Raw genomic sequence first — 115,343 nt, 5'->3', positions numbered from 1 at the left:
TAAATATTTGGAAGGATGTGATTTGGCAGGTTACAATTCGAATCGTTTCGACTTTCCGTTGTTAGCAGAGGAATTTTTGCGTGCTGATATCGATTTTGATATGCGTAAAAGAAAGTTTGTTGATGTTCAAACCATATTCCACAAAATGGAACAAAGAACTTTAAGTGCAGCTTATCGTTTTTATTGTAATAAAGAGTTGGAAGGAGCTCATGGAGCCGAGGCAGATACCAAAGCAACATATGAAGTGCTTAAATCACAGTTGGACAAGTACGATTCATTGGAGAATGATATTGAGTTTTTGTCAAAATTCTCAACTCAGAACAAAAATGCTGATTTTGCCGGTTTTATTATCATTGATGAGAAAGGTGTTGAAAGATTCAACTTTGGTAAGAACAAAGGAAAAACTGTTGAGGAAGTATTGGCACAACAACCAGGGTATTATGGTTGGGTTATGAATAGTGATTTCCCGTTGTACACTAAAAAAATCCTTACAGAAATTAAACTTCGCGGGTTTAATAAATAATCCATTGTTTAACAGATCATATTTATTGAAATGAAGATTTTAGCCATTGGAAGGAATTACGTAAATCATGCTAAAGAGCTAAACAATCCGGTGCCTAAGGAACCAGTTGTTTTCTCTATGCCTGATTCTGCTTTATTAAAGAATAACAATGATTTTTACTATCCTGATTTTTCAAAGGATATTCATCATGAATTGGAAGTGGTGGTGAAAATCAATAGAGTTGGTAAAAATATTCCGATTGAATTTGCGCATCGTTATTACGAGGAAATTGGTTTGGGAATTGATTTTACAGCTCGAGATATTCAAGCAGAATGCAAGAAAAAGGGACTACCTTGGGAAAAAGCAAAAGCTTTTGATGGAGCAGCTCCAATCAGTAAGTTTATTCCAAAAAACAAGTTTAAATCGGTTGATAATTTAAACTTTAACTTGGATATCAACGGAGACAGAGTTCAGGCAGGAAATACAGCAAATATGATTTTCTCAATTGATTACTTGATTTCATATTTGTCACAGTTTTTCACATTAAAAATTGGAGACATGATTTATACAGGAACACCAGAAGGAGTAGGTCCTGTAAAGATTGGGGATCATTTAGTTGCAGATTTGGAAGGTGAGAAATTATTGGATTTTCATGTAAAATAACGCGCAATACAGTATAATTTCTGTATTTAAGATACGACTAACGACCATTAGCTTATGTTGATGGTCGTTTTTTATTTAAACTACTGAAATGTAGTTTGTTTATAGATAATTGTGATTTGTATTATGATGTGAATTAATAATGTTGAACACATTATAACTCGTTACAATACAGCGAAAATATTTTAAATCGGTCAAACATGATTATATTTGTAGCGATTTACAACTAAAATACTTTTATGGAGTATCAACATTGGGGCAAGTTAATTCGTGACAGAATTGAAAAATTTGGCGATCGAATTGCAATGCGCTATAAAGATGAAGAGAGCAATAAGTGGATAGGTGTAAGCTGGAATGAATTTGGTTTACAAATTCGACAAGTATCAAAAGCTCTTATGAAATTGGGTGTTAAGGAGAAGCAATCTGTTGCAATTTTCTCTCAAAACATGCCTGAATGGATTACCGCAGACTTAGCTATTATGAGTGTTCGCGGCATTTCTGTTCCAATATATCCTACAAACTCTACAAGCGAAGCAAAATACATAGTTCAAGATTCTGAAGTTCAGGTTATTTTTGTTGGAGAGCAAGAACAGTACGATCGTACAATGGAATTGATAAAAGAGGTTCCTCACGTGAAGATGGTTGTTGTTTTCGATAAAAAAACAAAACTTACAGATCATGATAAATCCATGTATTGGGATGAGTTTATCATTATGGGTAAAAACTCTGGTCTCGGAAAGGCATTCGATGAACGCTTTTTTAGTGGACAGTTTGATGACCTGGCTACCTTGATTTATACATCAGGAACAACTGGTGAACCTAAGGGGGTAATGATAGACCACAAGAACATTTCGAGTGTATTGGTTTCTCATGATAAGGAGTTAAATGTATCTGAAAACGACATTTCTCTTAGTTTCTTACCTTTAAGTCATGTTTACGAACGAGGATGGTGTTTCTTCTGTTTCCACCGTGGAATTGAGGTATACTTCAATCGTGATCCAAAACAAATTGCCGAGGTAATGAAAGAGGTAAAACCAACTTTAATGTGTACGGTTCCTCGTTTGTATGAAAAGATTTACTCTGGCATAAAGGATAAGTCGCAAGAGGCTTCTGGAACCAAACGAGCTTTGTTAAACTGGTCGGTAAAAGTTGGTGAAAAATACTACAACCAATATCAGATGTTCGAGAAGAAAATTCCTTTGGGATTGAAACTTAAACATAGAATCGCCGATAAGCTTGTGCTAAGCAAACTTCGCGGGATTATGGGAGGTAGAATCAACTTCACACCATGTGGTGGAGCACCTGTTTCCAGAGAAATATTGGAATTTTTCCATTCTTTGGGGATTAATGTGAAAGTTGGTTATGGATTGACCGAAACCATGGCTACCGTTAGTTTATATGGCGATAAGAATATCGATTTTGGAACTGCTGGTAACACCATTATTGGAACTGAAATTAAAATCGGGGAAAATGATGAGATCATGGTGAAAGGCCCAGGTGTAATGCGTGGTTATTACAAAAAACCTAAAGCTACAGCTGAAGTGATGAAAGATGGCTGGTTTTGTACTGGCGATGCTGGTAGAATCGATGAAAATGGTCGCTTGGTTATTACTGATCGAATTAAAGATCTGATGAAAACTTCTGGTGGAAAATATGTTGCTCCACAGAAAATTGAAACAACATTGGTTAACGATCAGTTTATTGAGCAAATTGCAGTAATTGGAGATTGCAGAAATTATGTGACTGCATTGGCAGTTCCTGCTTTTGGCCCTTTACAGGCTTATGCAATCCAACACAATATTGTATTCAATTCAATTGAAGAGCTTTTGGCAAATTCACAAATTATCGAGTTTTTCGAGAAGAGATTTGAAGAGTTGCAGAAGGAACTTTCAAGATTTGAGCAGGTAAAGAAATTTACGCTTTTGCCTAAAGAATTTACCATTGAAGCGGGAGAGATTACTTCTACTCTTAAGTTGAAGAGAAAAGTAATTCAGGAAAAATACAAACATCTTATCGAAAAGATGTATAAAGAATAAGAAGATAACTATCTGTAAAAAAGCGCTATTGAGTATTTCTTAATGGCGCTTTTTTGTTGTGGGACAATATTTTTTAGAGGAGCTTCCTGAATGAATTTATTTATCATTCTTAATATCTGAAAACCCATTGATCTGCTTTCATTAAATGATAATTCATTGAAAAAGTTCTTTTTTGACTTTTTATCAAATGATAATTCATTGAAAAAGTTCTTTTTCGGCTTTTATCAAATGATAATTCGTTGAAAAATTAGTTTTTCATGCTTTTATCAAATGATAATTCACCTCAAGCGATTTTCTAAAAAAAATATCATTTCTGAACAATCATTCCAATCCAAGGACTGCCAACTTCATAAGGTTTTCCTCTTAAATTGGCCCAGTAATCCTTAACGGTAAATCCATGTTCCTCGGCCATTGCAATGGCTCGCTTTACCGAAAAGTAATGCTTCCAAATGTGATGAGTTCTCATTTCACCATCATTAAAAATTAAGGTGTATTTATCCAAACGAACTTTGTCTTTTTTGTATTTGTAATGCGATTGTAATAGTAAATGTTCTTTTTCGCTCCAAAATCCATCTTCTTCGCTAATGTACCACGATTGATCAGGTTCTCTTGTTTCAAAATAGTATTTGGTAAATACATCGAAAATTAAAAAACCACCTGGCTTAAGAGCTTTGTACACTTTTTTCAGAAGTTTGTCGCGATCCTGGTGAGATAACACGCACAAATCCCCGTAGATAAGGCTTACTACATCGAATTCATTCTCATAATCAATCTCAAGATAATCTTTACACAAGTATTGAATGGGGTAGCCAAATTCAGCGGCTTGTTCCTTTGCGTAATTGATCGAGTTTTCTGAAAAATCGATTCCTATTACATCGAATCCCTGGCCAAAGAAGTTTTCGCTATACAAACCTGGTCCACAACCAAGATCAAGATATTTGCTGTCCTCTGGTAATTTCATGTAAGCACAAAGCCAGTTAACTGCTTGTATAATATTGTCGTATTTTCTTGATCCTTGATCTGAATCATCATCAAGATGAGCATAAAGAAGATGTTCTGATATGTATGGGTCTTGCCAAAAGTTCCCATCATCTTTGGCAAATAGCTTAGGTTTCTTTGTAATCTTTTCCAGATCGTTAAAGTTAAGAAGACCTTTTGCACTTAATAGCTTCATAAAACAAATAGTTTGTAAAAGGAATCAGTCATGAAAACTGATGCTTATAGAATTTGTTGCAATTTTACTCTTTTTATTCCTGGAATACTACCCAATTCCGAGGTTAGTTCATTTAGTTTAACTCTTTCGGAAATTTGAACCGTTAGGTAGTAACTAATTTTATTTTCGTCGAAATGCTGCTCCACATCAATGGTTCGAATGGAAACCTTGTGATTTTTCAAAATACCTTTAAAATCATCAGGAGATACTTCTTTGTTTTTAACGTGGATGTGAAGACGTTTAATAAATTTTCCAGGGAATAATTTCTTTTCAATTACATCCATTGCAATTAATGAAATCAGCAAAATTGCAGTTCCAATAATTGCTCCCATATACATTCCGGCGCCAATTGCTAAACCTAGTGCTGCAATTACCCAAATTGAAGCAGCTGTAGTTAGTCCTTTTACATTTACACCAAACTTCATAATGGCACCTGCACCTAAAAAACCTATGCCCGATACTACCTGGGCGGCAATTCTGCCTGGATCACCATTTTGAAAATTCTGAAATGTTTGTGGAATGTAAATCGATAATAGCATGATTAAACTAGCTCCCATACATATTAATATGTGCGTTCGCAATCCTGCTGGTTGTCTGTGAGCTTCGCGTTCAAGTCCAATAATTACTCCAATAAAAAAGCTAAATAATAACCTCCAAAAAATGGTTTCTGTTGTTATTTCGGTAGTTGATATGAGTTGATTGATATAATCCATTTATTGATTTTAGTGTTTGCGCTTGATCATTACATCGTACTTATCCAAATATTGGAATCCTAGATTTTTGTACAGTTTAATGGCATGTTTATTTGTTTCGTGAACTTCAAGTTTGATTTGCATATTGGCTTTCTTTGCAAACAGAAGAGCCTTTTCACTCAATAACCTTCCATATCCTTTTTGCTGATAGTTTGGATGTACACCCAAGTGATGTAGGTACAACCTTCGTGAATCATTGGTAAGCCAAATGGTGCCGATACACTCGTCGCTAGTTAAATCTTCAAGAATCCAGAATTTACCTCCAAATTTTAGACTTTTTTCTATGGTAAGCGCTGAATCTGCTCGTTTTTTGTCAGCTAAACCAGTCAACTCCCATAAACCAAGTACAGCTGCAAAATCATGAGCTTCATATTCTCGAATCTTGATTTTACTCATCACTTTCTTTTTTTATCACATAAACCTGACCTGTTTCGAAACGAATTACTTCTACTTCGGTTTCTTTATCGATAAAACCATCTTCTGATTTGGCATCATATATCTGATTGTCAATAATTACTTTTCCAGATGGACGCAACACACTCATAGCTACACCAATTTTTCCAATCATGCTTTTTGCACTCATGTCAACGCCTACGTAACCTTCTTCGGCATTTTCAACAGTGCTTAGAGCCAAATGACCAAGGAATGAATTGGAGGAGAATAGTTTTTTACTCAGGTATATTGATCCTACAATGGCTACGAGCATTGAAAAAATTACCAAAAGTAAGGAAGCCACAATGGTTTTGATATGTCGTGGTTCAAAATCAAAAGCTACATTATCAACCAAACTTAAAGTTAAGCCTGTAATGATGAATATGATTCCAGAAACGCCTGCAACTCCAAAGCCAGGAATTACAAATATTTCCACGGCGAGCAGAACTACTCCGGCTCCGAAAAGAATAATCTCCCAGTTTTCAGCCATTCCTTCCAAATAGAGAGGAGAGAAGTACAATACTGCTGCAATTGCAGAAGCTAAAATCGGAAAACCAATGCCCGGAGTTTGCAATTCGAAATAAATTCCTCCAATGATGATCATGATTAGAATTCCTTGAAGTACCGGATTTATCATGAAATCAACTACTTTTTCGATTCCAGATGGTTCGTAGGATTTTATGGTATACTCTTTTACACCCGCTTTCTCTAATACTTCAGAAACACTGTTTGCAATACCTTCGCAATACCCATTTTTAATGGCTTCATCTGGGGTAAAGGTCAATACTTTCCCTGTATCAATTACATTTTCGATATAGGTTCTTGGATCAACCATAGCTTCAGCAATTAAAGGGTCACGCTTCCATCTGTAAATGGTATCACCAGCTTGAACAATGGTATCTTTTCCATGTGATTCTGCAGTAGCTCGCATGGTTGATCTCATGTACGACTGATATTTATCAGGCATTGCCTCTCCTGTTTGGTTTACAACCGTTGCAGCACCAATGTTGGCACCTGTTCTCATGTAAATGCTATCGCAAGCAATTGAAATTAATGCTCCCGCCGAAGCTGCATTATTGTCGATAAATACATAAACCGGTTTTTCGCTATTTAATATTGCAGTACGAATTGAATCTGCATGAATTACCATACCTCCGTATGTGTTCATGTGGATTAAAATCAAATCTGCATTTAATTCATCGGCTTCCTGAAAAGCATCTTTGGTTTGACGCCATGCAGCTGGACCAATTTCTCTTTTGATATCAAATTTGTAAACCAATTTATCCTTCGATTCAGCAATGGAATCAGAAGCATTTTTAGCCTGAGTGGATAGACCAATAAGCAATGCTAGCAGAGAGAGAATAATATTTCTGAAAAGATTCATATAAGTACTTTTAGTTGTTTATTGTATATAAGATAACAATTAACTCGCAAATATTCTTTTGCAAAGCGTAAGATTTAACGTTTCTCTTTTTCCCAAATCTCATTAACAGCCAAAGTTCCGGCTACAACTGAAATGATTGCTGCAAAGCTTGAGATGGAAACACCACAGAAAGGAACAATTAAGCATAGTGAAAATACAAAGCCATTGGCAATTACAATTCCTTTGTTTTCTCTCATAAATTGCACACTTTCCTTAATACTTAGTCTTTTTCTTTCAATGGCATAATCCAAAAAGGAAAAACCGTAAAAATAAGATGAGATGAAGAATAGCATTATGGCTGAAGCCCAACCAATGATTGGAATAAAGCTTAGGAAAAACATTAAAACAGTCAATAATAGCTCTATGCAAAGGTTTCTGACTGCAATAAAAACACCACGAATGATATCCTTAACCAATTGCCTGAATTCAAAAGGATAATCGTTACCAGTTTTAATTTTCTCGGTTCGTTCCGATAGATAAGAAAAAACTGGTGACATGATGATGATGATGATATACCCCCCGAAGTAGGCAAAAATTAGGAAAAAGAGAACCTTGAATACAATCCAGATAAACCCTCCGATTGTGGCCTTTAAAAATCCAGAACCCCAAAAATCAGCATTTTCAAGGTCTAACCAATTTTGTAAGTAGGTTTGAGTTTGGTCCGATAATGAACTGATATAATCCCATCCAACCCAGAATAGAAGAATGTTGAGTAATAATGGAAAAATAAAGAACCAAGCCAGTCTTTTTCTAAATATGTAGTTTAGGGCTTCCGAATAGGTGCGTAAGCCAAATCCAAAATCTTTAAGTAATTTCATGTTTTTATAGATGTGAGATAACAATTGTGTGCTTTAACAAAAATAAGATTAAATGCTTAATCCCAAAAGAACCTAAAACCAAAATCTTTGGTCTAATATATTGCATCAGGTTTCTCTCATTTCATAGCTTTTAATTACCTTTGTGACTCTAAATAACCATTATTGACATTTAATATTTTAGAAATGCAAAGTTTGACAGCAATTTCGCCGGTTGACGGGCGTTACCGTGACAAAGTAGACGTATTGGGTGAGTATTTTTCAGAGTACGCGTTGGTACGATACAGAGTATTGGTTGAAGTAGAATATTTTATTGCTCTTTGCGAGGTTCCTCTTCCACAATTGAAAGATTTTAACAAAGATTTATATACTGATTTGCGTAGCATTTACCTTGATTTTACTGTTGAGGATGCGCAAAAAGTAAAAGATATCGAGAGTGTAACCAACCACGATGTAAAGGCAGTTGAGTACTTCATTAAAGAAAAATTCGACGCTTTAAAATTGGAGCAATACAAGGAGTTCATCCACTTTGGACTAACATCTCAGGATATTAACAACACAGCAACGCCTTATTCTTTGAAAGATGCAGTGCACGATGTGTATTATCCTTTATTGGATCAGTTGATTGCAAAACTAGAAAGTCTTTCTGAAGATTGGAAAGAAATTGCAATGTTGGCTCGTACTCATGGTCAGCCAGCTTCTCCAACTCGTTTAGGAAAAGAGATTCAGGTTTACGTTTACCGATTGAAAAAGCAATTGGATTTATTAAAAAGCGTTCCTTGTTCAGCTAAATTTGGTGGTGCAACAGGTAACTTCAATGCACATCACGTTGCTTATCCAGAAGTTAATTGGGCAGAATTCGGTAATCACTTTGTGAATGATATTCTAAAATTAGAGAGAGAAGAGTTAACTACTCAGATTTCGAACTACGATAATATGGGTGCGATTTTCGATAACTTAAAGCGCATCAATACCATTTTGGTTGACTTGAACCGTGACTTCTGGACATATATTTCGATGAACTATTTCAAGCAGAAGATCAAGAAAGGTGAAGTTGGATCATCAGCAATGCCTCACAAAGTAAATCCTATCGATTTTGAAAACTCGGAAGGTAACTTAGGTTTGGCGAATGCTACATTCGAACACTTGGCAACAAAATTACCAGTTTCTCGTTTGCAGCGTGACCTAACGGATTCAACTGTATTGAGAAATATTGGAGTTCCATTTGCTCATACTATCATTGCATTTAAATCTTTATTGAAAGGTTTAGATAAGTTATTGATTTCAAAAGAAGCTTTTGAGGCTGACTTGGAAGCAAACTGGGCAGTAGTTGCTGAAGCGGTTCAAACCATTTTGCGTCGCGAAGGATATCCAAATCCTTACGAAGCATTAAAAGCTTTAACCAGAACAAATACTCACGTTACTCAGGAAAGTATTGCTGAATTTATCGATACGCTTGAGATTGGTGATGATTTGAAAGCTCAATTGAAGACAATTAGTCCTGATAATTATACAGGAATTTAGAAAACATTAATATTTGTTAATACTTTGTTTTTAGGCTGTAAGAGTGAGTTGTTTTCTAACTTGCTAATAGTTAGTGATTAGGAGTAATTGCTTAAAGTCAATGTTTAAAGTATAAGGGTCGATAAAAAAAAGTGAAAATTTTTTTTGACACTGTATAATTCAATAATATAAATCTGCTTCAAATGGAGCAGGTTTTTTTGTGCCTAATAGTCTATGTTGATTTATTCTAAATTAATGTATGCTTAGATTGAATTATGCTTATAATCTCTCTTTTTGATATATTTACAATAGCCTAAATATGATAATATATTTAGCTTTTGTATTACTTTCCTATTATTAAGCATGAATAGATTAATTATTATTGGAAATGGCTTTGATTTAGCTCATGGACTTAAGACAAGTTTTAAAGATTTTATTGCGGATTACTTATATAATGTAATTGTTGACTTTGAAGAGAATGATAAATACAATGACAAGTTAATCACTATTAATTATACAGGAAGAGGGACTATTGACCTTGGCTGTTATTCATTAGAGGAATCAATCGATTTATTTCTTAGGATAATGAAAACTGAGCAGGTACGCGTTACTTTTAAATCTGACTTTTTTCGACGGGTATTAGATAAGATTAATTCACTTAATTGGGTGGATATTGAAGTGGAATATTATGCTGTTATGGTTAAGAATAGAAAGATTCCGGAGCTTATTAAAAACTTGAATAGCGAATTCTCCTATATGAAGGATTTACTAATGGATTACCTGAAAGGACAGGAAGAGAGTTATGATGAGAATATATATTCGCATCAATTACAGGAATGCTTTGGGGAGGTTATTAATGTTGATGAAATTTTAATGAAAAATCGTATTCATAAAGATAGACCTTCAAAAATACTATTCTTGAATTTCAACTATACAAATATTCTAATGAAATATTTTAATAAGATAGGAGGAGATAAAGATGTTAATTATATCCATGGAAATCTTGAAGGGAATCAGGGTGAACCGATTTTTGGATTTGGAGATGAGTTTGATAAGCATTATGAAGAGATAGAGGGGTTTAATGATAATGAGTATTTCAGACACATAAAATCCTTTGAATACTCAAAAAACCAAAGCTATTTTTCATTGATGAGATTTATAAGTTCAGGAATGTATCAAGTACAAATTTATGGACATTCTTGTGGAATCTCAGATAGGACAATGTTGAATAAAATTTTTGAAAATGATTGGTGTAAATCAATAAAGATATTCTACTATGAGAATGAAAATGGTAACGATTTTATAGATAGGCTAAATAATATCTCCAGACATTTTAAAGATAAGACAATATTAAGGGAAAAGATAGTGCCTTTGGATATGTGTAAAGCTATGCCACAACCAAAGGAAGAGTTTGAAGCGAATCTAAATTAAGATAATAATATTTATTAATGAGTGAACGAAACCATAAATTTGATAAATTATACAAATTAATTACAAATGTGTATCCTAAAGTTATTGATCTAGATGAAGATAATGTCAAAAAGTTATCTAGGATAAGTATGTTGGATATAGAAAAATATAAAAGTAGAGATTATTTATTGTTATCAATTACTATTTCATTGATATTAGGAGCGATACCTTTTGTTTTGTATGAATCTTATGTGTTGTCATGTTTTTTAGAAGACTATTTTTTTAGCAATAGAATTTTTATAGATGAAACTCAAATAATTTTAATTTCATTGGGATTTGGAATTGCCTCTGTGTTTCTCATAAAAACAATTTTCGGAAAGAATGATTATGCTGATTATTATGATGGTACCCCGAAGTATTCTTCAGTTTATAAATATTCTAGAGGGGAGAAGAAATATAGATTGTTTATTTTTATTGTTTGTTACATCCTTTTGGGCATATTAGGAAATATAATTGGATTAAACCTTGAATTTATTAGGGAATTTATTGAAGGTTTCAGTGTTTTTTATCTCTTTCTTCCTATTGCTATACTATTAACATTTCTAACTGCTGCTGTTATAATATTTGTCGTTAATATTCCAATTGAAAAATTAGCACCAAGTAAATATAGTTATTCAAGCAACATACGAATTGAAATTATTTATCATTTATTGATCGTACTAGAAAATATTGAAAATATTAATAAAGATAGTTTTCTTGATCATGGAGATGTAATAAATCTCTCAGATAAATTGCTTATAATTTCTGGCCTGATAAGAGATTACCCTGAAAAATTAAATGAAAACATTATTGATAATAATTTGTCGCATGATTTTGATAAAACTGCTAATCATTTTTGGAGTATAACAGTTGATTTTATTAAGAATCAAGAGTCCAATATGGATTCTCTCATAAAACATTTAATCAATTACCTTAATGTTTTTTTAAAGGGAAATTTATCAGATCTACCTAAAAGTGAATCAGCACCTAATAAAATTGGTGTTAAGAGTGTGAAATATTACCATTACATTTTCCTTGCTCTATATTTAACTCTACCTATTCTGGTGGTTGTCTCTTTGAAGCTATACACCAATGTCAAGATAGATGATTACATCCAATCACTTTTAACAGTTTTATATGTTATTTGGGCTTTCGTTGGGATCTTTTCTAACCCTATAATATTTACAAGTGAAAATAAAGATTTAATGAAAGATGTAATTAAAACTCTAATTGGAAAAAGTTGACTCTATGAATTTTACTAAATATTTTAAAAAGAATGATGTTGTTGATTCAGTATTGGACAACTTCAAAACAAAAACTACCAATCCATTTTTCGGAACCCTTATCATTGTATGGCTATTTCATAATTGGAAGTTGGTCTATACGGTATTTAATTTCGATGAGAAAACAAAATTAGATAAAAAGGTAGAGTTTATTGCTAAATACCTAGATGGATGGGGCTTTGTATGGAATTTACTTTTATGTGTTTTGATAGCTTTTGGTGTTTTAGTACTTACGTATGTATTCCTTGGTTTTTCAAGGTTTATTAGCGAGCGATATGAAGAGAAGATATTGCCTTGGATTCATAGTTTAAATGGAGATTCTAAGATCGTAACAAAGAAGAAGTATCTTGATCTGGAAGATGATTGGAGAGGAATAAAAAAGAATTACCAAGCAGAAAAAGAATTAAGGTTAGAAGCTGAGGGAGAGGTTAATAAATTAAAACAAAGGATGGAGTCTTCTTTTAAGGAGATTGAAAAAACTTCATTAGAAAACTCTCTTGTTAGGGATGAAGCAAAAATCGAAGCTTTTATGTCAGGGATTGGCACAAATAAAGACTTGGAAAGTTATATTCGACATATGATTCTGATTAAGAAAGGAGAACCATTACCTCCTAGTCCTATACTTGTAACTTTATTAAAGTATGAACTAATTGATAGAAAAATGGAAAAAGGGAATGTCGTAATTCCAGATTTCTATATTCTTACGGATTTTGGAAAAAGATATTTAAGATACTACACAATTGTAAATTCAAAAAATTAGATGCTTTTGTATTGATCAGAGTTTTATGCTTAGATACTAATTACTTATGAGAAAATTCTTAACATCACTTTTTAAGGAAAATGAAGTAGTAAAATCATTTGCTTATAATCTTCAAACTAAATCAACCAATCCATTTTTCGGAACATTAATATTAGTTTGGTTGGTTCGTAATTGGGAGCTGGTTTATACCTTTTTCAATTTTGATTCAGATACAAAATTACCTGATAGGATTGCCGAATTGAAATTAGTTTCATTACAAGTATTTAAAGCTGAAATCTTCGGTTATGATTTTTCTGGTTATAAGTGGGATCTGATTTTTTGTGTTTTTATTACAATTTTCGTGATGTTAATAACATTCATCTTTATGGCTTTTACTAAATATATAAGTGGGATTTATCAGGATAGAGTGTTGCCTAATATTTATGAGCGTACTAGTACTTATAGGATTAAAAGGACTGAAGAGTTTGAAGGTTTAGATAAATCTTTATATCTAATAAGAGAAGAATTAAAAAAAGAAAAAGATGATAAATTAATTCTTGATAGGGAGAATGAAGAATTAACAAGTGAAAATGAAAAACTAAAAACCGAACTTAATCAAGAAAAACGAGAGCATGGTGAATGTAAAAAAGAACTATTTGATGAGAAATCGATTAAATCCAAAAAAGAAAACGAAGTTAAAGATTTATCGGAGAAGTTAAGAAAAGCGGAAAGTGAGGTAATAACGAGAGGAAGAGTAATTGAAGATTTAGCTAGTGATATTTCGTTTGAGAATACAGATTTACAATCTTATCTTGAAGAGAAAGGTATTAGTTTACTAAAAGGCGAACTGATTTACTTGGATAAAGTATCTAAAAATAAAGCTTTGGTAAATATGATGGAACTGATAGACTTGGATGATTATAGATATCATAAAGAATCTTCTGAAATGAGAAGTTTAATTCTTGATGGATTAGTTGAAAGTACTCGAACTAATAAGACTAATATTGGTTATGTCGATGATTTTTATTTGTCCGATTTAGGGAAGGTGTTTTTGGGGTATTTGGATTCTGTTGAAGAAAAATCGAGAAATTAAATATCCAATACTATTACATACTATTTGAAAAGGTGAATTAAAAGATTCACCTTTTTTATGCCCTAAAAAACGCACAAAAGAAACATAATAAATTATTAAAATTAAGATTTTGATCGGATTTTGAAATTTTACAAAAAAGTGCTGTTAAATAGAAAAGAATTTTTAAAAATTTTATTCTATTGAAATATGGTTTGTTACGAATGTGAAAGGTGTTTTTTGAGTTTTTATTCATTGGGAAATAAATTTTTTGTTCTTATGGTTGTTCAAGTTATTTACATGTTAAATTTTAAAATATAAAACTATGAACAAAGAATTAAAAACAGTAGCAGAATTAGTAGTAGCAAAAACAAAGAAATACACAGAGCGATTGGAGTATATAAAGAACTTAACTTCGAATGTATCTAACGATATAAAATATTCATTAGATACTTTAATTGAAAATTCAAAGAATACCCATAATACGATTTCATCAAATATTTTTTATGCTTTCAATAATTATTCCAGTTATAGTGATTTGAAAGAATTCATCAATTCAGATATAATTAAAAGGTTTGAATATGTTGGTATATCGAAAGAAACTAATATTGTGAGACGTACTTTAGAAGTTGTAAATGAAATTTTGTTAAATAATTATGAAATTATAGAAGATTCGTGCGTTAATGTTGACCCTAAAAGGATTAAAGAAATTGCTGAAAAATTTACTGCTCAATACAATAAAACAGTTCAACCAAATGTGAATTGGAGCCTTAACAGTTCTGAATTTGAAAAAATATTTAAAACAGCTGTGGAATACGATTCAGAATTGAAATCTAAGCTTAGATATTTAGATCGTATGGATTCAATGTTGCTTAAAGAATTAGAGTATAAATTAGTTAAAAAGTGTTCTTATTGTGAGGATCAAATGATACCTGTTATAAAAAGTTTTTTGGAAGAGTATGGTAATAGAATAATATCTCTATCTAATGAATATGATTTTATGTATGAGAAAGCAGAATCTTATAAAATAATTGCTTAAGGTAGTGTGTAAGTGGCTAAATGTTAAATATTAAGATAGAATAGTATGGAATTGAAATTAGAAATGAAAGAAGTAAGAACAGGTTATCAATATGTTTGTAGTGAGTTGGTTGAGGAAGTGTTAGAAGAAATTAACAGACAAAGAAAAGAACCTATTGTATTAGATGAATTACTAAATACGAAAGAAGGAAATGAACTGTTTTATGATACTATATTTAAAGTTGATAAGTACTTTTGTTGGGAATTTTTAGATGAACATGATAGTATGATTGTTGACAAGTATATATGTAAGAACAAAATACCTGATTATATAGATGAAAAAGCATTTAATAATTTAAGGTATGTAAATATAGTTTAAACTTTAAATATGATGGACTTTCTATATATGAGGATAGAAAATTAAAGCCTGTTAGGAATCTACTAACAGGCTTTTTATGTGCTTTTAAGTTCATAAAAATGTGCTTGGGTTTCTTTAGTTCGACCTTATCTTAATAAAAGCATCTTCGCCTTCAGAGATTAAATCACGAATCAATTCATTTAAATGATCCATTGCTTCACCGCTATCTGTAATATCTAATAATCCATCTTGATTTAGATCCTTTTTATCTAGTCCTAAAAGAACACATCCTAAAGTGTTTGTATTGAAATTTCCTTTATGAATAAGGATGTTAGTGCGGTTCGGAACATTTTTGATTTCAAATGTGTTTGGGAATTTTTGTGTGTTCCATAGACCTATTTTATATTCTCCTTCAGGGATACAGGAAACGCACTTTTTATTTTCTTTCCAAGGTAATTCTAAGGTGTGAAATCCTTGAATTAAATCATCATCCAAATAGACTAATAGTTGTCCTATTGTTTGTTCTTCATTGTAATCTGTTCGGGTTAGTAATAGTTTAAGCAATTTTTTACTTGTTGTTTTTTTATATGTCTTATCGATTCAATCATCAACATTTCTTTTGATTCCATCAATATCTGAATTGGAAGATTACAAGTCTGATTTTTGTCATGTTTTTTGTTGGTCAATAGTGCCAACTTAGATATATGCGTTGTAAAACTTGTGGTACATATTATTTGAATGTTCAGAATTCTGATAGCCAGAATGTTGAATTAGAAACTAATTTGTGTCCCAAATGTCAACCAACGCCACCACCAGAAGATAATTCAACGGTTCTTACCGATTATGTCTGGACTCAAGAAAACAAAAGCAGATTAGATCAAATGAAAGAAAGTCTTTCATATGAATTGAAATGTAGAATTGAGTTAGTTACTCTTAATATTAAACTTCGTTTATTTAATAAATTAAAATATAGTTCGGTTAATAAATTTGTTTTGTTTGATTTTAATTTTTTTGGAAGTGAATTCAAATTGTTTTTTGAAAAATTAAGATTAAGAAAAATCATTTTTGAAGACTTATTAAAGAAATATTTAGAAATTAATTTTAATGACATACTTCAGAAATACATTGATGTAATTCAATCATTTAGAAAAGAGTTATATGGTAATTCTGATAAAAAGAAATTAGTTAAAATATTATTACTTGATTTTCGAATTAAAAACTTATTAAGCTTAAATATAAAGTCAAATAAAACAGATAATTGGAAAGAATATTTTAAAGTGGAAAATGTATTTGCTGATAATAATAGATTTCTCTTTAGGTCGAGGCAATTCTTAAAAAGTAGATTGGAAAATACTTTTCTCACATTAAATAACATAGTCTTATATCCCAATTTTGTACTATTTTAATGGATACTCCACAAGAAATTTCTGAAGAAGAAAAAGCAGAAGCTGAGAAGATTATAAAAAGCAATGTAGATTTACTTAAAGATACATTTGAAAAAAAGATCGATAATGGAAATGATGTTGCTCGAAAATCTAATTATTACATTTTAGGTATTTTAGTTTTAATATTATTCAATAAAAAAGGAGAGATTAATAGTATTCCATTGTTAATCTCTTTTATCTCTTCTTTTATCGCTTTATTTATTGATATAGCTCATAATTTAGTTGCTTCAATTTGGGTGGATTCTGAATTAGAGACGTTTAAGGGGACAGAATTTGAAACGCCAATTGATAAAGCTGATTATATAACTAAAAAAAGAGAATACATTTATTCTCGTCAAAGGCAATGGATATATTTAAGGTTTTATATTACGTTTATATCTATTATAGCGTTATGTGTTTCGGCGGCACAAATATATGCTGCCAGTATTTAGTTCTTTCTAAGTAGATACATTGAAATCAAAATTCACGATTTCACAAGTTGGTTTAACACCTTTCCATTCATCTAGATAATAGGTTGTATCTACACCTACACCGAATTGATATTCTAATCCTGTTTCTTTAATAAACTTCTTAACCTTATTAGGTAGTCTAGAACCTTCATCTTCTCTTCTTAAATCTTCAAAGTATTGCCCACCTGAATATTTAAAAGGGGTAGATGTTTGAGGTATTAAAAAGGTTCCATAATCGGCAATTTTTGAGCCTACTTCCATTAATTTGAATTCGAATTCAGCTCCTTTGTATTTTAGTTCTTTGTTTGAATCAACAGTTTGAGCTGTTTTGATTTTACCAAATGGTGGATTACTAATAGCCTGGTCAAACTTTCCTAAAGTTTTAAGAAAGTCTAAATCTAATGCCGAGGCTTGAATCCATTTAGCATTAGGTAGTATTTTCTTTCCTACTTCAATATAATTTGGGTTTAATTCGATACAAGTAATATCGTGTTGGATCTCATAAAATTCACAAAAGGAATAATGGGGAAGACTTAAGGCTCCTATACCGGAACACAAATCTATTAACCTGTTGTTTTCTTCATAGATTTCGAGTTTGAAATCTCTTGCTAAGCCGTAAGGGGTGAAAAAAGCACCTGCTAAAGCATTATTGTTTTCTGCTCCTTCGTGCCAATTCTCAAGGACGAATAATTTATCATCAAATGTAAGTTTGTCTTTCTCTAATATCTTTAAAGCTTCTTCATGTTGCTTAATCTGTTTCTTAGTTAATTTCAATCATAGTGGGATTCTTTTTTATAGGTTGTCCGTTTGATTCGAACAGTAAATCAGCTATAATAGATCCATTTTCAGAGTAATCTATTACGTGTTTTAAATTGCCATTCTTATATAATTCAGCATATCTTTTTAATACTCCTGAAGGATAAAATTCATTTACAATTAAAGCTCCTAATAGATTCTTATTCGATAGACCATAATAAGATTCCATTTTGAGTTGATTAGTTCTCCTGTGGTAACTTCTTCTGACTTTATACTCTTTACCATTATAAGTTTCAATAGGTGTTTCGTTGTAAATATCTTGTCTTGTTTTCATTTTTTTTACGTGTTTAAATTATTAATCAGGATTTTATAAAAAAGGTGAATACAGCAGATACTATATTCACCTAAAACAAAAATTTTAAAAGTGTTATGTATTTTAAATTGTAGTTAAAAGTTCAAAGAAGGTTTATGAAAAAATTACTTTTTTTCTTCCATTATTTCTTCTAATACAATAGAAGCATTAAAACCTATCCCTTCCAAAACTACACTAGGTATATTCTCTTCTTTTATTTTGATGAATTCAATATCATCTGCTTCTTCAGATAGGAATTTTTCTACTTCTTTATTGTAAGCTTCGAATATTTCAATCTCTTTTTTATACTCGATTTTTAATGGTTCAATTTCCTTATTAGTTTCTTCATTGAGAGCTTTAAATCTATTTGAATAATCAGCTTCTAGAAGTGTTTTATCAGTGCCATTTTCCTTTAGTTTATTGAACTCTTCTTCTAGATCCTTAATAGGTTTAATGATCTTTTCAATCTTCTCATTATATTCCTTAATTTTTTCAGATATCTTATCATATCCTTCTGGTTGTAGTTTTTTAATATGGTCTTGAATTACTTCTACATATTCTTCGACTACTTTTAAGTTTCTTCTAATATTTCGGTTGAAATAGAAACCTTTATATTTCATCAAGTCATTAGTTATTATATCTTTTATTGCTGTGATTTCATTTTTAGTCATTTAGTTTGTGATTCTTTTTTAAGCTAAAAGTCTTTTACTTATATATTCAAAATTCAATCAGAAGTTTATCTATTTTGAATGTTTTTTGGATGATTAACGACTTATTTTTGCTGAAATCGACTGGAAAAAAATGAAAATAAAAAAGCCATCAGAAAATTAATTCTAATGGCTTTTATTAATGTTATGAGGTTTTAATTTTTAGTTTGTGTGGAATCTAATTGATTTAGCAATTCGTTAGGTTGATCAGATTTGGCAATAACTCCCTTACCTTCAAGATCTTCAATTATAGAGCTTTTAAATTCTAATTTGCTGATTAGATGTTTGTGTCTAATGTCAAATATTTTGAATAAATCATCCCATGTCATAGCAAAGATTTCATAATTCTTTACTGCTTCAATTAAAAATCGTTTCCCTTTATTCTTATTAGAATCGTATCTATCTTTAATCCAATCATCAACTTCTTTTCCAATAAGAATCAATTTCCATCTGCGAAGTTCACTATTAAATTTAGGCTCTTTTATTATGAATCTAATGTAATCTTCAATTTGGTCAAATTGTTTTTTGCCAATTACAACACTAGGTCTTTTTAATTCAACAATTATATTTTCTTCTATCGTAAGTTCATCACTAGAAGAATCTGGAACTTCGATTTGTCTTGCTATAAATATATCAGGTCGTTTTAACCTATTTTTTGATGTAAGCTTTTCTTTGTGTTTTTTATCGGTTTCAGTAAAATCCAAATAGTTATTTAAAGCCGTTTCGAAATTCTGGTCTGCTGAAACAATATGATATTGTTCGCCAAAAAGCCAATAGTTATTTTCTATGACCTTTTGGATATGGTCACGTTCATTAGTGAATTTTTCTAATTCAAAGACTAACTTTTTTAAAACATTAACTACCTCAAATCTATTTTGTAATAGCTGAACTAAAGCGGTGATACTTGTTAATTTTGTTTTCTTTAAAGCATTAGATAAATTAACTCTTTCTTCGTCGGATAATTCTATAATATTTTCCAATATGTCTAGTATATTTTCCCGTTGTTCAGTGTCAAGCAATAAATTCAAGAATCCGACTAAAGTTTTACTTTGAGGCTTCCTTAATTTTTGGAATATCACAGGGTGAGTACAATAAATTTCCTTAACTACATTTTCTAAATCTTTCTTCCTTATTTGCTCGTAGGTATTGTTCTTAAAAGGAGGAAATATATTTTTGGAGTTATAATCTTCAATTAATTTATCAGCTTGCTCTTCTCTTATGAATGATTTTTCTGCTTCGTTTATTAGTAACTTTAAGAAGATATTAAGTTGCTTAAACGTATCATCACTTTGATTCTTTTTTTCTAACCCTAGTGTAGGATTATCTGTTTGTGTAAATGCGAAATTTTCAAAATAATCTGAAACAATATATACCGAGTGGTGAAAGTCAATTGCTTTATTGTTGAATGAAGTGTGTTTTCTTTCAACCTCCTTTTTATCTTGATTTAAGAAGTAATTATAGTATTTATCTCCAATCTTTTTTTTCCATCTAATAAAGCTAATTCTGAAGCTGTGGTCATTAAATGTATTATCAAACTCCTTAAAATCTCCAATAATACTCCAATAATCGAGTTCTTTATTATTGATTTTTATTTTATAATTTGATTCTTTATTTAGAAATAAAAACCAACCAAATTCACTTGCTAGAAAATCTAAAAATATATCACTTTCTAATAGATCACTTGTTAAGGAATGAAATGACTTAAAACTAACTGTTGTACCTGTTTTTTTAACAGGGGCAATTCTAGATTGTGATGTATGAAAATCTTCAAGTGTTTCTTTTTTAATTATAATTTCATATTGAATGTACTCTGAATTATTTTCTTTGCTTGTAGTATGCCAAATAGCTTCATCACAAAAGTTAGCAAAAGAATATCTTCCTTTCCCTTTTTTTCCTTTTACAAATCCATCGTGTTCAAATGTGGTTGATTTTTTAGAATCCATGAAGTGACCAAATGTTTCGTCAATTGATTCCAAATTTATACCATTCCCATCATCAGTGATTGAAAATGAATTTAAATATCCTAATTCGTTTGCGTCATATTTTAACTCAATATTTGTTGCTTTAGCATCAAAACCATTCCAGATATACTCAGCAATAGCTTTTTTGAAATCAGAAGGTAAACCACTTTGTTCAATACTTTTAGTTGTGATTTGGGCGGTGTGTTTCTTCATCATAGATTTTTATATTAATTAGGCAATTGATATGGTTCTAAATTAAAATTAATATAAGTAATTCAGAATCTTTCAAACTTAATAAAAGTATTTGGTTATTTTATGATGTTATTTAACAAATAAATATATGCTTTTTTTTAGTCCGGTGATTGAGTTTTTATTTCTACAATTTGTAAATGAAATCTTGGATGTTTTCATTCCAGATTCTATATACCATCTCTTTGTCTTCATCTTTTAAGCCTGATTTCTTTCCTACATAAATAGCATCGTGTAGAGTGATGATTTTTATAGCTCTTATTCTCTTATATACTTTAGTCGTGATATTATTAATAATAAGGTCTGATTCATATTCAGTAAGGATATTGAATAGGATATCTTTCTTTACATTTCCTTCTGAATCTTTAAACTGTTGTTTCCATATTCTTATCCATTCAGCTATCAATGGAAACTTATCGAAAAATCGTTTGTTGGTTCCCTTGTTTTCTCCTTCAGAATTTAGGAACTGTAATGTTTTCTCTTTCCAATATGGTCTTTTTTCATAATCATTGTCTGAAATGTAATTGTAAATATCTTGTTCGGGAGATGTTATTACTTCTTTCATTAATGAATATTCTTGGTGATAAAGCTGATCAACTTTATAAACCTTTAAGAACTTTAATAGCATCAATAAGTGACACGATTTTACATCAAATTCAATTAGTGGTGTCTTACCATCAAATGACAATAGTTTTCTAGCTTCTTTGGATATATTAGAAACATTGGTATATAATCTGTGTCCAATAAATGAGAATCTAAAATCTTGATTTTGGATTTGTCCTAGGTTAATATTGTCATTCAGGAACTTCTTATATTGACATTTAATATCATTATTCATCGAGATAACTTTAAGGCTTTTTAAGTCTCTTTTAAGGTGTTTGATTAGTTCTTTATCCTTTACTATACAGTTCATGTTTTTTTTAATTGTGTTTTCTTCCTTGGTTTTATATTGTTTGCTTTTAATATCATTTCTACAATCTTTTAAAGAATCCAGGATAAGCATCTGTTTTGAAAATTCATTGCCTACATATTCACCATTAGAATATCCTGTGAAGTAGTGATGATTTCTTGATATGATTCTAAAGCTTTCTAAAAATTCAATGTATTTAGTGTAGTTTGTTCTATCGGTAATAGATTTTAGTTTTTCTGATCCTATTTCAATGTATTCTTTGTGTGTTTTGGTTTCATTGTTTAAATAGGTGTAAATAATAGAGTGGTTTAGCTTTATAAGCTTTTCTACTTTTAGATTAGTTTCCTTATAATTAAAGGATTTCTTATTGATATCTACCAATTCTTCTAACTCTGAGAAGTATAAATAATTCTTTTCCATCATATAGTGTTTTATTTTTATTGAGTTGATGTTTTAGGGTAATAGAAGCAGGGTTAATTACTCCCTGCTGAGATCTATTTTTAAAACATCTATATGTGAATATTCTACCTCTTAATTCTTTCTTGAAAATTGGTAGATCATTCTTAACTATATAGTAAAAATGAAAGGCATTGTTTTTTCTAAAAAGTCATTTTTCAGCAACTGAATTGAGTTGATATTGATGTGAATGGATGAAAAAAACTTAAAGAATTTTCCCCTAAAAATATAGATGTGAAAAAGCAGTGGAAGCAGTGGAAGCAGTGAACCAGTGGATGAAAAAAGGAAAAAATATATTTATTATAATATTAATGTGTAATTGTTTCTATATTGTTATATCATTATATGTGGTAAAAAAATGGACTTGAAATTAGGGTATTTATTGTTCCCTTGCTGAAATAAAAATTTCCCCCAAGATAAGGGTGGTTTTTGTTTGTTCACATCAATAAATACTGCTTGTTGTATACTTTCTTCCTGTTGTTATCGATTCAATGATATCTCATCTAAAATACTTTAAAAATACTTCCTAAAATCTTCCCCAAAATTGCTTTTTCACTCTTATATAAGTAGAGGGTCTTAACTCAGAAAAAGAAAAAAGAAGAGATGCGTTTAAGTGTGTGCCCATATCATAAAATGTGATTTCAAATTTCAGGTGATTGTAGAAAGTACACACTAATTTCTTCTATGATCAAAATGGTCTGAAAAAGTTGAAAAAGGACAGAAAATGATACTAAAAAGTGCTTTTATTCTGATTAAAAACCTCATAAAATTGAATAAAAATAGAAGATGAAAGAACTAAAAATAGCAGTAATATTTACTCTTAACTTATTACTACAATTATTCGAATTAGCGTTTAATGGTGTTGTTGTATTTGCCATTCCATTTATTCTGGTTTGTTTTGGAATAACAGCAACTACATTAACTATTTCGGCATTGTTAGCGGTTTTAATAGGAACAGGATTAGTGTATTCTTTAACTGGTTATTCTTCGGTTTTAGAATTACTGAAACAGCAAATTAAACACGCTAGAAAAGATGTTAAGAGCTAAAGAAGCTCATCAGAAAATTTATCAGGATAGAAGATGGAAAGATTTAAGAGCTTTAAAATATTCTGATAATCCTGTATGTGAATGTTGTAAAAGGAAATACACAGAACACATACACCATATTATACCCTTTGCTCAGTTTATTGATTTGGACTATGATAAAGCATTAGAATATGCTTTTGACTATGACAATTTAAGTAGTCTATGTGAAGCCTGCCATATTGAAGTACACAAATTTATGAATATGGAATTAGAAGATTTTGAACTCTTGCTTGAAGTTTTGGAAGAAGTTGATTCTAATTTCAATGAATATCTATTAGAGGTTTACCGAAAAAATTTAGAAATAAGTGTGTGCTGAAATTCTGAAAAAAATATTACGCATAAACAAGTGACTCCCTGCGGTGGTTTCCCTTGATAATCAGTATTTTAGAGAGGTGGGGAGACTTTTGTAATTCTTTGTAAATAAGTGAGTTATAAGGGTGAAAGAAAAAAGAATTATGAACTTAAATGATACAAACACATGATAAAAAGATATCAATTGCCTGTATCCAAAGATATTTATCATTCACCAATAAAAAGGAAACGTTTTTAGAGTTCTACAATGAAGATGATGAAGCAATAGAAGATATTGTAGAAGCATTTGAATATGTAGTAATTATTCAGGGTGAAGATAGAATAAAGATTCCCTATGTTGATTTGTTGGATGATGTTACTAATGGAGGTTTAATATCCAATATTAAATACGAATATGGACACGATCAAGCAATTCATAAATCACATATTAAGTTAGTGATGAGAGCTAATATGAAAGGGATTGGAGTAATTGATAAATCATATGTGATTAAGAAGAAGAGTATAAGAAAGCCGAATAAGAAGTATGAGGTGAACTTATATTATAAGGATAGACTATTGGATTATATTATAGCATCTATCAACCTACCAAAAAAATAATGTAGTAGATATGGCCAAAGAGCTAAAAGAATTATTACCTGAATCTCTTAAGGACTCAGATAATAAAACTGCTTTATCTCACTATAAAACTATTCGAAAGCTTATTAAATATGATAGAGAGTTTACCAATAATGATACTATCATATGTGAACAGATGGCTATAGTTTATCAATCCATAATGGATATGAGACAGACTATAAAAGATGAAGGAGCCACTTATTTAGATTCTAAAACAGCAGCTATTAGAAAGCATCCATTTGTAGTTGAAATTAAATCACTTCAATCTTTATATCTCACCTATGCTGTTCAATTGATGCTTACCCCAAAGAGTAAGAAGGAGCTTAAAACGAATTGTGATGTAGAAGAAAATAAGTTAGAATATTAATGAAGTATAAGCAAGTCGGAATTGAGAGAGTAGATAAATATATTCTCGGAATTCTCGATGGTTCTATTCTAGCTTCTTCATCCTTAAAGGATATGGTAGATAATTTCGTTGAGCTATCAAACGATGAAGATATCTATTTCGATACTAAATGGGTTCAGAGAATATTAAATGCTGTTGAAGACAATTATAGGACTGTAGATAATAAGAAGATTATACTTTATCCTTTCCAAGCTTTTATTGTAGCAGGTATTCACGGATGGTTCTATAAACTAGATAACTATAGAGTAGTCACAGAAGCATTTATACTAATGACAAGAGGTGGTGGTAAATCCTTTATTGCTGCTATTCTTGGAATCATTGCTATAATGTTTCCTGATCGAACCGATAAAGAAAAGGCTGTTGTGAATATAGCAGCCAATTCAAAGGAACAAGCAGGTGAAGTATTTAAGCAGGCTAAGGATATGTGTAAATATTCTGTAGCTAAATGTAGAAATGCCTGGAAGATTCCTGAATCAGAATACAACCATCAAGGAGTATTGAAGTTTAAAAATACAGATGGTCAAATGTTCTGTATTTCGGCTGATAAGAAAAGGAATGATGGTAAGAATCCATCTTGTTTTATCTATGATGAAGTATGGGCTGCTAAGGATTCTAAACTTAAAACAGCTTTGGAATTTACAGCAGGTAAGCGTGAAAATCCATTGGGTATCTATATTTCTACAGCAGGTGATATTATGGATGGTCTGTTAAAAGAAATGTATGATAGCTACAAAGAAGAATTAAGAAATAAAACACTACCCAAATCTAAATTCGCATTGATCTATGATTTAGATGATGAAGATAAAGAGAGTTGGGATAAGTGTATTGAGAATAGAGCAGTTGAGAAAGTACACCCTTTATATATACACGAAAGAAGGGTTAGGAATATGTATGAAAAACAGTTGGCTAACTGTCTAAAATTAGCTAGTGAACAACCTGAATTTAAAACCAAGTTATTAAACATCTTTGTGGAGAATAGTAATACTTGGATTCAAGCAAAGAAGGTAAAAGAAAGATCAAGTAAGGATTTTGATTTAGAAGATTATCGTGGTTGTCAATGTTGGATAGGATTAGATTTATCTAGTGTATCAGATTTAACAGCAGTAAGTTATTTATTTTATAAAGATGGTCAATATGCCTTTAAAACTGATGCTTATTTACCTAGAGTAGGTTTTGAGAATGTATATAACTATCAGATGTTTAAAACATTTGCTGATGCTGGATATCTCAAGTTAACTCCTAGTAGTACCGTTGATTATAACTATGTAGCTACTGATATTGAAAGGATGAAGAATAATTACAATTTAGAAGTAATGGCAGTTCTTTATGACTTTTCAAACTCTGGAGGTATTACTCCCAACCTAAATAATATGGGTTTCCATTGTGTGAAACACGGTCAAGGATTTGGTCATTTTTCCAAACCAACAAAGGAATTAGAAAGGATAATTATCGATCCTACTCACAATGTATTAATTGAGGATAATCCATTGACTCGATATTGTTTTAAGAATGTTGATTTAAGGTCAGATCACAATGGCAATGTAAAGCCAATGAGAAAGAACGATAAATATAAAATAGATATGGTAATCACTATGGTTCAAGCCTTAAGTGGTTATTTACACGATCTAGAAAATGGATATGTAGGAGATGTTAGTGATAACATTACAGTGTTTGCCTATTAAAATAAGAAGCACATAAAAAAGAACAGAATATGAATAATGAAATTTATAAATGTCAGTTATTCAAATGAACAAAGCTCTTACCAAGAAATAAGAAGTGAACCTACTTCACAAGGAACAAGTTTTTCAACTTTATCAGGTTTTGAATCTATTTTAGGGGGTGGTGATAACACTAATTTACCTGCTGCTTTTGCTTGTATTCAAGCTATAGCAAATGGAATTAGCACTTGTCCTATTAAGGTCTATAAGATTACTGAAAATGGTAAAGAATTGTGTCCTGAGCATAGGGTTCAAAAGGTGTTAGACAATCCAAATAATCTACATTCAAGAAATGAAATCTTTCGTCAATTGGTATGGAATTCATTAACAGGAAATGGTAATGGATATCTATTGTTGAAGAAAGATAATTATGGACAATTAGAAGAGATTGTGCCTGTAAGGAATCACTATGTTAGAGTAATTCCGAACAATCAATTTATACCATCAGATGTCGAATATGATGTATCAGGAATAGGAATTATTGAGAGTCCAGATATGATTCATATTTGGGAAAATACAACAAATGGGTATGAGGGTACACCTTTAAGTGGTTATGCTGCTGATACATTTGAAATAGCTAATCACAGTGAAAATACAGCTAAGAATTTTTTCAAAAACGGTGCTAATTTCTCAGCAGTTGTAAACATCAAAGGTAGATCTACTGAAAATCGAATAAATGATACTAAATCAAGTATTGCCAATGCTTTGTCAGGAGGTGGAGGTGGTTTAATATTTACTCAATCAGAAGCTATGGATGTTAAACCTATTTCAGTTGATCCAAAGAACAGTCAATTACTTGAAACAAGAGCCTATAATGATTTGAATGTAGCAAGGTATTATGGTGTTATTCCTCAGAAAATAAACGCAGGGAAAATATCATATAACACTTTAGAAGCAGCTCAATTAGCTTTTACTTCAGAAAGCTTAGAACCAAGATTTGATAAGATTGAACAAGAGTTAAACAGAAAACTATTCACTCAAAAAGACAAAGGTGTATATGTGGTGGAGTTTGATAGAACTGCTAATATTCTTGGTGATATGAAGTCTAGAATGGAATATTGGTATAAGGCTATAATGTGTGGGATTTCTACACCTGCTAATGCTGCTAAGAACTTAAATATTCCAACCTCAGAACAAGCTAATCAGCACTTAGTAGTAGGTGGTATGACTCCATTAAATCTACTAGATGATATTGCTAAGAATCAACTTGATAATAGAATATCAGAGGGAGTGAAAGAAGATAAGCCTAAAGAAGCTGAGATAGTTGAAGAAGATTAAAAAAGAACCTCACATATTAAATGAGTAATGAAAAGCAAGTTAGAAGCTTGGAAAGTGTGGTTTCTACTCCCAAAACAGAAAAGGATGAATGGATATTAGAAGGTAGAGCTATTACTTATGGTGTAAAATCAAAGTATTTAGGATTTTATGAAATCATCAATCAAGGGTCTGTAAACATTAATAGAGATATTACAATGACTTACAATCACAATGTTGATAAACTATTAGGTAGACAAAGTTCAGGAACACTTCAATTATTCGATAAAGAAGATGGACTTTACTATAGACTATTCCTTAATAAAGAAGATCCGGAACACCAATCAACCTACGCCAAAGCAAAAAGGGGTGATTTGTGTGCTAATTCCTTTGAATTTTTCGAAGATGAAAACCAAACTACAATAGGGTATGATGAAAGTGGGATTCAAGTAAGAACTATTAACTACTTGGAATTATTAGCTGTGAATATAGTTGTTAATCCTGCTTATGGAGAAAGTTTTGCTAAAGCACGTTCAGAAGAATCTGCTAAAGAAGAATTGGAGCAAAAAGAACCTACCAAAGAAGCTAAAAAAGAACAGAGAACATACATGAAAATTGATGAAATGAAACAAAAGAGAGCAGAGATTATAACTAAAATGGATGCTCTTAATGAATTAGCGGAAAAAGAAAACCGTGAACTAACAGAAGATGAAGTAAAAGAAAGAAATGAACTATTAACTGAATCAACAGATTTAGGAAATAAGATTGATAATCAAATTGCTGTCAATAAAGAAAAAGCAAGAAGTTTTGATGATACAAACATCGATGAACAACCAAAAAATAACAGAAATGAAAAAATGACTAATTGGACTCTTCCAAATTCAAAAGAAACTAATACTAGATCTATTCCAGTATCTATGTTTAAACAAGATAGAGCGCAATCTATCACAGCAAACCCAGAAGTAACACAGGGAAGTGTTTCTATGGCTAGTGCTTTGTACCCAGCACAATTACTAAATAAATTAGGTGTACAGATTTCATATGAACCAAGAGAGGTTAATAAAGTAGTGCCAAACAAAATCGCAGGTGTAGCAGGTTTTAAAGGGGAACTTGATGCTAGTACAGATAAATCAATAACATTCCGTAAGGTAACGTTAAGAGCTAAAAAGATATCATTTGATATTCCAATTAGTAAAAGATTTGTTAGAGAAGATATTATTGGAGCTACAGCACAAGTATTAACAGAGGCAAAGGTTTATTTAGAAAATTCAATTGAAACTGCTCTTTTCTCAGAAGACGCAAGAGTAGATGATAATCCAGGAGGGTTGTTTAAATTAGGTACTGCTGTAGATCACGCAGCAGCAGGTGTAGATTATTCTACTTTCTTAGGTTGGCGTGGTACATTGGCTTCTAAGAATGTTAATTTAGGTACCTCTAAGTTTGTTACTTCTTATTTGTTAGATAACACTATGAGGGGTGTAAAACTTGATAACGGAAGTGGTAGATTTTTGTTAGAAGGTGATACAGTAACAAATGTAGGAACTACTGTTTTAGCTTCACCATTTATCTCAGATGATAAGGCTTTGTATGGTGATTTTTCACACGTATTAGTAAACTTCTTTGAAGATACTACAGTGGAATACGATCCTTATACATTAATGAGCAATTCACAGGTTCGTTATCACTTCGAAGTAGAAATGGATTGGAATATTCTACACAAAGAAGCTGTTTTAGCTATTACTAACATCTTGCCTTAAGCAACTTAGATATTTTCCTATGAGGGTGTTTTGACACCCTCTTTTATAAAAAAACAAATTGGAAATATGGAACTAATAGATGTTAAGAATGAATTAAAGATATCAAACAGTAAGTTAGATAATAAGCTGAATAGGTTAATTCTACTATCTGAAAAAATGGTAGAAATGGAAACACAAAGAACTATTCAAGAAGTAAATGAGATGTTTCCTGAAGCAGAGGCTATTATTTATCAGGCAAGATTGATGTTTATTGAAGATTATATGAATTATACAGGAAATCTTAGTGATAAAAAGATTGAGGTGAATAGTAAGGGTAGTTACTATATGTTAGCACCATACAGAAAGGAGTTTGTCTAATGTTATCAACAGGTGAATTAGAAGATATTGTAATAGTAAAGAAGTATACTAAAACAATTTCCCCTACATCAGGAAGTGTGACTAAAGGTTATAATTCAATCGGGGAGATATGGTGTAAAATATTAATCTATTCTGGAACTGAAATGTTGGATAATATGAAGACTGTTCACACACAAAAGATTAAAATGTATTGTAGATATGATGATTCAGAAGATATAGATGATAAGGATAGGATAGAATTTAATGGTGAAGATTATAATATTCTATTCAAGAATCCAAACAAGTCAAAACAGGAGATTGTGTTTGATTTAGAAAAAATAACTTAGGTATGTTATGGGTGTTGTTTTATCGGGTGTAAAAATATTTGATGAAATATATGAAGAACTGACTATTGCCCAACAAAAGGGTATAGATATTAAGGTTTTTAAAAAGGTTGCTAAACCTTTGATTAAGCAGATAAGGAAGAATTTAAGACCTAATAAAAGAACAGGTAACCTTTCTAAATCTATTGGTGTTAAAAACCTAAAAAAGAAAGAGGGTATTAGGATTGGTGCTAGGGTTTTTGGACGGTGGAAAGGTTATCACGGTCATCTTCTGGAAAATGGATCTAAAAAGCGTGGTAAATATGGGAATATGAATGGAACATCTTTCTTTTCCAAAGCCATTGATACTACTGCTACTGAATCAGAAAAAATAATGACACAAGAATATGCTAATGTCATTACTGATATCATCCAAAAAGCAAAAAAGAACTAGAATATGAATGAATATTACATCATTTATCAATCAAAAGTTAAAAGCTAATCCTGAATTAGTTGAATTAACAAAAAATCAAATATATCCTATTTGTGCTGATGAAGATACAACAGGGAACTATATTGTATTTCAACAAGATGGTCAAAAACCCGTTTATTATCAAGATTATAGAAAACGAAATGAAACGTTGGTTACCGCACGTATCTATGTAGTTTCTCAAAGCTATGATGAAGCGGTTTCAATCCTGAGTAAAGTAACTGAAACATTAGAAACGAATGGTTGTGAATTTACATCATTGTATGGTGAGGATTACGATCAAGTATATGAATATTTTGTTATTGAAACTCAGATAGAAAAAAGAATGAATTAATAAATGTCTCAAACAATTGTAAATGGAAATGATGCTATTTTATATGTAAGTCAAGATGATGGTACTACATGGAAACCGATGATGTTAGCATCAGGATATTCTTTAAAATCTACTCTAGCTACTAGAACTGTAGCAAGTCAAGAAAGTGGAGATTGGGAAGAATTTGTAGGTGATATTTTATCGTGGTCTGTTTCATTATCTGGAACAGTAGGATATGGTACATCAACTACTACTATAGATAAGTTTGCTGTATTTAAGCAGTATATCAGCAAAGAGAATGTAATGCTAAAATTGGGATTACGTGGTACTGATTATTACACAGCAAATGATGATGAAGGTTATATGAAAGGTAATGCTTTGATAGTTAACTATGACGAAGATGGTCAAAGAGGGGATTCAAGAAGTTATTCTATAGAGTTTCAAGGAAACGGAAAATTAGAATTAGTAGATCCTAAAGCAGGTGCTTAAAATATAGGAAAGGGTGTAATACAATACACCCTTTTTTTGAAAAAATAAGATATTAAAATGATTTACAATAATATTGATATTAATGGTAAAATATATGACTTCAAATCTTCATTTCTTGCTTTGGCATACTATCAAGATGCTAAAGGTGAAGAGTTCGAAATGTTCAAAGAAAATCCACAATATGATGAGGAATTAGATTGTGAGAAGAAAGGTTTAGATTCTAATGGAAATACTCAGATGAAAATTAACTCATACATCAATTTGATGGATATGATGTATTGTAGTATTCAAGCTGCTTGTATTGAAAAGAGAGAAATGTTTGATTTAGAATTGATGGAATATTATAGAGAATGTTCTTTAGATATTGATTATGGAACCAAACTAATAAAAGCACTCTATAAGGAATTTTTGAATGAAGAACTTCCAGAACCATCAGATGAAGAAAATAATGGTGAAGAATTAAAAAAAAACACATAAGCATTTCTGAATGTATGTGTATAGCCGTTATTGATTTTGGTATGAATAAAGATGAATTCTATCATCTCAGACCAAAAGAATTTTACAAACTCCACCAACGATATTTTTATAAGGAAAGTAAGCAATGGGAAAAGTATAGATGGTTGGCTACAGCTATTATAAATTTTAATGGAATGGTAGGCCAACATATCAAAGAAACAGACCTTTTGAAACTGCCATTTGATAGTATCCAAGAACATCAAGATAAGGTGGATTTGTCAAATAATACAAGGGAGAGATTACTTGAACTTGATGAAAAATGGAACTAATAATTAAATGGCTAACAACAATGAATTTACAATATCTACAAAACTTACCGCCGATGCCAAGGATTTTAAGAATGGCTTAAAAGAAGGTAAGAAAGAGATTAAAATATATGAAGATAGTTTAGGTAGATTAAAATCAACTCAAAGCAAGTTGATATCTGAATTCTATAAAACTAAACAGGGAACCACCGAATATAAAACACTAGCTAATCAGATTTCCACCGTTAATTCCAGAATTAAGGAAATGACAAATGATTTCCGAAATGGAATGAATGAAGCTGATGATTCAGTTCAACTTGTAGAAGGTAGTATGAAAGCTTTAGAGTATAGACAAAAGCAACTACTAGAGGAATTTGAAAATACAGGAAAGGGTACAGAAGAATACAAAAGATTAGCAAGAGAATTAGCTTCTGTTAATGGACAGATTCGGGATATGGAACTCGATTTTGAAGGGTTAGACGCAGAACAAAAAGCTAGTGAATTAAAGAGTGTCACAGGTGGTATATCTGATATGACAGTTGGAATTGGAACTCTTGGTGCTGCTTTCGCAGGAACTAACCTGGAGGAATTTATTAAAACTGCTGAAACACTTGAAAAGGTTAGTGTTGGAGTAGCAGGTGGTATTGAAATGTGGCAATCTAATAAGAAGCTTTTAAATACTATCACAGGACAAGCTACAGCTATAACTGAAACTAGTACTACTGCTATAGAAGCTAGCAGTGTAGCTACTGAAACAAACACTACAGCAACAGAAGCTAATACTTCAGCTAAAGTATTAAATAAGGCTGCTATTCTTGGTGTGGTAGCTGTTGGTGCTGCTTTAGCTTATGGTATGTATAAATTATATCAGAATTATCAGAAGAATAATAAAGCAGCTAATGAATATACCAAAGCCTTAAAAGAGCAAAAGAAAAGCACTTTAGAAGAGATAGCTGAATTAAAACTATTACTGGGATTATATCAATCTACTACTATTCCTGATAAGAAAACTGAAGTTGCTAAGAAAGTAGCGGAATTGGCAGGTGAAGAGTATAAGCAAAATCAGAATACTTTAGAACTGATTGAGAAGCAAATAAAAGCTATTGAGAAGAAAGCAAAATATCAAGCTGCTACATCTGCTTTGTCAAAAGTATATGAAGATAATAGTGAAGGGATTGGAAAGAAAAAAGAGCATATAGAATATCTTCAAAATAAGTTAGCAGCAGAAAAGAAAGCTAAGCCTGAATTCTTCAATACTCAAACCGGAAAGAATTACGAAAAACTGTATTACACTGAACCGATTCAAAAGTTATCTGATGAATTAAGTGATTTAGTTACGGAACAGGATTATCAGGTAAAACAGGTTTTAAAAGTATATGGTATTGATTCAGGTACAGATGTATCAGCTAAAAATGGTGGATCGGGTAGTGGATCTTCAGCAAAATCATTAAGAGAGGAATTAGCGCAAAGTATAGGATATATTAACTACAGACAAGGATTAGGAAAGAATCATATTTCAGGTAATGGTTTGAACGATTTAGATGCTAATATTCTAAGAAAAGAGGCTTATCAGGAATTCTTTAACAATGCTAGTAAAGCTATAAATGATGGGAATTTAGATAAGAATCAAGAAACTGATATGAAATCATTTTTAGATGATTTGAAGCAAAATCTTATTTCCAATAACAACGAATTCAAAGAGGGTAATATAAAGGCTACCTTCTCTGTAATTGAGAATAAAGCAAAATCTATAGAATTCAAACCAATTGATTTAAATAATAAGGTTAAACTTAAAGGTGATTTATTATCTGTCATTAGGGGAAAAGGAAATGACTATGGTTCATATTCTCAATCAGATGAGGGGCAATTATACAATACGATGTTTAATAATGTTGGAACATTCAATAACAAGAGAGTATCGAATTATATTGAAAGCTTAAACAAAAGGCAAGCTAAGATTCTCAAAGAATATAATGATACCTTAAAAGGTTTATCTGGAAAGGATAAGGAAGAGTTTATTAACAACCAACAACCTTTCTATTATAAGCAATTGAACGGACTTGAACAGCAGAAGAAATACACTCAAAATTATCAGAGGGATATCAATGCTTATATGGATAGTGAAGATTTCAAATTTGATACCGCTAATAACATTGGTAATCTCACATCGAATATTCAAAATCTTAATTCAGTTTTAGCTGATAGTTCAGCTAGTTTTTATGATGTTGCTAGTGTAGCATCTGGTGCTTTCTCAAACTCATTATTAACTGTTAGAGATTCACTAGTAGATATGGGTAAAATGTCAGATGATACAGCAAATTTAGTAGGAGATATAGCAGGTTGGGGTGGAATTATATCATCAGGATTAGGTTTGTTTGGTTCTTTGTTTGGTGGTAAAAAAGAAGATAAGGAAAAGACAGATTATAAACCTACAGTGGTAGATACAGCTTATTACTTTAATAGGTCAGGTGCTATGACTTCTTCAAAAGGAGGTAATGGAAATGGTGAAATTAAATTTAAAGTAGAAGGAAGAGATTTGGCAGCAGTGCTGAAGAAAAACGACCTACTTAAAATGATATAAAAAATAATGATACTATGAATGGCTTTAATACATCATTCAGGAACATTTTATAATAGATTAAATCAAAGAATAAGAGTTGATATTAAAGAAATAGGGAAAACAGGTGATACTTATTCACCTGCTCAACCTTTAAAGTTTGGTAGTAATACAGTAAAGATATTTAAGAATGCTCAGGAAGAACTTTTTGGGGATATCATTCCAACTGTAGCAGAAATAGAATTACAATCATTTACAGCTTTTCAATACTTACACTTATTCGATACTGAAGTGTTGGATAAGTACAATAAAAGAAAAAGGTTTGTATGTGAAATTACTAATGAAACTAATGATGAAGTAGTGTTTTATGGTGTTATTACCAGTACACTATATGAAGAAGAGAAATCAGATAAATACCCTAAGATTATTAAGCTTACAGCAGGTTGTGGTTTATCGGAATTAAAGTATGTGAAACGTGGTAGCACAGGATTAACTGATGGAAGTAGTAGTGGAATATGGAAAGATTTTGAAAAGATTACATTATTCGAACTTATTACGGAAGTAATCAATGATATCAAAACACCTGAGAAGTTAGATATTCATATTCTATCCGAATTATATCCTTTACAAGAAGTGAATAATTCAGGTAAAAAGGGTTCATTCTATAATACTTATTTGGAACCACAAGTGTATCAAAGGCAAGATGGAATGGCTAGTAATCTTGACATCTTAAAAGATATTATTTCAGGATATGGTTGTAGGTTATTTCAAGATGGTAAAGTTTGGAAAATACAAAGGTATGCTGATATAAAAAGGTATCAGGAAGATTTTACCAATACCAATGTTAGATATTATGAATTTAAGTATAGTTCATTATCAAAGAAATACCTGCCTACAGGAGTATTGATATCTCAGGATTTGATTGAAATTGATATATCTAATTGTTATTACATCGATGGTTATGCGACCCACGAAACCGAAAGAGGAATAGAGAAACAAATGATTTCTCAAAAGTGGATTCCTAGACCTAATTGGACTACAAACGGAGATTTTGATCAGGGTACTGAAGGTTGGACTATTGCCCAACCAACATCAAGATATAATGATCAGCACGATATTAGATTAGTTAATAATCCTGATTTCTCATATTATCAAGATAAGTTTAAATATCAGGGTACAGAGCCAGGTGATTTGATATCTGATAATTGTATAAATATGTCAGGTACTAGAAACCTGTATAATGATCAAGGTGGAACCCTATCAACTACTTTCACTTCTCCTTTGAAAATGGAAAATGAATTTGTTTTCAAGTTTGGGTTCTCATATGCCTTAGAAGAGATAAATGAAGCTATAAAATATTACTATCAATATACAGGAACATTTATTGGTGTAGAAATTTTATTAAATGGTAAGGCTTTAGGGAAAATATTAGAGAATGCGAAATACTTCTATTATTCTTCCGTGGATCAGGTTGATAATGAAATTCAAACAGGAATAAGACTAAATTTTAAAGAAAGTCCTACAGGAAGTTCTAAACACGCCCCTTGTTATGGTACGGTTGAATTTGAATCAGCAGTGAAAGATTTAATTGATAATGGATATCCTGTAAATACACAACCTGATGGAGGGAATAAAGTTGAGATTAAATTTTACTCAATAGGTTCTAGTTTAAACTGCTCAGATGCTAAAGCAGAAATCCCTGTAAAAGGATACTATCTAGACAATGTATATGTGAATATTCAAGATGGAAGTGTAGATACAGTTCAAGATTATATAGGTGGTATCAATGATTATAATTCGAGTGTAGTTTATCCGGTAAGAAAAGAAGGAACTGCCAAGGAATTAAATATAGGAACACCGACCACTGTAAAAGATCTTTATTTGAGTGCTTTGTATTGGAAAAATGGTAGTGAATATCAACCAATCACTGATTTTAGAGTATATGGAGAGCTTGAAAATAGAGCCGATAAAAATAATGCTTTAGCTGCTAGATTATTACAATCTATCCTAACTATTCGACAAAGAACTATTCTGAGGATGGTCGCTAAAGTAAGAGTTAAGGACTTGAAATATGGTGCTTTGTTTAGAGATACCACGGTAGCACCAAATCACCTATACCACAATAAAGATTTTATAGCATTCAAATATGAATATGATTTGGGTGATTGTACAGCTAATTTACAGTTAGTTGAAATATTAACAGATGTAGTTACAGAATAACTATGTCATAAAAAAACAATGCTTATGAAACATGTCAAGTATAAAAACTTACAGCATAAAAACATTCTTTCGAGATGAGAAAACACAACCTAATGATACTTTTGTATCACCTTACACTTCTTCCTCTGGTTCTTCCAATACTTCCAATGATTACAAATACGCCAAACTAGAATTTGAAAATACTTTTAGGGAAAGAACCACTTTCAATAATGATGTAATTGTAAATGCTAATATTATTCAAAATGGCTCTATTTATGAAACCAATGTAGAGCAAATCAAGATTAAAAACAGTCTGAATATTATCAATGATGGTGAAGTAGGTTCGGGTGTTTCTAGTGGCTTCGCAGGTTGGAGAGTTGATCGTGGAACAGCTACAGATTTTGATTTTGGTTTTGATGAAGTTAGAAAAAGATTTGTAGTAGGTAAAACTGATGGTAATAGAGAAGTTGTAGCTACTATTCAAGATAATCCCACTGATGGTTCAGCCTTAGTTTATGATGGTTCTAATCACTACTTAAAATCAGTTTCAGCAGTTCCAAATAGTTTGAAATTGGGAGGTGTAATTGCTTCTAATTATGCTCGAACAGATATAGCTGAAACATTTGATAATTCTATCACGGTTAACGGACAAGTCAATTTACATAGTAAGATTCATTTAGGAGGTGATGAAAGCTCTAATTATGCTCAAATTCATAGAGGTTCTATTTCTCCTATTAAAGGAATTCAACCTTATACAACATCAGGAAGAAATTCAAATTACCTATGGTTTACTAATGGTTATTCAGCAGATGAAGGTGGTTTATATATCGGTGATGATGGTGTTGTAGTGTTTGGTGCTGCTGACTCTAATTTATTCAGTGTTTGGAATGAGGACGCAGGGCAATTAGAATTTAGAGTTAAAAATGATAAATCAGGAAACTATTTCCGTACAGGTTTAACCATTGCTTCAGGAGGTCTGAATGTTTCAGGGAAAAGTATTATTTCGACAAGTGGAGAGGCTTTGGTATTAAAGGGTACTGTTGATAAGTCAAGTAACTCTTTTTCGTCCTATTTACGTTGGGAAGATTCTAATAACAATGATTTAGGTTATGTTGGTTATGGTTCGTCAAGCGATAATAGCTTATCACTTTGTAATGATATAGGTGATATATATCTAAGAAGAAATACCACTAATGTAGTTAAAGTTTCTTTGGATGGTGTATCAATTACAGGTAATCACAATATTAGCGAGAGATTAACTACTAAGACTTCATATTTTACTCATAACCAAGCCCACTATTTCCGTGACCCAAACGCAGAATCTTGGCGTGGTGGTTTGTTTTGGGATACGTCTGGACACGAAACATTCGGATTTCTTGCTAGAAATTCTGGAACAAGAATAAGATTCTATAATGCTGACATTGCTAATGTAGCAAGTGGAAATTTAACTAATAACACTGTAGGTACACCATATTTTGATATTGGTTCAAGTAGTATTCTTGTAAAACCTTTTATTGGTTCAACCTCTTATGTTTCAGGCTTTCTTGGTACAGGTTGGCGGATAGAATCAAGTGGAGCTGCTACGATGGATTCTATAGAGCTTCGAAAATTCTTGCGCACACCTGAGTTGATTAAGAATCAAGTTCAAGTTGAAAAAAATGAATTTTGGTTTACTGATTCAGAAACTATTGAAAGTGTTACTCTTTCAGGTTCTGAATATGTTTTAACATTTAACATCAAAGAAGGTGATGGACTTAGTTTTAGAGTAAATGATATTGTAAGAGGTGTTTTTAATCATTCTACAGGATTTGAAAGTGGATTCTATCAAATTACTTACACAAATGAATCTGGAGATGCTAAGGTAAAAGTTCTAAATGGAACAACACCTAAGCCTTATATGAGGCTTGCTAGACAAGGGAATTTATCGAATACAGCTAGACAGGGTTCATTATATGCCGATGGTTTAAATGGCTATTTGCGTGTTTTAAACGGAGTTAATTCTGAGAATATTTCATTATCCAATATCAGAATTCAATTAGGTAATCTTTCAGGGATTACAGATAGTTCATTCAATAATATTACAGGTTATGGTCTATATGCTGATAACGCTTATTTAAAAGGTGGTATAGATGCGAAGTTTGGTAAAATCGCAGGTTGGTATATTAGTACCAATACACTATTTAGCCCTACTGTTAATAATGGTAGAATAGAGTTAGCCACAGATGGCAACGTTCCAAGAGTACAAGTATATAGAGATAACGACAACTTAGTAAGAATGTATCAATCCGCTAGTGGTTGGGGTTTAATCGGCAACAGTGGAGGCAGTACAGTATTTCAACTAGGTTCTTTAAATCAAATATCAGGTTGGACATTTACAAATACTACACTCTACAAAGGAGATTCAAGTGGATATCTGACATTGGATTCTAGTAGGTTGAATCTGAAATTTAGAAAAGGTACTCAATGGGGCTATGTTGGTCAAACTTGGGATGTGTCAACATCTAGTTATACAGGTGATTATGGTATCTCTTTTGGGGATGAAGGAAGTAATAAGAAAGAATATTTTAGAATTGACTCATCTGTAAAGCGTATAGCAGGTTGGACTTTTACCGAAAACCAATTTACAAAAAAAGGAGCTGGTGTTTGGAAAGATAACGGTTATGTAGGTCATATAACTATGAGCCTTGAAAACACAGGAAGCGGTTCATTCTATAATGGAAGTCAAAAGTTAAAAGGTTTTAGTGTTGCCACTAATCAAAGTGGATTAGCTCAAACTGTTGTAATGGGTCAAATGATGAATTCAGGTTCTAGTATTAGGGCGGGTTATTTTGGTCTACAAATGATGAGTTCATCTGGTCATGAATACTTTGCTTTAGGGGCGAATACAAATATTACTAGTGGTGTTTATTGTAGAATTGGTGGTTGGATATTTGATGATAGATATTTGAGAAAAGGTAATTTATATCTTGATAGCCAAAACAATAGTATCTATTGTCAATCGGGTGATTATTCAAATAGGGAATGGAGTTTAGAAAATAATGGTAGTGGAAGATTAGCAAAAGGTAATATTACTTGGGATGCTTCAGGAAATTTAATCATTAAAGGAAATATTACAGGTTCTACAGGAAATATAGGTGGTTTTAAAATACACAGTACTAAACTAACCAGTGTTACCCACAATCTTCACATTGATACACAATCTGGTGTTTATCTACTTTCAGGAATTGGTCAAGGAGGTAGTATTGGTTTTGGCCAAAAAACAGATGATTTAGGTAGTTTTTATTCGACAGGTTTTATTAGATCATACTATTCAGGAAGCACTAATAAAGGAATTGAAATTGAGGCTAATAACGGATATAATATTAAGGTAAGCGCAGGTAATGATTTTATAGTTGATTCTGACAATACACAAATCAATTCAGCTACTAAAGTTATTGGTAAGTTAACAGTTGATAATGATGTTGAAGTAATTGGAAATATAGATGTAAAAAAGAAACTTAGTTTGAATCATGGTCATTACTCAGGGAATACATCTTCAACAACAACAATCGATACTAATTTATATTCATTGTTTACGCTAGGTTCAAGTGGAGCAGGTAGAAGACATTACACCCTAAAAGATGGAACTAAAAATGGTCAAATATGTATTCTAGTGAATGTAAATGATAATGAGGAATATTTCATTAAAAATATCCTTGATGGTGGTGAATCTAATTGGTGGGGTCTTGGTGGAGGATGTACAGTTTCTTTAGTTTGGATTAATCGAAGCTTGTATAATGGCAGCCATTCTAATGGATGGATAGTTACATCATCTGCTAATAATAACTGGTAAAATCAACTTAATTGAATATCAAATAGAAACAGACAAGATAATAGAGCAATGAAGAAGATGATGATGGAAGATCCTATTATAATATCTTCTTTATTCTCTTCATTTAAATTCGGATGGAATAGTTTGATTAAGTCTATCCAATATTTAAAAATGATTTTCATATCCTTAAATTTACAATTCATTCTAAAACAAATGAAGATGGAATTGATTTTTATTCAAAAGGCTAAAACTCACGTTTATTATATGATTGGCAATGCTAAACTAGGTATAACCACAATTAAGAACCCTGCCTACAAAATTGGTTCTAGGCATGTGTATGATAAAACCACTACGGAAATAGAAGATAAGGAATATGAATTTGAGACTATCTCATTAAGAGGTAGGATAGAGTATATTAATCCCAAAAATACCTATAGAATTGCCTGGTTTGATTATGTGACAGATGAAGAGAAAATCAATAAGCTCACAGCTATATATAATGAAGCGAAGAGGTTGGAAAGTGAAAAGGCTAGTATAACAGCCTATCACAATATTACAATTGAGAAAGGCGATCATATAGGGGTAGTTAAATTGAAAGAAGGGATTTATGAAATATCAATGGTAGATATGAACAAACCAAAAATTACTAGAAAAAAATATGGTGATTAAAAATATTAGAGAGGATTTTCAAAAAGTCTTCTCTTCTTATAAAAAACAAAGAGATATGAATGAATTGGGCAATGATAGCAGCAATAGGTTCAATTATTGTAGGCGTAATAACCTTTTATAATTGGATTGTAATAAAACCTTTAAAGAGAGAGAAGGAACAAAACAAAGAAAAGTTTGAAGCTATGGACAAAAGGATAGAAAAGGTTGAAAGTGATACAGATAAATTAAGAGCTGAATTGCTTAAAAGAATCGATAAGATTGATGAAAAATCAGAGTCTAGACATAAAGAATTAACTACACTGATCTTTAGTCTAGCATCCAAAAAAGAATGATAAAATGAGTGAGTTGGTTAAATAAATTTACTAATCCAATTAAAGCTATTGGTGAAGTAATCAGTGATAATAATACAACAGTTGATGAAAAATTAGAAAGAGTAAAGCAGATACAAGAAGAAGCAAATGATGCTACTACCGAAAGAACTAAAATAGATATGAGTTCTGATAGTTGGTTATCAAAGAATATTAGACCATTGGTGTTTTTATATCTGCTTATTTCTTATACGGTGTTTTCAATATTGGACAGTTCGGGGGTGTTTCATATGAGACAGGAATTTATAACAATATTGGAAGAATTACTTAAGGGTGTATCATTATACTATTTTGTCGGTAGATCTGGTGAAAAGATTATGGATATCATTAAGAAGCGAAAGTAAAATTCAAAAGGAAGCTAAACATGCTTCCTTTTTTTGTTTAACTTTATTAGATCGTATTCTTATTGAGTCCTTTAAATAGGAGTGATTAAATTATTAAGATATAATGAAAGAAAAAGTCATAGAGATAATAAAATATTATCCTGAAAGTCACAATGTAGACTTTAAGAAGGAACAGTATCCTATTCAAAAGCATTATAAAAAGCATGAAATAATTAAGGATATTAGTGCTATGGCTAATCACCCTTCTAATGAAGACAAGTTTATTATTATTGGGGTAAAAGAAAAAAATGGAACTGCTGCTGAATTCTATAATATTGATGAATTAATTGATCAGGCAAACTATCAACAATATTTGGATAGCCATATTGAACCTAAAATCAATTTCGAATATAGAAGTATAGATTTTGAAGGATATACACTAGCTTATTTTAGAATATTTGATAATAAGGATAGACCTTATATTCTTAAAAAGAATGTTCAGAACTCTATGGAGCAAAATAAGACCGAATTTAAGGAAGGAGATGGTTTTATACGGGTTGGCACAAGTACTAAGAGGCTTATGAGGGCTGATTATGATAATATTTATAAAACAAAATTCGAGAATCCAGATCGTAAAGATGATATTGAAATAATACCTGTAGTTAGAAATTGTACAACTGATGATTTAAGCTTTTACGATTTGAGATATTTTGATATTGATTTAGTGAATCGTTCCAATAAATCAATAGATTTAGATATTGAGATGAAGATTTTTTTTAGCGGTGAACCTACAATAATTTCAGAAGAAAGACTTAAGAAAAAACTCCCTAAAAAGGAAAGTTTGAGTTCTTACACAAACTATTCTTTTTCTTCTGTTGCTGCCGATACGTTAGCATTTAAACTTCGTTTAAATGTTGTTGAGTATGATGAGTATATTTTTGTCGAAAGAACTAAAATGAGATTTGAAAAATGTGCTATTAGCATTCCTCAGGAGTCACTTGAGAGAAATGTATTCCTCAAAGAACTTGTGTTGGTTGAGAAACCATATAGCATAAAAGGGGAGGTGATTATTCGAAGTGATGAATTTACATCAGGTTTATTGAAAAAGGAATTTGAGTATAAAATTTAAATACGACCAAAGGAGCTTGTTTAAGCTCCTTTTTTATTGTAAGTCTATTAGTTCGTTTACTATTAAATGTTGCTTTATTTTACCGATAGTCAGGTTCATTCTTTTTCGAAAAGTCTTCCTGTCAATAGCTAGTTTTTTAGCAGCTTCACTTTTTTTGTATTTGTTAAAGTATGTAACATACATGAATTCTTCATCATTGAGAATATAAAGATTCTCTTCAAGTAAAACTCTTAAATCCTCTGTTTCTTCTTCTGAGATATTTTCAAGATCAACAGCGTATTTCATTTTTTTCTGTAGTTGTGTTAGCTTGTTATCATCTTGAAACTGTCTGGAAAGCTTATAAAGAACCTTAGAACAGAAAATATCTATGGTTTTCTTATCAGGTTCAGAGTTTGAATTTAATAATTGATCTATGCTTTTGTCAATTTTAATGTTTTCGTGATTTTCCAATAAAACCAGCATATAGTTGTGTAGTATATCTTCCTTTGTTTGTCCGTTTACAGTTGTTTTGTATTTACCTTTTTTACCTACGAACTGATTATATATCTTTTGATAGTTTTGAGTGAATAAGTCATCTAATATTTCTTTCTTCATATTAAACAATAAGTGCTTTTGCTTATATATTAAATGTGAAAAGAAAAGTTTTAGATTTTGGGGAAGAATTTGTGAATTATTTTGAAAAAAAAAAGAAGCTTTTAAAGCTTCTTATAAATCGTTGTAAAACTCCAATGCTTTATTTTCATTCAAATCAAAGACATTTAATTTCTTTAAATACTCTACAGTAATTTTGATGCTTGAGTGAAAAAGCATTGATGAAAGTGCGTATATATCAGAGGTTTTAGTGTAGAATATAATCGCGAATAACCTACGGAAATCATGACAGGTTAATTCTAATGTTTCAATGTTTTTACAGATTTTTCTTAACCATTCATTCCTTTTTTGTCTTTCGGCTGTTTGACAGGATTTGATTTTTTCTAAACTATAACCTGTTAAATCTTTATTGTGGAATGTGAACTCATTAGGAGTTTGTAATGATTGAATATCCAAAAAGTCTTTTAAAAATTCAAAGGCTTCTTCTGAATCAAATGTTAATACCCTTTTATTGGTTTTGTCTGCTTTGTGCTTTGCTATAATAGATAATTCTTCATCTTCAATTATAAAATCACCTTTGCCATTTAATAAACTAATTTGGTTTTCTTTTGAGAGAAAAAACCTTAGACACTTTAAAGCAGAATCACATAACACCATTTTATTAACCTGATCTACTTTGTCTGTTACAAAGGATAAAACATATTTGTATCCACCTGTGTATGCTTCACCACTCTCTAATGATTCTAGGAAAACTTCTTCTTCTATAGGGTATTTTTTAATGTTATTCCATTTTTGAAAGAAGTTATCTGAAAACCTTTGTCCTTGTGCGTAGAACATAAATAGAGAAGAATATTTTGTGAGTATTTCTTGCTTCTTCTTTTGTGGATTCCTGATAAATGAATCTAAAATATTCTTATTAAGATAAACTTCTTTTTGGGGTTCGTTTCCTTGTGGAATTTTAAATAAAGCAGCGTGATTTTTGATATCCAACTCATTATTTTCAATTATTCTATCGATACATTGTTTTAAGTAGGATATGTTAATTCTAATAGATGGTCTACGCATTGATTTTCTTAGGTATAGATAAAACTTATTCATAAAGTCTCTATCTATTTCATAAACACTTAATTCATTTTCTCTGGATAGGAATTTTTTTAAATGGTTTTTAAGAACGGAGTTGTTGTGTTTTACTGATATTTGACCATCTAATAAAAGTAGTTGATTGTATCTTGACAGTTCTTTAAAAACGTCTGTTTTTTCAGATACCTTAACATTTGTGTTCGGGTCAGACTCAATTAAATTAGTATATTTGTCGAGTTCTTTTTTTATGATTTTGTTGAATCTTTCATGATCTTCAAAGGATGATAAAACGGTATTGGTTTTTTTACTAAAATCACCTTTACGAGGAAGGAATAAACCAAGCGGATAATATTTGATTTCTCCCTTGCTGTAAGTCCTTATTCTAAGTTGATATCCTTTCTTTGATTTTCTTGTTTCAAGAACGCAAGTAACTTTTGCCATAATATTTAACAGATTCTCTTAGGTGTTAAGTGTAAATGTTTAAAGTTTGTTTAAAGTTATAGCGTAAAATTAGCAAAAACATAGATAAGAGCAAAATGTAAAGTGTTGAAAAAGAGCAATTCTGTATGGCGGTTTCTTTTAGGCTGTAAGAGTTGTACTTTTACAGCCTATTTTTATTGGGTAGACTCTTGATAGCCCAATGTACTTGTTTAACTATTTATACTTTTAATGAAAGATTTTTTTAGTATCCTCAAACGCTTTCTACCTCCTTACAAGGGAGATTTAATATTGAGTTTTATCTATAATTTACTTGGTGCTGTTTTTGGTGTGTTCTCATTTGTAATGATGAAACCAATTTTGGAAATTCTTTTCAATATTACGGAGCCAATTAATGAAATGGTAGAGTGGGAGTTTAGTACAAGTGCTTTAAATCACAATTTCTACTATTACACTACCCAAATGAAAAATGATTATGGAGCTGATTCAGCTTTAATTTTTGTTGGAATGGTACTTGTTATTGCAGTGGCGCTAAAAGTAGGCTTTACTTACTTTGGATCATATCATATCGTTAATATTCGAAATGCAGTTGTTCGAGACCTAAGAGTTAAACTATACCATAAGATTATAAGTCTTCCTATTCCTTTTTTTACAGATGAAAAAAAGGGTGATATTATTGCTAGATCAACTGGTGATGTTCAGGAAGTTGAGAATTCAATCATGAATTCATTGGATATGTTTATAAAGAATCCAATCATTATTCTTGTAGCTCTTATTGCTATGATCAAAATGAGTCCGGAATTGACTCTATTTGTATTTATACTTTTACCAATAGCAGGTGGAATAATTGGTAGAATTGGTAGAACTCTTAAAGGAAGGTCTAGAATAGGACAAAATTTGATGGCCGATTTGTTATCAACTATTGAGGAAACACTTTCGGGATTGAGGATTATCAAAGCATTTACAGCAGAGAAAAAAGTGGAATCAAAGTTTACTAAAGAGAATAATGATTATCGCAGAACAATGAATTCATTAATGAGGAGAAGAGTTTTAGCTCATCCGGTTAGTGAGTTTTTGGGAACAATGGTAATTGTAATTGTACTTTGGTATGGAGGTAGATTAATTATTGACGGCAAAGGAACAATGAACGGAGCTGACTTTATCACTTATTTGGTTATTTTCTATTCTGTGATTAATCCTGCGAAATCATTTTCGAAAGCATACTATAGTATTCAGAAAGGGTTGGCAGCAATGGATAGAATTGATCAAGTATTAGAGGCAAAATCGACCATTACAGATAAAGAAAATGCAGAATCAGTAGGTGAATTTTGCAATTCTATCCATTATAAGAATGTTACTTTCTCATATAATGGAGAAAGGAATGTATTGAAGAATGTTGATCTGGAAATTCCAAAAGGAAAAACAGTGGCATTGGTTGGTCAGTCGGGTTCTGGTAAAACTACTTTCGTGGATTTGTTACCACGATTTTACGATGTAAATGAGGGTAGCATTTTGGTTGATGGTATTGACATTCGTGATTATAAGATGAAAGATTTACGTAACCTGATGGGGAATGTGAATCAAGAATCGATTCTTTTTAATGATACCATATTTAATAACATTGCCTTTGGAGTTGAGAACGCAACAATGGATGATGTAATAGCTGCTGCTAAAATTGCCAATGCTCACGACTTTATCAGTGCTACAGAGAATGGTTACGATACCAATATTGGAGATAGAGGTAGTAAGCTTTCAGGTGGTCAACGTCAGCGATTGAGTATTGCACGTGCAGTGCTTAAAAATCCTCCAATTATGATTTTGGATGAGGCAACTTCAGCTTTGGATACAGAGTCGGAAAGATTGGTACAGGATGCTTTGGATAAATTAATGAAGAATAGGACTTCATTGGTGATTGCACACCGTTTGTCGACCGTTAAAAATGCCGATTTAATTTGTGTTTTCAACGAAGGAGAAATTGTAGAACGTGGTAAACACGATGAACTAATAGAGAAAGATGGAGCCTATAAGAAGCTATATGATATGCAGCTGTTGTAGGTTTGAATCCTCTGAATTAACAGGTCCTTCGACTCCGCTCAGGATCCTTTGGATCTGCAAAGTGGAGTAGGAGCTTAGGTCCCTGAGCGAAGTCGAAGAGCCGCAAATATATCAAGCGCATTACAAATTTTTGTAGTGCGTTTTGTTTTTACATGCTGAGAGTAATTTTAGTTCTTCCTTTTGATTATTAATCAATGCTTCTTTCTTTATTCTACTCCAACCCTTAATTTGTTTTTCTCTGTAGAACGCATCATCTATTCTATCAAATTCTTCGAAATAAACCAACTTTACTGGTAAGTGCTTTTTTGTGAAATGAGAACCTAAGCCAAGCATGTGTTCTTCTAATCGTTTATCTAAGTTCTAGGTACTGCCAGTATAGTAAGAACCATCATTGCATTGTAATATGTAGGTATAGCAGAACATATTATATGAGCTTGGTTTAAAGAAAATTCTTTTATTTTTTTTGGTCCTTAGACTACACTCAGGAACCTTTGGAAGTGTAAATTGAAGTAGGATGCTTGTAGGTCTATGGGCGAAATAGAAAGGTTATTGAATATCAAATACAATTTTTTGTAACGTCCTAGGCAAATATCCCGTACAAATATCTGATAATATGAATTTTTGAAGAACTAAAAATTTGATGTTATGTCTAAAACTTTTAGAGCTGAACAGACCAGAGAAAAGAGAAGACGACCTCAATCGAAGAAATCAAAAAGAGGATTTAAAAACAATTTAAACCGAGAAAGTTATCAGGAAATAGCAGACAATTATTTGATTAAAGAGCGTGTGTGAAATCACCGATAGGTGACTCTTCATACCAGAGTGAAATAGTATTAGTGTTAGAACAATTAAAAACAGAGAACCGCCTTCGGGCGGTTTTGTTTTTTATAGATACAAAAAAACCTTCCGAAAAATCGGAAGGTCTTGCACGGGAGGAGAGACTCGAACTCCCGACACCTGGTTTTGGAGACCAGTGCTCTGCCAACTGAGCTACACCCGTGTGTTTTGTAGACTTCAAGACTATCGTTTCTCAAAAGTCTGCGACAAAAGTAGAACATTTTTTTAGATCTGCAAGAGCTTTTTTATACTAAAATTAAGAATTTATTTCGCCTGCTTTTGCTTGTTTTTGCAGGTGGTTCAGGATGAGGAGATTGTTGAAAGAACTTTTTTTATGCTTTAAAATAAAAATCTGCAATTTTTTTAAAAATGTGGTAAATTAAGAGGTGACAATCTAACATCAAAACAAGAAATCATGAAGAATACAAAAAAAGAATATTCAAACGGAGAAGTAACTGTGGTTTATGATTCGGCGATTTGTATTCACGCCGGAACCTGTTTTAAAGGTTTGCCAACAGTTTTTCAGCCTGGAACTCGTCCTTGGATAAAAATGCAAGGAGCAGATACGGAATCAATCATCAAACAGGTACAAAAATGTCCATCGCGTGCTTTATCCTTTTACATGAATACTCCGGAAGAGGATGAGGCGGATAAGGGACCTATTAAAGCGTTAGAAACAGGAAAAAAAGTTGAGGTAATGACAAACGGACCATTAATGGTTGAGGGGCCAATTACGCTGGTTAGATCGGACGGAAAGCGCGAAGTTATGGAAGATGCGTGCTATTTTTGCAGATGTGGAGCATCGAAAAACAAGCCATTCTGTGATGGAACGCACAATGATATTGGTTTTAAAGAATAAAAAAAGAGCACTCAATTGGGTGCTCTTTTAGGTATTTAATCAGTTGTAAGTAAAGTTGATGTTCGAGTAATGGAGTAAACAGCAAAAAAGCCTATTGCTCCATTTGAAACATTTGATGCTATATTTCCTGGAGGGCCAGAAAACATGTCTTGTCCTTCATCTTGTTGTTTTAGTTGAGAAACGAAATCGTAATATTCTTCAGTTATGGCATAGGTTTCTAGAGTCACCTTGTCGTTTTCTTCCAGTATTTCATCTGGTTTTGCTTGACTTAACTCTCCAACATCTGCTCCTTTTGTTAATTCGCCATTAAAATAAGTATCTTCTTGGACGATGATTTCAGTTATGGTGTCATGAACCAGAACATCATTTATACTACAAGCATAAGCGTAGAAATCCTTTGTTTTAATATCATCCTGCATATATAATGAAACCAACCAAAATGCACCTTCGTCTTCATCATCACCTTCTGGTTCATAATCAGGATCGAAATGCAATTCTATCTTTTCTACAGTATATGGATATTTCATGGTAGAACTGGCCGAATATTCCTCCATGTTTCCATCATCATTGACATCTACATTTGTAATGGATAGAGAATAGGTTTTGCCAGGTTCTCCCGCAAATTTATTCTCACTCTCATAATGTCCAGCTGAAGTTTCAATATAATTATAGGTATTACTGCCATCTGTTACAGTAACAATTGCATTTTGAACTAGTACTGCCTTTTGATTAAAAAATACATCACTAGATTCCTTTAGAATTACAGTATGGTTTTTAAAATCAGATGTTACGCTAGCTTCCACAGATAAACGTGTATCTCCTTTGTCAACTTTTACATTAATATCTTCTGTACATGAACAAATTGTAATAACAAAAATTAACAGGCAAATGGGTATGATTTGCTTGTTGGTGAATGAAGGAAGAGAGAGGTGTTTTAATATATTCATTTTCATCATTCTAAAATTTAAAGTTATAAGTAATTGAAGGAACAAAGGTAAATAGGTATGTTTTTTCAGCTTTCATTACGTTAGGGTTGTTGTCATCCTGCTTGAAACTGATGTACCATGGATTTTTTCTACCATATGCATTGTATAAAGAGAAATTCCATTCACCTTCCCATTTACGTCCAGGTTTCTTTTTCCCTTTTAATGTAAGAGCTAAATCCAAACGATGATTGTCTGGCATTCTATATGAGTTTCTTCCTGAATAAATTTTTACCAATGCTCCTTGGTATTCAGCTCTACCAACCGGATAGGTAACAGGAGATCCTGTTGAGTAGGTAAAGTTTGCAGAAACTGTAGTTCTTTTTGTTAGTTTATAACTTAAAGCTGCTTTTATATTGTGCGGTACATCATATGGAGAACGGTAAGATTTCCCATTATTGATCCCATCTATTGTACGTCTTGTTCTCGACCATGTATATCCAACCCAACCTTGCAAGCGATTAAATTTAAGGTTTGTAGTAAATTCAAAACCATAGGCTTTGGCCGATCCAGTTCTTAATTCACCTTCCAGGTGTTTATTTAGAAGTAATTCAGCAAAATCCTTAAAATCTATAGAGTTGTGTAATTTCTTATAATATCCTTCTAATGACATTTCGATGGTATTGTCTCTAAAGTTTCTGAAATACCCTAATGCAAACTGATCGGAAGTTTGTGGTTTTACATTTGGCGAAGCTGGGAACCAAACATCCAGTGGCAATCCTCCCGTAGAATTTTGAGTTAGCTGCATGTATTGAGTGGTTCTGGAATAACTAGCCTTTACAGATGAAGTTGGACCAACACTATATTTAATACCTAAGCGAGGTTCCCAATTGGTGTAGGTATTAAAAATTTTGCCATTCTTATATTTGGTGGAATCTGTAACATTATAGTTTTCATCAAACTTATAAACGGTTCCTTTTCCAATATTGTTGAACATGCTAAAACGTAAACCGTATTTCAAAGTCAAGCGATCACCAATTTTTTGCTCATTGGAAATGTATAGCGCCTCTTCCAATGCATTTGATTCGTTCACTTTATAATCCGAGAATATTGACTGTTCACCCAGGCCATAAGCATGTCCGGGTTCAAATTTGTGATAGATAATAGCACCTCCAAATTTGATATTGTTATTGGCATTAAGAAAGTAGTTGAAATCAAGTTTTGCCGAATAATCTTCCATATTTGATTTCCACATGAATGCATCAACACCTAATCTATTTGAAATTTCATAATCATACTTGCTATACAGGAAGGTGGCATTTGAAAATAGTTTGTTAGAAAAAAGGTGATTCCAACGTAGACTTATGGTTTTGTTACCAAAGTTTAATTCATTCTCATTACTTTTAAATTTATCTTTTCCCAGATAAGTTGAAATAAACAAACGATTTTTATCATTAAAGCGATGGTTGATTTTTGCATTTACATCGTAAAAGTAAACGATATTATTTTTGACGTCTTCGTCGGAAGATAATCTAAGAAATAAATCTGCATAACTTCTTCTTCCTGATAGCATAAAAGAAGTCTTTTCATTTTTACCAATAGGCCCCTCAAGAGTTAACCTTGATGAAACCGTACCAATACCACCATTACCACTAAATTTTTTGCTGTTTCCATTTTTCATTCTGATATCCAGAAATGATGAAAGACGACCACCTACTGCGGCAGGAATATCACCTTTGTAAAGTTTCATATCACTTAAAGCATCATTATTAAATACCGAAAAGAATCCTAAAAGGTGAGAGGCATTGTAAACCGGAGCTTCATCCAAAAGCAAAAGGTTTTGGTCAGGATTACCTCCACGAACACTAAAACCACTCGACCCTTCGGCAGCAGGTTTTACGCCGGGAAGCATTTGAACAGCCTTAATTAGGTCGACCTCACCCATTAAGGCAGGTAACTTTTTTATGGTAGTGGCTGGCATTTTTACTACACTCATTTCAGCTCGCTCAACATTACTGGCTGCAGCTTCACCTCTTACAACTACTTCTTTTATTTGAAGATTATCAGAAGATAAATCGATATTCAAACTCAAGTTATCGGTAACTTCCACAACTTTAGTTTGAGTTTTTGTTCCCAAAAAAGAATAGCTAAACGTATAATAACCAGCAGGAACACTTAAAGAGTAAAAGCCATATGGGTTGGTGATTGTACCTTTTTTCAGTTCTTTGATATAGAAGGCAGCTCCAATTAAGTCTTCACCATTGTTAGCATCTTTTATATAGCCGCTAATGGTTACTGTCTTGTTTGGGTACTTTTTAAAAGCAATCTGATTTCCAATGATTTTATGTTTTAACTGAAGCTGCAAACATACCTTATCCAGTAATATACTTAGTTGGTAAGATTTTTTACCCAAGTAAATTTTCTTTTTCCCAAGTTCTGTGCTTGGGTAGGTACAGTTCAGTTTGGTTTGATTTTTAATCAAATCCATTAGCTCCACAAAGGAATAAGACTCTTTGTTGGTTTTAATGATTTGGTTGTCTTTTGGTTGAGACATTGCCGTATTCATCCCCAACAGCATAAAAATGGCTGCTAGAAAAAGAAATATATTTCTCATGTACGAATTATTTTAGTAGGATGTACGAATTGTTTTTTTCGATATCAAGATCTAAGGTGAAAGAAATGGTTTCCAGGATATTTTCCAGTTTTTGATTTTCAAATACTGTTGTCAACCTGAGTTGTGGGATCATTTCTCCTTCCAGTCTGATATCTACATTAAATAGTTCATTTAAATCGCTACATATCGATTTTAAACTTTCGTTCTGATATGCTAAATACTGAATTTTTAATTCTGAATTTTGAGATTTATTGGAGCCTTTTAGAATTACATGTTGCTTGGTCATAAACTTCGCTTTATCACCTTTCACCAGTCGTACCTTATTTGTTGGTTCATTTTTTCCCCTAAACTCAACAATTCCCGATTCTACCTTAATAAAGGTATTGCCATTAGCTTCCGAAATTCGAAATGATGTTCCGATAACTTGTGTTTGGGTTTGACTGGTGGAGATGATAAATGGTCTGTTCTTGTCTTTTGCTACATTAAAAAAAGCTTCCCCTGTAAGCTCAATAGATCTCACCTTTTCTGAAAAGTGTTTCGAATGCCTAATACTACTTCCCTGGGCCAACAGAATTGTACTTCCATCAGGCAGGTTCAACAGCTTTTCACTTGCAATATTATTTACAACCAATATTTGATCCGAATCGGTATTCATAAATAAATACGATGTAATTCCACTTACAATTAGAATTGTCATTGCAGCCGCGTACTGCAGGTAACGGCGAATTTTAAGTCGTTTTTGTAAGTTTTTCTTTTGTAATATTTTGCTGTAAGCTTTTTTCGAATCAAATTCAATTTTCTTTGTGGATGAAGATTTGCATTCCCAATAAAACTTTAACTCTTCAAAGTATTTTTGGTTCGCAGCATCTTCCTTTATCCAATTTTCCACTGCCTGTTTTGTTTTGTTGTCACATAGCTCGTTTAAATAATCTGTTAATATTTCTGTGTTAATTTTCATGGCCCTGAAATCTTAATACATGTATAAATAAATTGCAATTCTATAGGTAAGACATCTAAATTTAATTTACCCCTATAGAATTTTCATTTTTTTTGAAAAAATGTTTTTGCACTCTTATCTACTTCGTGAATTACTCTTTAATTACATTTCATTTTAAACTGAAAAGAAATGTAAAAGGAGGGTGGAATAGTTAAATTTAGGTGTTGTCTCTTTTCAGGGGAGATCCTGATAGGGAGAGGGGTGTTTGGGGGAAATTTAAAAAAATTACCCTTTCACCATCATCAAGAAATAAATAAGCAAGTCATTCTTATCCAATTGAGATCTTAATTTTTTAATTGCCGTATTCATCTGGTTTTCGATGGTTTTTTTAGAAATGTTGAGGTGTTCAGAGATTTCATGATAGGACATTTGCATATTACGGCGCATGATAAATACCTCTTTACATTTTGGCGGTAAATTTTCAACGGCGCGTTCCACTTTCGTTCTAATTCTGGCAAGGTTCTCTTCTCGATTTATCTCAAAAGGAGTCTCCATTGGATCTTCAACTTCCTCGATAGGCAGAATGCTTTGCTGTACATTTTTTTTCATTTGGCTAATGCAGGCATTCTTAACCGCTCTGTACAAATAAGAAGAAATAGATGTGCTTATTTTGGGAGGAGAATCCCAAATTTTAAGAAATATGTCCTGCACCAAATCTTCGCACTGATCTTGATCAGTTAGGAATGAATAGGCATAATTGCACAAAGGGGAGTAATACTCTTTGAAGCAAGTATTAAAATCAATTTTGTGGGTGGAGTGGGACAATTGTATTTTTATTTTCGTTCGCTGCGTTCAAAAATAGAAATATAATCCAATTTATCTGAGAAATAAATGTGAAGAAAAGTTAAAGGCAATTTTGGTGAGGATTTAAAGCAAAAAAAAAACGGAGCCGATTGGCTCCGTTTCTGTTCGAGGGTTATCTCTTTTCTTTATATCGTAGAATTTGGCTTCGAAGTGCATCTGCTACCAAATCTGTTGCTTCTTCAAATGTTTTGCTTTGTTTTTTTGCAAATAGTTCCGATCCTGGGACCTGCATTTTCACCTCAACAACCTTATTTTCTCTATTACTAGCTTTGTCTACGTTTAGTATTACATCGTAAGTGGTAATACTGTTTTCCAACTTCTCAAGCTTTTTAAGTTTTTGGTTAATGAAAGCTTCTAATTTGCTATCTGCTTTAAAACCTACGGATTGCATTTTCATGTTCATCACAATTCCTCCTATATTTAATATCCACAAGTGGATAAGTTAATATTCTGATAAGTGTAAACCGGTTTTATTCTGCGCGTATGTTCGGCTTCGTTAAGCCTTTTTGATTAATCTTTCTACCCTGAAATTAAGCAAAAAAAATAAGCTTACGAAACGAAACCTGCGATTTTATTGAAGTTTAACAAATATTAATTTTCAAAGTGTTCAAAATAAGCAAACTAAAAAAATAAATTTTTTAATTGTTAAAATTGATAAGGAATTTTAACACTAGAATATACTGTTTAGCGCCTATTTTCATTGGTAAAACGCTTGGTTTGGCACTGTATTATTTTACAAAATCATGATTAATATCTCAAGTTGATGATACATTCATAATTTAGGTCCAATTCCAAGTAATTGAAGATCTAATGGGTTGAAGCTACTATTAGATTCCATTTTTCTTTGGAGAACGTGCAATATTGATATTTGGTAAAAATCAATTAGATTGCATTTCCTTTCTTAATACAAAAGAGTTGATGAAGATACAGGAGTTACAAAATGAGAATCACGACCATTTGTCTTTTCAAATGATAGAAATCGATCACAAACCCGTGTACGATTTTACCAGCATTCACAGGCATGATTATTTCGAGATCATTTTGTTCGAGAATGGTGGGATAGGATCACAATTGATCGATTTTAAAGAATATCCAATTCGAGAGAAATCATTGTATGTGGTCATGCCCAACCAAGTGCATTTGATGAAGCGCAAGAGGGAAGAGAATGGGATCATCATTCAGTTTACCAAAGAATTCTTGCAAGCCAGTTTATTGCCTGTTCAGAGCGATTTTGTGAAAATGCTCCGAAAGAACCCTTGTACTCAGCTCGATTCGGAGAACTTCGATTTGCTTTACAATGGCTTTACCCAATTAAAGGAACTATACTTTTCCGAAGGGGAATACAAAATGCATCAAATCAGGCATCTGTTTGCCTATGTGTTTTTTCAAATTTTGGGCACCCTTCCTAATAAGGCTGAAAGTTCGAAACTTGATGCTTTGGTAGATCGCTTTATAGACTTGGCAGAGAGCAATTTTAAACAAACCCGCCTGGTTGCCGATTATGCAAAAATGCTAAATGTATCTCTGAGTAAACTGAATGGTGAGTTAAAGGAGAAAATGGGCAAAACACCTTTGCAGATTATCCATGAGTTGCTGGTATTGGAAATCAAAAGTATGCTCTTGGCCGAAGATCTGACGCATAAGGAGATCAGTTACCAATTGAATTTCGACAGCCAGAGTTCTTACAGTCGATTTGTGCAGAAACATTTGGGATGTAAACCTTCCGATTTAAAAGAGCAATTGCTAAACATTCATCCATAGGTGTTGAGTCAAAATGCAAATGGCACAATTTGATGTGAGAATTGCTAAAGCGCATTTGCCCCATTTCTACTTAATTTGTTTCTAAGTACTAACGAAAGAATTGTGTAGAATGGAATTAGAGATGATACTTTCTTTTTTAACGGCTTCAGTGGTATTGTCAATCATGCCAGGACCCGATAATATATTTGTATTGACCGAAAGTGTAAGTAGTGGACAGAGAACTGGCCTGGCCATTTCATTGGGATTATCGCTTGGTGTTTTGGTACACACCTCGGCAGCTGCTTTGGGTTTGTCCATTATAATACAGCAATCGGCCCTGGTTTTTACTGTAATTAAATACTTGGGTGCTGCATATCTGTTCTATTTGGCCATTTCTGCTTTAAGAAGTAAAGACGATGGAAACCAGAATGAATCGATGAAGCAAGAAGTGCCAAGGGGGGCATTCAAGCTGGTTCGAAAGGGTTTCTTAATGAATGTGCTAAACCCTAAGGTATCCTTGTTTTTTATTGCATTCCTACCACAGTTTATAAGCAAATCAGATATTCATGTGAGTATGCAGATGATTGTTTTGGGAATTGTATTCATGCTACAGGCTTTGCTTGTATTTAGCCTGATTGCCATTCTTTCAGGGCGATTGAATCGTTACCTGAACAGTCAGAAATTTTGGAAAATTACTCAATGGAGCAAGTTTGGTGTTTTGTCTGTTTTAGCCAGCTTGCTTTTAATATCTGAGAAATAATTGTATCGAGAATTTACCTACTAACATACAATTTCAAGATCCTGATGGATCAATTGAGAAAGTCGCCAATGGCGGCTTTTTCTTTTTTAGGATAACCAAAAATGATCGTATGGCACATTTTTGTGTTGAAATTGCTAAGTGTTAAACCTTACATTATTTATTAATTAGTAGAACCAAATAAAAAAATGATTTGGTAAGTATAGGGGAAAGATGCATTGTGGTTAGTGGAATTTTTCCCCTTTCTAATTGTATGCTTATTGATATTATCTTTTACGATTAAGTTGGATTCTAACTCCCAGCTGATGACCATTTATTTTCTGATCGGATGGCTTGAATAGGTAATTGTAATAGATGCCTGTATTGTATTTTCTTAAAACAGGGATTCGAAGTTCAAGTCCGGTTGAAATCATCAATGGATTGTAATAATTCGCATCACCATTCAGTGATATGGTTTTGGATATTACTCCAGCTTTTGCAGAAAGACGATTGTTTCTGGTTTTTATCACATGATAACTAAGTCCGGAGAAGAAGTTGATTCGATGTTGTATACCATCGGCAGTTAAAACCTTCACCGTTGAACTTTCAGCACCCTCGCCCGATGTAAATTCTCTAAGTTGATTCGGACTGTAATGCAAACCTCCATATACTCCCAATCGATTCCAGTTGTATTTAGCTTGAATACCTGCTATAAAACTGGCAGATTTCATGTATTGCATACCAGCATCAATGGCCATGTTGAAGTCTTTTTCTATTCTCTTCTTCTTTTTGTTCTGAATTTTAATTCGCTTGTGAAAGCTTTCATGCAACACCAAAGGTTCTTCGGCTTTGATTATGCCAGCATATAAATATTGTTGATCTGCAATGGCTGCATGTTTCCTTTCTTCATTTGATGGTTTTTCCTTAAAAGCAGGAGCACCTGATTCACCCAAATCGTTTAGTAGCTCTATACTTGTAGATATTTCTCTCGTAGATTTCTGTGCCTCTGTATCTGTATCTGTATCTGTATCTGTATCGGTGATGTGAAGATTATAATTGTTGTTTGCCGAATGCAAGTCAACTGTTTTATTGATTTCTATTTTGTTATTGTTGTTAAGCTGTTCACTCAACTCACGGTTCTCCAATTGGTTCTTATTCGAAAATAGAAAATAAGCTCCTACAATCATTCCAATGGAAAGAATGGCACCCGCAAAGAATTTACCTGTCAAAAACACAGATGGATTTGAGACAGGAATTTTACCTTCCAGATTATTCCAAAGTTGATCTGGAACCGGTGGATTGTATTCATCCAGCGTTGATTTGATATAGTCGGACCAGTTGTTATCCCAATTGTCTTTCATGGAACTTTAGAATTTGTTGTAAACTATTTTTAGCTCTTCTCAAGTGACTTCGACAAGTACTTACGTTTATTCCTAATTTCTCGGATATCTCATCGTGATTATATCCTTCGATTTCGTGAAGTGTGAAAACAAATCGTTGTACTTGCGACAATTGATGTAAGGCCTTTAATATTTCCTCTGCCGATAGCTTTTGCTCAACATCCGATGTCCATCCATCCTGTATGTTTTCATCCAGATCAAGATGATCGGGTCTTCTGTTGGACTTTCGATAATAGTCGATTGCCGTATTGATTACAATACGTCGCAAGAATGCTTTAATTTGTTGTTTCTCCATATCTTCTTCCATTGAAGAAAATAGTTTTAGGAAACTGTCGTTTAAAACTTCCCAAGCGTCCTCCTTACAGCCTACAAATCTAAGAGCAATGGATAATCCATAAGCGCTAAATTCGTCAAACAACTGTTTGTATAACTTATTTTTATTGGTTTTTCTAATTCTCAAAGCTCTTCTCTTTTCTGTAGTTCGCAGAAAAACGCTGTTTTAACCCATGACGAAATATTTGGGTGCAGCGTTGCAAGGGGGGGCGCAAAAATAAAAAAAATATCATGTAAATGATAGATTATCTGAATTGTGAGAAAAAATATTTTTTTTTCTGCAACGCTAGTTGCTTTCTGTTCGATTAGGATAAATGAAGCGCAGAAACTTTAGGTTCTGTTATCAAAAACGATCAAATCATATAAAAGAATTAGAATGAAAGCTTTCTCCTTAATCCGTACAATGTTTATTGCCTTGGTAAATCCAGTAATAAGATTACTCGAATTGCTTCGATAAATAAAAATCAAAAAAAATTAAACCCAGTGCAACGCTGGAATCAAAACCTACGTCTTGGGTTAATAACAGAACAGAATTATAATCAAATCACAGAATAATAAAATGAAACATTTTTCTTTAATCAGTGCAATGCTAATTGCATTCTTATTTGTGTCTTGTAGCAAAGACGACGTGGTTATGCCAACCGAGTATGGCAAGTTGGCTTTTAATATTAAACCAACAGCAAGTGGAGTAAAAAGTTCAGGTGGCTTAGGTGAGCTTACTCATGCTATTGTTAGTATTGAAAAAGGGGGCGTTATTTTTCAGGATTATGAGCTGAAAAAAATTAAAGTTTCGGATTGGGGTTCGGGAACTTTGGTAAGCGATGAAATTAAGCTGTGGGTAGGCTCAGACTATAAATTGGTTCGTTTTGAATTGCAAAACAAAGACAACAAGACACTTTTTGCTGCACCAGTAGCAGGTTCTACTTTGGCTTCAAAAGTTAGCAATCCTCTCGACATTGCATTTAGCATCGAAAAAGACAAATCAACTCCTTTAGAAGTTGAGGTGCTGATTACAGCTGGAGCTGATCCATCAGATTTTGGATTCGTGCAGTTTAATGTAAAAGTAGTGACAGATACCGATAAGGAAATGGTTTTGGTTGAAGGTGGCACTTACGATTTGGCAGTAGGATTCAAGAAGGAAGGTGATAATGTTGTGGACAAACACTATAATGTTACTCTTGATGATTTCTACATTGGCAAACATGAAGTAACACAAGCACAATGGCTGGATATCATGGGAACCAAACCTAAGGGCTTCGTGGGAGGTAATATGCCTGCAAACAATGTAAGCAAAGCTGAAGTACTGGAGTTTATTAAAAAACTAAATGCTAAAACAGGTGAAAACTATCGATTGCCAACTGAAGCTGAATGGATTTATGCAGCACGTGGAGGAAATCAAACCAAAGGATTTACTTACTCGGGAAGTAATGATTTGGATGAGGTTGCCTGGCACAAAAATAACTCGGGAATGAAGGCGCATCCTGTAGGAGAGAAGCTAGCCAATGAATTGGGCTTATATGATATGACCGGAAATGTGTGGGAATGGTGCAGCGATACTTACGAAGACACAGGAAGGTTGGCCTATGATAATACTACGGTAACAAATCCTAAAAATGAGAAAGGTGTTTTTATTGTATCAAGAGGAGGAGCATTCAACTTAGAGTGGGAAGGTTTCTTTTCAATCAATCCTTTAAATCATCCATTTTGGAGAGGTACCAATCGAAATGTAAACCATCCGGAGTCTAATTTTGAAAGCATTGGGTTCCGATTGGCAAAAAGTAAATAATTATTCTAATTGTCGGATTTAAATTTAGAATAATACAATAAGGGATAACTGGTAGCCTGGTTATCCTTTTTGTACCTCTTATCAGCAATGAAATAAAAAGAAGTTTGGCAGATCAGAGTATTTATTGATTATCCGGTACGTGTATCATCATTTTCGCTTGTCTATAGATTATAGATAAAACAAATTACAGATGTAAGATTGCAGTGAACTTGAATGTAGAATCTGTAATCTATAAACAATTAGCACATGAAGGAATTAATTACAAAATCGATTTTACTGTTTTTTTTAGGCTTAAGTATTGTATCCTGTAGCGATGATGATGTAGATTACTCGCTACAATCGAAGTTTGATATTTTCGAGGTGCAAGCTGATAATAAAACGGTTCACATGAATGGTGAAATATACACGAGAACTTTGAAAGACTTTAAGCATATGCTAGAAGGGCATCCAAACATCAATTTGATTAAAATGATTGAGGTGCCAGGTTCTAACGATGATGAGACAAATTTCAAGATTGGTAAACTTTTGAGAGAGAAAGGAATCAATACCCATATTGTAGACAATGGAATGATAGCATCGGGAGGAGTTGATTTCTTTTTAGCGGGAGTAAAACGTACAAAAGAGGGTACTGTAAAATTAGGAGTACATTCCTGGTCTGATGGTGATGGAAAGCAAGCCATCGATTTTCCTGAAAACAGTTCAGAACATAGACCAAATATTCAATACTACGAAGATTTGGGGTATTCTAAAGAGTGGTCAAAAGATTTTTATTTCTTCACAATTAAAGCTGCGAAAGCTGAAGATGTACACTGGATGACAAAAGAAGAAATCGAAAAATATAAAATGTTTACAGAATAAGAGTTTAGCAATATCAATGGATCAATTCGTTACTGCTTTAGGGTGGTAACGAATTTTCTTGTATGTGATGATTTACCTTTATTCTGTAGGATTATAATCAAAATAGCATATGAATAAATTAGGAATGAAATTGATTTTGTTGGCACTATCGTTTATGGTGTTAACGGCCTGTGATGAGGATGATGGCTATGATACCAGTTTAAAAAAGGATCCTCCTTTGTTTGAAATGGGAACCATGTATTTGGAGCCAACAATGGTAACCGATAAAGATCCATCGACATTTAAGACGATAATCTATAAGGGGCAATTCGATCGTCGCATGTTTGATAGAAGGGTAGACCGTGATGTAAAGGTACATGCCTACGTGTTCGATATTACTTTTGATGATGGATTAACATGTGAGGCACAGGTGAACCTGGAGTTCGAATCGAGAGAGAATGCTTTGGTAGAGGCAGAAAAATATTCTACGGCAATCGGACGAATTCCTCACTGTTTGAGAGAGAAGATTAGAACCATTAGCATCCACAAAGGAAACAATTACTTTGGCGGTGGCGATGGCGATATATTGGTTCATACCGGAATGGGAGAAGAGTACATTAAAGAAGGAGTTTTGGAAGAAGCCATGATTCATGAGGCTGGTCACGTAAGTTTAGATCCATATCACTACAACAAAGCATACCGAAAAGCACAAGCTGATGATGTGGCCTTTGTTTCGAAATATGCCGAAGATTATCCGGATCGTGAAGATATCGCAGAAAGCTTTGTTACCTTTTTAATGGTAGAATGCAAAGCCGATCGTATTGATGACGACATGCTGGAAAAAATTAAGACCGGGAACAAACACAGACTTGCATATTTCAGAGCTCAGAATTTTAACGTGTATCCGTTTAAACGTTAATTTTCCACTTAAAACTGATTGAAAGAGGCTGTCTAAAAAGTACAAAATTATTGTCATTCTGAGTAAAACGAAGAATCTCCAGAATTGAGAATCAGATGTTTCACTTTGTTCAACATGACACTACATGAATTAAACTTACTTTTTGGACAGCCTCTTTTAATGCAAGCTCGAGGCCAAGTTTAAAAAAAGTTTATGCTGGCAAAAACAGAATCTTAATTCCGCAAACGATATAAGTGCTATCCCTTTAAAAATGGGGCTTCTAAGGGAAGATGTATTGGTGAGAATTCAGTACCTTTAAGCATTGAATACACACCGAATCATAAATTACAAGAAGTCTGGCGAATGATAAATGAAGTTGTAAAAGTACACGATAAGTTTTCTGTAGAGATAAAAATGGGTTATGAACCCAGCAAGGAAAGGAAGGTAAATGAGTTTTCGATTAAAACCTGGCTGTTCGTTCCAAGCAGTTTGGATATCAATCCATCCACCTATAAGAAGGAAGACTTTTACAACGATTTTAATTCCAATATCCGTTTGATTACCCCGCCTTACCTGCTAAGGGAAATTGCCTTGGGCGATCAATCTGTATTCAAGTATTTGGAGGACTCTTTCCAGAAGGTAGCCAATTATCCCACCCCAAAGAATGAGGCAAACTACGAGTATCACATTCGTATGTTTCATACCATTCTTCGTGCTGCGCTTCGCCGCGAAATTCAGCACATCCTGAGAAATGAACAGGCCGATGACCGTCAATATCTCGTTAAGGATTACCTGGCTAATGTTCGAAAAATTGGGGAGCGATACCGTGAGCTAAGAAGAATAGTAAATGTTCCCACGGTTCGCAAGGAGATGTTTGATTACTTCTTGTTTGGAGATGAGTTTATGAGCAATCAGTTCGATGAGCACTCCTACTATTTGCATCGTGGATTGCGCAAAGTGAACGATCCGGAGATTGAGAAACGCAAGCAAGAAATTTTAAACCTGGTGCGCGATGAAGTAGCCTACAAAAAAAGCAAAAACTACCTGGTGGTAGAGGACAAGCCTACCGATAAAAACCGATGGTTTGTGCACCGCAGGGGAGCGTTTAAGAAATATTTCGAGGGGCAGCTATTGCTATCGGTCCGCAAGAAAAAGGAAGGGGTACTCATGATTCAGTTTCTGTACAGCATTGCCGCAGGATTGGCCATGATTATTGGTGCAGCTCTTACCTTCGTGTTTCAGCAAAGTCTGGGAAGCTTTACCATTCCTTTGTTTGTTGCCTTGGTAATTATCTACATGCTCAAGGATAGAATCAAAGACCTTAGCCGCCATTATTTGGTGGGGAAGATCAACAAACGATTTTTCGACCACAAGAGTGTTATCCGCGTAAAGGGTGATGAGAAAATTGGTTGGTGTAAGGAAAGTTTCGACTTTGTTCGCGAGGATACGGTTCCACTTCGTGTAATGAAACATCGAAACCGATCCCGAATTGTGGATGTGGAAAGCCGTGGCGTGGGCGAGAAAATCATCTTTTACCGAAAGCTGGTTCGTTTGGATCAAAAAGCTTTGGACAACTCCTATGGCAACTACAACATTACAGGAGTTGTGGATATCATTCGTTTCAATGTATCCCGATTTATCCAGAAAATGGACAATCCCGAAATTCCACTTTATTACCTAAAGGACGATCAGTTTGAAAAAACAGCAGGCGAAAAGGTTTATTTCATGAACATGGTAATTCGCTTCAAAATGGACGATCAGACTAGCTATCGTCGCTATCGAATCATTTTTAACCGAAGAGGTATCAAGAAGGTAGAGAAGGTGTAGGTTTAACTCCACTTTACAAAATGATAGTTAATGGTTCAAATTTATGACAAATGTCAGTTTTTGTGCATTTAAGTTTTATTAAATTGATACTGATATTTTTAGTATTAACCAAAAACTAAATTTCATGCAAAAAAATTTGTTTGATTTGGTTTTAACAGCTGAGGAGCAAACTCAGGTCGATACTGCTCTACAAACCTTAAATGATGTTTTGTTGGCTAAATTGAAAGTTCTTCCGAAAGAAGAGAAGAAGGACATTTTAATTATGGGCGATAAATCAGTGGCTTTTGTAGACAAGTCGCACGAAGTAGCTCGACAGGAAACTGCGATGCTAGGCGGATTTATCGATTTTGATGCATTCGATCACGATGTGGAGGCGATAGGCACTTTGCGTTCTATCGACTACAAATTGTCGGAGATTCTTTCAGCTGTTAAGGATTCTTACGCATTGGCAGGTAGCGAAGCTTATCGAACTTCACTTATTGTGTATAGTTTGATGAAGAATGCTGCTAAAATGGGACATCCGGGAGCTCAGGATAAATTGGATGAGCTGTCGAAACGTTTTCCAGGCCGAGGTGTGAAGAAAACCGAAGTACAAACAGACGAGTAAGACTCGCCTGTTTGATGGATTCAAAAGGAAAGGGTACCAGGCACGGTATCCTTTCTCAGTTTACAAGATCTTTATATAAACCAATATATGCAATAGTAGGTGTAAACTTCTCCTTCACATTTTGATGAAAGGGAAAAATTGCTTGATCTTTCTCTTGCCAGGCTCGCAATTGTCCGCTTGCAGCTCCACCTTGCTTAAAATTTGTTCGAGATTAAGCGAAATATCCTCCGCGTTTCTATCCAGAGGCTCATCATTGCTCTCTGCAACATCCACTTTCCCAACCGAAAGCTCGACATTGAGGTTTAGAAGCACAAAATTGAGGTATGAGAGGGCAATTTGCCATCATTTTTTAGACGAGCGCTTTTTTTTGGAAAGCAATGCTGAGCCTTCCAATGAAAATGTCGAGCTAAAATAGGGCAATGCCGACCAAATTTTGGGTAAACTCGGGCCTCAGAGGTGATTGGTTGATGTATGACTACACCTCTGTCGAAGGATTTTTGCCCTTGGCCGAGCCTTTCGAAGGAAAGTTGGAGGGCGTCGAGACCAAGATTGTTTGAATCGAGAGCAACTTGCAGCTCTTATACCCCAAAATTGTGGTCGCCGATAGCAATTTTGAACTGTACCTGCTTTTTTTTCTATGCTGATTGCCCTTGCTAGTCTACACTGAGAGCATCACTTGGAGTGATACCCTCAGCCATATGGATTTGATGCTCTCACTGGAGTGAGGGGTTCAATAAGAATAAGGCATTGGGTAGATCTGTTTGCCATAGGGCTTGCACACTATAGAAATTTGTGACGCTGTCAGCAGCTCCGCAGTCTGACAGGTCGTGAAAACCTGACAGCATCCGGAGGATCTGTCAGCCTTGACAATATTTTAGGATTTTTAAATGTAAGCAATCCATCTCATAATCTGCTGTAAAAAAGTATTTAATATTTAACAATTCACAGAATTAATTATTAAATTGGAGGGGAACTTATGAAAAAGAAGACTTTTTGTTATGGCTAAAAAGAGAAAATCGCAACATCATAAACAAGTTAGAAAGCTATTAAAACCAAAAGAAGGAATTAAGATTATTGAGAAAGAGTTGCAGGACTTCTTGATGGAGATTACACAGAACAAGCAACCGATGGCATTTTCCAAGGTAGAGCTAAAGATGATTTATGCTCTGTACATTAGGCTGTCGGGTCCTTTTGCCGAACCCGGGCAACACATATCGGATAAGGAACTGAAGACAATGGGACGTTTGCTTCAGAAACGATTAAGTGAACCATTGGAGAAAATTGATGGAAGATGGTATTCTTTTCGGGAGTTAAACCTTTTATTCTGCTATTTGCAGGTAATGGATGTAAACAGAGAGTTGCCTGAGCGAAGATTTACATTGTGGAAATACTTGGGAGGTGCTGCCAATATTGAATTGTCTAAGGAAGACTTTATCGATTTGATATTTGTTCATTTGTATAAAACCATTACGGCTTGCAGCGATGTTCGTAACAAGGTTTATACCTTGGCTTTAACATCAGCCCATATTGCTAAAAAAAATCCGATTTTTCATTTTAATACGCGCATGGGGGTGTACCATGCGGTTAATAAAAAAATTAAGATTGATGGAAAATACCGTTTGGCATATCGGATGATTAAGCCCAGGTTGAATGGGCCTTTATTCCTTAATTATGATGTTGGGGAGTTTAAAGAGTTTCATGATACGGATAAAGATAAAATTCCTGTGTATATACAGGCACATGCTTTAAAAAGAATGAAGGAGCGTCTGGATTTATTGGATGATGAAGCATTGAATTACAACCTGTTTTATAATCTTTACCACTTTAAACATTTTTATGATGTTCGTTCCTATATTCTGATTCCATATCATTTGTTTGATGTAAAGGTGGGGTATTTCTTTTGCAGGATTGTTGACAATTGCTTTGTGATTCGCACTTTTCTTTTTATCACCCATTTCTCAACGCCCGAGGGTAGTGATCTGAAAGACATCTGTGGTTTGGGCAAAAACGATGTGCCTTACTGGAAGATCGATCGCCTGAGTACCTTTATGAATGTTGATGCAGAACAGTATCCCAAACTATCGGCCATGTTCGAAGAGGCAGGTTGTGGCGACTTGTTTAAACTGCACAACGAAGAGTTCTCGGTTGAAGCCATGCAAACTGCCAATTTGGATGGATTGCGCGAGTATGTACTAAAAGGGAAAATGGAAGTGGAGGAGCCAGTTGAGAATTAAAGTTTTCTGCTTGTAAATCACTGAGAGCATCACTTGGAGTGATACCATCAGAAATTTGGGGTAGATGCTCTAACTGGGATACGACTCGTTATAGCTAAATTATAAATAGTATAACTTCAACTATAAACTCAACTTGTTTCAATGAGTTTTTCCCTTTTAGGGAAAATCCCGACAGGGAAAAGGGTGAATTCGTAAAAAATTATAATCAAATGCACCCCTCTGGCTGTCGCCTCCACGAAAGCTTTCGGGATCCCCTTGAAATGGGAGAACTTAAAAATTAATCCATGCCATATTTAATTTTTGTCATTTTGTATTCAAGAAAATAAATGTGAAGAAAGAGTATCTAACTGGAGTGAGGGTATCAATTAAAAATACAAGTAATGAGGAACCCGTTGATTGAATTCAACGGGTTTTTTAATGTGTGGATTGCATCTTTCCAGAATCGCCGCCGTCTTATAAGCAAACAATATTGATGTCATTGATATTACAATTTCTAATTAGGCCTATAAATAAGGATTGTAAAATGAGAAGAAAACGAATGAGTGTAATTGCCACAATCTTGTTGGTGGTAATGTTTATTAACACAGCTTATACAGAGATGAAAACAGAAAGTGTGAAAGATAGAATCGTGAATGCACAAGCCGAAGGCAATAGTGTATTGGTCGTGGCATACGATTCGGAATCAGAGAAGAAAAAAGAAGTGATGAACATGGTACTTGCCGTTGCCAAGGAATCTAAAGGAGTAAGCGTTGTTGGCTTGGATGTAAGCAAGAACGAAAATGAAGATTTGGTGGGGGAGTATAGTTTAAAAAGGGTGCCAATGCCTGTTGTCTTGATTATCGATAAACATGGTTTATTGGTTGGGGGCTTAACTTCGGTACAGGTAAATGAAAAAAGATTAAAAACAAATCTTCCAACACCATGCTATTCTGACTTATTGAAAAATATTCATGATGATAAAGCTACGATTGTTGTGGCTTATACCAATGGTATGGAAGAGAAGGAAAAAGCCATTGCTTTATCAAAAGATGCTAATGAAAAATTAGGTCATAAATCAGGATTAATAGAACTTGATGTAAATGATGAGGATGAAAAGAACTTTGTGGATATTTTGAGAGTTAATGGAATAGCGAAATCAACAATTCTGGTGATTAATTCGCAAGGACAATTAACTGGGAGATTCATGTCTGATAGTTCGATTGATGAAATTCGTGAAGCTGCATTAAGAGTGGTAAGAAGCGGTTGTGGCTGTGGTTGATTTAAGTTTCGTTAATTCAATATAGGGTGGAAATCAGATTACTTTGGTTTGAATTAGTATAAGAAGTAAATAGTGATTTTTGAAAAGTGTTTTTTTGATAGATGATTTTCACTCCAATGCCCCAATAGCAATTTCATTAAGCTATTGGGCTTATTTTGTTTTAAGTAAAAATTATATGATAGTTTTGTAGCATGAAGAAAAAAGAAGCGTACAATGATGTGAGCCTTGATTTGGCACCATTGCTAAATGCATTGGCACATCCGGCAAGGTTGCAGATATTATTACACCTGGCAAAATTTGATGAGTGTCAGGCTGGGGGAATTGCAGATAATATTCCTTTGGCACGGTCCACCGTTTCGATGCACGTAAGCAAGTTAAAAGAGGTTGGTTTACTGAATGCCGAGGTTCGGGATAAGTTCATACTATACAGCTTAAATCAAGAGAAATTCCAAACTGTTGTTGATTTGTTTACTGATTTAAAGTTGATGGTTACAGGATCGCTGGCCAACCAACAGGAGTGTTGTACTAAGGAGCTTGATGAGGATTTAGTATCCCAATGAGCTTTGAAGGATTCCGTCGCATGAAAGGAGATCACTACCATTTAATTTTTCCAATGCGACGGATTTATATTTCCTACGAAATAACACAGGGCTTCACCCTGTGCTAATGCTTGCGCCCTTTCAGGGCTAATTTATTACAGTGTACATTGACACAGGTTTGATGATGTTTTGGGAGGTTCTTCGCTCGAACTGTACAATTGACCGATATAGGTGGTCTTGTTCAAATAGAATTCCTCAAACACTTCCATGAAATCTTCGGGTACCGATTTGTTTGGAATACCCGTTGCCATTAAATGTTTTTGCCACTGGCGAAGTTTAGGATACTCAGCCAAATAATCGTAGCCGGTTTTGTCTTTTACAATTTGAGCTCTTTGAAGAATTGGCATCCAGGCGATATCTACCTGCGACAATTTTTCTCCCTGAAAGAATCTGCTTTGTCCAATGCGTTTTTCCATGCGTTCAAGTCCGTCGAAAAATGGAATTCCTCGTTCCAGCATCGCTTCCAAATCGTTACTGCGTTGCGTGTTGCATTGGTTGATGTATTGTTCTATGGATAAATCCAGCCATCTTTCATTGTCTTCCTTGTACCTGGTATCCAAATCCCTGAAGAGGGGATAATATTTGTTTTCGATGTATTGCAATACATCATTCAGGCCTGCAATGTAATCGCCCATATCGGTTTGAATGGCTGGTTCAATTTCAGGCGAAATGTCGACAAACCATCGAGGAATGTTATTCAGATCAAGAAATTCTGATTCGTAAGGAAGATTCAATGCTTCCAGTAAGGCTGAAATCCTTTGATAGCAAGGACAAATTTTAAAACTTATAATTTTTAGCATGTGTATGATTGTTATTGATATTACGATGTGATAACTGTAAGAAAAGTAAGGACCAGAGAGGCTATACTTAAAAGTGTAAATATGATTTTGTTCCAAATTAAGCTGCTTTTGAAAAGCAAATGTTTACCTGCATAACTTCCCAAGAGTACCATAGCTATTAAGATTAGCATGTTCTCCAAGCTAGGATATTGAACGTATTCGGTTTTGAGCATGGTACTGAATAAGCCCAATGTTACCACAATCATATTCTGAAAGTGGAGGTAAGGAATGGCCTTTTTCATATCTACTTTTAGCTTATTGGCCAGGTAAGGAATTAGAAGAAGGGCCGGAGAAAGTCCTACGTAGGCACTAATTCCAGAGGCAAATAAGCTGTAATAGCCAATTGCTTTTCCTGTTGGATTGTTATTTTGATTGGTCAGTACAACAGGAAACCACAGGTATAATAAGGATGAAGCTCCAATGATGAAGATGAATACCAGGAATAAGATGCCATCAGGTTTTTGACTGAACATACCCATGAGCAGGTATGATGTTAGCGAAGGCAAGAGCATGTATCGTATTAACTTCTTGTCGAATTCCAGCACTGCCATTTTGTAGTAGGGAAGAGAGTTAGCTAAAATCAGAATAAAGGAAATGATTTTGCTTTCGGTTGATACTCCTATAAAGTGGATCAAAACGCTTAGGTAAAGAATTCCTCCGCCTCTTCCAGTAAAGGATGCCAGTAAGGAAATCACGAAAAATAGTATGCCAATTTCAATGTAATTCATCTGCTGTGTTGGATTTAATACAGAACGATCTGCTCAATTAATGGCTATATCGATGAAATATTTAAAAGTGCCATTAAGCTCGCAGATCGTATCTGACCAATTTGGTTTGAACATCCTATGTCAAACCTTTCCCACATATTTTGTGTATAGAATTCCTGACTTTTAGTTAGTGGTTTGATTAGACATTATCGGTGGAATCCTATACACTGATTTATAGATTTAGCCGCAACAGCCACCACCATTTGATTGATTAGATTTTTTATCGTCTTTTACTTCTTCAATCTGAAAATCGCAACAGCTTGATGCTGGCTTTTTCTTTTTATTGTCTTTTACCTCTTCTATTTCAAATGAACAACAGCTTGTGTTCTTTTTCTTTTTTCCAAATAATCCCATTTTCTTAAATTTTAAAAGTTATATGGCAATCAGCTTTCAGCGTTCAGCTCTCAGCCAATGCCAATTGCTAATTTTGTTTACATGATAATATTGAATGCATAACCAGTAATAACTGCTACCAGGAAGATTACTCCAATGAATGAGAACAATAACTTTTTCTTGAAGATCTTCGCTAGCATTGTCATTTCAGGAATGGCCATACCTGCTCCACCAATGATTAGAGCAATTGCAGTTCCCATACCTACACCTTTCGAGATCAATGACATGGCAATTGGAATGGCAGTTTCAGCACGGATGTACAATGGAATACCCACTACAGAGGCAATCGGTACAGCAAAGATGTTACCATCACCTGCATATTGTGCTATGGTTTCTCCTTTAGGAAGATATCCGTAAATGGCTGCTCCAATGGCTACACCAATAAACAGGTAAGGAAGAATTGGCACCAATGAATCCCAACCAGCTTTAAGCGATAAACCTGCTTTTTTACCTATGGATAAAGATCTTCTGGTATCGATTCCATCGTTCACAGAGTGACCACCACCTGATACTTTCACGGCTTTTACATGCTTGGCAAAATTGAACTTTTGAAGCAGGTAGCCAAAAAGAACTGACAAGGTAAAGGACAGGGCAAAATAGATTGCCGCGTTCTGAACTCCCACTGTTGCTGCCAACATGGCTACAATAATAGGATTCAACAATGGTGATGATATCAGGAAGGACATAACCGAACCGAAAGGAACTTTGGCATTTAAAAATCCTACTGTCATAGGAATGGTTGAACAGGCACAAAATGGTGTTACGGCTCCAAATACTGCAGCGGCAATATTTCCAATGATTCCTTTTCCTTCGAATAGTTTTTGTAGTTTATTCTGATTCACATGCATCATGATGTACTCAATGATGGCTGTAATAGCGATGAACAGAATAAACAATTCGGCTGTAATGAAAACAAAGTTTCCCAGTGTTTTCGTTAGGTTGTCGTAGAATGGGGTTGGTACAACTCCCATTGTATGATAAAATAAATTTCGGAATGCTAATATTAAACTCTCTTGCATAATTTCTTACTTGTTGTTTTGTTACTTGAATAATTGTCTCTCACGTTTGATCAACGATTATCCTGGGCAACAAGTGGTCTTTCCACTTTTCCCATAAACCTGGTTGAAACAGATAATGGTCTTGTTCTTTGTCATTACTAATTCATTTAAATTCTAAACTCATAGTAAAGGCGTAGATGGAAAGTAAAAGATGCAAGAAGGGGTGACTTTTTTTGAAAAATCACTTTTTAGTATTATAAGTGTTTATTGATATGGATTTTAAATAGAAATAAAAAGTAAGTAAAAATAAGAATCAAGAGTAAATATCATTAATCCTTAAGCCGGAAGGCTCCTACTTTTTCCATTGATGAAAAAGTAGGCAAAAAATCTAGGGCGTGTAAACCCAAACTACTGATACTTGAAAACTTTAAGTGCGGCGGGGTGATTTTCGAACAAAGTTCTCAACTTCCCCTTCTTTCTAAAAGTTTTCTGCGTATAAGCAGCTTGACCTTCCAATGCCCACTGAGGTAAATTGTTGGTCACTAGAGTTTAAATTTGTCGATACAGGAGATTGTTAATTAGTTTTTTCTGTTTGCTCTTTTTTCCAGTAGTGGAGTACAATGACTCTTGATTTCGCAGGAAACAATATTGCCTTGAGCATCGAATTCCATATCGCAACATTCAAAAAACAGATCTTTTAGTTTTTTGCGAGCACGTTGTACCCTCGATTTTGCACCTGGTAAACTGATCTCTAACTTCTCTGCAATCTCTTTCTGAGGAATTCCATCAATATCACTTAATTTTAATGGAGTGCCATACTCTTCTGGTAAAAGATCTATCATATCAGCAATATCCTCTGACAGAATTTGTTGAAAAGCAGGAGAGTTTAAATGGTTTTGATTGATGTAATCCTCTTCTTGAATGGCTTTGTTTTGTCTTCTGAAGTAGTCAACAATGGTATTTCGTGCCACATAGAATAACCAGCTTTTCAAGTTTCGAATCTCTTTATCACGAAGGCAGGATTCCATGGCTTTTAAGAAAACTTCCTGCAATACATCATCAGCTGTTGATTCATCTTTAATTTGCTGACGAATGAATGCCAAAAGGTGTGTGCTGTATTGTTGGTATATGCTATGAATATCGCACTGCATGGTATTTTGCTTTTTGTTAGTACTGCAAATTAGAAAATTATTTTTCGGAATTCAAAAAACATGCTTTTGTGCGAGCTCGCTTTTCTTGACTTTAGAACTGCATCTTTTATAGTTGAGACTCGACCTATTACAAAAGAATTAATTGTAAAGAATGAAATTATGAGTTGTAGGTTAAATGCAGAAGAATTAGAGCCTTTCTATTGCGATGTTAATTGTGATAAGGCACGAGAATTAATAAATGATTACCGGGAATTGAAGGAGTTTCATGTGATTGATACTCGGAGTATTGAAATGTATAAAATGGGTCATTTGAATAAGGCTGTGCTCTTGGATGCTTTTAAGAGTAATTTTTCCGAGCTTTTGGGATACTTGCCAAAAGATCATGTTTATCTGGTTTATTGTACTGCGGGAATTCGAAGTTTAAAGGCCATTAAACTGATGAAGCAAATGGGATTCAAATACGTTTATCATTTGTATGAAGGCATTGAAGGATGTGATATTAAATTGGGAGACTTGTCAATAAGTTAAAATCAAAAACCTCCACATTTAAATAAGTGTGGAGGTTTGATAAAACTAAGTTTTAAAATGTATTGAGTGTTAAAAATTGAAACCTACGATTAAGTTGGAAGTTTCCGCTTCCGGGTTGATTGCCAGCTTGGCCCAAATGGGTATTTCCAATTCGCTGTTAATTTTCAAAACTCTACTTGCGCTAAGTCCAATATCTACAAGGTTAGTGTTTTTTCCGTAGATACTGTTTTCGAATACATTCAGTCCAAGATTAAAATCGACTTTTGCATCCTTAATCTTTACTGGATAGGCAAGGCCCAGGTATGATGAATAGTTTTGATTCTTGTGTTGATCCAGATCTCTTCCCCAAATCAAAGTACTCCAACTAATGCTTAAAGGAAATTGATTGCCACATTTAAAATGCAGGCTCGCATCCAATAAGTGGTTTGTTGATTCCCCTTTTAAATCAAAGTAATCATACTCATCAATTGAGGCTCTGTCTCTGGAAGCATACAAATCCCACAATTCAACAGATAGATTTTCAGATAACCTGTACCCTATATGGAAATCGAATTCCGAATATTCATTGTTAAAAGCATATCCACCCCAGGCTCCAAACTTGAAACTGCCTGATGTGAAAAGCAAATCTCCTTCATAATTCGCAGAATTACTCACCATGATTCCTCTCCAATAATGACGGGAAGTAATGCTGGAATTTAGTGTCAGTTTGCTTTGAGATTTTACTACTCCACAATTTAAAAGTAGCAAGAGGATACTAATGCTTGTAAATAGTTTCTTCATACTTTATTTAAGCTGCTTTACTTCAAACCCAGCACTGGCAAGTAAGGTTTGTATTTCTTTTATGCTGATAATGTTTTTGTCGTATTTGATTGCAATCATGTCTTTCTCCTTACGAATTGCAAAATTGTTGATTCTCGATTCATCTTGAAGTTTTTTAACCAGAGGTTTGATACAGCATGATTTGCTCAATCCCTTTAGTTTGAAACTTGCAATAACATGATTGTTTGCTGTACAACAACTTGATTGAATTTCTTTTGTAGCAATTTGAACAGGTACTTGTGCTCCACAACTGCTTCCGCATGATGCTTGGGAATTCAAACTGCTAGAGCTTGTACAACAAGAGGTTTCTTCAACAGGTTGAGGGCAGCAATCACTTTCGGTAGCTTGGCTTGATTTGTTTGTGTAAATCAGCATTCCAATTGTGAATATGCTTACGATCCAAAGGAATATTTTCGATTTTTTATTGCTTGGCGGTGTTTCACCAGGATTTGATCCACAGCAACTGGTATTCTTTTTAAAATACAATCGATAGAACCCAATTGCCAGTGAAAATAAAGCTACTGCAATAAGGTATGGTTGTATTGAATTTAAAAATTGCAATTGACTCGCTCCAATTCCTACCGATGCCAATATTCCTGCTGCAATTGGAGCTCCACAACAAGTAATGCTTCCCAATACAGCTAATAATGCAGCGCCAAAGCCTGCAAAAGTTGATTTTTCTTTCTTCATTTTAATATTCTTTTAAATGTGAAAACACATATTTAAGTCGAAGAAAGACTTGAAAAGATGCAGGTTCTTTATTGAAAAAAGATGTAGACGAATTAATATGAAGTTGCGTCTTTTTGCAATTAAGATCGTCAAATAGGCAGAAGAATTTAAATTTTAAGACAAGCTTAATATGAGATTAGATAGTAAATTAAGTTCCCTGCCAACTATAAAATCCAAACCTGAACTTTTGGATACTTTGTTTGGTAACCGGGATGTTCATCCAATGTGGGTTGCAGACATGGATTTTGAGGTTGCTCCTCCTATACAAGAAGCATTGATCAATAGAGTTTCTGGATCGGGCTTTGCCTATGAATATACGCCTGAATCTTTTTATGTTGCAAGGGAGAAATGGTACCAAAAAATGTATGGAATTAAACTACTTCGGGAGCATGTTTTGCAGAGTCCAAGTATTTTAACTTCTATCTCCATTATTATAGAGAATCATACAGAGCAGGGAGACGGGGTGATTATTCAGCCTCCTGTATTTATGGAGTTTAAAAGTACAATTCTAAAAAGCAATCGAAAGGTTGTGAAAAACCCTCTAAAATTTACAGAAGGAAGATATGAAATGGATTTTGATAACTTGGAGAAACTGGCCCAAAAGGAAGAAAATAAGGTTCTGATATTGTGTAATCCTCACAATCCGGTAGGTAAAGTTTGGACTCAAAAGGAACTCAAGCGTATTATTGAGATTGCTAAAACGCACAATTTAATCTTGATCTCCGATGAAATTCATAAGGATATTGTTTTGTTTGATAATAAGTTTCACTCGATCCTTAATTATCAAGATGAATACGATAAATTGTTTGTGTTGACATCTGAGGCTAAAACATTTAATTTATGTAGCCTGGTAGATACCATTGCAGTTATTCCCAATGATAACTTGAGAGAAAAAATGAAACATACACTATCTGTCTTTCATTTGGAAAAAACCAATGCATTGGGAAGAGTAGCATTACAGGCTGCATATGAGAAAGGTGAAATTTGGTTGAAAGACATGAAAGCTTTAATAGAGCAGAATGTGAATAGTATTGAAAAAGAGCTTGAAAATTGTAAGGTTAATTTGATTAAGCCTGAAGGAACCTATCAGGTTTGGCTTGATTTTAGGGAGAGATTTAAGGATTCGAAGGACTTATTTAGGAAAATTACAAAAGTGGCCAATGTGGGTGTAAATGCAGGTCATTGGTTTGGAAAGGAAGGAGCTTTATTTATTCGTATGAACATTGCAACTTCAAACGAGCAGGTTGTATATGCTCTTAGGAAGCTAATATCAATTCTGAGATAGAAATCAGTAAAAACACAAAAGGGTAGCAAATTGCTACCCTTTCGTGATCCAGCCAGGATTCGAACCTGGGACCCACAGCTTAGAAGGCTGTTGCTCTAATCCAACTGAGCTACTGGACCGGCCTTATAGAAACATTAAAATTTTAACTTTTAGAAAGTTTTGTGATCCAGCCAGGATTCGAACCTGGGACCCACAGCTTAGAAGGCTGTTGCTCTAATCCAACTGAGCTACTGGACCGGCCTTATAGAAACATTAAAATTTTAACTTTCAAGAAAGTTTTGTGATCCAGCCAGGATTCGAACCTGGGACCCACAGCTTAGAAGGCTGTTGCTCTAATCCAACTGAGCTACTGGACCATCCTTAAAAGGCGATGCAAATATAGGTATTAATTGCGCGTTAAAGCAAATGTTTTTGTGACTTTTTTTTTGAAAAAAGAGTTGGATTGCACTAAATGATTAGGTCTCAGAATGAATAACTGTTAATGTTTCTATAAGACCGGACAAAGATTGTTTACTGGGATTGTGGAATTCTATTGTAAACTGTGGGCAGACTTGTTTTTTCTTTCGTAGCAATCTTCTTTTTTAAGGTGTTTTAAGATTTGAATAGAGAAATTATCTTTGCAATTCAATTTCAGAAAAATGTCGAGAACGTACGCGGGAAATATTCCCAAATTATATGCTATTAAAATAGCAAAGTGGTTCATGTTAACCATGCCTATCATTGTTCTGTTTTACCAGGAAAATGGTTTAAGCATGCAAGATGTACTTACCCTAAAGGGGATTTATTCTGTTGCCGTGGTAGTTCTTGAAATACCATCAGGATATTTGGCCGATGTATGGGGGCGTAAAAAATCATTGATTCTTGGTGCGATATTGGGCTGTTTGGGATTTGTTGTCTACTCATTCAGTTATGGATTTACAGGATTTCTTGCAGCTGAATTAATTCTTGGAATTGGGAGTAGTTTTATTTCAGGTTCCGATTCGGCAATGCTATACGATAGTCTTTTAAAAATGAAACGTGAAAAAGAATATCTAAAGCAGGAGAGTAGGGTAATGTCTGTCGGTAATTTTGCAGAAGCAATTGCTGGAATTGCAGGTGGAAGCTTGGCTCTAATTAGTTTGCGAACTCCTTTTGTATTGCAATCCTTTATTGCCTTTATAGCCATACCAGCAGCATTTTTACTTTTGGATCCAAATCAAGATTCCAAAAAATCGAAAGCAGGTTTCAAACATATCTTATCAATCGTTAAATTCTCACTCTGGGATAGCGCAAAACTGCGTTGGAATATTATGCTTTCATCGGTAATTGGTTGTGCTACCTTAACTTTGGCTTGGTTTATACAGCCGTATTTAAAAGATTTAGATATGGAAGTAAGCACCATTGGAGTAATATGGACCCTATTAAATTTAACGGTTGGTTTTGTTGCTTTGTTGGCTCATCGGGTTGAAGGATATCTCGGAAAAATAGGAACTTCAGTTTTTATTGTAATTGGTATTTCAAGTGGCTTTATTTTAACGGGTTGGTTTCACTCTTTAATTGGAGTTGGTGTTTTGTTCTTTTTCTATTTTGTACGAGGAATTGCTACGCCTGTTTTGAAGGATTATATCAATAGAATTACCGAATCGGATATGCGAGCTACAGTTTTATCGGTCCGCAATTTTATTATCAGGATTTGTTTTGCTGCCATTGGACCATTTTTGGGTTGGTACACCGACCATTATAGTATTTCATCGGCCCTAATGTTGGCAGGAAGTATTTTCTTTGTTCTTGGCGGTGTAAGTGTGATTTTTATGAGAAAAGTTGAGAGCTAAATGATTTCCTCCCAACTATTCTTCTTATAGTATTTTGACAATTCCACTTTTAGACTTCAATTGTAAGTTCATCGTAAGCCAAATAAACATTTTCAGGAAGTTCGGCCTGAACATCATCATAGAATCCCATTTGGTGACTGATATGAGTAAAGTAGGCCTTTTCTGGTTTCAGTTCGTTTACCAGATCAAGAGCTTCCGACAGGTTGTAATGGGAAATGTGCTTTTCTTTTCTAAGCGCATTAACCACCAATATTTTGATGCCTTTCAATTTCTCCATTTCTCCAGGAGAGATATAGTTTGCATCTGTAATGTATGCCAAATCTCCTATTCGGTATCCGTAAACAGGAAGTTTTAGATGCATGGCTCTTATGGGTTGAATCGTAGTTCCATTTATTCTGAATGCATGGTTGGTCACCTCAATTAAATTCATTTGGGGAATGCCGGGATACTTAAACTCTGCAAAAACGTAGGCAAATTCCTTTTTCAAAGAGTCTTGAACGCGTTTTTCTGCATAAATATTTACAGCAGTTTTGTTCACCCAGTTAAATGCTCTAATATCATCCAATCCTGCAGTATGATCCTTGTGCTCGTGGGTAAATAGTATGGCGGATATATTTTCTACTCCTGCGCGCAGCATTTGGTATCTGAAATCAGGACCACTATCGATTACTATGTTTTGATTGTCAACATGAATCAATACAGAAGTTCGTAATCGCTTGTCCTTTTTATTATCAGATAAGCAAACAGGGCATTTGCATGCAATAATTGGCACACCTTGAGAAGTTCCAGTTCCAAGAAAAGTTAGTTTTACCATACTTAGTTCTAATCAGAATTCAACTCTTGGCTAGTTCGCTTTTTTTGAATCTCTGAGTTCTTTTCGGATCGATAGAAATAGTAAATAAGCCAAAACAAACACTGCTAGTACAGCTGAAGGAATTGCTGCTTTTTCGCCAAACAAAGTTAATGCGGTAACCACAGCAAAGCCAGAGCTTTTTACTGTTACCAATAAGTTTTGAGTCATAGCAACAGGAGCAGCAACTCCCAGTTTCTTGCTTATTTTTTCAAAAGTCCATCCTAAACCGAAAATCCCCAGAAATAACACCAAAGAAACCAGTAAGAGTATTTCAAAATTAGAAAAAAATACCTGTCGGTTTAAACCTACAGCGGTAAAAATTATTAGTGCAAATCCCCAATCAACAATTCTACCTCTCACTTTTTCGACTGTTGGTTTTATAGGTTGCCATAGTAGAAGTCTGGAAATCAATAAAGGAATTATTACCAGCTGAACCATTGCAATGAATAAGTCTGCTGGATTTATCCCGCCATCAACATTAGAAAATAGTCCAACAATTAGCGGAGCAAAAAATAATGAAGATATAAAGGCACCCAATGTTCCTACAATGGCATATTTCAAATCACCATCAAGTATATGAGAAAATGGAATAACGGCAACGCCGGGAGGTGTAGAAGCGATCACTACAAATCCTAAAAACAATTCGGGGGTAGGCATTAGGAAATATGAAAGAGAAATAACTACTGCTCCAAAAACCACATAATTAAGAAGGGAGCCCATAATCATTGGTTTGATCATTTTCTTTAGTGGGAACATGGCTTTGGTTGAAATTCCAGTTGTGGAGAAAGTCATAACTACGGCCAACACGTAAAAAGTGTAATTTTTAAACAAGGATGCATACTGACCAATGACTAAGCCTAAAATGACTGCCAATACCAAGATGAAGTTTCTATTTAATATGATTTTCGTGGCAAATTCTTTCATTTTGTAATAATAAGTGGTGATTTAGATGTAAAGATGTAACTTTTTGAAATGGTTTCAAAATTATTTAGACCTATTCCAGATAGAAAACGAAAGAGAATAATCGATAGGCTGTAAAGTAAAAAGTGGAGGTGATTTACACTCATATTTGTCTTGTCGATTTATAAAAGGATAATTCCAACTTGATACAAAATCAATAATACAAGTAATTTCGTACATTTGCCGAAAATTAAATCATCATGAAAGGCAAGTTATACCTAATCCCAACAACTTTGGGAGATACATCCATAAATCAAGTAATTCCCCAGGATATTCAGGAGCTGATTCCGACAATTAAGCATTTTATTGTGGAAAATATTAGAACAGCACGTAGGTATCTTAAAAAGGTAAATTCTTCGATTAATATTGATGAACTTCGCTTTTATGAATTGAACAAACACAGTTCACCAAGCGAAATATCAGGGTATTTGAATGCGATAAAGGATTTTGATATTGGAATTATTTCGGAGGCGGGTTGTCCAGGTGTTGCCGATCCGGGAGCAGATGTTGTAAAATTGGCTCACGAAAAAAACATCCAGGTTGTGCCATTGGTTGGTCCATCTTCCATTTTAATGTCGCTTATGGCATCAGGTTTTAATGGACAAAACTTTGCCTTTAACGGATATTTGCCAATTAAAGCCAACGAACGAGCAAAGAAAATAAAGCAGTTGGATTCAAGGTCTTTAAGTGAAAATCAAACACAAATCTTTATTGAGGCACCCTATCGTAATAATAAATTGGTGGAAGATTTAATTGCAAATTGCAGTGGTGGCACAAAACTGTGTATTGCTGTTGATATTACCATGGAGAGTGAATTTATTAAAACACTTCCTGTAAAAGCATGGAAAGGAATGGATATTGATTTACACAAGAAACCGGCAATTTTCCTATTGCACAGAGAAAAATAATTCAAATAAAAACAGCGCAGATTGTAAAAACCTGCGCTGCGAACATCATAGTTAAAAATTTAGGCATAATCCCGACCGCCTAAAACCGGGATCATTTCTTGACTTAGTCTTAATATCCCCTAAAATTTACAAAACCACTATGTAAGACAAGACTATGGTCGCCTTAAATAATACAAATATCATACCATCAGGTCTTTTTTATTGTCTAAATTAGACGTCAAGACTTTTATAAAAGTCAGGTAATACTTTTTTAAACTTGGCAATTGCCTCGCTTAATTTGTCGGTAGTGCGACCACCCGCAGCATTCATATGGCCTCCACCATTAAAGTGTTCGGCAGCAACAGCGTTAATGGGTACGTTTCCTTTCGAGCGGAAAGAGATTTTTACCATATCCTCTTTTTCAATAAATATTACTGATGCCAACATTCCTTGTATAGAAAGAGGATAATTCACAAATCCTTCAGTATCGCCATCTTTGTAGTTGAATCGTAGTAAATCGTCTTTGGTTAAAGTGATAATTGCGGTTTGATATTCGCTTAAGACCTCAAGTCCTTGATCCAAACAGTGGCCTAATAGTTTCATTCTATCGGTGGAGAAATTATCGTATACATTCGAGTGAATTTTACTCTTGTCGATTCCTCTTGCCAATAAATCTCCTACTATTTGGTAGGTCCTTGGATTAGATGAATTATAACTTAACCCTCCTGTATCCGTAACGATTCCTGTGTATAGGCATTCTGCAATGTGAGTATCGATTAGGTTTTCATCGCCAAGTGCTTCGATAAATTCATACATTAACTCGCAAGTAGCACACATTGCTGTATCTGAAAACATCAAATCAACAATGTGTTCAGGTTCCGGATGGTGATCAATCATGATCTTCTTTGCAGGTAAATCCTGTAGAATTTTTTCCAAATCTCCTGATCTTTTAAATGAGTTGTGATCCACAATAAATACCAAATCGGATGATTTTAAATAATCCTTAGCTTTCTTCTTATTCGAAGGGAATATTAAAACCTCTGAGTTTTGAGGTAACCAGTTTAAGAATACTGGATAATCGCTGGGACTAATTATTTTAGGTTCTTTGCCTTTTTTCTTTAAGTACTGGTACAAGGCTAAGGATGAACCAATGGCATCACCATCAGGACCAGAATGTGGGATTATTGCAATTTGTTTTGATTCTTCCAGCAGAACTTCTGCCTTCTTAATCAAATCACTATCAATTCTATTCTTTATATTATTCATTCTCTTAAGAGTAAAGATGATTCAAAAATTAGTGGGTAAAGATAAAGATTGCGATGCAGATTTCATCATCAAAAAATAATTGTAGATGTAATTGAGGTTTATTGGATAAATTAACTAGAATTAATCCAAATAAATAGTTCGATTTTATTGCATGCCTAGACAGAAATATTATTTTTGTATACCTAGGTTAAACTTATACACACAAATTAATGAGAAGCGATAGAACTTTTACAATGATTAAGCCTGATGCTGTAGCAGCGGGTCATATTGGAGCAATTCTTGCAAAAATTAACGAAGCTGGTTTTAGAATTGCAGCCATGAAATACACTCAAATTACAAAGGAACAAGCTAAGAAATTTTACGAAGTTCATAAGGAACGTCCGTTTTACGATGAATTGACCGACTTTATGAGTTCAGGTCCTATTGTAGCTGCAATTTTGGAAAAGGAAGATGCTGTGGCTGCTTTCAGAAAGTTAATTGGTGCAACCAATCCTGCCGAAGCAGATGAGGGTACAATTCGTAAAGAGTTTGCTGAATCAATGTCGAAAAATGCTGTACATGGTTCGGATAGCGATGAGAATGCTTGTATCGAAGGAGCATTTTATTTCTCGGCAACTGAAGTGATTTAAATTATATCAAAATATTCGGGAAGCACATTAATAACTTATTGATGTGCTTTTTTTATCTCACTACAATTTCATCTATAATATTCGCCTGAACTTCTCGATTTAGTGCTTTTGCCAATCCATCTCGTATGATCATGAGTTCGTTTCGGATTACTGATGAGCGAACTGCAACAAACAATCGACGATTGCGAATGTAGATGTCGGTAGTTGCATTGGCTACAGTTTTACCAATTACTTTTTCCCACGAATTTACCAACTCATATTCCTTTAATTTCACATCAAGTTTAGATTCTTTCAGAACTTCCTTGATCAATTCATCTATTTTTTGAGTGTTGCTTCTTCTCATGATTCCGTATTTATGATAGCGCCATTATCGATTGCAAACAACTGATATTCCAAAGCTGATCCTGATAAAATTTCATCCAAATGATCGCGATTGGTATCAGAAATGAAAATTTGACCAAACCGTTCTTCTGAAACCAAACGGACAATTTGCTCAACACGATTTGAATCTAACTTATCGAAAATATCATCTAATAAAAGGATAGGGGTAAAGCCTGCAATTTGTTTTATGAACTCAAACTGAGCCAATTTTAGGGCAATTAAATAAGTCTTCTTTTGTCCCTGAGAGCCCATTTTCTTAATAGGAAACTTTCCTAGGTTTAGAATTAAATCATCCTTATGAATTCCCACCGTTGTATATTGCATTACCTGATCTTTCCAACGGGCGTTATCCAATAAATCACGCATCCCGTGTTCGTGCAATTGTGATTTATATTCCAAGCTCACAATTTCGTTTCCCTGGGAAATAACAGAATAGTATTCCTGGAAAACTGGCATTAATTTGTGCAGAAAATCTTTTCTCTTCTTATAGATTTCAGCACCCAAATGCACCAATTGCTCATCCCAAATACTTAAAGTGTCTTCATCGTATTTGGTTCCTGAACCAAAATCTTTCAATAATTTATTACGCTGTTGAATTACTCGATTGTAACGAATCAGATCATCCAGGTATTTTCTGTCGTACTGCGATATTACACTATCCATGTACTTTCTGCGTTCTTCGCTGCCATCAGTAATTAATCGACCATCGGCAGGAGAGACCATAACAATAGGAAGCAATCCAATATGCTCAGATAATTTTTTGTATTCCTTTTTGTTTCGTTTGAAATTCTTCTTTTGTCCACGCTTTACACCGCAATAAACTACTTCTTCCAAGTCTTTACGTTGATAATTTCCTTCTAAAACCATGAACTGAGCATCATGATTGATGTTGTGCTGATCAGTAGAAGAAAAGTAACTTTTACAGAAGCTTAAATAATAAACTGCATCGAGAAGGTTGGTTTTTCCCATTCCATTATTGCCGATAAAACAATTGATTTTTGGAGAAAAATTTAATTCCAGCTCAAGTATGTTTTTGTAGTTTATAAGAGATAGTTTTTCAAGATGCATGTGCAAAACTTTAAGGTAACGCTGCAAAATTACGAAATAAAATCAATTCAAATCAGCGAAAGCTAAGCAATAATTAAGTTCTAATTTATTCTCATTTTTTATATTAATCATGCTTAATATTTGGTAAAAAAAATTACATTTGCGTTAGAAAAAATAAACCTATTAATTATTTGAGTATGTCGAAGAACAAAAACAATCCGGAAACTGCGGATAATTTCGAGAATCTAGAAGAGGCGTTAAGTAAAACTGAACAATATATAGAGAAGAACCAAAAGAAATTGACTAGCATTGCTTTTGCTGTTATTTTGGTTGCTGTTGCAATTTTTGCTTATCAAAAGTATTACAAAACTCCTCTAGAAGAAAAAGCTCAGAATCAATTGTTCCAGGCTCAAAGATATTTCGAACAAGATTCATTTAAATTGGCTTTAAATGGTGACGAAAACTATCCTGGATTTTTGGAAATTGTTGACGAATTTGGTTCAACTGCAGCTGGTAATCTTTCTAAGTACTATGCTGGTATTTCATATTTAAGAATTGGTGAGTATCAAAATGCGATTGATAATCTTAAATCTTTTAGTTCAGATGATTTCCTTTTAAGTTCTTTAGCTAAAGCTGCAGCTGGTGATGCTTTTATGGAATTAGGCGAAAATGCTAAAGCTGCTTCGAACTATATGGATGCAAGCACAATCAATGCAAATGATTTTACAACTCCTATTTACTTGCAAAAAGCTGGTTTAGCTTACGAAATGATGGGAGAGTACAAAAAAGCATTGTCTGCTTACGAAAAAATTGAGAAAGATTTTGCTAAATCAGCAGAAGCTCGTGATATTGAAAAATACATTACAAGAGCGAAAGCAATGATGAAGTAATCATCTTTTATAAAATATTCGAAAACGGAAATCTTTATTGGTTTCCGTTTTTTTTGTTTTAACAAATTACTGGTAGTGCTTTTTCTTCAATAGCTACAGTAAACTTCGTCCCTACCTTTGTCGGTTCTCCATCTAAATGCGCAAAATCATTCTCTTGAGTGATTTCAAATTCACTTCCATTTATTCTATTATATAATGAGTGATTTTCTAGTGTTCCTGTAAAAGTCTTAAAGGCAAATAATGGAATTTGTAGGTAATATGGCTTTTTAACCAATACCAGATCTATGATTCCATCTGAAACATTTGCACCAGGGGCAATGTAGGCGTTATTTCCAAACTGATTTGCATTGGCAAAGCACATCATGAAACCATTTAAGTGATGTTCTTTCTGTTTGGTGCGTACAATGAAGTTTTGGTTTTTACTTTGATTAAAACAGCGTAAGCAGGCTATAATATATGAGAAAAGTCCTCTGGCTTTCATTTGCTGAAACATTCGGCTGACTTCAGCATCAAATCCTATTCCTGCTACACAAAATGAATACATGCCGTTTATTCTTATGGCATCCATCTGAAGGATATCCATCTTATTAATGAGTCTTACTGCACCTTTTACAGATAGGGGAACTCTAAGATGCCTGGCGAGTCCATTGCCCGATCCAATGGGAATTATTCCCATAGGGATATTGGAATGAATCAAAATCCTTCCCGTTTCATTTACCGTGCCATCTCCGCCAACTGCAATAATAGCCCTGTAGTTTTCTTTCAATCCATGTTCTGCTATTTCTGAAATGTGTCCTGAATATTCTGAATACTTAAAATGAGGTTTAAACTTATCGGTATCTAGATATCGAATAATATCCTGATGGATATTTTTACCTGCTTTTTTGCCTGCAATTGGATTTACAATGAATAGAATTTTCTGCATGCCTTACTAATATTTCGGAAATGAAATTAATAAATCAACTTCAAGATTATTTTTTAATCGATTCACAAGTATATCATCGAATATAATCATTAAAAGAACTCTAAATGCACCGATGCTTAGCATTCAATACTTTAGAATATTACTTATTGAAAGGTAAAGTTAAGAATGATGCTATAAAATGTTGATATTGTGACTTTAAGAAGTTGTTTAGGTAGTGTAATATTCCCATGAAAAAAGTATTAAAAAAAAATGACAAAAATATTCGCTAGGAAATCAAACACTTACATAAAAAACTGAATATTTTTTCAAAAAAAAGCTTGGAAGCCCTTGTATATTCTGCCAAAGCCCCTATATTTGCAACCGCAATCGAGAAACAAACAACAGTTCTTTTACATAGCGATTGCTTTTGGGGAGATACCAAAGTGGCCAACTGGGGCGGACTGTAACTCCGCTGACTTTCGTCTTCGTAGGTTCGAATCCTGCTCTCCCCACAAAATCGGATTGAAAACGTTCAATCTTTGAAAAAAAATTCTTGCGGGAATAGCTCAGTTGATAGAGCATCAGCCTTCCAAGCTGAGGGTCGCGGGTTTGAGTCCCGTTTCCCGCTCAACTTATTGAAAATTATTGGGGAGATACCAAAGTGGCCAACTGGGGCGGACTGTAACTCCGCTGACTTTCGTCTTCGTAGGTTCGAATCCTGCTCTCCCCACAAATCGGATTGAAAACGTTCAATCTTTGAAGATAATTCTTGCGGGAATAGCTCAGTTGATAGAGCATCAGCCTTCCAAGCTGAGGGTCGCGGGTTTGAGTCCCGTTTCCCGCTCAAAATTTTGGAGAGATGGCAGAGTGGTCGAATGCGGTGGTCTTGAAAACCATTGTACGGCAACGTACCGGGGGTTCGAATCCCTCTCTCTCCGCAGAATACAAGCACTAAGGTTGAAAAACCTTGGTGCTTTTTTTATGCAATAAAGTGAATGTGAATATGTCATCAATTAATCTAATCTACTTTTCTCCAACCCACACCAGTAAAAAAATAGCCCAGTCTATTGGAAACGAATTAGGTGTTCAAGTCATCAATGAATTTGATATTACAAAAGCGGATTTTACAAGTTTAGAAAGTAAGAGATTCGACAATGAATTGACGCTTATAGCACTTCCTGTATATAAAGGACGTTTGCCGAAAGAGGCAATTGCCCGATTAAGAATGTGTGAAGCGAATAAAGCACCAGTGATTTTGGTAGTTGTTTATGGGAATAGGGATTTTGATGATGCACTACTTGAACTAAAGGACTTGAGTATTGAATTAGGCTTTGTGCCAATTGCTGCTGCTGCATTCATAGGTGAGCATTCATACTCGAGCGAAGATAAACCAATTGCTCACAATCGTCCGGATGGTAAAGACATGATGAAAGCAAAAGAGTTTGCCAATAGAATTGTTGAGAAAATTAAGAGTGCTGATGAAAAACTGGTTGAGGTTCCTGGTAATTATCCTTATAAGGAAGTGCCTAATGCTGCAGTAATGGCACCTAGAACCATATCAGAGAATTGTTCTTTATGCGGAATTTGCGCAGATGTTTGTCCAGTCAAAGTAATAGATATTAAAGAATCAGTGGTAACGAATGCTGAAGAATGTATTTGGTGTTGTGCATGTGTAAAATCATGTCCGGAAGATGCAAGAATATTTGATACCCCATTTATTGGACAGATAAAAGAGATGTTATTTAAGCATTGCTCAGAAAGAAAAGAGCCTGATTTATTTTTGTGATATTCTCAGGAATAAAATACATGGGTAGCAATTTGCTACCCTTTTTTGTTGTAATTCTTTCGAATATAGACTCACTAAATGTCTTTAGAAAATTCAGTTTAGGGTAAATAGTTTTTAAAGGATTATCGCTGTATATCTTAACTGAAACCGTACATCATTTTGTCCGATATCGAACATTAAAATAAAAACATTTTAATGTAACTGATAGAAAATGTGTAGGATGTGTTTTTTGGCATTATCTCTGATAGTATTGTGGAGAATGTCTGAATAGGATGTTCATATTTACTAACTGACTACGCGTTTTAATACAAATATCGAAACGAAACTTGGGGTAAATAATAAGTAGATGTGATGATTGATTTGATGTAGTCTGATTTTTAAACCCACTAACAAATTAAAAAAGTATTATGAGAGAGAAACTACTAATAGTTGTTTTGTTACTGTTTAGCTTTACAGTTTTTGCAGAAAATGAAATCACAACTACAGTAAAAAGCGGTTCATTAACGGGTGTAATATTAGATCAGAAAACTAAAGAACCACTGCCATATGTGAATGTGGTGATTCGCGATGCTAACGAAAAAATTCTTACAGGTGGAATTACCGATGTTGATGGAAAGTTCACCATTAAGAAGATCCCTGAAGGGAAAAACCTGGTGGAGATACAATTTATGGGATACAAACCCTATAAAAGACAATTGGATTTTTCTAAAGTAATGGCGCATAAATTGGGCACTGTTCATTTGGAAGAGGATACGGAAATGTTGGGAGAGGTAACGGTTAGGGCAGAATTGTCTACCATTACTCAGAAAATCGACCGTAAGGTGGTAAATGTTGGGAAAGATCTTACAGCTGCTGGTGCAACGGCTTCAGAGGTGTTGGATAATGTACAATCGGTGAGTGTAAACAGCCAGACTGGTGCTGTTAGCCTAAGAGGTAACGAAAATGTAAGAATTTTGGTTGATGGTAAACCTACTAATATCAGTCCATCGCAATTGTTGCAACAGATACCTTCAACATCCATTAAAAGTATCGAGTTAATTACCAATCCATCGGCAAAGTACAATCCCGAAGGAATGAGTGGTATTATTAATATTGTTTTGAACAAGAATGCCAATATTGGTTTTAATGCCAATGTAAATATGGGTGTAACCAGAGGTGAAAATACACGTGCCAATGGTTCGTTCGATATGAATTACAAGCAAGGAAAAGTGAACTTTTTCCTAAACTATGGAGCAAACGGAGGAAAACGAAATAACTATGGTGATGTTTTAAGAAGTGCATTGGATGAAAATGGACAGGCAATCTTATCGGATGATCTTTTTCAGAAATTTAATTTCGATAGTGAAAATTACTCTCACTTATTAAAAGTAGGTGCTGATGTTTATTTGAATGAAAAGAATACACTTTCTTTTTACACAACTCAGAACTTTCGCGATGGTGATTTTGAAGGAACAACCAAGATTTACAGAGGTAATAGTTTGGATTTCCACAATTTGATGAATTCAAAAACCGATAATTCAACAGGAACCTACAACATTAACTATAAAATCGATTTTGAGAAAGAAGGGCACAACCTGGAGTTTGAGGCTACCTATAGTGAGAGTGATGCGCCTGAAGATGCAACTTATAGAGAATTGCTAAATCCAGATGATCGCAATTCCAATTACTCAGATAATATTGAAAATGAATACACCAATACACTTTTGAATTTAGATTACACAAATCCGTTGTCAGAAAATACAAAACTGGAAATGGGATTGGAGTTAAGACTGAATGATACAGATAACTTGCGAGTAACCGATCAATTTGATTTTACCAATACCAAGGTTGATAACTCGGCTTTTAGCTACGACAGAAGTATCTACTCAGGATATGTGAATTTGAATCACAAAATCGATAAATTCTCGATGCAAGTAGGTGCAAGATTGGAGCAGTATGAAGTAGATGGAGATTTTATCAAAGGCGACGAGAAGGCTAAATATACCGATAGCAGATTTACGGTTTATCCTTCGGTATTCTTCACTTTTAATCCAAGCGAGAGAAATCAATTTCAGTTGAGCTACAGTCGAAGAGTCGATCGTCCTTCAATCAGACAGGTAAATCCTATTAGAGAGTGGAGTACACCTTTGATTAGTTCTTTTGGAAACCCAGAATTGGATCCTCAGTTTACCAACTCGTTTGAGTTCAATTACACAAAAGGATTAAAGAAAGGATCGGCAACATTCGGAGTATTCTACCGCCGTGTTAGCGGAAACATTTCACGAGTATTGAATAAAGATCCACAAGATATTGAAAAGGTGGAAATGTCATACTATAACACCGATGATAACGATCGTTATGGTGTGGAGTTATCGGCAAATTACCGATTCTTCAAGTGGTGGTCGATGAATGCAAGTTCCGATTTGTATATACAGAAAGAAACTGGGGTTTCGAATGGTGAGAATTTAGAGATTACCAACAATTCGTTCAATGTACGTGTTGCCAACAGCTTTACTGCAACCAAAAAGTTAAGATTCCAGTTGTTTGCCATGTATCGTGGTGGCGGAAAAGACTTGCAGTTCGAAGTTGATCCGATGTGGATGATTAATACTGGTGCAAGCTACCGTGTGCTGAAAGGAAAAGGTACCATTACCTTTAGAGTGAACGACATTTTTGAAGGAATGAAGTTCAAGTTTGATTCGGAAGTGCCATACCGTCAAAATGGGGAGTTCCATTGGGAAAGTAGAACTGCTTACTTAGGATTCTCTTACCGATTTGGTAGTGGTAAAAATAAAGCCAAGCAGCGTAAGCGCAGAGATAATCGCGAAACGCAAGGTGGCGGTGGTTTCATGTAATAGCTAGCTTACAACAACTACATACAATTATTTTAATTGCAATCTCCCTGTTCAGTAATGAGTAGGGAGATTTTTATTGAAGCCATTTTTATAAAACTAAATATCCTATACTTGTCCTTCTCTAATTGGTAATTTTTAACTTCTGCTAATGGGATTTCAATGCCGAAGTGTATGTCCCCAAAGAAATGGAAGTATCGAAATAAGAAAACCTGGAGACTCAATTGTTTATTCCACATTTGGTCAGAGAATAAGTTTCATTTATTTACAAGCAGCACTGTGGTAGAAAAGACTTACTGTTATGAGGTGATGCTATTTGAGCAGTCAATATATATGGAAGCCCGTTTTTACTGAAAAGAAAAGATGTCATTATCATTTAAAGCAAGTGATGATTTGTTGCTTGTGTTCAAGTTAATTGAAATAAAAAACTCCCCATTCGAATTCGAATGGGGAGTTTTTATTAGAATCTGTTTTTAGTAAATCTTAAGAGTACTATTGTCATCCATATCCAATTCGTAACTCTTCGCTTCTGGCAATTGTAATTTTGAATAATTTGTTGCCTTTCCTTTAATTTTATTGAATCTATGTTGAGATCTGAGATTTAAAGTAGATTTTTCAGCATCGAATAGCAATTCTTCTCCTTTGAAATTGTTCCAACAGTTAAGTTTTGATGATTGCTTAAGAGATATATTATATTTTTTAATACGGGTTTTGCTATCAATGTCAATTCTAGTGTTGTAGGTGTTAATATCAAGAGCCTCTTGATTCATTTCTCTCAAATTAACATCACAACTCTTTCCTGTAATAGAAGTGATATTATTTGAATATAATACTACACCACTATATCTCATGTTATTTTTAGTGGAGTTTATAAAAAGAGTGTCATTTTTTATTTCATAAACTGGTTTTATTAGAACAGAGTCTTTTGAGCTTATGTATGTTAATTTTGATTCTTGATAGTTTTGTATGGAAACTCTACAGCCTTCACCAATACTTACATGTTTAAATTGAGCCAGGGTTTGAGTTTTTGTTTCTACGTTTTTTTTGTTGATTTCTTTGCTATTAAATGCGAATCCCACTATTAAAAAACCTAATAAGAAGATACCAATAACCGAGAAATAGCTGATAAAAATTATTTTACTGATTTTCATTTTCTTTAAGTTTTGAGATTAAGAGAGGTACTTCTTGACTAGTGATTTTAAGAATATCCAATTGATGAATAAAATCTGGTAATGTATGTTCAAAGAACTCTTTACGTCGTATCTCTCGAATATGATCTTGCGCATTTTCAGCAACAAAATAACCAACCCCTCTTTTATTGGTGATAATTTCAGCACGCTGTAATTCGGTATAGGTTCGCATTATGGTATTGTGATTTACTCCTAAAGTTGCTGCTTGTTCCCTAACCGAAGGTACTTTTTCACCGATTTTAAGTTGACCAGACAATATGCGGTCGCACAAATTATCGGCTATCTGCTGAAATATCCCTTTTGAACTTTTAAATTCCATCATCACGCTTCCCTTTCTTTAAGTTTAAAAAAGGCATAGGTAAAAGAGCTTAATGATGATATACCCAGGAAGAAAAAGAACCATGAGAAAGCTTCACTTTTCTCTGAAAAGGTATTCGTTAAGGCATACTCTACGCCATTGTTAAGGTGTAGTTCTTCAAATATAAAGTATAGATATCCTATAATGAGTAATATAATAATACCTACAAATAAAACTGTTTTAATCAAAGGAGATCGTCTGAAGGCACTTGCTCCTGCAAAAGCCAACGATATGGTAAATAGGTATCCCATTAATAAAGCTGTAAAGTAGAACTCTTCACCAGGATTAATGATTGGATCAAAACTAAACGGGATATATGTTCTATCAGGTCGAATAAATTCGATTAATGGAACTGCAATACTTGCCATTAATTGAAAAAGTAATGGATATAATATCGAGAATACAACTATTTTCAGTGCAAATTCATAAACAAACTTTTCAAGGGTAGAGGCTGGTATCATTAGGGCATTTTGACATGCTTTTTGATTTCTTAAAAAAGGAAAAGCATTACCGGTAATGAGTGCTGCAATTATAAAACCAGATGTCATGAACAATGCGGTCCAATTCTGTTCACGCCAGTTGAAACTGCTACCCAAAAATAATAATGTGAATATGAAAAGAGCCAAAAAGCCTCCTGAACTTGTTAATAGAAGTAATTTACGCTGAAGCAATAATTGCGATTTGGCATATTTTACAAAACGCGAAAAATTAAATATATCATTCATGTATTTCCAGATTTATGCCATTGGTTAGGGCGTTAAACAACAATTCAATATCTAAAGGAGTTTCGACTCCATTTTTAGAGGTAAGCACGCGATAACCTCCTGGTGCAACTTCGCTGTATAGGAAATCTCCCTCGTTCAATTCCGAAACTGTGTGGAAGGCATATTTTTCAGTTACCGATATTATAGATTTGTTAAATTTAATTCTTCCATCATCCACCAGTACAATACGGTCAATCAGGTTGTCCACATCTTTAACTTGGTGGGTCGAGATAATTACCAATTGATCATCGGAAAGTGCTCCGGCCATTACTTTACGGAATAAAGCTTTAGATGGTATATCAAGGCCGTTGGTAGGCTCGTCAAGCAAAAGAAGTTTGCAATTGGTAGACAGTGCAAAAGCAATAAGGAACTTCTTTTTCTGTCCGTACGACATTTTGCCCAGATTCTGATTTTCCTCCAATTTAAAATCCAGCAATACCTGCTTCATTTTGCCATGATCAAAATTAGGGTAAAGTGGAGCCATTGATTGCAGGTAACTCTTTATACTTGTTGAAGCTATAGAAAACTCTTCGGGTACGAAATACACGTCTTGAAGGTAGGATGGCTTGCGTTGAAATGGTACATGATCCATAATAAGCATTTTACCATTTTGTGGTTTTAACAAACCTGCCATTAACTTTAGTAGGGTAGATTTCCCTGCACCATTTTTACCCAAAAGGCCAATGATACTTCCAGCTTTTGACTCCAAGTTTAGGTCTTCATACAAAGACTTCCTTTTGGAGTAACAAAAACTTAGTTTTTGAATATTAATCATTTGTTTATTGGTTTAAGAATTTTAGTGTTATATCATACTAGTACACTGTAAAAGTAGATAATCATTTCTTAAATCCAAATTAATCGCAACATAATTTATTTAATCGAATCGTGGATTTTGTTTGTATCTTCTTGATTTGCCCGTATAATGGGACTTGTAGGGTATCAATAATTTTTAGATTTAATTGTTTTAAATGTTGATGATATTAATATCATGATGCTTTTTCTTCTCCGCACAAAATATAAGAAATCCACATATCGAATTAATATCACCACATACAAAATGGAGGTGTCCACATATGTGATAAGGATAGCCACATAGGTAATTAAGAATGCCACATATAATATTATTACGACCACATATCAATTCAATTGCACCACATAATGTGGATTAGTTGTGTGCCTATGTGGAGCAATACTTATGGTATGTGGAGAGCTAAAATCTGTATGTGGTCATTAAGAATGAATATGTGGCAGGAATGAAAAGGTATGTGGGTCAATTGAATTAATATGTGGTCGTGTTGGTTTCATGATCGGATGTTTCCAATTTTTTCTTGTTTAAATATTCTCGTTGCTTTTCTCTCCTGTACTTGCTTGCGTAAGCTTGTGCTATATTTGGTTGATCAGCAAAAGCAAACTGTCCATATTTTCTCACTTCATCAACACATTCTTTTAGTAGTGTATAGGCTTTGTTTCTGATTACAAGCATATCATCCTGAAAGTACAAGCGGCCATTTTTATTTGCCTTTACTTTAGCCATTCGTTCAGATGTTTCTGCTGCGCGATCGAGAAGAGAAAGATCGAAATTGATGGCTTCGAGCAGTTTTGAATTGTCCTTCCCCAAAACAGAAAGTGAACAAAGATCCATCAGCATGTCATCCATAGATTTACCTTTCTTGATTTTTGATAATTTTTGCATGGCAACTTCGTTGTTTCTAAAGGCAAACTGAAAGCTTTGAATTAATTCTTTGTGAAACTTTAGTAATTCTGGTTTTGCAGCTTTCCAATCGGCATTTGCTTTTTTCTTATCGTTATTTAATTCTACCCAGTTCAATTGTGCTTTTCTTAGTGCATTGGTTCGCATACGCAAATTGTCAATCAAGTTGGCAGGCATATTTAGTGCAGTTAGCTTTGGTAAATCTTCACTCGCCCTGGTGTATAAGCGTTCTGCTTCATAAATGTAAATTTCGAATGGTATGGCAGGTTTTTTGATATCTGCTTCGTCGATGCTATTGATTTCTATCAGTAAGTTTTGCAAATCTTGTTTGTCAGTCATGGCTTTGCATTTTGAGTTTGGGTGTTGAAATTACATCTTTTAATTTAGCAATAAATTTTAGATTGTTCTGTAGATTAAGTAAATTGTTTAGCTGTTCGCTACCCCTGATTTGTAATCAGGGATTAAGGAGTAAAGAATATTCATTCATTTGGTTAAATGATGGATTAAAAATCCTAAACTCCAAACTTGTAAATTGCAAATTTACAGGAGCAAAATGATTTTAACTTTCCCCCTAGGGGATAAACAAAAAAATATGAGAAAATTAATTGTAAGTGTTTTTATTCTATCATTTTCCCTTGCGACCTTTGCGCAAGAGTTTAATAAAAAGTTGTCTGATGCGGCAAAAGAACTCACCAAGCAACATGTGGTTTACGATCCATCGTATTTTGCAATTGATTACCCCATTGGTGATGTTCCGGCAGATCGTGGTGTATGCACAGATGTGGTGATTCGTGCTTATCGCTTGTTGGGAATCGATTTGCAAAAGGAAGTGCATGAGGATATGAAGACCAATTTTGCTCTGTATCCTAAAAACTGGGGACTAAAAACTACCGATAAAAATATAGATCACCGCAGAGTACCGAATTTGATGACTTTTTTCGAGCGCAAAGGGATGATCAAAAACAAAACCAGAAACCCAAAGGATTACTTACCTGGTGACATTGTTTGTTGGGACCTGGGTGGTGGAATAACTCATATTGGAATTGTAATTGATCAGATGTCTCGCGATGGGAAAAGACCATTGTTTGTTCACAACATTGGAGCAGGTCAGGTGGTGGAAGATTTGCTGAATAAGTATACCATTATTGGTCATTATTCTTATAAGAAGTAAAATGTCTACTATCCCTGATTTGCAATCAGGGATTCTGGCGTTGAGAATTTTAATTCTCTTTTGAGATGACGGATTAAAAATCCTATACTCCATACCTGTAAATTGCAAATTTACAGGAGCCAAGGAATCTTTTTTTGATATTCATGTGAATCTTCTGTAATTTCAGTAGAACTTTTCAATTCATACTGAAAAACAAAATAGTACAAATCTTAATACATAAATCATGACAACACTTAACGTTTACCTTAATTTTAACGGAAATTGTGAGGAAGCTTTCGAATTTTACAAATCGGTTTTGGGTGGTGAGTTTGCCCATGTAGCTCGATTTGGAGAGATGCCTCCTTCGGATAATTGTCCACCAGTGGCAGAAAAGGATAAGAACCTGATTATGCATGTTTCGTTGCCTATAAGTAAGGAAACCGTGCTAATGGGTAGTGATTCTTCAGAAGCATTCGGTCCACTTCCAACTCCAGGAAATAATTTTTCGTTATCAATTGATACAGATTCAACAGAGGAAGCAGATCGTATTTTTGCAGGATTATCTGCAGGCGGAAATGTAATCATGCCAATGGATAAAACCTTCTGGGGATCGTATTTCGGGATGCTTACCGATAAATTTGGGATTCAGTGGATGGTGAGTTTTCAATTGGAACCACATTGAAACAATGATCAGTTATCAGTGAACAGTAAACAGTAATAATATAGAGCCGCAAGGAATTGCGGCTTTTCTATTTTCTAATGGTTTGATATAGAAATGATTTTGGATAAATGTTATTAATCCAAACTATTAAACTACCTTTGCCGCTCATTTTTATAAGCATATGACATTTGACAAATTAGATATTGTAGAACCGATATTGAGAGCGATAGAGGCGAAAGGTTATACAAATCCCACTCCGATTCAGGCGGAGGCAATACCAGTTTTATTACAAAAAAGAGATCTTTTAGGCTGTGCCCAAACAGGAACAGGGAAAACGGCAGCTTTTGCCATTCCTATTCTTCAGAATTTGTTGGAAGATGGACACGGGAAGGTAAAGCGTAAAATAAAAGCATTGGTGGTTACTCCTACAAGAGAGTTGGCCATACAAATTGGTGATAGTTTTACCGAATATGGTCAGAATACAGATATCAAAAATACTGTAATTTTTGGTGGGGTAAAGCAAGGTTCACAAACCGACGCATTGGCCAATGGTGTTGATGTATTGGTAGCTACTCCTGGTAGATTGTTGGACTTGATTAATCAGGGCTTTATCTCTTTGCGAGAAATCAGGTATTTTGTGTTGGATGAGGCCGATCAGATGTTGGATATGGGATTCATTTACGATATCCGAAGAATTATAGATCAATTGCCAAAGCGCAGACAATCACTGTTCTTTTCGGCTACCATGCCTCCTAAAATTGTAAGCTTGTCGAAACAGATTTTGGGAAATCCTGAAAAGATTACCATTCAGCCACAGCAAACTACAGCAGAAAGGGTTGAACAGTCTATCTATTTTACCAGCAAGAGTAAAAAGTCGAAACTGCTAACGCACTTACTAAAATCAAGAGAGTTGGGATCTACTTTGGTGTTTTCGAGAACCAAGTATGGTGCCGATAAAATTGCACGAATTCTTAGAAAAGCCGATATTAATACAGAGGCCATTCATGGTAATAAAACTCAGAATTCGAGACAGAAGGCACTGAATAACTTTAAAGAAGGAACAACAAAGGTGTTGGTTGCAACTGATATTGCAGCACGTGGAATTGATGTTGCTGGTTTGGCATTGGTAGTGAATTACGATTTGCCAAACATTCCGGAATCATACGTGCACAGAATTGGTAGAACGGGAAGAGCGAGTGCAAGTGGGGAGGCCTTATCTTTTTGTAGTCCGGATGAATTGCCATATTTAAAAGATATTCAGCGTTTAATTAAGCAGACTATTCCGGTAATTAAGGATCATCCTTTCCCATCTGAGGAAATGCCAGAATTGCCAAAGGAGGAAAAGACTACAGAAAAGAACACGGAGAAGAAAAAACCTCGATCGCGTTCGGGTAAATCAAATGGTTCTGGCAAGAAGGATTGGAGAAGAAGGTCTAACACAAAAAGTAGATCTGGTTCTCAAAGCAGATCAGGTTCGCAAAGCAGATCGGGAGCACAGAAAAGATCGGGTAAGAAACGATCATTTAAAAAGTAAGCTATGGATCAGAAAGATTTCGACAAAATCAGAAAGATTAAGAAGGAGCATAAAGAGGCTTATAATCCATGGAACAGACAAGATGATGATGAATTGATCAACTTGTTTTTTGATGGTGTGCCTGTTGGGGAAATGTCCATAAAACTGAAAAGAACCAAAGGAGCTGTTCGTGCTCGTATTCGTAAAATGGAGCTGACGAAGATTAAAAAGAAATAGTTAGCTTAAAAGAGTTTAGCAAGTGCTAACTTGCATATAATAAGGCCGAATAGAGAAATCTGTTCGGCCTATTTTTATAATGTGTTTTTTAATAACAATAAGATTGCTTTTTTATTTGATTAATCATTTTCAATTACTAATATTATGCTGAATTATCAATCCCAACTATTTATAAGATGAGAAAAATTTTCTGCCTTCTGATTGTGCCGTTAATTCTCTTAACGGCAGTCAATTCCTGTAAAAATAAAAAAGTAAGCAAAAGAAAAGTCGATCCTGGATTTGGACAGTATATTGCTGCATTTACCTCGGGAGTGGTATCTGCAGAATCGATTGTTGAAGTTCGATTGGTGAATGATTATAAAAATCCGATTGAACCAGGACAGGAATTAGAGGCGGGAATTTTTACTGTTACTCCGAAGTTGAGTGGTAAAGCTTATTGGAAAGATCCAAGAACCATTGAGTTTAGATCCGATTCTAGAATGAAATCCGGAGGAGTTTACAATGTGAATGTAAAAATCGGGAAACTGATGGAAGTGCCTGAGAAGTATAACAATTTGAAGTTTAACTTTCAGGTAATTAAGCAAAGTTTCAGCTTTACTGGTGAGGGCTTGCAGTCCTACGACAAGAGCGATATGAAATCGCAGAAATACAAAGGATACCTTACCACTGCTGATATTATCAATGATGATGAAATAGAATCAGTACTAACAGCAAGCTTGGATGGTGAAGAGAAGCCAATTAGCTGGACCCATACTGGTGATGGTAAAATTCACCATTTTGTAGTGGATAGTTTGTTAAGAACCGAAGATAAAAGAGAGTTGGTAGTTCGATGGGATGGAAATAGAATTGCTGTTGATGAGAAAGGAAAAGAAGAGGTTGAGATTCCAGCATTGAATGTGTTCAAACTGATGAGTGCCACAGTAATTCAGCAGCCGGAGCAATATGTTTCTCTTCGTTTTTCTGACCCTTTAAAGAAAGATCAAAACCTAAAAGGATTAATTCGTATTGATGCTCAATCAACTTTCAGATTTATTATTGATGGAAATGAAGTAAGAGCATATCCGCAATACAGATTGGCAGGACGCAGGACGATTGAAATTGAGGAAGGTATCAAGAATGCTTTGGATTACGCCCTAAAAAAGAGCAAGAAGTTAGAGTTGATTTTCGAAAACATTAAACCTGCTGTTCGCTTGTTGGGTAAGGGAGTTATTTCTCCTTCATCACAAGGGTTGATTTTGCCATTTGAGGCAGTTAGCCTAAAGGCAGTAGATTTACGCGTTATCGAAATTTTCGAAAACAATGTTCACCAGTTCTTGCAAGATAACCGAATGGGTGGACACGAAAGGTTAAGAAGAGTTGGGCGTTTGGTTTTACAAAAGCGCATTGACCTAGGTAAAAATGAAGCCATTGACCTAAGAAAGTGGAATGCTCATACCATTGATGTTGCCAGTTTTATTGATGTGAACCCTGGAGCAATCTACCGATTGGAGCTTCGATTCAGAAAAGATTATTCATTGTATGGGTGTGAAGATGAGGAAGAAAAAGAGGACAATCTTGCAACGGTTGATGAAATGATTGCTGAGCAGGAGTTGGAAAATGAAATGAAGGAATGGGACAAGCCGGGTTGGTATGATGATTACTACTATCCAAGAGGATACAGATGGAATGAAAGAGAAAATCCTTGTCATGTTTCTTATTATCGATCAGGAAGATTTATCAATCGCAATATATTTGCTTCTGATTTGGGTTTAATTGCAAAGGCTGGAAACAATAAATCAATCACTTTTGCAGTAACTAACCTGCTTACAGCACAACCTGAAACTGGTGTTGAATTAGAGGTTTACAATTACCAGAAGCAATTAATGGCCAGATTGAAATCTGATAACCAAGGATTCGCAACTGTGCAGTTGGATAGAAAACCTTTCCTTTTGGTAGCGAAGAAAGGAAATCAAAGAGGATACCTTCGTCTTGATGATGGTTCGTCATTGTCCTTAAGTAATTTTGATGTTGGTGGAGCAAGAATTCAGAAGGGTATTAAAGGATTTATTTATGGAGAGCGTGGGGTTTGGAGACCGGGAGATAAGTTGTTCCTTACTTTTGTATTGGAAGATGCAGGAAAAACTTTACCTGAAAATCATCCGGTAATCTTTGAATTGCTGAATCCGGAAGGACAAACTGTGGTGCACAGAGTGAGCACAAGTGGGGTAAATGGATTTTATTCATTCAACTGCGAAACAGATGCTGAAGCTCCAACAGGAAACTGGATGGCAAGAGTAAAAGTTGGTGGAGCAAGCTTTACCAAAAGGGTAAAAATTGAAACGGTAAAGCCAAACCGTTTGAAAATTAATTTGGATTTCGGAACTGATATTTTGAAGTCAAAAGCTTCAGGTCAAAATCTTGACATGGAGGTGAAATGGTTGCATGGTGCTACTGCACGCAATTTAAAGTCGAATGTTAGTCTTAAATTTTCGCCTACCAAAACATCATTTGAAAAGTACAAATCATACATTTTCGATGATCCAGCTAAAGAGTTTGAAGCCGATGAGCAAGTAGTGTTCGACGGTAAGGTGGATCAGAATGGGAAAGCTGTGATTCCTCTTAATCTGAAAGGAAACAAATCGGCTCCGGGAATGTTGAATGCGAATTTTGTTACCCGAGTATTTGAAGAAGGTGGCGATTTTAGTATCGATATGCAGAGAGTGAAATTTGCACCATACAATTCTTTTGTTGGGATGAAAATGCCGGAATCGAAAAGAGGATGGTACTTGACAGATACAGATCATGAACTGAAAATTGCTACTGTTGATGCAGAAGGAAATCCTGTAGATAGGAAGAAAATTGTGGTGAAGGTTTACAAGATTGACTGGCGCTGGTGGTGGGATTCCAGCGAAGAAAATTTGGCATCCTATATCAGAAGATCATCTACTCGCATTGTTGATTATAAAACCATTTCAACTAAGAATGGACAAGCTACCTACAAGTTGAATATTGAATACAATGATTGGACAGACTATGGACGTTATTTGATTCAGGTATTTGATCAGGAGAGTGGTCACTCAACAGGAACTACGGCTTACTTCTCGGAATATTATGGAAGATCACCGGAAGGAATGCCAGGCAATGCTAATATGCTTTCCTTCGTTTCGGATAAAGACAAATATGAAGTTGGAGAAGAAGCAACAGTTACAATTCCTTCATCGAAAACAGGAAAAGCATTGGTGAGTATTGAAACTGGAGCTAAGGTATTGGATGCTTTTTGGGTCGAAACCGATTCTCGAGAGTCGAAGTTTAGCTTTAATATTACTCCCGATATGGCACCAAATGCCTACGTGCATGTAAGCTTGATTCAGCCACATGCTAATGTTGAGAATGATTTGCCAATCAGAATGTATGGTGTAATTCCTATTATGGTGGAAGATCCTGCTACACGATTGAACCCAGAAATTGATATGCCAGAGGTATTGGAACCTGAGAAGGAATTTGTGGTGAATGTATCGGAAAAAGATGGCAAACCAATGACTTATACCATTGCTGTTGTTGATGATGGATTGTTGGATTTAACTCGATTCAAAACTCCTAACCCTTGGTATACATTCTATGCCCGTGAGGCTCTTGGGGTTAAAACATGGGATATGTTCGACTTGGTAATGGGTGCATTCGGAGCTCGATTGGAGAATGCATTTGCCATTGGTGGTGATGAGGATTTGAAGGGCAAGAAGCAGGCCAAGGCAAATAGATTTAAGCCTGTGGTCATGTTTTATGGTCCATTTACCTTACATTCTGGAGATTCTAAAAAGCATAGAATTGAAATGCCAAATTATGTGGGGTCTGTAAGAACCATGGTTGTGGCAGGAAATAAAGGTGCTTATGGAAATGCTCAGAAAACCTCGAAGGTTCGTAAACCATTAATGGTATTGGCAACCTTACCAAGAGTGGTTGGTCCGGATGAAACCGTGAAATTACCAGTTACTGTTTTTGCTATGGACCCAAAGGTGAAGGATGTAAAAGTTAGAATTCAGCCTAATGAATACTTGCTTCCTCAGGATGGTAAGGAGAAAGCCATTGTATTTGAAAAAACAGGTGAGCAAGTGGTTAATTTTGATTTAAAAGTTGCTCCTAAGCTTGGTATTGCTAGAGTAAAGGTGGTCGCTGAAAGCGGTAATTTAAAAGCTACATATGATATTGAGTTGGATGTTCGTAATCCGAATCCAAGAGTTGTTAATGTTACTGATACGTTATTGACCAATGGAAAAACATTTGAAATGACGGTTGATTTGCCGGGAATGGAAGGAACAAATAAGGCAGTTTTAGAACTTTCAAATATTCCTCCTATCGATTTTGGTCGTAGATTAGAATACCTGATTGATTACCCTCATGGATGTATTGAACAAACTACTTCATCGGTATTCCCTCAAATGTATCTGAATGGAGTGGTTGAATTAACTGCAGACCAAAAAGTAAGAATTGAAGAGAATATTCGTGCTGGCTTAACCCGATTGTTGAAGTTTCAAATGGCAAATGGTGGTTTTAGTTATTGGCCGGGAGGAAATTATGCAAGTTCTTGGGGAACAAGTTATGCAGGTCATTTTATGCTGATGGCAGAGGAGAAAGGATATACGCTTCCTATCGGATTAAAATCATCCTGGTTGAAGTATCAAAAATCGGCTGCCAAATCATGGAAGAAATCTACTTATGAAGGTTATTCTTATCGAAGAAATGATCTGCTTCAGGCGTATCGATTATATACCTTGGCATTGGCAGATGTACCTGATTTGGCATCGATGAATAGATTAAGAGAGCAAAGCAATTTGTCGAATGATGCAAAATGGCGATTAGCTGCAACCTACAGAATTATAGGTAAAAAAGAAGTTGCGGAAGAATTGATTTCAGGATTGAGTACTGAAGTGAAATCATACAGAGAGCACTCGGGTAGTTTTGGTTCTTCACTGCGTGATAAGGCTATGATTTTGGAAACCTTAAGTCTGTTGGGACAGAGAACAAAAGCTTTCCCATTGGTTCAGGAAATATCTAAAAAATTATCTGCTGATTCTTGGATGAGTACTCAAACTACAGCTTACTGTTTGGTTGCTATGGCAGAATTTGCGGGAGGTGAGAATCCAGGACAAATGTCATTCTCTTACACCTTAAATGGTAAAACGGAAGAGATGATAAGTTATAGTCCGGTAAAACAGATTCCAATAGAGGTGAAATCTGGCAAACCAAATGTGAAAATTGAGAACTTGTCAGATGCAGTGCTTTACACTAGAGTAATTGCCGGCGGAATTCCTGTTGCAGGTGATAGTACTGCTGTTGAGAAGAATCTGAAATTGAGAATTGTATACAAGGATATGCAGGGTAAAGTTATTGATGTAAGTAAATTGCAGCAAGGAACAGATTTTAAAGCAGAGGTGACAATCGAAAATCCAAGCGTAAACAAATATGAGCAAATGGCTCTGACACAAATTTTCCCATCGGGTTGGGAAATTCTGAATACTCGATTTGGAGAGGTAGATCAGGTAAATGAAAATGACATACCGGATTATCAGGACATCAGAGATGATCGTGTTTACTCTTATTTTGATTTGGATAGATACAAAGACAAAACATTTACCATTGCTTTAACTGCTGCTTATGTAGGTAAATATTATTTGCCAACTATTTCTTGTGAAGCAATGTATGATAATAACATTAATGCTCGCAAACCAGGTCAATGGGTTGAGGTTGTAAAATAAAATCATAAGAAAACCTGTTAGGATATATAGTCCTGGCAGGTTTATTTCTGATGAAAACACTGAATGTAAAATATTGTAAATCGAGAAAATGCCGCATTATATTGCTGGCATTTTTTCTGTTATTGATTTTGTTTTGGTTTTCATTGCCAAAACAGCTTTTTCATGATCCTTACTCTACAATTTTGTATTCGAAGGAAAACAAATTGTTGGGAGCCAGAATTGCAGATGATGGTCAGTGGAGGTTTCCTCAAATAAAAGAAGTGCCAAAGAAATTTGAGAAATCATTATTGGCTTTCGAGGATCAATACTTTTATTCTCATCCTGGAGTGAATCCGGTATCGATGGGAAGAGCGCTCCTACAAAACCTGAAGGCTGGCAAAGTTGTAAGTGGTGGAAGCACCGTTAGTATGCAGCTGATCCGAATTTCTCAAAAAGGTAAATCAAGGACTATATATAGGAAGATTCTGGAAATGATTCTCGCTTTCCGATTAGAGGTCAGATATTCCAAGGAAGAGATTTTGGCTTTGTATTCTTCTCATGCTCCCTTTGGAGGAAATGTAGTAGGATTGGAAGCTGCATCCTGGCGATTTTTTGGACGTACACCCAATGAATTATCCTGGGCAGAAGCTGCAACTTTAGCTGTTTTGCCCAATGCACCATCTTTGATTTATCCGGGAAAGAATAGTGAGATATTGCAAAGGAAACGAAATGGATTATTGGATAAATTGTATAGAGTTGGTGAAATTGATTCGACTACTTGTGAGCTGGCAAAACTAGAGGATGTTCCGCGTCAAATTCACCATTTGCCAAGAGTTGCACCACATTTGCTCGATCAGGTGCATAAGAAAAATAGAGGGGAGAGGCTTGTTTCTACCATCAATTTTGGTTTGCAGAACAGGGTAAACGAAATTGTGAAAAGGCACCAAAGGAATCTTGAGGCAAATCAGGTGTACAATATGGCTGTTTTGGTGGTTGATACCAAAAGCAGAAAAACTTTGGTTTATGTAGGAAACACTGAAAATACAGGAAAAAGAAAGCATGGTAATCAGGTTGATATTATTCGTTCGCTTAGAAGTACCGGTAGCCTTTTAAAACCATTTTTATTTGCTAGCATGTTAAACGAAGGTGAAATTTTACCCAATACTTTGGTTGCAGATATTCCTACTCAAATTGCTGGTTATTCGCCTAAAAATTTTGATTTAAGATACAATGGAGCAGTTCCTGCTCAAAAAGCATTGGCTCGATCATTAAATGTTCCGGCCGTGAGAATGCTTAAAGATTATGGAGTTGAAAGATTTCATTTCTTTCTGAAAAAGATGGGCATGTCCAGTTTGAACAGACCAGCTGGTCACTATGGCTTATCACTAATATTAGGTGGTGCAGAGGGGAGCCTTTGGGACATGTGTGGTATGTATGTCAGCATGGCTGGAATCTTGAATCATTATAACACTGATGATGGTGTCTACTATTCCAACGAATTTCAGGCGCTTGGATATACAGGGGATTCAATTCAATGGAAAAACCCCGATTCTCAAGCATTTTTAAAAGCATCATCCGTTTATCAAACATTTGAAGCCTTGTTAGAAGTCAATCGTCCAGATGGAGAAAGTGGTTGGAGATCTTTTTCTTCATCGCAAAAAATAGCATGGAAGACAGGGACCAGTTTTGGATTTAGAGATGCATGGGCAATTGGTGTAACATCGGATTATGTGGTTGGAGTTTGGGCCGGAAATGCTGATGGAGAAGGTAGGCCAGGCTTAACAGGAGTTGGAGCTGCTGCACCCATAATGTTTGATGTGTTCGATTTATTACCGAAAAGTGAATGGTTTCAACAGCCTGTTGACGAGATGGAATTGGTTCCAATCTGTCGAAACAGCGGACACAGAGCCGGAAGATGGTGTGATCAGGTTGATACGTTATGGATTGGAAGATCTGGATTGGAAACAAATGTTTGTCCCTATCACAAACAAGTTCATTTGGATGCTACAAAAAGATATCGGGTAAATTCGGATTGTGAAAAAGTAGATAATATGGTACACCAATCATGGTTTGTTTTGCCACCTGCAATGGAATGGTATTATAAAAAACGAAATCCATTGTACAGACCCTTACCGCCATTTAGGGATGATTGTGTTGGAGTCGCTGAATCACAAGCGATGGAATTGATTTATCCCAAATCAAATGACAGGATATTTGTGCCAGTTGGATTGGATGGTAAACGTGAGAAAATTGTATTTGAAATTGCCCACCATGATCCTAATACAAATGTTTATTGGCATCTTGATGGAGAGTTTATTGGAACAACTTGTGGGAATCATCAGTTAGAAATTGCTCCGGGAGAGGGAAAGCATTTGATAACATTTGTTGATGAGGAAGGAAACTCCTTATCCAAGCGATTTCAAATTGTTGGAAAACAAGAACATCAATTGAATTACTAAAATTCGGGATTATGCTGATTAAAAATCAGTAAAAAGAAGTATTTTGGGGCAAAATAACTTGTAACAAAAAAATCAACATGTTTCTTCTGTTTTTCTACCTCTTTTTAGCACTCTTTGTTTCCTTTCTGTGTTCAGTAATGGAATCGGTACTTCTTTCTACGCCAGTTTCTTTTTTGAATGTGAAGAAGGAAAATGGAGTAAAGTCTGCCAATACTTTTATCAAACTAAAAGAGAATATTGAGAGGCCTTTGTCTGCCATTCTTTCATTAAATACAATAGCGCATACAATTGGTGCAGCTGGAGTAGGTGCTGAAGCAACAAAACTGTTTGGAGAGGTTTACTTTGGTGTTATTTCGGCAGTATTAACTTTTCTAATTTTGATATTCTCCGAAATTATACCAAAAACCATAGGAGCATTGTATTGGAGGAATCTGGCTATTGTTTCTGGTTTGATTATTAACGCGATGGTGTTTTTAACCTATCCTTTGGTGGTTTTAACTGGCTATATCTCAAAAATATTTTCTCGTGGTGAAGATGAGGTTTCTGTGAGTCGTGAAGAAATATCAGCAATGGCTAAAATTGGAACTGAGGAAGGTGTGTTCGAAGAAAAGGAGAATAGAATTATTCAAAATTTGATCAGGTTAAAAAGCCTGAATGTTACGGAAGTAATGACACCTCGTGTGGTTGTAGAAGTGGCTGATGAAAATATGTTATTGAAAGATTTTCTGGGGAAAAAGAAATACTTGTATTATTCTAGAATTCCTGTTTATCAGGAAAATAAAGACAATATTACTGGCTATGTGTTTCGACAAACTGTATTTGAGAAGTTGGCAGAGGGACAAACGGATTTGAAGTTAAAAGATCTGATTCGTCCAATAGTTGTGGTACCTGAATTTCAAACGCTCCTAAATACCTGGGATAAGCTGCTAAGTGAAAAAGAACATATTGCTCTAGTGGTTGATGAATATGGTGGAATGGATGGTATTGTTACCATGGAAGATATCATTGAAACTTTACTTGGTTTGGAAATTATTGATGAGCGTGATAAGATTGTAGACATGCAACAATATGCCAAGGAAAGATGGAAAGAAAGAAAAGCCAAGTACAATATTTTTGAAGATTAGTAAAGTGATATAATTTTCACCTTTGTTTTAGGATTATCCATTGTGATCTAATTGACAGTTGTTTAATGTTATTGGATTAATTATTTTTGTAGACTTTATTTAGATCTTTTTTGTTATTTGATTTGAGGTTGTGAAAAATACGAAAATAAAGTTCGAATATAAATTTTTACTAAGCTATCTGATCATTGGTGGTTTCTGGATATTATTTTCCGATCGAGCATTAAAATCATTAATATATGATATTCATTACTTAACGGTGATTCAAACATATAAAGGTTGGTTTTATGTATTGGCTTCGGGACTCTTGTTCTATGTTTATCTAAGGAAAAATCTTTATAAAATCCGCAAAGCAGAACAAAAAGCAAAAAAAAGTGAATCCTTAAAATCTGCATTTCTACAAAACATGTCACATGAAATTAGAACTCCTATGAATGGGATTGTCGGTTTTGTGGAGCTGTTAAAGAGTGAAAACTTAAGTAAAGAGCAAAGAGAAAGATATATGGATATTATCCATAAATGTTCGAATCAACTATTGGGTGTGGTTAACGATGTTCTTGACTTGTCATTAATAGAAACTGGAAATATTACGATAGAACGAGGAAGGGTTAAATTGAACAATTTGCTTGATGAGGTTTTTTCTTCTCACATCGAAACACTTGATAATGGTGTGCAATTAACCCTTACAAAGTGCGAAATTATAGCAGATGCAGAGCTTATCACTGATGAGGTTAAATTAAAACAAATATTGGATAACCTTCTAAGTAATGCGAAGAAATTTACTTCTCATGGAACGATTGAATTTGGTTTTGAACTACAAAATGGAAACCTTTTGTTTTTTGTAAAAGATTCAGGTTCAGGGATACATCCCGATATGATTAAAAGGATTTTTAATCGTTTCGAAAGAGCAGAAGTAGAAACCACTAAACTATCTGGTGGAGCAGGTTTAGGCTTAGCCATTTGTAAAGGAATTGTTACTAAAATGGGAGGTGAAATTTGGGCGGAATCTGTTCTCGGTCAAGGCACCGAATTTTATTTTACCTTACCGTATGTGACTGAAGGTGATGAATAAGTCAGGTAGTAGAGGCAGAATTCATAATTACATTTCCAAAGCTTTTAAAAAAGAATAATTTTCTGCAATTGTATGAAAATACTACGTGAAGATTATGGATTAAGGAAATCTATTTTCTAGTTTTAACTCAAATTGATTTCAGACTTTTTCAATGGATTACAACAAGATTTTTACCGATATTAATGCAAAGCTGAGTTCTTATAAGGACGATGGAGCAGTTGCATCGTATATTCCTGAACTGCAAAGAGTATTGCCAAATAAATTTGGTGTTCATTTGTGTTCCGTTGAGGGAATGAATTACCATTTTGGGGATTCAGAAGAGAAGTTTTCTATTCAAAGTATTGTTAAAGTTCTTTCATTAACAATGGCTTTTGAAATAGAAGAGGATGAGCTTTGGAAAAGAGTTGGTGTGGAACCATCAGGAAATCCTTTTAATTCATTGGTGCAATTGGAATATGATGAAGGAATTCCTAGAAATCCGTTTATTAATGCTGGAGCGATAGTTATTGCTGATGTTTTGGTGAGTAAATTGAAAAATCCAAGGGAAGATTTCATTAATTTTGTTCGACATCTGTCTGGCAACAATCAAATAGATTATTGTGATCGTATTGCACAATCGGAAAAATCGAAAGGGCATAGAAATGCAGCCTTATGTAACCTGATGAAGTCTTTTGGGAATATCGAGAATAACATTCATGAAGTAATAGATTTTTACTTTGATTTGTGTTCTATTGAAATGACTTGTAGTGAATTGGCTCGAACGTTTTTGTTTTTGGCCAATTATGGAAAAGATCCGGTTAATGGCAATCAAATAATAAGTTCTAGCAAGTCGAAGCGAATTAATGCAGTAATGCAACTTTGTGGCTTGTACGATGAGGCCGGAGAATTTTCTTTTAAGGTAGGATTACCTGGTAAAAGTGGAGTAGGTGGTGGAATTGCTGTTGTTCACCCTGGAAAATACAGCATGGTAGTTTGGAGTCCTCGATTAAATAAGAAAGGAAACTCAAATAAAGGCATGAGATTTTTAGAAGAATTTACAAGTTATACTGCATCATCGATATTTTAATTTCGGGTATTTGCAAAAGAGATTCAATTGGTTATCTTTAGAACCATTCTAAACATTAACTATTATCAAAATTACCATGAATCAACTTATTGAAATTAATTCTTCAGAAGATATCCTTTCGAAGTATCAGAATACCCCTATTGCACTACTGTTAGAATATCATAACCTTAAAAGACCTTTTACCGATTATACCAAAGCAGAATTGTTGGTAGGAATGTGTATGGATCATAGAAAACATCTACATATTCCAGAGAATTTTTCCTATATCATTCGTACCGGAGGAGCTAATCTTCGATACAGTGAATTTAAAGTGTCATATGCCATTTCGGTTGGTGGGATTAAGCATATCGCATTGATTGGACACAACAACTGTGGAATGGTTAATTTGGTATCGAAGAAAGGACAATTTATTGATGGATTGGTGAATAATGGAGGCTGGAGCAAGGAAAGAGCAGAAGAACATTTTAATAATTTTGCTCCAATGTTCGAAGTAGGAAATGCTGCTGAGTTTGTTGCCATGGAGGCAAAAAGACTACGCAAGAAGTATCCAAACATAGTTGTTGCACCTCTTTTTTACAATGTTGATAACAACAAAATGTATATGATTGAGGAGTGATGGTATGAAATATTCCATTACTTTTGTCAACCTTTAAATATTAATAACAGGCGATTTAAGGAATGGAATATACCCGATTGAATAAGGCAATTGCAGAAACAGGATATTGTTCACGTAGAGAGGCGGATAAGCTGATCGAAACGGGCAAGGTGAAAGTGAATGGCAAAGTAGCTGAAATGGGGTTAAAGGTTACAAGTTCCGATGAAATATCTGTTAAAGGTCAGGTTGTAACCAAAACTGTTCGAAATATTTACCTTGTCTTTCATAAGCCTGTTGGAATTACATGTACTACCGACCTTCGAGTTAAAGGCAATATTGTTTCATATATCAATTATCCAGAAAGAATATTTCCAATTGGTAGACTGGATAAGCCAAGTGAAGGTTTGATTTTTATGACCAATGATGGTGATATTGTAAATAAAATTCTTCGATCCAGAAATAATCATGAAAAGGAATACATTGTTCGAGTGAATAAAAAGATTACAAATGATTTTATTCGCCGAATGAGTAATGGAATTCCTATTTTGGATACTGTTACCAAAAAATGTAAGGTTTGGAAGGTAAACAATCACACATTTAAAATTATACTTACTCAAGGTTTGAATCGCCAGATTCGTAGGATGTGTGAATATTTAGGCTATGAAGTTACCATGCTAAAACGTCTCAGAATCATGAATATTGATTTAGGGACTTTAAAGCCAGGTAAATATCGTTCCTTTACTAAAAAAGAGCTCAGAGATTTGTTGAATTTGTGCGAAGATTCGCGAAAAACACATGATGGTTTTTAATCTCTTATTTTTATTTTAAATACCTTCTTTTGTTGCTATACCCCTTATCCTTGTTGTGTTCTGGAAGATTTTTGATTAAAAAATAATCTTTTTGTTAGATGTAATTTTACTATTTAATCTTAATTTGAATAAAATAATCTGGTGGTGCAAAACTTCTCATTATCAATGAGATGATTTTTTGTTTAAGAAAACTTAGCTTTTAATTGAGGATTTTACAAACTTTAATCACTAAATTTACGTAGTTAAAGAAATAAAAGTAATCATTCGTCAAAATGAATTATTGCGAGGGAATTGTGAGCCTAAGTAAAATGAGGAGGGGAAATGAATAAACTTTTACGACTGTTTTGTTCTACGTACTTATTAATAATTTGTTATCATTTTGGGACGGCACAAATTGTAAGCCCCCAAAGTGATACCACAATTTGTGTAGGCGAATCTGTTGTACTTGAGGCGCGACCAGGCTCTTATATGTACAATTGGAACACTGGTGATTTGTCAAAAAACATCACGGTTTCACCTATAACAACTACAAACTATTCTCTTAGAGTTTTTATTCCCGATACAGGAACAGAATTGATTACAAATGGTGATTTTGACTATGGAAATACAGGTTTTTATAGTGAATATGTTTATTGTCCCGATCCAATATTATCTTCCTCTAATCATTCACATCCTCAATCTTTATGGGAAGAGGGAAGGTATGCAGTAGATGATAATCCGAATGAGTATCATGCAAATTTTTCACCTTGTGGAGGTCATTCTGGAAATAGTCCAGACAATTACTTAATTGTAAATGGTGCACCGGATGAAAATGTTGTTGTATGGAGTCAAACCATTACAGTAAATCCAAACCAATATTACGCATTTTCAACTTGGGCATGTAATGTTCATCCAACCAACCCTGCTCGTCTTGAGTTCATGATTGATGGTGTTCTTATGGGTGACTATATCGAACCAAGTTCAGGATCAACATGTAATTGGGAGGAATTTTATTCATTATGGTATTCTGGTTCTAAAACTTCCATTGTAATTTCAATCGTAAATAAGAACTTGATTCGAAGTGGTAATGATTATGCCTTGGATGGCATTTCATTTAACCCCTTGGTAGAAGTTCCTGATTCAAGGACTGTAAATGTAGTAGATCCTGCGACGGTTAATGCTGGGCCCGATCAAACAATATGTGGGAATGTTCAGGCCAGTTTATCAGCTTCGGTTTCAAATAATACCGGATTTTATTGGACAAGCTCTGGTGATGGAACATTTTCAAACCCCAAAGATGTTAATTCAAGGTATCTGCCCGGAATCAATGATAGAACAAGTGGTATTGTGGTTTTAACGGCGAATGCTGTTTCAAATTCTCCTTGTGGATTAGTAACGGATGAGTTAAGATTGAATCTAAATCCGGTTCCTGTAATAGGATTTGGAGATCATCTCGCTTCCTGTGGTGGAGGTGATGTAACATTGGATGCAGGAAATTTGGGTTCAACATATCAATGGAATACAGGTGAAACATCGCAAACCATTATCGTTTCTATAGATGGCGACTATTCAGTAGAAGTGACCAATGCTTTTGGTTGTGTTGAATCGGATACGGTTCATGTAGGATTCTATGCTAATTTGAATATTGATTTGGGTCCAGATAAAACAGTTTGTAGTGGAGAACCAGTTGTTTTAGATGCTGGTATTTCAGGAGCAAGCTACCTGTGGAGTACTGGAGAGACTACACAGGAAATAATTGTTTATAATGCAGGTAATTATTCAGTTACAGTAACCAATTCGTATGGATGTAATGCTACTGATGATATCAATGTTAACCTTGTTCCTCCTCCAACAGTGGATTTAGGCCCAGATCAGGAGATTAATGATGGAGATGTGATTACGCTGGATGCGGGGAGTCATTTCAGATACACTTGGGATGATGGATCGAGAGGAAGATATTTAAATGTTGATAAAGCTGGTTTATATGCAGTTCGCGTAATGGATATTAATGGATGTTCTGCAATGGATATGATTAATATTACTAGCTCATCTGGAACAATACCACCTGTTACACTAAATGATACTATTATTTGTAGAGGAGAATCAGTAGAACTTTATGCTGGAACTGATTTTCTATTCAATTGGGATGTAGATGGTCTCTCTTCTCGAGTAGTGGTGACACCCGATTTTACTACTACTTATAATCTAAGATTATTTTATATAGATAAAACTTTGGAACTGGTAAATAATGGTGATTTTACATTAGGTAATATTGGCTTTCAGAGTGACTATTATTATTGTTCCAGACCTTGGAGATGGTCTTGTAGATCAAGAAGTAGTAAGTATACAATTAATAATGATACAGATGTTTTTGGTTCAGATAAAAGCGATTGTGGCGGAATTACCGGCAATTCGAGCGATAATGTTTTGATTGTTGAAGGAGGGAATATAAACACAACGGTTTGGGAACAGGATATTGATGTGGATGCAGATAGTTATTATACTTTCTCATTAAATGTGACAAATTTAAAGAACTCCAGCTATGACGATTTTGAGGTAATCATTAATGGTAAAATTGCTATGAATTTTAGTACTGCCAATCCTTGTGATTGGACAGAATATAAAACTTTAGTTTATTCGGGAACGGATTCTCAATTAAATATTAAAATTAATAATACATCTACTTCAGGTAGCGATAATGCATTTGCTTTTGATGGTATTAGTATGTACAAATTGGCAGAGATTCCATTGGATGTGACAGTAACAGTAATTCAACATGTAATTGCGGATGCAGGTTTAGATTTATCAATTTGTGAATCAGGAATTGCCTCTTTAAATGGTACAGTTCAAAATGAGTCTTCTTTTGTTTGGAGAACTTTAGGAGATGGTACTTTTGATAACAACAAAAATTTGAATGCAAACTATACTCCAGGTTTAACTGATATAGCTAATGGATATGTAGATCTTGAATTAGGCGCTCAACCAATTGCTCCATGTACTGTACCCGATTTTGATACACTTCGTGTGGATATTAATTCAAATCTATCAGTTGACCTAGGGCTTGATAGAGAATTTTGTCAGGGAGATTCCGTTACACTCACGGCGAATTTTGCTGGAGGAACTTATTTATGGAATACTGGAGAAACAAGTCAGTCCATAATTGTAAAATCAGCAGGAAATTATTCTGTTATCGTTACCGACATTAATAGTTGTACTGGAACAGATGATGTTGATGTAAGGGTACATTCCAATCCTGTTATTAACTTGGGGCCTGATAAAGTAACATGTGATGGAGTTGCTGTTATGTTGGATGCTGGACATCCGGGTTCATCATATGTTTGGAGTAATGGAGAAACTCTTCAAGCCATTTTAACTCCAATTGGAGGTAACTATTCTGTAGTCGTAACGGATGTTAATGGTTGTGTTGGAATGGATGATGCTAATATCAGTGTCAATATGCCTCCAACAGTAGACCTAGGTTTGGACCAGGAAACCTGTGCTGGAAATACTATCACCTTAGATGCAGGCAATGCAGGCGCTACATATTTGTGGTCAAATGGATTAACGACACAAACCATTACAGTATCAACATCAGGAAATTATTCCGTAGTTGTAACCGAATGGCTGTTCAGCAACGGATGATGTGAATGTAACAGTTCATCCAAACCCGGTTGTAGACCTTGGAACGGACCAGGAAACTTGTGCTGGAGGAACAATCACATTAGATGCCGGCAATGCAGGATCAACCTATCTGTGGTCAAATGGATCAACGACACAAACCATTACAGTATCAACATCAGGAAATTATTCAGTAGTTGTAACTGATGGCAATGGCTGTTCAGCAACGGATGATGTGAATGTCACGGTTCATCCAAACCCGGTTGTAGATCTTGGATTAGACCAGGAAACCTGTGAAGGAGGAAGCATTACTTTAGATGCCGGCAATTCAGGCGCTACATATAAATGGATCAACCACTCAAACCATCACAGTATCAACATCAGGAAATTATTCCGTAGTTGTAACTGATGGCAATGGCTGTTCAGCAACGGATGATGTGAATGTCGCGGTTCATCCAAACCCGGTTGTAGACCTTGGAACGGACCAGGAAACTTGTGCTGGAAATACTATCACCTTAGATGCAGGCAATGCAGGCGCTACATATTTGTGGTCAAATGGATCAACCACTCAAACCATCACAGTATCAACATCAGGAAATTATTCCGTAGTTGTAACCGATGGCAATGGCTGTTCATCGACTGATGATGTGAATGTAACGGTTCATCCAAA

The 115,343-nt window shown here is 34.3% G+C and carries 106 protein-coding genes, 9 tRNA genes and 2 pseudogenes (1 of these 117 running past the window's edge); 73 read left to right on the top strand and 44 right to left on the bottom strand.

Going from position 1 to position 115,343, the window contains the following annotated elements; translation table 11 throughout:
* From DF185_RS08065 to DF185_RS08055, 3 genes are all read left to right on the top strand, one after another.
* Positions 1–523 carry the 3' portion of a 3'-5' exonuclease gene (locus tag DF185_RS08065; protein WP_110360244.1) on the top strand. It extends 245 nt beyond the left edge of the window, so only the last 523 of its 768 coding nucleotides appear in the window; the start codon falls outside the window, past its left edge; its stop codon occupies positions 521–523.
* 30 nt (positions 524–553) lie between these two features.
* Complete coding sequence (locus DF185_RS08060) at positions 554–1,165, top strand: fumarylacetoacetate hydrolase family protein (protein WP_110360243.1); 612 nt, start codon at positions 554–556, stop codon at positions 1,163–1,165.
* 236 nt (positions 1,166–1,401) lie between these two features.
* Positions 1,402–3,198, top strand: a complete 1,797-nt coding sequence (locus DF185_RS08055) for an AMP-dependent synthetase/ligase (RefSeq protein WP_110360242.1) — start codon at positions 1,402–1,404, stop codon at positions 3,196–3,198.
* A gap of 307 nt (positions 3,199–3,505) precedes the next feature.
* Here DF185_RS08055 and DF185_RS08050 read toward each other — a convergent pair whose 3' ends face one another.
* The 6 genes and pseudogenes from DF185_RS08050 to DF185_RS08030 all read right to left on the bottom strand — a co-directional run bounded on the left by DF185_RS08050 (position 3,506) and on the right by DF185_RS08030 (position 7,836).
* On the bottom strand, positions 3,506–4,372 hold the full coding sequence (locus DF185_RS08050; protein ID WP_110360241.1) for a class I SAM-dependent methyltransferase: 867 nt from the start codon (positions 4,370–4,372) through the stop codon (positions 3,506–3,508).
* 44 nt (positions 4,373–4,416) lie between these two features.
* Entirely contained in the window at positions 4,417–5,124 is a 708-nt protein-coding gene (locus DF185_RS08045) for an MgtC/SapB family protein (RefSeq protein ID WP_110360240.1), read from the bottom strand.
* 9 nt (positions 5,125–5,133) lie between these two features.
* A complete protein-coding gene (locus tag DF185_RS08040) occupies positions 5,134–5,559 on the bottom strand; it encodes a GNAT family N-acetyltransferase (RefSeq protein ID WP_110360239.1) in 426 nt (141 codons plus the stop codon).
* Positions 5,552–6,232: an NfeD family protein gene (locus DF185_RS24505; protein ID WP_438830233.1), complete on the bottom strand. Its 681-nt coding sequence runs from the start codon at positions 6,230–6,232 to the stop codon at positions 5,552–5,554. The genes DF185_RS08040 and DF185_RS24505 overlap by 8 nt, the downstream gene beginning before the upstream one ends.
* A 51-nt stretch (positions 6,233–6,283) precedes the next feature.
* Positions 6,284–6,979 (bottom strand): annotated as a pseudogene (locus DF185_RS24500) (NfeD family protein); the annotation flags it as partial.
* A gap of 74 nt (positions 6,980–7,053) precedes the next feature.
* On the bottom strand, positions 7,054–7,836 hold the full coding sequence (locus tag DF185_RS08030) for an EI24 domain-containing protein (RefSeq protein WP_110360237.1): 783 nt from the start codon (positions 7,834–7,836) through the stop codon (positions 7,054–7,056).
* A 183-nt stretch (positions 7,837–8,019) separates the two neighbouring features.
* Here DF185_RS08030 and purB point away from each other — a divergent pair, with 183 nt between their 5' ends.
* The 7 genes from purB to DF185_RS07995 all read left to right on the top strand — a co-directional run bounded on the left by purB (position 8,020) and on the right by DF185_RS07995 (position 15,272).
* Positions 8,020–9,357 carry an adenylosuccinate lyase gene (purB, locus tag DF185_RS08025; RefSeq protein ID WP_110360236.1) on the top strand — a complete coding sequence of 446 codons (1,338 nt, stop codon included), beginning with the start codon at positions 8,020–8,022 and terminating at the stop codon, positions 9,355–9,357.
* A 342-nt stretch (positions 9,358–9,699) separates the two neighbouring features.
* The gene (locus DF185_RS08020; protein WP_110360235.1) at positions 9,700–10,767 is read left to right on the top strand and encodes an AbiH family protein; all 1,068 of its coding nucleotides are present in this window, start codon (positions 9,700–9,702) and stop codon (positions 10,765–10,767) included.
* 17 nt (positions 10,768–10,784) lie between these two features.
* On the top strand, positions 10,785–12,029 hold the full coding sequence (locus tag DF185_RS08015) for a hypothetical protein (RefSeq protein ID WP_110360234.1): 1,245 nt from the start codon (positions 10,785–10,787) through the stop codon (positions 12,027–12,029).
* 4 nt (positions 12,030–12,033) lie between these two features.
* Positions 12,034–12,828, top strand: a complete 795-nt coding sequence (locus tag DF185_RS08010) for a hypothetical protein (RefSeq protein ID WP_110360233.1) — start codon at positions 12,034–12,036, stop codon at positions 12,826–12,828.
* 46 nt (positions 12,829–12,874) lie between these two features.
* Entirely contained in the window at positions 12,875–13,900 is a 1,026-nt protein-coding gene (locus DF185_RS08005) for a hypothetical protein (protein WP_110360232.1), read from the top strand.
* Between the two features lie 301 nt (positions 13,901–14,201).
* Positions 14,202–14,915 (top strand): hypothetical protein, encoded by a 714-nt coding sequence (locus DF185_RS08000; protein ID WP_110360231.1) that lies wholly within the window; start codon positions 14,202–14,204, stop codon positions 14,913–14,915.
* 45 nt (positions 14,916–14,960) lie between these two features.
* Positions 14,961–15,272 (top strand): hypothetical protein, encoded by a 312-nt coding sequence (locus tag DF185_RS07995; RefSeq protein WP_110360230.1) that lies wholly within the window; start codon positions 14,961–14,963, stop codon positions 15,270–15,272.
* Between the two features lie 114 nt (positions 15,273–15,386).
* Here the strand turns inward: DF185_RS07995 and DF185_RS07990 are convergent, their stop codons facing one another.
* A complete protein-coding gene (locus DF185_RS07990; RefSeq protein WP_133249998.1) occupies positions 15,387–15,815 on the bottom strand; it encodes a DUF5675 family protein in 429 nt (142 codons plus the stop codon).
* A 140-nt stretch (positions 15,816–15,955) separates the two neighbouring features.
* On the opposite strand from DF185_RS07990, the gene DF185_RS07985 reads away from it, so the two are divergent.
* A complete protein-coding gene (locus tag DF185_RS07985) occupies positions 15,956–16,657 on the top strand; it encodes a hypothetical protein (protein WP_110360228.1) in 702 nt (233 codons plus the stop codon).
* Positions 16,657–17,127 (top strand): hypothetical protein, encoded by a 471-nt coding sequence (locus DF185_RS07980; protein WP_110360227.1) that lies wholly within the window; start codon positions 16,657–16,659, stop codon positions 17,125–17,127. The genes DF185_RS07985 and DF185_RS07980 overlap by 1 nt, the downstream gene beginning before the upstream one ends.
* A gap of 6 nt (positions 17,128–17,133) precedes the next feature.
* Here DF185_RS07980 and DF185_RS07975 read toward each other — a convergent pair whose 3' ends face one another.
* The 5 genes from DF185_RS07975 to DF185_RS07955 all read right to left on the bottom strand — a co-directional run bounded on the left by DF185_RS07975 (position 17,134) and on the right by DF185_RS07955 (position 22,500).
* Positions 17,134–17,919, bottom strand: a complete 786-nt coding sequence (locus tag DF185_RS07975; protein WP_110360226.1) for a methyltransferase — start codon at positions 17,917–17,919, stop codon at positions 17,134–17,136.
* Positions 17,906–18,235, bottom strand: coding sequence for a hypothetical protein (locus DF185_RS07970; protein WP_110360225.1), 330 nt, complete (start codon positions 18,233–18,235; stop codon positions 17,906–17,908). The genes DF185_RS07975 and DF185_RS07970 overlap by 14 nt, the downstream gene beginning before the upstream one ends.
* A gap of 143 nt (positions 18,236–18,378) precedes the next feature.
* On the bottom strand, positions 18,379–18,924 hold the full coding sequence (locus tag DF185_RS07965; RefSeq protein WP_110360224.1) for a hypothetical protein: 546 nt from the start codon (positions 18,922–18,924) through the stop codon (positions 18,379–18,381).
* A 191-nt stretch (positions 18,925–19,115) separates the two neighbouring features.
* Positions 19,116–21,137 carry an ATP-binding protein gene (locus tag DF185_RS07960; protein WP_110360223.1) on the bottom strand — a complete coding sequence of 674 codons (2,022 nt, stop codon included), beginning with the start codon at positions 21,135–21,137 and terminating at the stop codon, positions 19,116–19,118.
* A gap of 160 nt (positions 21,138–21,297) precedes the next feature.
* Positions 21,298–22,500 (bottom strand): hypothetical protein, encoded by a 1,203-nt coding sequence (locus DF185_RS07955; protein ID WP_133249997.1) that lies wholly within the window; start codon positions 22,498–22,500, stop codon positions 21,298–21,300.
* Positions 22,501–23,322: 822 nt separating this feature from the next.
* Here DF185_RS07955 and DF185_RS07950 point away from each other — a divergent pair.
* The 21 genes from DF185_RS07950 (at position 23,323) to DF185_RS07850 (ending at position 43,452) form a co-directional block, all read left to right on the top strand.
* Entirely contained in the window at positions 23,323–23,583 is a 261-nt protein-coding gene (locus tag DF185_RS07950) for a hypothetical protein (protein WP_110360221.1), read from the top strand.
* A complete protein-coding gene (locus tag DF185_RS07945) occupies positions 23,570–23,938 on the top strand; it encodes an HNH endonuclease (protein WP_110360220.1) in 369 nt (122 codons plus the stop codon). The genes DF185_RS07950 and DF185_RS07945 overlap by 14 nt, the downstream gene beginning before the upstream one ends.
* A 149-nt stretch (positions 23,939–24,087) precedes the next feature.
* Positions 24,088–24,531, top strand: a complete 444-nt coding sequence (locus DF185_RS07940) for a hypothetical protein (protein WP_110360219.1) — start codon at positions 24,088–24,090, stop codon at positions 24,529–24,531.
* Between the two features lie 10 nt (positions 24,532–24,541).
* Positions 24,542–24,916, top strand: coding sequence for a P27 family phage terminase small subunit (locus DF185_RS07935; protein ID WP_110360218.1), 375 nt, complete (start codon positions 24,542–24,544; stop codon positions 24,914–24,916).
* Positions 24,916–26,637 carry a terminase TerL endonuclease subunit gene (locus DF185_RS07930; protein WP_110360217.1) on the top strand — a complete coding sequence of 574 codons (1,722 nt, stop codon included), beginning with the start codon at positions 24,916–24,918 and terminating at the stop codon, positions 26,635–26,637. Before DF185_RS07935 ends, DF185_RS07930 begins: the two co-directional genes overlap by 1 nt.
* 36 nt (positions 26,638–26,673) lie before the next feature.
* Entirely contained in the window at positions 26,674–27,951 is a 1,278-nt protein-coding gene (locus DF185_RS07925; RefSeq protein WP_110360216.1) for a phage portal protein, read from the top strand.
* A 20-nt stretch (positions 27,952–27,971) separates the two neighbouring features.
* Entirely contained in the window at positions 27,972–29,684 is a 1,713-nt protein-coding gene (locus DF185_RS07920) for a phage major capsid protein (protein WP_110360215.1), read from the top strand.
* Positions 29,685–29,750: 66 nt separating this feature from the next.
* Positions 29,751–30,041 carry a hypothetical protein gene (locus DF185_RS07915; RefSeq protein WP_110360214.1) on the top strand — a complete coding sequence of 97 codons (291 nt, stop codon included), beginning with the start codon at positions 29,751–29,753 and terminating at the stop codon, positions 30,039–30,041.
* A complete protein-coding gene (locus DF185_RS07910; RefSeq protein WP_110360213.1) occupies positions 30,041–30,367 on the top strand; it encodes a phage head closure protein in 327 nt (108 codons plus the stop codon). The genes DF185_RS07915 and DF185_RS07910 overlap by 1 nt, the downstream gene beginning before the upstream one ends.
* Positions 30,368–30,374: 7 nt before the next feature.
* Positions 30,375–30,797: an HK97 gp10 family phage protein gene (locus DF185_RS07905; RefSeq protein WP_110360212.1), complete on the top strand. Its 423-nt coding sequence runs from the start codon at positions 30,375–30,377 to the stop codon at positions 30,795–30,797.
* 7 nt (positions 30,798–30,804) lie between these two features.
* Complete coding sequence (locus DF185_RS07900; protein ID WP_110360211.1) at positions 30,805–31,167, top strand: DUF3168 domain-containing protein; 363 nt, start codon at positions 30,805–30,807, stop codon at positions 31,165–31,167.
* A 3-nt stretch (positions 31,168–31,170) separates the two neighbouring features.
* Entirely contained in the window at positions 31,171–31,635 is a 465-nt protein-coding gene (locus DF185_RS07895) for a phage tail tube protein (protein ID WP_110360210.1), read from the top strand.
* Positions 31,636–31,692: 57 nt separating this feature from the next.
* Positions 31,693–32,112: a hypothetical protein gene (locus tag DF185_RS07890; RefSeq protein ID WP_110360209.1), complete on the top strand. Its 420-nt coding sequence runs from the start codon at positions 31,693–31,695 to the stop codon at positions 32,110–32,112.
* A 41-nt stretch (positions 32,113–32,153) separates the two neighbouring features.
* Positions 32,154–32,420 carry a hypothetical protein gene (locus tag DF185_RS07885; protein ID WP_133249996.1) on the top strand — a complete coding sequence of 89 codons (267 nt, stop codon included), beginning with the start codon at positions 32,154–32,156 and terminating at the stop codon, positions 32,418–32,420.
* A gap of 7 nt (positions 32,421–32,427) precedes the next feature.
* Positions 32,428–34,977, top strand: coding sequence for a hypothetical protein (locus DF185_RS07880; protein WP_110360207.1), 2,550 nt, complete (start codon positions 32,428–32,430; stop codon positions 34,975–34,977).
* A gap of 18 nt (positions 34,978–34,995) precedes the next feature.
* On the top strand, positions 34,996–37,173 hold the full coding sequence (locus DF185_RS07875; RefSeq protein WP_110360206.1) for a hypothetical protein: 2,178 nt from the start codon (positions 34,996–34,998) through the stop codon (positions 37,171–37,173).
* A 31-nt stretch (positions 37,174–37,204) separates the two neighbouring features.
* Positions 37,205–40,984 (top strand): hypothetical protein, encoded by a 3,780-nt coding sequence (locus DF185_RS07870; protein ID WP_110360205.1) that lies wholly within the window; start codon positions 37,205–37,207, stop codon positions 40,982–40,984.
* Between the two features lie 48 nt (positions 40,985–41,032).
* Complete coding sequence (locus DF185_RS07865) at positions 41,033–41,632, top strand: hypothetical protein (RefSeq protein WP_110360204.1); 600 nt, start codon at positions 41,033–41,035, stop codon at positions 41,630–41,632.
* Positions 41,633–41,691: 59 nt separating this feature from the next.
* The gene (locus DF185_RS07860) at positions 41,692–41,964 is read left to right on the top strand and encodes a hypothetical protein (protein ID WP_110360203.1); all 273 of its coding nucleotides are present in this window, start codon (positions 41,692–41,694) and stop codon (positions 41,962–41,964) included.
* 8 nt (positions 41,965–41,972) lie between these two features.
* A complete protein-coding gene (locus tag DF185_RS07855) occupies positions 41,973–42,344 on the top strand; it encodes a hypothetical protein (protein ID WP_110360202.1) in 372 nt (123 codons plus the stop codon).
* Between the two features lie 103 nt (positions 42,345–42,447).
* Complete coding sequence (locus tag DF185_RS07850) at positions 42,448–43,452, top strand: AlbA family DNA-binding domain-containing protein (RefSeq protein ID WP_110360201.1); 1,005 nt, start codon at positions 42,448–42,450, stop codon at positions 43,450–43,452.
* 33 nt (positions 43,453–43,485) lie between these two features.
* Here the strand turns inward: DF185_RS07850 and DF185_RS07845 are convergent, their stop codons facing one another.
* Both DF185_RS07845 and DF185_RS07840 read right to left on the bottom strand, forming a co-directional pair.
* Positions 43,486–44,046 (bottom strand): sigma-70 RNA polymerase sigma factor region 4 domain-containing protein, encoded by a 561-nt coding sequence (locus DF185_RS07845; protein ID WP_110360200.1) that lies wholly within the window; start codon positions 44,044–44,046, stop codon positions 43,486–43,488.
* Between the two features lie 111 nt (positions 44,047–44,157).
* Complete coding sequence (locus tag DF185_RS07840) at positions 44,158–45,564, bottom strand: tyrosine-type recombinase/integrase (protein ID WP_110360199.1); 1,407 nt, start codon at positions 45,562–45,564, stop codon at positions 44,158–44,160.
* Positions 45,565–45,792: 228 nt separating this feature from the next.
* Between DF185_RS07840 and DF185_RS07835 the strand changes: the two genes are divergently transcribed.
* A complete protein-coding gene (locus tag DF185_RS07835) occupies positions 45,793–47,616 on the top strand; it encodes an ABC transporter ATP-binding protein (protein WP_110360198.1) in 1,824 nt (607 codons plus the stop codon).
* 120 nt (positions 47,617–47,736) lie between these two features.
* On the opposite strand, the pseudogene DF185_RS07830 reads toward DF185_RS07835, so the two are convergent.
* Positions 47,737–47,964, bottom strand: a pseudogene (locus DF185_RS07830) (GIY-YIG nuclease family protein); the annotation flags it as partial.
* 297 nt (positions 47,965–48,261) lie between these two features.
* On the opposite strand from DF185_RS07830, the gene DF185_RS23565 reads away from it, so the two are divergent.
* Positions 48,262–48,408, top strand: coding sequence for a hypothetical protein (locus DF185_RS23565; protein WP_165835980.1), 147 nt, complete (start codon positions 48,262–48,264; stop codon positions 48,406–48,408).
* A gap of 135 nt (positions 48,409–48,543) precedes the next feature.
* On the opposite strand, the gene DF185_RS07825 is transcribed toward DF185_RS23565, so the two are convergent.
* Positions 48,544–48,616, bottom strand: a tRNA-Trp gene (locus DF185_RS07825).
* Between the two features lie 252 nt (positions 48,617–48,868).
* On the opposite strand from DF185_RS07825, the gene DF185_RS07820 reads away from it, so the two are divergent.
* Positions 48,869–49,312 carry a (4Fe-4S)-binding protein gene (locus tag DF185_RS07820; RefSeq protein ID WP_110360197.1) on the top strand — a complete coding sequence of 148 codons (444 nt, stop codon included), beginning with the start codon at positions 48,869–48,871 and terminating at the stop codon, positions 49,310–49,312.
* Positions 49,313–49,347: 35 nt separating this feature from the next.
* On the opposite strand, the gene DF185_RS07815 is transcribed toward DF185_RS07820, so the two are convergent.
* The 5 genes from DF185_RS07815 to hpf all read right to left on the bottom strand — a co-directional run bounded on the left by DF185_RS07815 (position 49,348) and on the right by hpf (position 55,053).
* Positions 49,348–50,259 (bottom strand): DUF4249 domain-containing protein, encoded by a 912-nt coding sequence (locus DF185_RS07815; protein ID WP_165835979.1) that lies wholly within the window; start codon positions 50,257–50,259, stop codon positions 49,348–49,350.
* 10 nt (positions 50,260–50,269) lie between these two features.
* Complete coding sequence (locus tag DF185_RS07810) at positions 50,270–52,849, bottom strand: TonB-dependent receptor (protein ID WP_110360195.1); 2,580 nt, start codon at positions 52,847–52,849, stop codon at positions 50,270–50,272.
* A gap of 7 nt (positions 52,850–52,856) precedes the next feature.
* Positions 52,857–53,807: a FecR family protein gene (locus DF185_RS07805; protein ID WP_110360194.1), complete on the bottom strand. Its 951-nt coding sequence runs from the start codon at positions 53,805–53,807 to the stop codon at positions 52,857–52,859.
* A 264-nt stretch (positions 53,808–54,071) separates the two neighbouring features.
* A complete protein-coding gene (locus tag DF185_RS07800; RefSeq protein WP_165835978.1) occupies positions 54,072–54,611 on the bottom strand; it encodes an RNA polymerase sigma-70 factor in 540 nt (179 codons plus the stop codon).
* Positions 54,612–54,762: 151 nt separating this feature from the next.
* Complete coding sequence (gene hpf, locus DF185_RS07795) at positions 54,763–55,053, bottom strand: ribosome hibernation-promoting factor, HPF/YfiA family (protein WP_110360192.1); 291 nt, start codon at positions 55,051–55,053, stop codon at positions 54,763–54,765.
* Positions 55,054–55,568: 515 nt separating this feature from the next.
* Between hpf and DF185_RS07790 the strand changes: the two genes are divergently transcribed.
* Complete coding sequence (locus DF185_RS07790; protein ID WP_110360191.1) at positions 55,569–56,411, top strand: helix-turn-helix domain-containing protein; 843 nt, start codon at positions 55,569–55,571, stop codon at positions 56,409–56,411.
* A 109-nt stretch (positions 56,412–56,520) separates the two neighbouring features.
* Positions 56,521–57,150 carry a LysE family translocator gene (locus DF185_RS07785; protein ID WP_110360190.1) on the top strand — a complete coding sequence of 210 codons (630 nt, stop codon included), beginning with the start codon at positions 56,521–56,523 and terminating at the stop codon, positions 57,148–57,150.
* Between the two features lie 263 nt (positions 57,151–57,413).
* On the opposite strand, the gene DF185_RS07780 is transcribed toward DF185_RS07785, so the two are convergent.
* Both DF185_RS07780 and DF185_RS07775 read right to left on the bottom strand, forming a co-directional pair.
* Positions 57,414–58,487, bottom strand: coding sequence for a hypothetical protein (locus DF185_RS07780; RefSeq protein ID WP_110360189.1), 1,074 nt, complete (start codon positions 58,485–58,487; stop codon positions 57,414–57,416).
* Positions 58,468–58,986: an RNA polymerase sigma factor gene (locus tag DF185_RS07775; protein ID WP_165835977.1), complete on the bottom strand. Its 519-nt coding sequence runs from the start codon at positions 58,984–58,986 to the stop codon at positions 58,468–58,470. The genes DF185_RS07780 and DF185_RS07775 overlap by 20 nt, the downstream gene beginning before the upstream one ends.
* Before the next feature lie 432 nt (positions 58,987–59,418).
* Between DF185_RS07775 and DF185_RS23560 the strand changes: the two genes are divergently transcribed.
* The 8 genes from DF185_RS23560 to DF185_RS07730 all read left to right on the top strand — a co-directional run bounded on the left by DF185_RS23560 (position 59,419) and on the right by DF185_RS07730 (position 68,866).
* Positions 59,419–60,645, top strand: a complete 1,227-nt coding sequence (locus DF185_RS23560) for a formylglycine-generating enzyme family protein (protein ID WP_165835976.1) — start codon at positions 59,419–59,421, stop codon at positions 60,643–60,645.
* 246 nt (positions 60,646–60,891) lie between these two features.
* Positions 60,892–61,503: an alpha/beta hydrolase gene (locus tag DF185_RS07765; protein ID WP_110360187.1), complete on the top strand. Its 612-nt coding sequence runs from the start codon at positions 60,892–60,894 to the stop codon at positions 61,501–61,503.
* 109 nt (positions 61,504–61,612) lie between these two features.
* Positions 61,613–62,401: a hypothetical protein gene (locus DF185_RS07760; RefSeq protein WP_110360186.1), complete on the top strand. Its 789-nt coding sequence runs from the start codon at positions 61,613–61,615 to the stop codon at positions 62,399–62,401.
* Between the two features lie 342 nt (positions 62,402–62,743).
* Positions 62,744–64,207: a hypothetical protein gene (locus tag DF185_RS07755; RefSeq protein WP_110360185.1), complete on the top strand. Its 1,464-nt coding sequence runs from the start codon at positions 62,744–62,746 to the stop codon at positions 64,205–64,207.
* 124 nt (positions 64,208–64,331) lie between these two features.
* Entirely contained in the window at positions 64,332–64,814 is a 483-nt protein-coding gene (locus tag DF185_RS07750) for a hypothetical protein (protein WP_110360184.1), read from the top strand.
* Positions 64,815–65,812: 998 nt separating this feature from the next.
* The gene (locus DF185_RS07740; RefSeq protein WP_110360182.1) at positions 65,813–67,048 is read left to right on the top strand and encodes a hypothetical protein; all 1,236 of its coding nucleotides are present in this window, start codon (positions 65,813–65,815) and stop codon (positions 67,046–67,048) included.
* Positions 67,049–67,571: 523 nt separating this feature from the next.
* Positions 67,572–68,306 carry a hypothetical protein gene (locus tag DF185_RS07735; protein WP_133249995.1) on the top strand — a complete coding sequence of 245 codons (735 nt, stop codon included), beginning with the start codon at positions 67,572–67,574 and terminating at the stop codon, positions 68,304–68,306.
* A 191-nt stretch (positions 68,307–68,497) separates the two neighbouring features.
* The gene (locus DF185_RS07730) at positions 68,498–68,866 is read left to right on the top strand and encodes an ArsR/SmtB family transcription factor (RefSeq protein ID WP_110360180.1); all 369 of its coding nucleotides are present in this window, start codon (positions 68,498–68,500) and stop codon (positions 68,864–68,866) included.
* 134 nt (positions 68,867–69,000) lie between these two features.
* Here DF185_RS07730 and DF185_RS07725 read toward each other — a convergent pair whose 3' ends face one another.
* The 5 genes from DF185_RS07725 to sigZ form a co-directional block, all read right to left on the bottom strand.
* Positions 69,001–69,705 carry a glutathione S-transferase family protein gene (locus DF185_RS07725; protein WP_110360179.1) on the bottom strand — a complete coding sequence of 235 codons (705 nt, stop codon included), beginning with the start codon at positions 69,703–69,705 and terminating at the stop codon, positions 69,001–69,003.
* 20 nt (positions 69,706–69,725) lie between these two features.
* Entirely contained in the window at positions 69,726–70,472 is a 747-nt protein-coding gene (locus DF185_RS07720; RefSeq protein ID WP_110360178.1) for a sulfite exporter TauE/SafE family protein, read from the bottom strand.
* Between the two features lie 219 nt (positions 70,473–70,691).
* Positions 70,692–70,865, bottom strand: a complete 174-nt coding sequence (locus tag DF185_RS23555) for a hypothetical protein (RefSeq protein ID WP_165835975.1) — start codon at positions 70,863–70,865, stop codon at positions 70,692–70,694.
* A gap of 77 nt (positions 70,866–70,942) precedes the next feature.
* A complete protein-coding gene (locus tag DF185_RS07715) occupies positions 70,943–71,923 on the bottom strand; it encodes a permease (RefSeq protein WP_110360177.1) in 981 nt (326 codons plus the stop codon).
* A 557-nt stretch (positions 71,924–72,480) separates the two neighbouring features.
* Entirely contained in the window at positions 72,481–73,053 is a 573-nt protein-coding gene (gene sigZ, locus DF185_RS07710; protein ID WP_110360176.1) for an RNA polymerase sigma factor SigZ, read from the bottom strand.
* Positions 73,054–73,212: 159 nt separating this feature from the next.
* Here sigZ and DF185_RS07705 point away from each other — a divergent pair, with 159 nt between their 5' ends.
* Positions 73,213–73,581: a rhodanese-like domain-containing protein gene (locus tag DF185_RS07705; RefSeq protein ID WP_165835974.1), complete on the top strand. Its 369-nt coding sequence runs from the start codon at positions 73,213–73,215 to the stop codon at positions 73,579–73,581.
* Positions 73,582–73,650: 69 nt separating this feature from the next.
* On the opposite strand, the gene DF185_RS07700 is transcribed toward DF185_RS07705, so the two are convergent.
* A complete protein-coding gene (locus tag DF185_RS07700) occupies positions 73,651–74,361 on the bottom strand; it encodes a TorF family putative porin (RefSeq protein ID WP_110360174.1) in 711 nt (236 codons plus the stop codon).
* A 3-nt stretch (positions 74,362–74,364) separates the two neighbouring features.
* A complete protein-coding gene (locus DF185_RS07695) occupies positions 74,365–75,090 on the bottom strand; it encodes a hypothetical protein (RefSeq protein WP_110360173.1) in 726 nt (241 codons plus the stop codon).
* Between the two features lie 169 nt (positions 75,091–75,259).
* Here DF185_RS07695 and DF185_RS07690 point away from each other — a divergent pair, with 169 nt between their 5' ends.
* Positions 75,260–76,414, top strand: a complete 1,155-nt coding sequence (locus tag DF185_RS07690; protein WP_110360172.1) for a MalY/PatB family protein — start codon at positions 75,260–75,262, stop codon at positions 76,412–76,414.
* Between the two features lie 44 nt (positions 76,415–76,458).
* Here the strand turns inward: DF185_RS07690 and DF185_RS07685 are convergent.
* From DF185_RS07685 to DF185_RS07675, 3 genes are all read right to left on the bottom strand, one after another.
* Positions 76,459–76,533: transfer RNA gene (locus tag DF185_RS07685), tRNA-Arg, on the bottom strand.
* A gap of 43 nt (positions 76,534–76,576) precedes the next feature.
* Positions 76,577–76,651: transfer RNA gene (locus DF185_RS07680), tRNA-Arg, on the bottom strand.
* 44 nt (positions 76,652–76,695) lie between these two features.
* A tRNA-Arg gene (locus DF185_RS07675) sits at positions 76,696–76,770 on the bottom strand.
* Positions 76,771–77,052: 282 nt separating this feature from the next.
* Here DF185_RS07675 and DF185_RS07670 point away from each other — a divergent pair.
* The gene (locus DF185_RS07670) at positions 77,053–78,225 is read left to right on the top strand and encodes an MFS transporter (RefSeq protein ID WP_110360171.1); all 1,173 of its coding nucleotides are present in this window, start codon (positions 77,053–77,055) and stop codon (positions 78,223–78,225) included.
* A gap of 49 nt (positions 78,226–78,274) precedes the next feature.
* Here the strand turns inward: DF185_RS07670 and DF185_RS07665 are convergent, their stop codons facing one another.
* Both DF185_RS07665 and DF185_RS07660 read right to left on the bottom strand, forming a co-directional pair.
* Positions 78,275–79,039, bottom strand: a complete 765-nt coding sequence (locus DF185_RS07665) for an MBL fold metallo-hydrolase (protein WP_110360170.1) — start codon at positions 79,037–79,039, stop codon at positions 78,275–78,277.
* Positions 79,040–79,069: 30 nt separating this feature from the next.
* Positions 79,070–80,002 (bottom strand): bile acid:sodium symporter family protein, encoded by a 933-nt coding sequence (locus tag DF185_RS07660; protein ID WP_110360169.1) that lies wholly within the window; start codon positions 80,000–80,002, stop codon positions 79,070–79,072.
* A 236-nt stretch (positions 80,003–80,238) separates the two neighbouring features.
* Here DF185_RS07660 and DF185_RS07655 point away from each other — a divergent pair, with 236 nt between their 5' ends.
* A complete protein-coding gene (locus DF185_RS07655) occupies positions 80,239–80,946 on the top strand; it encodes an SAM-dependent methyltransferase (RefSeq protein WP_110360168.1) in 708 nt (235 codons plus the stop codon).
* 210 nt (positions 80,947–81,156) lie between these two features.
* Here the strand turns inward: DF185_RS07655 and DF185_RS07650 are convergent, their stop codons facing one another.
* Positions 81,157–82,191 (bottom strand): DHH family phosphoesterase, encoded by a 1,035-nt coding sequence (locus DF185_RS07650; RefSeq protein WP_110360167.1) that lies wholly within the window; start codon positions 82,189–82,191, stop codon positions 81,157–81,159.
* Between the two features lie 209 nt (positions 82,192–82,400).
* Here DF185_RS07650 and DF185_RS07645 point away from each other — a divergent pair, with 209 nt between their 5' ends.
* On the top strand, positions 82,401–82,820 hold the full coding sequence (locus DF185_RS07645) for a nucleoside-diphosphate kinase (RefSeq protein ID WP_110360166.1): 420 nt from the start codon (positions 82,401–82,403) through the stop codon (positions 82,818–82,820).
* Between the two features lie 52 nt (positions 82,821–82,872).
* Here the strand turns inward: DF185_RS07645 and DF185_RS07640 are convergent, their stop codons facing one another.
* Positions 82,873–83,163, bottom strand: coding sequence for a DciA family protein (locus DF185_RS07640; protein ID WP_110360165.1), 291 nt, complete (start codon positions 83,161–83,163; stop codon positions 82,873–82,875).
* Positions 83,160–84,269 carry a DNA replication/repair protein RecF gene (recF, locus tag DF185_RS07635; protein WP_110360164.1) on the bottom strand — a complete coding sequence of 370 codons (1,110 nt, stop codon included), beginning with the start codon at positions 84,267–84,269 and terminating at the stop codon, positions 83,160–83,162. Before recF ends, DF185_RS07640 begins: the two co-directional genes overlap by 4 nt.
* Positions 84,270–84,445: 176 nt before the next feature.
* On the opposite strand from recF, the gene DF185_RS07630 reads away from it, so the two are divergent.
* Complete coding sequence (locus DF185_RS07630; protein ID WP_110360163.1) at positions 84,446–85,138, top strand: tetratricopeptide repeat protein; 693 nt, start codon at positions 84,446–84,448, stop codon at positions 85,136–85,138.
* A gap of 58 nt (positions 85,139–85,196) precedes the next feature.
* Here the strand turns inward: DF185_RS07630 and DF185_RS07625 are convergent, their stop codons facing one another.
* On the bottom strand, positions 85,197–86,063 hold the full coding sequence (locus DF185_RS07625) for a diacylglycerol/lipid kinase family protein (RefSeq protein ID WP_110360162.1): 867 nt from the start codon (positions 86,061–86,063) through the stop codon (positions 85,197–85,199).
* 408 nt (positions 86,064–86,471) lie between these two features.
* On the opposite strand from DF185_RS07625, the gene DF185_RS07620 reads away from it, so the two are divergent.
* From DF185_RS07620 to DF185_RS07590, 7 genes are all read left to right on the top strand, one after another.
* Positions 86,472–86,554, top strand: a tRNA-Tyr gene (locus tag DF185_RS07620).
* A gap of 43 nt (positions 86,555–86,597) precedes the next feature.
* A tRNA-Gly gene (locus DF185_RS07615) sits at positions 86,598–86,670 on the top strand.
* A 19-nt stretch (positions 86,671–86,689) separates the two neighbouring features.
* Positions 86,690–86,772, top strand: a tRNA-Tyr gene (locus DF185_RS07610).
* A 41-nt stretch (positions 86,773–86,813) separates the two neighbouring features.
* Positions 86,814–86,886, top strand: a tRNA-Gly gene (locus tag DF185_RS07605).
* A 9-nt stretch (positions 86,887–86,895) separates the two neighbouring features.
* Positions 86,896–86,980: transfer RNA gene (locus DF185_RS07600), tRNA-Ser, on the top strand.
* A 65-nt stretch (positions 86,981–87,045) separates the two neighbouring features.
* Positions 87,046–87,828, top strand: a complete 783-nt coding sequence (locus DF185_RS07595) for an EFR1 family ferrodoxin (protein WP_207784606.1) — start codon at positions 87,046–87,048, stop codon at positions 87,826–87,828.
* Positions 87,829–88,235: 407 nt separating this feature from the next.
* Positions 88,236–90,662, top strand: a complete 2,427-nt coding sequence (locus tag DF185_RS07590) for a TonB-dependent receptor domain-containing protein (protein WP_110360161.1) — start codon at positions 88,236–88,238, stop codon at positions 90,660–90,662.
* Positions 90,663–91,132: 470 nt separating this feature from the next.
* Here the strand turns inward: DF185_RS07590 and DF185_RS07580 are convergent, their stop codons facing one another.
* The 5 genes from DF185_RS07580 to DF185_RS07560 form a co-directional block, all read right to left on the bottom strand.
* The gene (locus DF185_RS07580; RefSeq protein WP_110360159.1) at positions 91,133–91,810 is read right to left on the bottom strand and encodes a hypothetical protein; all 678 of its coding nucleotides are present in this window, start codon (positions 91,808–91,810) and stop codon (positions 91,133–91,135) included.
* The gene (locus tag DF185_RS07575) at positions 91,797–92,171 is read right to left on the bottom strand and encodes a GntR family transcriptional regulator (RefSeq protein WP_207784605.1); all 375 of its coding nucleotides are present in this window, start codon (positions 92,169–92,171) and stop codon (positions 91,797–91,799) included. The genes DF185_RS07580 and DF185_RS07575 overlap by 14 nt, the downstream gene beginning before the upstream one ends.
* Positions 92,171–92,932: a hypothetical protein gene (locus tag DF185_RS07570; RefSeq protein ID WP_110360158.1), complete on the bottom strand. Its 762-nt coding sequence runs from the start codon at positions 92,930–92,932 to the stop codon at positions 92,171–92,173. Before DF185_RS07570 ends, DF185_RS07575 begins: the two co-directional genes overlap by 1 nt.
* A complete protein-coding gene (locus tag DF185_RS07565) occupies positions 92,925–93,746 on the bottom strand; it encodes an ABC transporter ATP-binding protein (RefSeq protein ID WP_110360157.1) in 822 nt (273 codons plus the stop codon). Before DF185_RS07565 ends, DF185_RS07570 begins: the two co-directional genes overlap by 8 nt.
* A 504-nt stretch (positions 93,747–94,250) precedes the next feature.
* Positions 94,251–95,021 carry a hypothetical protein gene (locus DF185_RS07560; RefSeq protein WP_110360156.1) on the bottom strand — a complete coding sequence of 257 codons (771 nt, stop codon included), beginning with the start codon at positions 95,019–95,021 and terminating at the stop codon, positions 94,251–94,253.
* A gap of 253 nt (positions 95,022–95,274) precedes the next feature.
* Here DF185_RS07560 and DF185_RS07555 point away from each other — a divergent pair, with 253 nt between their 5' ends.
* From DF185_RS07555 to DF185_RS07495, 14 genes are all read left to right on the top strand, one after another.
* Positions 95,275–95,853 (top strand): DUF1287 domain-containing protein, encoded by a 579-nt coding sequence (locus tag DF185_RS07555; RefSeq protein WP_110360594.1) that lies wholly within the window; start codon positions 95,275–95,277, stop codon positions 95,851–95,853.
* 223 nt (positions 95,854–96,076) lie between these two features.
* Positions 96,077–96,514 (top strand): VOC family protein, encoded by a 438-nt coding sequence (locus tag DF185_RS07550; protein ID WP_110360155.1) that lies wholly within the window; start codon positions 96,077–96,079, stop codon positions 96,512–96,514.
* 160 nt (positions 96,515–96,674) lie between these two features.
* Positions 96,675–98,027 (top strand): DEAD/DEAH box helicase, encoded by a 1,353-nt coding sequence (locus DF185_RS07545; protein ID WP_110360154.1) that lies wholly within the window; start codon positions 96,675–96,677, stop codon positions 98,025–98,027.
* A gap of 3 nt (positions 98,028–98,030) precedes the next feature.
* Positions 98,031–98,243: a hypothetical protein gene (locus DF185_RS07540; RefSeq protein ID WP_110360153.1), complete on the top strand. Its 213-nt coding sequence runs from the start codon at positions 98,031–98,033 to the stop codon at positions 98,241–98,243.
* A 176-nt stretch (positions 98,244–98,419) separates the two neighbouring features.
* On the top strand, positions 98,420–103,975 hold the full coding sequence (locus DF185_RS07535; protein WP_110360152.1) for an alpha-2-macroglobulin family protein: 5,556 nt from the start codon (positions 98,420–98,422) through the stop codon (positions 103,973–103,975).
* 50 nt (positions 103,976–104,025) lie between these two features.
* Positions 104,026–106,413, top strand: a complete 2,388-nt coding sequence (pbpC, locus tag DF185_RS07530) for a penicillin-binding protein 1C (RefSeq protein ID WP_110360151.1) — start codon at positions 104,026–104,028, stop codon at positions 106,411–106,413.
* A gap of 77 nt (positions 106,414–106,490) precedes the next feature.
* Positions 106,491–107,537: a CNNM domain-containing protein gene (locus tag DF185_RS07525; protein WP_110360150.1), complete on the top strand. Its 1,047-nt coding sequence runs from the start codon at positions 106,491–106,493 to the stop codon at positions 107,535–107,537.
* Positions 107,538–107,667: 130 nt separating this feature from the next.
* Positions 107,668–108,606, top strand: a complete 939-nt coding sequence (locus DF185_RS07520; protein WP_110360149.1) for a sensor histidine kinase — start codon at positions 107,668–107,670, stop codon at positions 108,604–108,606.
* A 151-nt stretch (positions 108,607–108,757) separates the two neighbouring features.
* Entirely contained in the window at positions 108,758–109,672 is a 915-nt protein-coding gene (locus DF185_RS07515; RefSeq protein ID WP_110360148.1) for a glutaminase, read from the top strand.
* Between the two features lie 76 nt (positions 109,673–109,748).
* On the top strand, positions 109,749–110,288 hold the full coding sequence (locus tag DF185_RS07510; protein WP_110360147.1) for a carbonic anhydrase: 540 nt from the start codon (positions 109,749–109,751) through the stop codon (positions 110,286–110,288).
* Between the two features lie 62 nt (positions 110,289–110,350).
* A complete protein-coding gene (locus tag DF185_RS07505) occupies positions 110,351–111,076 on the top strand; it encodes a pseudouridine synthase (RefSeq protein ID WP_110360146.1) in 726 nt (241 codons plus the stop codon).
* A 321-nt stretch (positions 111,077–111,397) separates the two neighbouring features.
* A complete protein-coding gene (locus DF185_RS07500; protein WP_133249994.1) occupies positions 111,398–114,697 on the top strand; it encodes a hypothetical protein in 3,300 nt (1,099 codons plus the stop codon).
* Position 114,698: 1 nt separating this feature from the next.
* Positions 114,699–115,082 (top strand): hypothetical protein, encoded by a 384-nt coding sequence (locus DF185_RS23485; RefSeq protein ID WP_133249993.1) that lies wholly within the window; start codon positions 114,699–114,701, stop codon positions 115,080–115,082.
* Positions 115,083–115,110: 28 nt separating this feature from the next.
* Positions 115,111–115,343, top strand: a 233-nt coding sequence (locus DF185_RS07495; protein ID WP_165835973.1) for a hypothetical protein, incomplete at its 3' end; no start/stop codon positions are given.

This window comes from Marinifilum breve (assembly GCF_003202155.1).
In the GTDB taxonomy this organism is placed as follows: domain Bacteria; phylum Bacteroidota; class Bacteroidia; order Bacteroidales; family Marinifilaceae; genus Marinifilum; species Marinifilum breve.
This window is presented reverse-complemented; position numbering and strand designations above follow the sequence as displayed.

Excerpts from the sequence above, each read along its gene's own strand:
- DF185_RS08060 (WP_110360243.1), top strand. The coding sequence starts at position 554 with ATGAAGATTTTAGCCATTGGAAGGAATTACGTAAATCATGCTAAAGAG.
- DF185_RS08055 (WP_110360242.1), top strand. The coding sequence starts at position 1,402 with ATGGAGTATCAACATTGGGGCAAGTTAATTCGTGACAGAATTGAAAAA.
- DF185_RS08050 (WP_110360241.1), bottom strand. The coding sequence starts at position 4,372 with ATGAAGCTATTAAGTGCAAAAGGTCTTCTTAACTTTAACGATCTGGAA.
- DF185_RS08045 (WP_110360240.1), bottom strand. The coding sequence starts at position 5,124 with ATGGATTATATCAATCAACTCATATCAACTACCGAAATAACAACAGAA.
- DF185_RS08040 (WP_110360239.1), bottom strand. The coding sequence starts at position 5,559 with ATGAGTAAAATCAAGATTCGAGAATATGAAGCTCATGATTTTGCAGCT.
- DF185_RS24505 (WP_438830233.1), bottom strand. The coding sequence starts at position 6,232 with ATGATAAATCCGGTACTTCAAGGAATTCTAATCATGATCATCATTGGA.
- DF185_RS08030 (WP_110360237.1), bottom strand. The coding sequence starts at position 7,836 with ATGAAATTACTTAAAGATTTTGGATTTGGCTTACGCACCTATTCGGAA.
- purB (WP_110360236.1), top strand. The coding sequence starts at position 8,020 with ATGCAAAGTTTGACAGCAATTTCGCCGGTTGACGGGCGTTACCGTGAC.
- DF185_RS08020 (WP_110360235.1), top strand. The coding sequence starts at position 9,700 with ATGAATAGATTAATTATTATTGGAAATGGCTTTGATTTAGCTCATGGA.
- DF185_RS08015 (WP_110360234.1), top strand. The coding sequence starts at position 10,785 with ATGAGTGAACGAAACCATAAATTTGATAAATTATACAAATTAATTACA.
- DF185_RS08010 (WP_110360233.1), top strand. The coding sequence starts at position 12,034 with ATGAATTTTACTAAATATTTTAAAAAGAATGATGTTGTTGATTCAGTA.
- DF185_RS08005 (WP_110360232.1), top strand. The coding sequence starts at position 12,875 with ATGAGAAAATTCTTAACATCACTTTTTAAGGAAAATGAAGTAGTAAAA.
- DF185_RS08000 (WP_110360231.1), top strand. The coding sequence starts at position 14,202 with ATGAACAAAGAATTAAAAACAGTAGCAGAATTAGTAGTAGCAAAAACA.
- DF185_RS07995 (WP_110360230.1), top strand. The coding sequence starts at position 14,961 with ATGGAATTGAAATTAGAAATGAAAGAAGTAAGAACAGGTTATCAATAT.
- DF185_RS07985 (WP_110360228.1), top strand. The coding sequence starts at position 15,956 with ATGCGTTGTAAAACTTGTGGTACATATTATTTGAATGTTCAGAATTCT.
- DF185_RS07980 (WP_110360227.1), top strand. The coding sequence starts at position 16,657 with ATGGATACTCCACAAGAAATTTCTGAAGAAGAAAAAGCAGAAGCTGAG.
- DF185_RS07970 (WP_110360225.1), bottom strand. The coding sequence starts at position 18,235 with ATGAAAACAAGACAAGATATTTACAACGAAACACCTATTGAAACTTAT.
- DF185_RS07965 (WP_110360224.1), bottom strand. The coding sequence starts at position 18,924 with ATGACTAAAAATGAAATCACAGCAATAAAAGATATAATAACTAATGAC.
- DF185_RS07960 (WP_110360223.1), bottom strand. The coding sequence starts at position 21,137 with ATGATGAAGAAACACACCGCCCAAATCACAACTAAAAGTATTGAACAA.
- DF185_RS07955 (WP_133249997.1), bottom strand. The coding sequence starts at position 22,500 with ATGGAAAAGAATTATTTATACTTCTCAGAGTTAGAAGAATTGGTAGAT.
- DF185_RS07950 (WP_110360221.1), top strand. The coding sequence starts at position 23,323 with ATGAAAGAACTAAAAATAGCAGTAATATTTACTCTTAACTTATTACTA.
- DF185_RS07945 (WP_110360220.1), top strand. The coding sequence starts at position 23,570 with ATGTTAAGAGCTAAAGAAGCTCATCAGAAAATTTATCAGGATAGAAGA.
- DF185_RS07940 (WP_110360219.1), top strand. The coding sequence starts at position 24,088 with ATGATACAAACACATGATAAAAAGATATCAATTGCCTGTATCCAAAGA.
- DF185_RS07935 (WP_110360218.1), top strand. The coding sequence starts at position 24,542 with ATGGCCAAAGAGCTAAAAGAATTATTACCTGAATCTCTTAAGGACTCA.
- DF185_RS07930 (WP_110360217.1), top strand. The coding sequence starts at position 24,916 with ATGAAGTATAAGCAAGTCGGAATTGAGAGAGTAGATAAATATATTCTC.
- DF185_RS07925 (WP_110360216.1), top strand. The coding sequence starts at position 26,674 with ATGAAATTTATAAATGTCAGTTATTCAAATGAACAAAGCTCTTACCAA.
- DF185_RS07920 (WP_110360215.1), top strand. The coding sequence starts at position 27,972 with ATGAGTAATGAAAAGCAAGTTAGAAGCTTGGAAAGTGTGGTTTCTACT.
- DF185_RS07915 (WP_110360214.1), top strand. The coding sequence starts at position 29,751 with ATGGAACTAATAGATGTTAAGAATGAATTAAAGATATCAAACAGTAAG.
- DF185_RS07910 (WP_110360213.1), top strand. The coding sequence starts at position 30,041 with ATGTTATCAACAGGTGAATTAGAAGATATTGTAATAGTAAAGAAGTAT.
- DF185_RS07905 (WP_110360212.1), top strand. The coding sequence starts at position 30,375 with ATGGGTGTTGTTTTATCGGGTGTAAAAATATTTGATGAAATATATGAA.
- DF185_RS07900 (WP_110360211.1), top strand. The coding sequence starts at position 30,805 with ATGAATATTACATCATTTATCAATCAAAAGTTAAAAGCTAATCCTGAA.
- DF185_RS07895 (WP_110360210.1), top strand. The coding sequence starts at position 31,171 with ATGTCTCAAACAATTGTAAATGGAAATGATGCTATTTTATATGTAAGT.
- DF185_RS07890 (WP_110360209.1), top strand. The coding sequence starts at position 31,693 with ATGATTTACAATAATATTGATATTAATGGTAAAATATATGACTTCAAA.
- DF185_RS07885 (WP_133249996.1), top strand. The coding sequence starts at position 32,154 with ATGAATAAAGATGAATTCTATCATCTCAGACCAAAAGAATTTTACAAA.
- DF185_RS07880 (WP_110360207.1), top strand. The coding sequence starts at position 32,428 with ATGGCTAACAACAATGAATTTACAATATCTACAAAACTTACCGCCGAT.
- DF185_RS07875 (WP_110360206.1), top strand. The coding sequence starts at position 34,996 with ATGGCTTTAATACATCATTCAGGAACATTTTATAATAGATTAAATCAA.
- DF185_RS07870 (WP_110360205.1), top strand. The coding sequence starts at position 37,205 with ATGTCAAGTATAAAAACTTACAGCATAAAAACATTCTTTCGAGATGAG.
- DF185_RS07865 (WP_110360204.1), top strand. The coding sequence starts at position 41,033 with ATGAAGAAGATGATGATGGAAGATCCTATTATAATATCTTCTTTATTC.
- DF185_RS07860 (WP_110360203.1), top strand. The coding sequence starts at position 41,692 with ATGAATTGGGCAATGATAGCAGCAATAGGTTCAATTATTGTAGGCGTA.
- DF185_RS07850 (WP_110360201.1), top strand. The coding sequence starts at position 42,448 with ATGAAAGAAAAAGTCATAGAGATAATAAAATATTATCCTGAAAGTCAC.
- DF185_RS07845 (WP_110360200.1), bottom strand. The coding sequence starts at position 44,046 with ATGAAGAAAGAAATATTAGATGACTTATTCACTCAAAACTATCAAAAG.
- DF185_RS07840 (WP_110360199.1), bottom strand. The coding sequence starts at position 45,564 with ATGGCAAAAGTTACTTGCGTTCTTGAAACAAGAAAATCAAAGAAAGGA.
- DF185_RS07835 (WP_110360198.1), top strand. The coding sequence starts at position 45,793 with ATGAAAGATTTTTTTAGTATCCTCAAACGCTTTCTACCTCCTTACAAG.
- DF185_RS23565 (WP_165835980.1), top strand. The coding sequence starts at position 48,262 with ATGTCTAAAACTTTTAGAGCTGAACAGACCAGAGAAAAGAGAAGACGA.
- DF185_RS07820 (WP_110360197.1), top strand. The coding sequence starts at position 48,869 with ATGAAGAATACAAAAAAAGAATATTCAAACGGAGAAGTAACTGTGGTT.
- DF185_RS07815 (WP_165835979.1), bottom strand. The coding sequence starts at position 50,259 with ATGAATATATTAAAACACCTCTCTCTTCCTTCATTCACCAACAAGCAA.
- DF185_RS07810 (WP_110360195.1), bottom strand. The coding sequence starts at position 52,849 with ATGAGAAATATATTTCTTTTTCTAGCAGCCATTTTTATGCTGTTGGGG.
- DF185_RS07805 (WP_110360194.1), bottom strand. The coding sequence starts at position 53,807 with ATGAAAATTAACACAGAAATATTAACAGATTATTTAAACGAGCTATGT.
- hpf (WP_110360192.1), bottom strand. The coding sequence starts at position 55,053 with ATGAACATGAAAATGCAATCCGTAGGTTTTAAAGCAGATAGCAAATTA.
- DF185_RS07790 (WP_110360191.1), top strand. The coding sequence starts at position 55,569 with ATGAAGATACAGGAGTTACAAAATGAGAATCACGACCATTTGTCTTTT.
- DF185_RS07785 (WP_110360190.1), top strand. The coding sequence starts at position 56,521 with ATGGAATTAGAGATGATACTTTCTTTTTTAACGGCTTCAGTGGTATTG.
- DF185_RS07780 (WP_110360189.1), bottom strand. The coding sequence starts at position 58,487 with ATGAAAGACAATTGGGATAACAACTGGTCCGACTATATCAAATCAACG.
- DF185_RS23560 (WP_165835976.1), top strand. The coding sequence starts at position 59,419 with ATGAAACATTTTTCTTTAATCAGTGCAATGCTAATTGCATTCTTATTT.
- DF185_RS07765 (WP_110360187.1), top strand. The coding sequence starts at position 60,892 with ATGAAGGAATTAATTACAAAATCGATTTTACTGTTTTTTTTAGGCTTA.
- DF185_RS07760 (WP_110360186.1), top strand. The coding sequence starts at position 61,613 with ATGAATAAATTAGGAATGAAATTGATTTTGTTGGCACTATCGTTTATG.
- DF185_RS07755 (WP_110360185.1), top strand. The coding sequence starts at position 62,744 with ATGATAAATGAAGTTGTAAAAGTACACGATAAGTTTTCTGTAGAGATA.
- DF185_RS07750 (WP_110360184.1), top strand. The coding sequence starts at position 64,332 with ATGCAAAAAAATTTGTTTGATTTGGTTTTAACAGCTGAGGAGCAAACT.
- DF185_RS07740 (WP_110360182.1), top strand. The coding sequence starts at position 65,813 with ATGGCTAAAAAGAGAAAATCGCAACATCATAAACAAGTTAGAAAGCTA.
- DF185_RS07735 (WP_133249995.1), top strand. The coding sequence starts at position 67,572 with ATGAGAAGAAAACGAATGAGTGTAATTGCCACAATCTTGTTGGTGGTA.
- DF185_RS07730 (WP_110360180.1), top strand. The coding sequence starts at position 68,498 with ATGAAGAAAAAAGAAGCGTACAATGATGTGAGCCTTGATTTGGCACCA.
- DF185_RS07725 (WP_110360179.1), bottom strand. The coding sequence starts at position 69,705 with ATGCTAAAAATTATAAGTTTTAAAATTTGTCCTTGCTATCAAAGGATT.
- DF185_RS07720 (WP_110360178.1), bottom strand. The coding sequence starts at position 70,472 with ATGAATTACATTGAAATTGGCATACTATTTTTCGTGATTTCCTTACTG.
- DF185_RS23555 (WP_165835975.1), bottom strand. The coding sequence starts at position 70,865 with ATGGGATTATTTGGAAAAAAGAAAAAGAACACAAGCTGTTGTTCATTT.
- DF185_RS07715 (WP_110360177.1), bottom strand. The coding sequence starts at position 71,923 with ATGCAAGAGAGTTTAATATTAGCATTCCGAAATTTATTTTATCATACA.
- sigZ (WP_110360176.1), bottom strand. The coding sequence starts at position 73,053 with ATGCAGTGCGATATTCATAGCATATACCAACAATACAGCACACACCTT.
- DF185_RS07705 (WP_165835974.1), top strand. The coding sequence starts at position 73,213 with ATGAGTTGTAGGTTAAATGCAGAAGAATTAGAGCCTTTCTATTGCGAT.
- DF185_RS07700 (WP_110360174.1), bottom strand. The coding sequence starts at position 74,361 with ATGAAGAAACTATTTACAAGCATTAGTATCCTCTTGCTACTTTTAAAT.
- DF185_RS07695 (WP_110360173.1), bottom strand. The coding sequence starts at position 75,090 with ATGAAGAAAGAAAAATCAACTTTTGCAGGCTTTGGCGCTGCATTATTA.
- DF185_RS07690 (WP_110360172.1), top strand. The coding sequence starts at position 75,260 with ATGAGATTAGATAGTAAATTAAGTTCCCTGCCAACTATAAAATCCAAA.
- DF185_RS07670 (WP_110360171.1), top strand. The coding sequence starts at position 77,053 with ATGTCGAGAACGTACGCGGGAAATATTCCCAAATTATATGCTATTAAA.
- DF185_RS07665 (WP_110360170.1), bottom strand. The coding sequence starts at position 79,039 with ATGGTAAAACTAACTTTTCTTGGAACTGGAACTTCTCAAGGTGTGCCA.
- DF185_RS07660 (WP_110360169.1), bottom strand. The coding sequence starts at position 80,002 with ATGAAAGAATTTGCCACGAAAATCATATTAAATAGAAACTTCATCTTG.
- DF185_RS07655 (WP_110360168.1), top strand. The coding sequence starts at position 80,239 with ATGAAAGGCAAGTTATACCTAATCCCAACAACTTTGGGAGATACATCC.
- DF185_RS07650 (WP_110360167.1), bottom strand. The coding sequence starts at position 82,191 with ATGAATAATATAAAGAATAGAATTGATAGTGATTTGATTAAGAAGGCA.
- DF185_RS07645 (WP_110360166.1), top strand. The coding sequence starts at position 82,401 with ATGAGAAGCGATAGAACTTTTACAATGATTAAGCCTGATGCTGTAGCA.
- DF185_RS07640 (WP_110360165.1), bottom strand. The coding sequence starts at position 83,163 with ATGAGAAGAAGCAACACTCAAAAAATAGATGAATTGATCAAGGAAGTT.
- recF (WP_110360164.1), bottom strand. The coding sequence starts at position 84,269 with ATGCATCTTGAAAAACTATCTCTTATAAACTACAAAAACATACTTGAG.
- DF185_RS07630 (WP_110360163.1), top strand. The coding sequence starts at position 84,446 with ATGTCGAAGAACAAAAACAATCCGGAAACTGCGGATAATTTCGAGAAT.
- DF185_RS07625 (WP_110360162.1), bottom strand. The coding sequence starts at position 86,063 with ATGCAGAAAATTCTATTCATTGTAAATCCAATTGCAGGCAAAAAAGCA.
- DF185_RS07595 (WP_207784606.1), top strand. The coding sequence starts at position 87,046 with ATGTCATCAATTAATCTAATCTACTTTTCTCCAACCCACACCAGTAAA.
- DF185_RS07590 (WP_110360161.1), top strand. The coding sequence starts at position 88,236 with ATGAGAGAGAAACTACTAATAGTTGTTTTGTTACTGTTTAGCTTTACA.
- DF185_RS07580 (WP_110360159.1), bottom strand. The coding sequence starts at position 91,810 with ATGAAAATCAGTAAAATAATTTTTATCAGCTATTTCTCGGTTATTGGT.
- DF185_RS07575 (WP_207784605.1), bottom strand. The coding sequence starts at position 92,171 with ATGATGGAATTTAAAAGTTCAAAAGGGATATTTCAGCAGATAGCCGAT.
- DF185_RS07570 (WP_110360158.1), bottom strand. The coding sequence starts at position 92,932 with ATGAATGATATATTTAATTTTTCGCGTTTTGTAAAATATGCCAAATCG.
- DF185_RS07565 (WP_110360157.1), bottom strand. The coding sequence starts at position 93,746 with ATGATTAATATTCAAAAACTAAGTTTTTGTTACTCCAAAAGGAAGTCT.
- DF185_RS07560 (WP_110360156.1), bottom strand. The coding sequence starts at position 95,021 with ATGACTGACAAACAAGATTTGCAAAACTTACTGATAGAAATCAATAGC.
- DF185_RS07555 (WP_110360594.1), top strand. The coding sequence starts at position 95,275 with ATGAGAAAATTAATTGTAAGTGTTTTTATTCTATCATTTTCCCTTGCG.
- DF185_RS07550 (WP_110360155.1), top strand. The coding sequence starts at position 96,077 with ATGACAACACTTAACGTTTACCTTAATTTTAACGGAAATTGTGAGGAA.
- DF185_RS07545 (WP_110360154.1), top strand. The coding sequence starts at position 96,675 with ATGACATTTGACAAATTAGATATTGTAGAACCGATATTGAGAGCGATA.
- DF185_RS07540 (WP_110360153.1), top strand. The coding sequence starts at position 98,031 with ATGGATCAGAAAGATTTCGACAAAATCAGAAAGATTAAGAAGGAGCAT.
- DF185_RS07535 (WP_110360152.1), top strand. The coding sequence starts at position 98,420 with ATGAGAAAAATTTTCTGCCTTCTGATTGTGCCGTTAATTCTCTTAACG.
- pbpC (WP_110360151.1), top strand. The coding sequence starts at position 104,026 with ATGAAAACACTGAATGTAAAATATTGTAAATCGAGAAAATGCCGCATT.
- DF185_RS07525 (WP_110360150.1), top strand. The coding sequence starts at position 106,491 with ATGTTTCTTCTGTTTTTCTACCTCTTTTTAGCACTCTTTGTTTCCTTT.
- DF185_RS07515 (WP_110360148.1), top strand. The coding sequence starts at position 108,758 with ATGGATTACAACAAGATTTTTACCGATATTAATGCAAAGCTGAGTTCT.
- DF185_RS07510 (WP_110360147.1), top strand. The coding sequence starts at position 109,749 with ATGAATCAACTTATTGAAATTAATTCTTCAGAAGATATCCTTTCGAAG.
- DF185_RS07505 (WP_110360146.1), top strand. The coding sequence starts at position 110,351 with ATGGAATATACCCGATTGAATAAGGCAATTGCAGAAACAGGATATTGT.
- DF185_RS07500 (WP_133249994.1), top strand. The coding sequence starts at position 111,398 with ATGAATAAACTTTTACGACTGTTTTGTTCTACGTACTTATTAATAATT.